The sequence below is a fragment of the Mycobacterium sp. M23085 genome (assembly GCF_045343915.1).
Taxonomy (GTDB): Bacteria; Actinomycetota; Actinomycetes; order Mycobacteriales; family Mycobacteriaceae; genus Mycobacterium.
This window is the reverse complement of sequence record NZ_CP174280.1, coordinates 1,487,715-1,601,442: the sequence shown is the minus strand read 5'-3', so window position 1 is coordinate 1,601,442 and position 113,728 is coordinate 1,487,715. Positions and strand designations below refer to the sequence as shown.

Annotated in this window: 109 protein-coding genes, 2 tRNA genes and 2 pseudogenes (2 of these 113 only partly in view); 70 read left to right on the top strand and 43 right to left on the bottom strand. The window is 68.3% G+C overall.

Translation table 11 applies throughout. The annotated features are described in order from the left end of the window. A protein-coding gene (locus ACIUM1_RS07085) for a PQQ-binding-like beta-propeller repeat protein (protein WP_406816507.1) crosses the window boundary here: on the bottom strand, positions 1-837 show its 5' portion. The gene continues 441 nt to the left of window position 1, outside the view; only the first 837 of its 1,278 coding nucleotides appear in the window; its start codon is at positions 835-837; the stop codon falls past the left edge of the window. A gap of 181 nt (positions 838-1,018) precedes the next feature. Between ACIUM1_RS07085 and ACIUM1_RS07080 the strand changes: the two genes are divergently transcribed. After that, positions 1,019-1,756: an acetyltransferase gene (locus ACIUM1_RS07080; protein WP_406816506.1), complete on the top strand. Its 738-nt coding sequence runs from the start codon at positions 1,019-1,021 to the stop codon at positions 1,754-1,756. A gap of 31 nt (positions 1,757-1,787) precedes the next feature. Here the strand turns inward: ACIUM1_RS07080 and ACIUM1_RS07075 are convergent, their stop codons facing one another. Next, positions 1,788-3,116, bottom strand: a complete 1,329-nt coding sequence (locus ACIUM1_RS07075; protein ID WP_406816505.1) for a cryptochrome/photolyase family protein — start codon at positions 3,114-3,116, stop codon at positions 1,788-1,790. A 3-nt stretch (positions 3,117-3,119) separates the two neighbouring features. Beyond that, complete coding sequence (locus ACIUM1_RS07070) at positions 3,120-3,599, bottom strand: TspO/MBR family protein (protein ID WP_406816504.1); 480 nt, start codon at positions 3,597-3,599, stop codon at positions 3,120-3,122. 188 nt (positions 3,600-3,787) lie between these two features. Between ACIUM1_RS07070 and fni the strand changes: the two genes are divergently transcribed. Both fni and ACIUM1_RS07060 read left to right on the top strand, forming a co-directional pair. Further along, complete coding sequence (gene fni, locus ACIUM1_RS07065; protein ID WP_406816503.1) at positions 3,788-4,834, top strand: type 2 isopentenyl-diphosphate Delta-isomerase; 1,047 nt, start codon at positions 3,788-3,790, stop codon at positions 4,832-4,834. A 10-nt stretch (positions 4,835-4,844) separates the two neighbouring features. Next, a complete protein-coding gene (locus ACIUM1_RS07060; RefSeq protein WP_406816502.1) occupies positions 4,845-6,095 on the top strand; it encodes a glycosyltransferase in 1,251 nt (416 codons plus the stop codon). On the opposite strand, the gene ACIUM1_RS07055 is transcribed toward ACIUM1_RS07060, so the two are convergent. The 4 genes from ACIUM1_RS07055 to ACIUM1_RS07040 all read right to left on the bottom strand — a co-directional run bounded on the left by ACIUM1_RS07055 (position 6,092) and on the right by ACIUM1_RS07040 (position 7,722). Continuing rightward, positions 6,092-6,664 (bottom strand): MarR family winged helix-turn-helix transcriptional regulator, encoded by a 573-nt coding sequence (locus ACIUM1_RS07055; RefSeq protein WP_406816501.1) that lies wholly within the window; start codon positions 6,662-6,664, stop codon positions 6,092-6,094. The genes ACIUM1_RS07060 and ACIUM1_RS07055 overlap by 4 nt on opposite strands. A gap of 149 nt (positions 6,665-6,813) precedes the next feature. Then, positions 6,814-6,933 (bottom strand): DUF3140 domain-containing protein, encoded by a 120-nt coding sequence (locus ACIUM1_RS07050; protein ID WP_406816500.1) that lies wholly within the window; start codon positions 6,931-6,933, stop codon positions 6,814-6,816. 145 nt (positions 6,934-7,078) lie between these two features. Beyond that, positions 7,079-7,294, bottom strand: a complete 216-nt coding sequence (locus ACIUM1_RS07045) for a DUF2945 domain-containing protein (protein WP_406816499.1) — start codon at positions 7,292-7,294, stop codon at positions 7,079-7,081. Continuing rightward, complete coding sequence (locus tag ACIUM1_RS07040; protein ID WP_406817573.1) at positions 7,291-7,722, bottom strand: hypothetical protein; 432 nt, start codon at positions 7,720-7,722, stop codon at positions 7,291-7,293. Before ACIUM1_RS07040 ends, ACIUM1_RS07045 begins: the two co-directional genes overlap by 4 nt. Before the next feature lie 125 nt (positions 7,723-7,847). On the opposite strand from ACIUM1_RS07040, the gene ACIUM1_RS07035 reads away from it, so the two are divergent. After that, a complete protein-coding gene (locus tag ACIUM1_RS07035) occupies positions 7,848-8,084 on the top strand; it encodes a hypothetical protein (RefSeq protein ID WP_406816498.1) in 237 nt (78 codons plus the stop codon). A 20-nt stretch (positions 8,085-8,104) separates the two neighbouring features. On the opposite strand, the gene ACIUM1_RS07030 is transcribed toward ACIUM1_RS07035, so the two are convergent. The 8 genes from ACIUM1_RS07030 to ACIUM1_RS06995 are packed head-to-tail and all read right to left on the bottom strand — an operon-like array spanning position 8,105 to position 15,592. After that, the gene (locus ACIUM1_RS07030) at positions 8,105-9,115 is read right to left on the bottom strand and encodes a DUF5914 domain-containing protein (RefSeq protein ID WP_406816497.1); all 1,011 of its coding nucleotides are present in this window, start codon (positions 9,113-9,115) and stop codon (positions 8,105-8,107) included. Then, positions 9,112-10,638, bottom strand: a complete 1,527-nt coding sequence (locus ACIUM1_RS07025; protein ID WP_406816496.1) for an FAD-dependent oxidoreductase — start codon at positions 10,636-10,638, stop codon at positions 9,112-9,114. Before ACIUM1_RS07025 ends, ACIUM1_RS07030 begins: the two co-directional genes overlap by 4 nt. Beyond that, on the bottom strand, positions 10,635-11,354 hold the full coding sequence (locus ACIUM1_RS07020; RefSeq protein WP_406816495.1) for a class I SAM-dependent methyltransferase: 720 nt from the start codon (positions 11,352-11,354) through the stop codon (positions 10,635-10,637). Before ACIUM1_RS07020 ends, ACIUM1_RS07025 begins: the two co-directional genes overlap by 4 nt. Further along, entirely contained in the window at positions 11,341-11,652 is a 312-nt protein-coding gene (locus ACIUM1_RS07015) for a lycopene cyclase domain-containing protein (protein ID WP_406816494.1), read from the bottom strand. The genes ACIUM1_RS07020 and ACIUM1_RS07015 overlap by 14 nt, the downstream gene beginning before the upstream one ends. Beyond that, positions 11,649-11,972 carry a lycopene cyclase domain-containing protein gene (locus tag ACIUM1_RS07010; RefSeq protein ID WP_406816493.1) on the bottom strand — a complete coding sequence of 108 codons (324 nt, stop codon included), beginning with the start codon at positions 11,970-11,972 and terminating at the stop codon, positions 11,649-11,651. The genes ACIUM1_RS07015 and ACIUM1_RS07010 overlap by 4 nt, the downstream gene beginning before the upstream one ends. After that, positions 11,969-12,922 carry a phytoene/squalene synthase family protein gene (locus ACIUM1_RS07005; protein WP_406816492.1) on the bottom strand — a complete coding sequence of 318 codons (954 nt, stop codon included), beginning with the start codon at positions 12,920-12,922 and terminating at the stop codon, positions 11,969-11,971. Before ACIUM1_RS07005 ends, ACIUM1_RS07010 begins: the two co-directional genes overlap by 4 nt. After that, positions 12,919-14,439 (bottom strand): phytoene desaturase family protein, encoded by a 1,521-nt coding sequence (gene crtI / locus ACIUM1_RS07000; protein ID WP_406816491.1) that lies wholly within the window; start codon positions 14,437-14,439, stop codon positions 12,919-12,921. Before crtI ends, ACIUM1_RS07005 begins: the two co-directional genes overlap by 4 nt. Before the next feature lie 28 nt (positions 14,440-14,467). Further along, entirely contained in the window at positions 14,468-15,592 is a 1,125-nt protein-coding gene (locus tag ACIUM1_RS06995) for a polyprenyl synthetase family protein (protein WP_406816490.1), read from the bottom strand. Positions 15,593-15,901: 309 nt separating this feature from the next. On the opposite strand from ACIUM1_RS06995, the gene ACIUM1_RS06990 reads away from it, so the two are divergent. Continuing rightward, the gene (locus ACIUM1_RS06990) at positions 15,902-16,390 is read left to right on the top strand and encodes a MarR family winged helix-turn-helix transcriptional regulator (protein ID WP_406816489.1); all 489 of its coding nucleotides are present in this window, start codon (positions 15,902-15,904) and stop codon (positions 16,388-16,390) included. A gap of 32 nt (positions 16,391-16,422) precedes the next feature. Here the strand turns inward: ACIUM1_RS06990 and ACIUM1_RS06985 are convergent, their stop codons facing one another. After that, positions 16,423-16,854: an STAS domain-containing protein gene (locus ACIUM1_RS06985; protein WP_406817572.1), complete on the bottom strand. Its 432-nt coding sequence runs from the start codon at positions 16,852-16,854 to the stop codon at positions 16,423-16,425. A 423-nt stretch (positions 16,855-17,277) separates the two neighbouring features. On the opposite strand from ACIUM1_RS06985, the gene ACIUM1_RS06980 reads away from it, so the two are divergent. Then, entirely contained in the window at positions 17,278-18,015 is a 738-nt protein-coding gene (locus tag ACIUM1_RS06980) for a hypothetical protein (protein ID WP_406816488.1), read from the top strand. Between the two features lie 36 nt (positions 18,016-18,051). Then, the gene (locus ACIUM1_RS06975) at positions 18,052-18,735 is read left to right on the top strand and encodes a phosphodiesterase (protein ID WP_406816487.1); all 684 of its coding nucleotides are present in this window, start codon (positions 18,052-18,054) and stop codon (positions 18,733-18,735) included. Between the two features lie 106 nt (positions 18,736-18,841). Here the strand turns inward: ACIUM1_RS06975 and ACIUM1_RS06970 are convergent, their stop codons facing one another. Genes ACIUM1_RS06970 through ACIUM1_RS06955 form a run of 4 tightly spaced genes read right to left on the bottom strand, consistent with a single transcriptional unit; the run spans position 18,842 to position 23,888 of the window. Beyond that, positions 18,842-20,197 (bottom strand): TIGR01777 family oxidoreductase, encoded by a 1,356-nt coding sequence (locus ACIUM1_RS06970; protein ID WP_406816486.1) that lies wholly within the window; start codon positions 20,195-20,197, stop codon positions 18,842-18,844. Positions 20,198-20,219: 22 nt separating this feature from the next. Beyond that, positions 20,220-21,464, bottom strand: coding sequence for a glycosyltransferase family 4 protein (locus tag ACIUM1_RS06965; protein ID WP_406817571.1), 1,245 nt, complete (start codon positions 21,462-21,464; stop codon positions 20,220-20,222). 13 nt (positions 21,465-21,477) lie between these two features. Beyond that, positions 21,478-23,058: a 1,4-alpha-glucan branching protein domain-containing protein gene (locus ACIUM1_RS06960; protein WP_406816485.1), complete on the bottom strand. Its 1,581-nt coding sequence runs from the start codon at positions 23,056-23,058 to the stop codon at positions 21,478-21,480. Beyond that, the gene (locus tag ACIUM1_RS06955; RefSeq protein WP_406816484.1) at positions 23,055-23,888 is read right to left on the bottom strand and encodes a class I SAM-dependent methyltransferase; all 834 of its coding nucleotides are present in this window, start codon (positions 23,886-23,888) and stop codon (positions 23,055-23,057) included. The genes ACIUM1_RS06960 and ACIUM1_RS06955 overlap by 4 nt, the downstream gene beginning before the upstream one ends. Positions 23,889-24,172: 284 nt before the next feature. Between ACIUM1_RS06955 and ACIUM1_RS06950 the strand changes: the two genes are divergently transcribed. Continuing rightward, positions 24,173-24,964, top strand: a complete 792-nt coding sequence (locus ACIUM1_RS06950) for an electron transfer flavoprotein subunit beta/FixA family protein (protein WP_406816483.1) — start codon at positions 24,173-24,175, stop codon at positions 24,962-24,964. Positions 24,965-25,000: 36 nt separating this feature from the next. Then, complete coding sequence (locus tag ACIUM1_RS06945) at positions 25,001-25,957, top strand: electron transfer flavoprotein subunit alpha/FixB family protein (RefSeq protein ID WP_406816482.1); 957 nt, start codon at positions 25,001-25,003, stop codon at positions 25,955-25,957. A gap of 52 nt (positions 25,958-26,009) precedes the next feature. Here ACIUM1_RS06945 and ACIUM1_RS06940 read toward each other — a convergent pair whose 3' ends face one another. Continuing rightward, positions 26,010-26,387 carry an SRPBCC family protein gene (locus ACIUM1_RS06940; RefSeq protein ID WP_406816481.1) on the bottom strand — a complete coding sequence of 126 codons (378 nt, stop codon included), beginning with the start codon at positions 26,385-26,387 and terminating at the stop codon, positions 26,010-26,012. A gap of 77 nt (positions 26,388-26,464) precedes the next feature. On the opposite strand from ACIUM1_RS06940, the gene ACIUM1_RS06935 reads away from it, so the two are divergent. Genes ACIUM1_RS06935 through mnmA form a run of 4 tightly spaced genes read left to right on the top strand, consistent with a single transcriptional unit; the run spans position 26,465 to position 30,531 of the window. Next, complete coding sequence (locus ACIUM1_RS06935) at positions 26,465-27,310, top strand: GNAT family N-acetyltransferase (protein ID WP_406816480.1); 846 nt, start codon at positions 26,465-26,467, stop codon at positions 27,308-27,310. After that, the gene (locus ACIUM1_RS06930) at positions 27,307-28,209 is read left to right on the top strand and encodes a lysophospholipid acyltransferase family protein (RefSeq protein WP_406816479.1); all 903 of its coding nucleotides are present in this window, start codon (positions 27,307-27,309) and stop codon (positions 28,207-28,209) included. Before ACIUM1_RS06935 ends, ACIUM1_RS06930 begins: the two co-directional genes overlap by 4 nt. 33 nt (positions 28,210-28,242) lie before the next feature. Then, on the top strand, positions 28,243-29,454 hold the full coding sequence (locus ACIUM1_RS06925; protein ID WP_406816478.1) for a cysteine desulfurase family protein: 1,212 nt from the start codon (positions 28,243-28,245) through the stop codon (positions 29,452-29,454). Then, positions 29,455-30,531: a tRNA 2-thiouridine(34) synthase MnmA gene (gene mnmA, locus ACIUM1_RS06920; protein ID WP_406816477.1), complete on the top strand. Its 1,077-nt coding sequence runs from the start codon at positions 29,455-29,457 to the stop codon at positions 30,529-30,531. It abuts the gene before it with no gap. Positions 30,532-30,538: 7 nt separating this feature from the next. On the opposite strand, the gene ACIUM1_RS06915 is transcribed toward mnmA, so the two are convergent. Continuing rightward, the gene (locus ACIUM1_RS06915) at positions 30,539-31,183 is read right to left on the bottom strand and encodes a sensor domain-containing protein (RefSeq protein ID WP_406816476.1); all 645 of its coding nucleotides are present in this window, start codon (positions 31,181-31,183) and stop codon (positions 30,539-30,541) included. Between the two features lie 147 nt (positions 31,184-31,330). Here ACIUM1_RS06915 and ACIUM1_RS06910 point away from each other — a divergent pair, with 147 nt between their 5' ends. From ACIUM1_RS06910 to ACIUM1_RS06870, 9 genes are all read left to right on the top strand, one after another. Next, positions 31,331-32,311, top strand: a complete 981-nt coding sequence (locus tag ACIUM1_RS06910) for a methionine synthase (protein ID WP_406817570.1) — start codon at positions 31,331-31,333, stop codon at positions 32,309-32,311. Between the two features lie 29 nt (positions 32,312-32,340). Then, positions 32,341-32,571 carry a hypothetical protein gene (locus ACIUM1_RS06905; RefSeq protein WP_406817906.1) on the top strand — a complete coding sequence of 77 codons (231 nt, stop codon included), beginning with the start codon at positions 32,341-32,343 and terminating at the stop codon, positions 32,569-32,571. 9 nt (positions 32,572-32,580) lie between these two features. Next, positions 32,581-34,662, top strand: a complete 2,082-nt coding sequence (gene ligA / locus ACIUM1_RS06900; protein ID WP_406816475.1) for an NAD-dependent DNA ligase LigA — start codon at positions 32,581-32,583, stop codon at positions 34,660-34,662. Positions 34,663-34,666: 4 nt separating this feature from the next. Then, positions 34,667-35,779, top strand: coding sequence for a cystathionine gamma-lyase (locus ACIUM1_RS06895; protein ID WP_406816474.1), 1,113 nt, complete (start codon positions 34,667-34,669; stop codon positions 35,777-35,779). 57 nt (positions 35,780-35,836) lie between these two features. Then, positions 35,837-36,445: a TetR/AcrR family transcriptional regulator gene (locus tag ACIUM1_RS06890; RefSeq protein WP_406817569.1), complete on the top strand. Its 609-nt coding sequence runs from the start codon at positions 35,837-35,839 to the stop codon at positions 36,443-36,445. A gap of 169 nt (positions 36,446-36,614) precedes the next feature. Then, the gene (locus ACIUM1_RS06885) at positions 36,615-37,061 is read left to right on the top strand and encodes an MmpS family transport accessory protein (RefSeq protein ID WP_406816473.1); all 447 of its coding nucleotides are present in this window, start codon (positions 36,615-36,617) and stop codon (positions 37,059-37,061) included. Beyond that, positions 37,058-39,973, top strand: coding sequence for an RND family transporter (locus ACIUM1_RS06880; RefSeq protein WP_406816472.1), 2,916 nt, complete (start codon positions 37,058-37,060; stop codon positions 39,971-39,973). The genes ACIUM1_RS06885 and ACIUM1_RS06880 overlap by 4 nt, the downstream gene beginning before the upstream one ends. A 111-nt stretch (positions 39,974-40,084) precedes the next feature. Continuing rightward, a complete protein-coding gene (locus ACIUM1_RS06875; RefSeq protein WP_406817568.1) occupies positions 40,085-40,498 on the top strand; it encodes a hypothetical protein in 414 nt (137 codons plus the stop codon). Positions 40,499-40,618: 120 nt separating this feature from the next. Beyond that, positions 40,619-41,068 carry an FHA domain-containing protein gene (locus ACIUM1_RS06870; RefSeq protein ID WP_406817567.1) on the top strand — a complete coding sequence of 150 codons (450 nt, stop codon included), beginning with the start codon at positions 40,619-40,621 and terminating at the stop codon, positions 41,066-41,068. Between the two features lie 61 nt (positions 41,069-41,129). Here the strand turns inward: ACIUM1_RS06870 and ACIUM1_RS06865 are convergent, their stop codons facing one another. Next, positions 41,130-41,786 carry an amino acid-binding protein gene (locus ACIUM1_RS06865; protein ID WP_406817566.1) on the bottom strand — a complete coding sequence of 219 codons (657 nt, stop codon included), beginning with the start codon at positions 41,784-41,786 and terminating at the stop codon, positions 41,130-41,132. 99 nt (positions 41,787-41,885) lie between these two features. On the opposite strand from ACIUM1_RS06865, the gene gatC reads away from it, so the two are divergent. The 5 genes from gatC to gatB all read left to right on the top strand — a co-directional run bounded on the left by gatC (position 41,886) and on the right by gatB (position 47,746). Beyond that, entirely contained in the window at positions 41,886-42,185 is a 300-nt protein-coding gene (gene gatC / locus ACIUM1_RS06860) for an Asp-tRNA(Asn)/Glu-tRNA(Gln) amidotransferase subunit GatC (protein ID WP_406816471.1), read from the top strand. Continuing rightward, entirely contained in the window at positions 42,182-43,672 is a 1,491-nt protein-coding gene (gene gatA / locus ACIUM1_RS06855; RefSeq protein ID WP_406816470.1) for an Asp-tRNA(Asn)/Glu-tRNA(Gln) amidotransferase subunit GatA, read from the top strand. Before gatC ends, gatA begins: the two co-directional genes overlap by 4 nt. A 104-nt stretch (positions 43,673-43,776) precedes the next feature. Then, entirely contained in the window at positions 43,777-44,808 is a 1,032-nt protein-coding gene (locus tag ACIUM1_RS06850; protein WP_406816469.1) for an ATP-dependent 6-phosphofructokinase, read from the top strand. 134 nt (positions 44,809-44,942) lie between these two features. After that, entirely contained in the window at positions 44,943-46,118 is a 1,176-nt protein-coding gene (locus ACIUM1_RS06845; protein ID WP_406816468.1) for a MinD/ParA family protein, read from the top strand. A 113-nt stretch (positions 46,119-46,231) separates the two neighbouring features. Beyond that, positions 46,232-47,746: an Asp-tRNA(Asn)/Glu-tRNA(Gln) amidotransferase subunit GatB gene (gatB, locus tag ACIUM1_RS06840; RefSeq protein ID WP_406816467.1), complete on the top strand. Its 1,515-nt coding sequence runs from the start codon at positions 46,232-46,234 to the stop codon at positions 47,744-47,746. Between the two features lie 37 nt (positions 47,747-47,783). Here gatB and ACIUM1_RS06835 read toward each other — a convergent pair whose 3' ends face one another. After that, complete coding sequence (locus ACIUM1_RS06835; RefSeq protein WP_406816466.1) at positions 47,784-48,914, bottom strand: PQQ-dependent sugar dehydrogenase; 1,131 nt, start codon at positions 48,912-48,914, stop codon at positions 47,784-47,786. A 265-nt stretch (positions 48,915-49,179) separates the two neighbouring features. Between ACIUM1_RS06835 and ACIUM1_RS06830 the strand changes: the two genes are divergently transcribed. After that, on the top strand, positions 49,180-50,040 hold the full coding sequence (locus tag ACIUM1_RS06830; RefSeq protein ID WP_406816465.1) for a DoxX family protein: 861 nt from the start codon (positions 49,180-49,182) through the stop codon (positions 50,038-50,040). 9 nt (positions 50,041-50,049) lie between these two features. On the opposite strand, the gene ACIUM1_RS06825 is transcribed toward ACIUM1_RS06830, so the two are convergent. Beyond that, entirely contained in the window at positions 50,050-50,388 is a 339-nt protein-coding gene (locus ACIUM1_RS06825) for a PH domain-containing protein (RefSeq protein WP_406817565.1), read from the bottom strand. A 381-nt stretch (positions 50,389-50,769) separates the two neighbouring features. Here ACIUM1_RS06825 and ACIUM1_RS06820 point away from each other — a divergent pair, with 381 nt between their 5' ends. From ACIUM1_RS06820 to ilvC, 3 genes are all read left to right on the top strand, one after another. Continuing rightward, positions 50,770-52,638 (top strand): acetolactate synthase large subunit, encoded by a 1,869-nt coding sequence (locus tag ACIUM1_RS06820; RefSeq protein ID WP_406816464.1) that lies wholly within the window; start codon positions 50,770-50,772, stop codon positions 52,636-52,638. Further along, positions 52,638-53,138: an acetolactate synthase small subunit gene (gene ilvN, locus ACIUM1_RS06815; protein ID WP_406816463.1), complete on the top strand. Its 501-nt coding sequence runs from the start codon at positions 52,638-52,640 to the stop codon at positions 53,136-53,138. The genes ACIUM1_RS06820 and ilvN overlap by 1 nt, the downstream gene beginning before the upstream one ends. A 62-nt stretch (positions 53,139-53,200) precedes the next feature. Beyond that, positions 53,201-54,202, top strand: a complete 1,002-nt coding sequence (gene ilvC, locus ACIUM1_RS06810) for a ketol-acid reductoisomerase (protein ID WP_406817564.1) — start codon at positions 53,201-53,203, stop codon at positions 54,200-54,202. 69 nt (positions 54,203-54,271) lie between these two features. Here the strand turns inward: ilvC and wrbA are convergent, their stop codons facing one another. Both wrbA and ACIUM1_RS06800 read right to left on the bottom strand, forming a co-directional pair. Continuing rightward, positions 54,272-54,883: an NAD(P)H:quinone oxidoreductase gene (wrbA, locus tag ACIUM1_RS06805; RefSeq protein WP_406816462.1), complete on the bottom strand. Its 612-nt coding sequence runs from the start codon at positions 54,881-54,883 to the stop codon at positions 54,272-54,274. Continuing rightward, complete coding sequence (locus ACIUM1_RS06800) at positions 54,880-56,322, bottom strand: phytoene desaturase family protein (RefSeq protein ID WP_406816461.1); 1,443 nt, start codon at positions 56,320-56,322, stop codon at positions 54,880-54,882. The genes wrbA and ACIUM1_RS06800 overlap by 4 nt, the downstream gene beginning before the upstream one ends. A 29-nt stretch (positions 56,323-56,351) precedes the next feature. Here ACIUM1_RS06800 and serA point away from each other — a divergent pair, with 29 nt between their 5' ends. The 3 genes and pseudogenes from serA to ACIUM1_RS06785 all read left to right on the top strand — a co-directional run bounded on the left by serA (position 56,352) and on the right by ACIUM1_RS06785 (position 59,022). After that, entirely contained in the window at positions 56,352-57,938 is a 1,587-nt protein-coding gene (gene serA / locus ACIUM1_RS06795; RefSeq protein WP_406816460.1) for a phosphoglycerate dehydrogenase, read from the top strand. 2 nt (positions 57,939-57,940) lie between these two features. Then, positions 57,941-58,015 (top strand): annotated as a pseudogene (locus ACIUM1_RS06790) (16S rRNA (guanine(966)-N(2))-methyltransferase RsmD); the annotation flags it as partial. Continuing rightward, complete coding sequence (locus ACIUM1_RS06785; protein WP_406816459.1) at positions 58,012-59,022, top strand: 3-isopropylmalate dehydrogenase; 1,011 nt, start codon at positions 58,012-58,014, stop codon at positions 59,020-59,022. The pseudogene ACIUM1_RS06790 and the gene ACIUM1_RS06785, both read left to right, overlap by 4 nt. Positions 59,023-59,203: 181 nt before the next feature. On the opposite strand, the pseudogene ACIUM1_RS06780 reads toward ACIUM1_RS06785, so the two are convergent. Next, positions 59,204-60,169 (bottom strand): annotated as a pseudogene (locus tag ACIUM1_RS06780) (MFS transporter); the annotation flags it as partial. Positions 60,170-60,595: 426 nt separating this feature from the next. Here ACIUM1_RS06780 and ACIUM1_RS06775 point away from each other — a divergent pair. From ACIUM1_RS06775 to ACIUM1_RS06760, 4 genes are all read left to right on the top strand, one after another. Further along, on the top strand, positions 60,596-61,402 hold the full coding sequence (locus ACIUM1_RS06775; RefSeq protein ID WP_406816458.1) for a fumarylacetoacetate hydrolase family protein: 807 nt from the start codon (positions 60,596-60,598) through the stop codon (positions 61,400-61,402). Next, on the top strand, positions 61,399-62,877 hold the full coding sequence (gltX, locus tag ACIUM1_RS06770; protein ID WP_406816457.1) for a glutamate--tRNA ligase: 1,479 nt from the start codon (positions 61,399-61,401) through the stop codon (positions 62,875-62,877). Before ACIUM1_RS06775 ends, gltX begins: the two co-directional genes overlap by 4 nt. 174 nt (positions 62,878-63,051) lie before the next feature. Then, positions 63,052-63,123 (top strand) — tRNA-Gln (locus tag ACIUM1_RS06765). A gap of 84 nt (positions 63,124-63,207) precedes the next feature. Beyond that, positions 63,208-63,280: transfer RNA gene (locus ACIUM1_RS06760), tRNA-Glu, on the top strand. Between the two features lie 12 nt (positions 63,281-63,292). On the opposite strand, the gene ACIUM1_RS06755 is transcribed toward ACIUM1_RS06760, so the two are convergent. Together ACIUM1_RS06755 and ACIUM1_RS06750 are read right to left on the bottom strand one after the other, a co-directional pair. After that, on the bottom strand, positions 63,293-63,805 hold the full coding sequence (locus ACIUM1_RS06755) for a pyridoxamine 5'-phosphate oxidase family protein (RefSeq protein WP_406816456.1): 513 nt from the start codon (positions 63,803-63,805) through the stop codon (positions 63,293-63,295). A 116-nt stretch (positions 63,806-63,921) separates the two neighbouring features. Then, positions 63,922-64,623 carry an IclR family transcriptional regulator gene (locus ACIUM1_RS06750; RefSeq protein WP_406816455.1) on the bottom strand — a complete coding sequence of 234 codons (702 nt, stop codon included), beginning with the start codon at positions 64,621-64,623 and terminating at the stop codon, positions 63,922-63,924. Positions 64,624-64,708: 85 nt separating this feature from the next. Between ACIUM1_RS06750 and leuC the strand changes: the two genes are divergently transcribed. The 3 genes from leuC to ACIUM1_RS06735 all read left to right on the top strand — a co-directional run bounded on the left by leuC (position 64,709) and on the right by ACIUM1_RS06735 (position 67,632). Beyond that, a complete protein-coding gene (leuC, locus tag ACIUM1_RS06745) occupies positions 64,709-66,148 on the top strand; it encodes a 3-isopropylmalate dehydratase large subunit (RefSeq protein ID WP_406816454.1) in 1,440 nt (479 codons plus the stop codon). Positions 66,149-66,174: 26 nt separating this feature from the next. Next, on the top strand, positions 66,175-66,771 hold the full coding sequence (gene leuD, locus ACIUM1_RS06740) for a 3-isopropylmalate dehydratase small subunit (protein ID WP_406816453.1): 597 nt from the start codon (positions 66,175-66,177) through the stop codon (positions 66,769-66,771). Positions 66,772-66,981: 210 nt separating this feature from the next. Beyond that, entirely contained in the window at positions 66,982-67,632 is a 651-nt protein-coding gene (locus ACIUM1_RS06735) for an HU family DNA-binding protein (protein ID WP_406816452.1), read from the top strand. 287 nt (positions 67,633-67,919) lie between these two features. On the opposite strand, the gene ACIUM1_RS06730 is transcribed toward ACIUM1_RS06735, so the two are convergent. From ACIUM1_RS06730 to cofC, 3 genes are all read right to left on the bottom strand, one after another. Beyond that, positions 67,920-68,867, bottom strand: a complete 948-nt coding sequence (locus ACIUM1_RS06730; RefSeq protein ID WP_406816451.1) for an NUDIX domain-containing protein — start codon at positions 68,865-68,867, stop codon at positions 67,920-67,922. 89 nt (positions 68,868-68,956) lie between these two features. Beyond that, the gene (locus ACIUM1_RS06725) at positions 68,957-71,146 is read right to left on the bottom strand and encodes an RNA degradosome polyphosphate kinase (RefSeq protein WP_406816450.1); all 2,190 of its coding nucleotides are present in this window, start codon (positions 71,144-71,146) and stop codon (positions 68,957-68,959) included. Positions 71,147-71,234: 88 nt separating this feature from the next. Then, a complete protein-coding gene (gene cofC / locus ACIUM1_RS06720; RefSeq protein WP_406816449.1) occupies positions 71,235-71,897 on the bottom strand; it encodes a 2-phospho-L-lactate guanylyltransferase in 663 nt (220 codons plus the stop codon). 118 nt (positions 71,898-72,015) lie between these two features. On the opposite strand from cofC, the gene ACIUM1_RS06715 reads away from it, so the two are divergent. Both ACIUM1_RS06715 and ACIUM1_RS06710 read left to right on the top strand, forming a co-directional pair. Next, positions 72,016-73,059 carry an NAD(P)H-dependent glycerol-3-phosphate dehydrogenase gene (locus tag ACIUM1_RS06715; protein ID WP_406816448.1) on the top strand — a complete coding sequence of 348 codons (1,044 nt, stop codon included), beginning with the start codon at positions 72,016-72,018 and terminating at the stop codon, positions 73,057-73,059. An 80-nt stretch (positions 73,060-73,139) separates the two neighbouring features. After that, a complete protein-coding gene (locus tag ACIUM1_RS06710) occupies positions 73,140-74,285 on the top strand; it encodes a D-alanine--D-alanine ligase family protein (RefSeq protein WP_406816447.1) in 1,146 nt (381 codons plus the stop codon). 77 nt (positions 74,286-74,362) lie between these two features. On the opposite strand, the gene ACIUM1_RS06705 is transcribed toward ACIUM1_RS06710, so the two are convergent. Continuing rightward, the gene (locus tag ACIUM1_RS06705) at positions 74,363-74,923 is read right to left on the bottom strand and encodes a DUF3515 domain-containing protein (protein ID WP_406816446.1); all 561 of its coding nucleotides are present in this window, start codon (positions 74,921-74,923) and stop codon (positions 74,363-74,365) included. A gap of 134 nt (positions 74,924-75,057) precedes the next feature. Here ACIUM1_RS06705 and ACIUM1_RS06700 point away from each other — a divergent pair, with 134 nt between their 5' ends. Genes ACIUM1_RS06700 through ACIUM1_RS06690 form a run of 3 tightly spaced genes read left to right on the top strand, consistent with a single transcriptional unit; the run spans position 75,058 to position 77,686 of the window. After that, positions 75,058-76,026, top strand: a complete 969-nt coding sequence (locus ACIUM1_RS06700; RefSeq protein WP_406816445.1) for a thiamine-phosphate kinase — start codon at positions 75,058-75,060, stop codon at positions 76,024-76,026. Positions 76,027-76,067: 41 nt separating this feature from the next. After that, on the top strand, positions 76,068-76,751 hold the full coding sequence (locus ACIUM1_RS06695; protein ID WP_406816444.1) for a uracil-DNA glycosylase: 684 nt from the start codon (positions 76,068-76,070) through the stop codon (positions 76,749-76,751). Between the two features lie 5 nt (positions 76,752-76,756). Further along, the gene (locus tag ACIUM1_RS06690; protein ID WP_406817563.1) at positions 76,757-77,686 is read left to right on the top strand and encodes an NADP-dependent oxidoreductase; all 930 of its coding nucleotides are present in this window, start codon (positions 76,757-76,759) and stop codon (positions 77,684-77,686) included. A gap of 42 nt (positions 77,687-77,728) precedes the next feature. Here ACIUM1_RS06690 and ACIUM1_RS06685 read toward each other — a convergent pair whose 3' ends face one another. The 3 genes from ACIUM1_RS06685 to ACIUM1_RS06675 all read right to left on the bottom strand — a co-directional run bounded on the left by ACIUM1_RS06685 (position 77,729) and on the right by ACIUM1_RS06675 (position 80,363). Beyond that, entirely contained in the window at positions 77,729-78,556 is an 828-nt protein-coding gene (locus ACIUM1_RS06685; protein ID WP_406816443.1) for an oxidoreductase, read from the bottom strand. A 2-nt stretch (positions 78,557-78,558) separates the two neighbouring features. Beyond that, a complete protein-coding gene (locus tag ACIUM1_RS06680) occupies positions 78,559-79,803 on the bottom strand; it encodes a hypothetical protein (RefSeq protein WP_406816442.1) in 1,245 nt (414 codons plus the stop codon). Positions 79,804-79,919: 116 nt separating this feature from the next. Then, positions 79,920-80,363, bottom strand: a complete 444-nt coding sequence (locus ACIUM1_RS06675; RefSeq protein WP_406816441.1) for a nuclear transport factor 2 family protein — start codon at positions 80,361-80,363, stop codon at positions 79,920-79,922. A 95-nt stretch (positions 80,364-80,458) separates the two neighbouring features. Here ACIUM1_RS06675 and ACIUM1_RS06670 point away from each other — a divergent pair, with 95 nt between their 5' ends. Beyond that, complete coding sequence (locus ACIUM1_RS06670; RefSeq protein WP_406816440.1) at positions 80,459-81,361, top strand: SDR family NAD(P)-dependent oxidoreductase; 903 nt, start codon at positions 80,459-80,461, stop codon at positions 81,359-81,361. A gap of 2 nt (positions 81,362-81,363) precedes the next feature. Continuing rightward, positions 81,364-82,185: a mycofactocin-coupled SDR family oxidoreductase gene (locus tag ACIUM1_RS06665; protein ID WP_406816439.1), complete on the top strand. Its 822-nt coding sequence runs from the start codon at positions 81,364-81,366 to the stop codon at positions 82,183-82,185. A 63-nt stretch (positions 82,186-82,248) separates the two neighbouring features. On the opposite strand, the gene rpmB is transcribed toward ACIUM1_RS06665, so the two are convergent. Then, positions 82,249-82,443 (bottom strand): 50S ribosomal protein L28, encoded by a 195-nt coding sequence (gene rpmB, locus ACIUM1_RS06660; protein WP_406816438.1) that lies wholly within the window; start codon positions 82,441-82,443, stop codon positions 82,249-82,251. Between the two features lie 373 nt (positions 82,444-82,816). Here rpmB and ACIUM1_RS06655 point away from each other — a divergent pair, with 373 nt between their 5' ends. The 4 genes from ACIUM1_RS06655 to ACIUM1_RS06640 all read left to right on the top strand — a co-directional run bounded on the left by ACIUM1_RS06655 (position 82,817) and on the right by ACIUM1_RS06640 (position 88,402). Continuing rightward, complete coding sequence (locus tag ACIUM1_RS06655) at positions 82,817-83,548, top strand: transglycosylase (RefSeq protein ID WP_406817562.1); 732 nt, start codon at positions 82,817-82,819, stop codon at positions 83,546-83,548. 177 nt (positions 83,549-83,725) lie between these two features. Next, the gene (locus ACIUM1_RS06650; RefSeq protein ID WP_406817561.1) at positions 83,726-85,420 is read left to right on the top strand and encodes a DAK2 domain-containing protein; all 1,695 of its coding nucleotides are present in this window, start codon (positions 83,726-83,728) and stop codon (positions 85,418-85,420) included. Positions 85,421-85,422: 2 nt separating this feature from the next. Continuing rightward, complete coding sequence (recG, locus tag ACIUM1_RS06645) at positions 85,423-87,642, top strand: ATP-dependent DNA helicase RecG (protein WP_406816437.1); 2,220 nt, start codon at positions 85,423-85,425, stop codon at positions 87,640-87,642. A 46-nt stretch (positions 87,643-87,688) separates the two neighbouring features. Further along, positions 87,689-88,402: an HNH endonuclease family protein gene (locus tag ACIUM1_RS06640; protein ID WP_406816436.1), complete on the top strand. Its 714-nt coding sequence runs from the start codon at positions 87,689-87,691 to the stop codon at positions 88,400-88,402. 17 nt (positions 88,403-88,419) lie between these two features. Here the strand turns inward: ACIUM1_RS06640 and ACIUM1_RS06635 are convergent, their stop codons facing one another. After that, the gene (locus ACIUM1_RS06635) at positions 88,420-89,265 is read right to left on the bottom strand and encodes an aldo/keto reductase (protein ID WP_406816435.1); all 846 of its coding nucleotides are present in this window, start codon (positions 89,263-89,265) and stop codon (positions 88,420-88,422) included. 390 nt (positions 89,266-89,655) lie between these two features. Between ACIUM1_RS06635 and ACIUM1_RS06630 the strand changes: the two genes are divergently transcribed. The 7 genes from ACIUM1_RS06630 (at position 89,656) to ACIUM1_RS06600 (ending at position 96,267) form a co-directional block, all read left to right on the top strand. Further along, complete coding sequence (locus ACIUM1_RS06630; protein WP_406816434.1) at positions 89,656-90,768, top strand: alpha/beta hydrolase; 1,113 nt, start codon at positions 89,656-89,658, stop codon at positions 90,766-90,768. Positions 90,769-90,869: 101 nt separating this feature from the next. Further along, positions 90,870-91,637, top strand: a complete 768-nt coding sequence (locus tag ACIUM1_RS06625) for a DsbA family protein (RefSeq protein ID WP_406816433.1) — start codon at positions 90,870-90,872, stop codon at positions 91,635-91,637. Further along, entirely contained in the window at positions 91,634-92,281 is a 648-nt protein-coding gene (locus ACIUM1_RS06620; protein WP_406816432.1) for a vitamin K epoxide reductase family protein, read from the top strand. Before ACIUM1_RS06625 ends, ACIUM1_RS06620 begins: the two co-directional genes overlap by 4 nt. Positions 92,282-92,291: 10 nt before the next feature. Then, complete coding sequence (rsmD, locus tag ACIUM1_RS06615) at positions 92,292-92,846, top strand: 16S rRNA (guanine(966)-N(2))-methyltransferase RsmD (protein WP_406816431.1); 555 nt, start codon at positions 92,292-92,294, stop codon at positions 92,844-92,846. A gap of 122 nt (positions 92,847-92,968) precedes the next feature. Continuing rightward, positions 92,969-93,451, top strand: coding sequence for a pantetheine-phosphate adenylyltransferase (coaD, locus tag ACIUM1_RS06610; protein WP_406816430.1), 483 nt, complete (start codon positions 92,969-92,971; stop codon positions 93,449-93,451). Positions 93,452-93,544: 93 nt separating this feature from the next. Continuing rightward, positions 93,545-94,498, top strand: coding sequence for an amidohydrolase family protein (locus ACIUM1_RS06605; RefSeq protein WP_406816429.1), 954 nt, complete (start codon positions 93,545-93,547; stop codon positions 94,496-94,498). Between the two features lie 56 nt (positions 94,499-94,554). Continuing rightward, entirely contained in the window at positions 94,555-96,267 is a 1,713-nt protein-coding gene (locus ACIUM1_RS06600; protein ID WP_406816428.1) for a thiamine pyrophosphate-requiring protein, read from the top strand. Positions 96,268-96,273: 6 nt separating this feature from the next. On the opposite strand, the gene ACIUM1_RS06595 is transcribed toward ACIUM1_RS06600, so the two are convergent. Beyond that, the gene (locus ACIUM1_RS06595) at positions 96,274-97,473 is read right to left on the bottom strand and encodes a permease (protein WP_406816427.1); all 1,200 of its coding nucleotides are present in this window, start codon (positions 97,471-97,473) and stop codon (positions 96,274-96,276) included. Between the two features lie 413 nt (positions 97,474-97,886). On the opposite strand from ACIUM1_RS06595, the gene sepIVA reads away from it, so the two are divergent. From sepIVA to mutM, 4 genes are all read left to right on the top strand, one after another. Next, positions 97,887-98,624 (top strand): cell division protein SepIVA, encoded by a 738-nt coding sequence (gene sepIVA / locus ACIUM1_RS06590; RefSeq protein ID WP_406816426.1) that lies wholly within the window; start codon positions 97,887-97,889, stop codon positions 98,622-98,624. Positions 98,625-98,696: 72 nt separating this feature from the next. Beyond that, positions 98,697-99,287, top strand: coding sequence for a YceD family protein (locus ACIUM1_RS06585; RefSeq protein WP_406816425.1), 591 nt, complete (start codon positions 98,697-98,699; stop codon positions 99,285-99,287). Continuing rightward, complete coding sequence (rnc, locus tag ACIUM1_RS06580) at positions 99,284-99,997, top strand: ribonuclease III (protein ID WP_406816424.1); 714 nt, start codon at positions 99,284-99,286, stop codon at positions 99,995-99,997. Before ACIUM1_RS06585 ends, rnc begins: the two co-directional genes overlap by 4 nt. Before the next feature lie 15 nt (positions 99,998-100,012). Then, positions 100,013-100,882 (top strand): DNA-formamidopyrimidine glycosylase, encoded by an 870-nt coding sequence (gene mutM, locus ACIUM1_RS06575; RefSeq protein ID WP_406816423.1) that lies wholly within the window; start codon positions 100,013-100,015, stop codon positions 100,880-100,882. A gap of 55 nt (positions 100,883-100,937) precedes the next feature. On the opposite strand, the gene ACIUM1_RS06570 is transcribed toward mutM, so the two are convergent. Continuing rightward, positions 100,938-102,272, bottom strand: a complete 1,335-nt coding sequence (locus tag ACIUM1_RS06570; RefSeq protein ID WP_406816422.1) for an IS30 family transposase — start codon at positions 102,270-102,272, stop codon at positions 100,938-100,940. Positions 102,273-102,299: 27 nt separating this feature from the next. Continuing rightward, complete coding sequence (locus ACIUM1_RS06565) at positions 102,300-103,076, bottom strand: PIG-L deacetylase family protein (RefSeq protein ID WP_406817560.1); 777 nt, start codon at positions 103,074-103,076, stop codon at positions 102,300-102,302. A 52-nt stretch (positions 103,077-103,128) separates the two neighbouring features. Here ACIUM1_RS06565 and ACIUM1_RS06560 point away from each other — a divergent pair, with 52 nt between their 5' ends. The 7 genes from ACIUM1_RS06560 to ACIUM1_RS06530 all read left to right on the top strand — a co-directional run bounded on the left by ACIUM1_RS06560 (position 103,129) and on the right by ACIUM1_RS06530 (position 113,606). Beyond that, on the top strand, positions 103,129-103,554 hold the full coding sequence (locus tag ACIUM1_RS06560) for an OsmC family protein (RefSeq protein WP_406816421.1): 426 nt from the start codon (positions 103,129-103,131) through the stop codon (positions 103,552-103,554). After that, complete coding sequence (locus ACIUM1_RS06555; RefSeq protein WP_406816420.1) at positions 103,541-103,834, top strand: acylphosphatase; 294 nt, start codon at positions 103,541-103,543, stop codon at positions 103,832-103,834. Before ACIUM1_RS06560 ends, ACIUM1_RS06555 begins: the two co-directional genes overlap by 14 nt. 176 nt (positions 103,835-104,010) lie before the next feature. After that, positions 104,011-107,661, top strand: a complete 3,651-nt coding sequence (gene smc, locus ACIUM1_RS06550; protein WP_406816419.1) for a chromosome segregation protein SMC — start codon at positions 104,011-104,013, stop codon at positions 107,659-107,661. Between the two features lie 123 nt (positions 107,662-107,784). After that, positions 107,785-109,149, top strand: coding sequence for a signal recognition particle-docking protein FtsY (ftsY, locus tag ACIUM1_RS06545; RefSeq protein WP_406816418.1), 1,365 nt, complete (start codon positions 107,785-107,787; stop codon positions 109,147-109,149). Between the two features lie 159 nt (positions 109,150-109,308). Beyond that, on the top strand, positions 109,309-110,730 hold the full coding sequence (locus ACIUM1_RS06540) for an ammonium transporter (RefSeq protein WP_406817559.1): 1,422 nt from the start codon (positions 109,309-109,311) through the stop codon (positions 110,728-110,730). Beyond that, positions 110,727-111,065, top strand: coding sequence for a nitrogen regulatory protein P-II (gene glnB / locus ACIUM1_RS06535; RefSeq protein WP_003878721.1), 339 nt, complete (start codon positions 110,727-110,729; stop codon positions 111,063-111,065). Before ACIUM1_RS06540 ends, glnB begins: the two co-directional genes overlap by 4 nt. A gap of 45 nt (positions 111,066-111,110) precedes the next feature. Beyond that, complete coding sequence (locus ACIUM1_RS06530; protein ID WP_406816417.1) at positions 111,111-113,606, top strand: [protein-PII] uridylyltransferase; 2,496 nt, start codon at positions 111,111-111,113, stop codon at positions 113,604-113,606. 75 nt (positions 113,607-113,681) lie between these two features. On the opposite strand, the gene ACIUM1_RS06525 is transcribed toward ACIUM1_RS06530, so the two are convergent. Then, positions 113,682-113,728 carry the end of a DEAD/DEAH box helicase gene (locus ACIUM1_RS06525; protein WP_406816416.1) on the bottom strand. It continues 1,723 nt past the right edge of the window, so only the last 47 of its 1,770 coding nucleotides appear in the window; its start codon lies off the right edge, out of view; it ends in the stop codon at positions 113,682-113,684.

The following is a 113,728-nucleotide window of genomic DNA, read 5'->3' as shown; positions in this document are numbered from 1 at the left end:
GCCGTTGACGTAGACGGTCGACCCGTCGGCCGACAGCACCGGGCTGGCGATGACACCGGCGCCCACCGCGTCGCTGGTCCATTCCCGGGTCAGCAGCGGCGTCTGCCCGGGGTGGTACTTCAGCCCCACCAGACCCGCGGCGGGGGCGCCGGGCTGCCAAACCCCGAGCACCACCACCCCGTTGGTCGCCGAGAAGGCGGGTGCGGCAGCGACGGGACACCCTTGACGGGCCGGCGCGCAGTCGGCCAACCCGCGGGCGGCGTCGGTGGGGTCGACGCTGTCGACCAGATCGAGTGGGCTGCCCGCCACCTGGCCGCGATGCGAGTCGAAGACCAGCACCTGCCCCAGGTGGGTGGCCACCAGCAGCGCGCCGTGCCCGACGAAGCGCGGCGTGGTAGGCATCCCGATCACCGGTTGGCGCCACCGCGTCCACTGGGTGACCGGGAACGACAGCAGCGCTCCGGGCTGGCCGACGTAGAGGTTGTCGAAGCCGTCGAGCAGCGGGCCGCCGAAGCCGCCGCCCTGCACCAGGCGCACACACCAGCGCTGTCGCCCGTTGTCGTTGTTCTCCCATTCCATCAGCGAGCATCCCGCCGAGGTCTGGGCGTTGAGGGCCAGATAGCCGCGCGGGCTCAGCGCCGGGCCGGCGGCCAGGCTTCCCTTCACCGACCGGGTCCACTGCAGCGAGAGCCTGGTGGCCCCGTCGGTGGCGGTGTAGCTGCTGTTGGCGGCGTCGGCGTACGGCGCGGGCCAGCCCTGCGCGGCCGAGGCGTCGACCCATGAGTCGGTGTTGCCGCAGGCGCCGAGCAGGACCGCGACCACAGCCGCCAGCACCACGGATGACCAACGCTTGAGCCCACTGACGAGTTGTCGGGCAAGCACCTTCGCTTTTCCAAATCCTTCTGGGGAGGCGGGCCGCGCGCAGGCAGACCCGGCCGCTCGGCGGCAATCGAGTACAGGTGAGGGTAACCCGTGGCGGTTCGCGGGCTCGCGATTGACCGAGTTAGGCTGTCCGGCCATGACGAGCATGTGGGGTGCACCGGTCCATCGCCGCTGGCGTGGATCGAAATTGCGGGACCCGCGCCAGGCCAAATTCCTCACCCTGGCCTCGCTGAAATGGGTGCTGCGCAACCGTGCGTACACCCCGTGGTACCTGGTGCGGTATTGGCGGCTGCTGAAGTTCAAGCTGGCCAATCCGCACATCATCACCCGCGGCATGGTTTTCCTCGGCAAGGGCGTCGAGATCCACGCGACGCCGGAGCTGGCGCAGCTCGAGATCGGCCGGTGGGTGCACATCGGCGACAAGAACACCATCCGCGCGCATGAGGGCTCGCTGCGGTTCGGCGACAAGGTGGTGCTGGGCCGCGACAACGTGATCAACGCCTACCTGGACATCGAGCTCGGCGATTCGGTGCTGATGGCCGACTGGTGCTACGTCTGCGATTTCGACCACCGGATGGACAACATCAACATGCCGATCAAGGACCAGGGCATCGTCAAGTCCCCGGTCCGGATCGGCCCGGACACCTGGGTGGGCGTGAAGGTGTCGGTGCTGCGCGGCACGTCCGTCGGGCGGGGTTGCGTGCTCGGGTCGCACGCGGTGGTCCGCGGGGTGATTCCGGACTACTCGATCGCGGTGGGCGCCCCGGCCAAGGTGGTCAAGAACCGCCAGCTCGCCTGGGAGAGCTCGGCCGCGCAGCGCGCCGAACTGGCGGCCGCCCTGGCCGACATCGAGCGCAAGAAGGCCGCCCACTAGCCTGCGGCTGCTCGTCGATCGGCTTTCGCGGTCACATGTGCTGATAGCGGCGCAGCGCCTCGGCGCGCTCGGTGGCGTGATCGACGATCGGCGCGGGATAGCCGTCCGGCCGCCCGCCCTTGCGCAGGTGCACGTCGTCGGCCGAGCGCAGTTCGGGTACCCAGCGCCGGATGTAATCGCCCGAGGGGTCGAACTTCTCGCCCTGCGTGGTCGGGTTGAACACCCGGAAGTAGGGGGCGGCATCGGTGCCGCAGCCCGCGCACCACTGCCAGCCGTGCTGGTTGTTGGCCATGTCGGCGTCCACCAGCTGGTCGAGGAACCATCCGGCGCCCCATTGCCACGGCAGATGAAGGTCCTTGACCAGAAACGAGGCCACGATCATCCGCACCCGGTTGTGCATGAAACCGGTGTCGCGCAGCTGACGCATCCCGGCGTCGACGAAGGGAAAACCGGTCTCGCCGGCTTTCCACGCCTCGAAGCGGCGGTTGGCCTGGGCGCCGGTGTCGGTCGGAATGCCGTCGAAGTCGCTGTTCCAGTTGCGCCAGGCGCTGGCCGGCCAGTGGTGCAGCACGTCGGCATAGAAGTCGCGAAAAGCCAACTCCCGCAGGAACGTTTGCGCCCCACCGCTGCGCAGATCCAGGTCGGCGACCAGGGTGCGCGGATGAATGGCGCCGAACTTCAGGTGCGCTGACATGCGGCTGGTCCCGGTCAGGTCCGGCCGGTTGCGGTCCTCGGCGTAACTCTGTAATCCGTTGTCGACGAACGACTTCCATTGCTTACGTGCCGCCGCCTCACCTGCGGCCACCTCCAGCGCAACCCCGGGATCGGGAATCGCGCACTGCTTGATCGGCAGCTGCGCCGGATCCAGCCAGCGTGCGGAGCTCGCGGTCGACTTCGCCGGTTCGCGCCAGCCGGACTTCTGCCACTGGCGCAGAAAGGGGGTGAACACTTTGTAGGGTGAGCCGTCCGGCTTGGTGACGCGGCCGGGAGAGACCAGATACGGCGAACCGGTCGCCACCAGCGACACCGAACCCAGTGCCGCGCGGACCCGCTCGTCGCGGCGCTTCCCGAACGGTGCGAAGTCTTCGGACACGTGCACCGACGACGCACCGATCTCCTTGGCGATGCGCGGAATCTGCGTGTGGGGCTGCCCGCGGGTGACGAGCAGCCGGCCGTCCAGATCGTCGCGCAGCCGCCGCAGCGAGTCCCCCAGGTGCTGCAGCCGGCGTTGTCCCGACGACTTCTCCAGGCGCGGATCGAGCACGAAGCACGCGAGCACCTCATCGTTCTCGGCCGCGGCGACCAGGGCCGGATGGTCACGCAACCGCAGATCGCGGCGAAACCACAACAGTGCCGGCATGAGCTAGCGGTTGAGTCGCCAGATGTGGGTGGACAGCACGGTGGCGAAGCCACACCACAGCGGATAGGGCAGCAACGCCAGCCCGCCGCGCGGCGTGGCCTGGGCGGTGCGTCTGACCAGGTCGGCGCTGCTGGCGGTCAGCGCCGCGGCGCCGACCGCGGAGGCGCCCAGTTTGTGATAGCCAAAGAACAGCCAACTCCACCCGGCGTTGAGGAGCAGGTTCGTTGCCAGCGCCACGGTGTAGTTGCGCGCCTGGTCGTGCTGGCCGGCGGCGCGGAACCGGTCGAGGGTTACCGCCGACGTGACCGCGATGTCACCGTAGAGCGTGGTCCACGCCGCGGGGAAGGCGGCGCGGGGTGGCTGGTAGGAGGGCTTGCGAAGCCGCGAGTACCACCGGGGGATGGCGTGGCCGCTGGCGATGCTTCCGGTGCCGGCGGCCGCGGCGACGGCCAGGCTGGTCGCCGCCAGTGTCGAGGAGTTCACGCTGTGCTCCGTTCTGATGGTTTCGGGTCCGAGCCCTACACTACGAACACAACCCTTTCAGTTTGTTAAACATTAATCAACTGAAATGACGTATCGTCGCGTGCGGGCGCGGCACTACGCAGGAGGGGGCACTATGGACAGTATGGGCGCGGGGCCGGGGCAGTGTCGGACGCGAGGGGGTTTCGGCGATGACCGCTGACCGGGGCGAGATGAAGACCCGCAAGCGGCGGCACATCGACGTGTGCCTGACCGAACCGGTCGGCTACGACGGCGTCACCACGGGGTTGGACCGCTACGAGTTGCCCTACAACGCGCTTACCCAGACCAATCTGGACGACATCGATTTGTCCACCACCTTTTTCGGCGCCACCCTGCTGTCTCCGATCCTCATCGGTGCGATGACCGGCGGTGCCGAGCTGTCCAGGACGATCAACCGCAATCTGGCGGCCGCCGCCCAACAGCTGGGCCTGGGCATGATGCTGGGTTCGCAGCGGATCATGCTCGACAGTGCACTGGGTGAACGCGCCGCGGCCAGCTTCACGGTGCGCGATGTCGCCCCGGATGTCCTGCTGTTCGGCAACATCGGCCTGGCTCAACTGACGAAGACCGCGGTGCCGGATCTGGCGAAGGCCCTCGACCGGGTTGGCGCCGATGCTCTTGCCGTGCATACCAATCCGCTCCAGGAAGCGATGCAGCACAACGGCGACACGGACTTCTCCGGATCGCTGAGCCGGTTGCGCGAGGCCGCCGACAGCATCGACTGCCCGGTGCTACTCAAGGAGGTCGGGCACGGGATCGGTGGTGCCGCGGCCGCGGAACTTGCGGGAGGAGAAGGCGGATTGCCCGTCGCCGGGATCGACGTCGCGGGTGCCGGCGGCACATCGTGGTCGCGGGTCGAGCAGTTCGTGCGGTACGGCGAACTGCGCTATCCGCACCTGGCCGATTGGGGTATCCCCACCGCCCGCGCCATCGTGGAGGTGCGTCAGGTACTGCCGGCGATTCCGTTGGTGGCATCCGGTGGCATCCGTACCGGCATGGACGCGGCCAAGGCGATCGCGCTGGGTGCCGATGTGGTAGCGGTGGCGCGGCCGCTGCTGCCCGCCGCGATCGAATCGTCTGCCGCGGTGGTCGATTGGCTTCAGCCGTTCATCGACGAGCTGCGGATCTGCCTGCACGGTTGTGGTGCCGCACGCTTGGCGGACCTGCGCGATGTCGACTTGCTCTGCGTGACCTAGGTCCGCGCACGTGGCTGTCATCTTGGCGTACGGCTCGCCGGCCCTGGGGCATCTGCTGCCGACCGGGGCGCTGCTGGCCGAGCTGGCCCAGCGCGGCCACGACGTTCACCTGCGCACCATGTCGGCCGGCGTCTCGGCGATGCGATCGGTCGGCGTGCACGCCGAGCCGGTCGACCCGGACATCGAGGCCGTTGCCGGAAACGACTGGCAGGCGCGAAACGCGTTGGGAGTGCTGAAGTTTTCGATAGATGTGCTGTGCCGGCGGGCCGTGCTGGAAGTCGGCGACTTCCGGCGCGCCGTGGACGCGATCCGACCGGATGCGGTAATCGTGGACGCGAACTGCTGGGGCGCCCTGACGGCCGCGGACGCCGGCGATATCCCATGGCTGCTCTTCTCACCGTTTACGCCGTATCTGCGCTCCCGCGGAGTGCCGCCCTTCGGCCCCGGAATGCGTCCGCTGCCCGGCATCGCCGGCGACCTCCGTGACGCCGCGGTGCGGCCGATCGTCAGGCACGTGTTCGACCGGCCGATGTTGCCCCGCATCAACGCCATTCGCGCTGAGTTGGGTCTCGATCCGGTCGCGTCGGTGGACGGCTTCATGCGGCGTGCGCCCCTGGTGCTGGCCGTCGGTGGCGAGCCGTTCGAGTATCCGCATCCCGGCTGGGCCGGTGTGGTGCATCACATCGGGGCCTGCGTATTCGAGCCCACGCCGGCGGCGGTGCCGGAGTGGATCGACGCCATCGACCGTCCGATGGTATTGGTGAACACCTCCTCGCTGCGCCAGGGTGACGAGGCCCTGGGACGAATTGCCCTGCGCGCGCTGGCAGACGAAGACGTTCACGTTGTGGCGACTTTTCCGGCCGGCGTACCCGCCGATCTGCCGCGGCCGGCCAACGCGACCGTATGCCGGTTTGCGCCGCACGCGGCGATACTCGACAGGGCCAGCTGTGCCATTACGCATGGCGGGATGGGGACGACGCTCAAGGCCCTCGATCGCGGTGTGCCCGTCTGCGTGGTGCCGTTCGCGCGTGACCAGGCCGAGGTCGCGCGGCGGGTGGAGGTGGCCCGTTGCGGTACCCGGCTGGCCGCGAGCAAGCTCACGCCGTCGCGGTTGCGGGCCAAGGTGGGCCGGGCGATGACGATGGCCGCCGGCGCGCACCGAGTGGCGGCCGGGTTGGCCGCGACGGGAGGGGTGGCGTACGGCGCCGACCTGATAGAGCAGCGGCTAATGGGCTGTGCGGCCGAGTGGCCGGTTTACTAGACGCTACGTTTCACCGTGCTGCGGCGGCCTTTGCCCGTCGCGCGCTTGGGTTCGGCCGCGGGCGCTTGGGGACTCGGCGCGGACAGGCGCGATTCGAAGCTGGCCATCGCCTCGATCATCGACGTGAACACCCGATGCGCCGCCACCAGGTCGCGGTCGGGAAGGTCGGCAAGCGCGGTATGTAGTTCGGCGCCAAGGGGAGTGAAGAACGACCGGGCCAGGGCCATCGCCGGCTTCTCGTAGCGCAGCAGGGTCTTGCGCCGGTCCTGAGGGTCGGGTTCGCGCCGGACGTGGCCGGCGTCGATCATGCGGTCGACGAGGTAGGTGATGGCGGCCGGTGAAACATCCATCCGCCGTCGCAGCTGCGCCGCGGTCAGCGGTTCTCCCGCGGTTTCGGCGACCATGATGTGCAGCAAGGCGTGGAAGTCGGTGCCGCTGACGTCGTTTTGGCGAGCGAAGTGCCGGCCGATGCGGTCGGACTGCGCAGTGATCGCGCGCATGTCGGCCGACATCAGTTTCTCGAGTTCGGCTCGGCTTAATCGCCGGTCAGTGGCGGCGCGCTTGGTCACTTACCCGCATCCTTCTTGCAAGACACGCCGGCCAGCGTATCGGCGGCCGCTGATCGTGGCCGGCGAGGCGCACGGGCGTGGCTATCAGCGTACGGCACCCACCTCGGCCCGCCTCGCGCGGCGGCTCACCCGCACCCGGCGGGCACTCTTCAGGACTTCGCCGGGTCGTGGCCCCAGTTCATCAACGAGTATCGCCACGCGCTGTCGTCGATATTGCCCTGCGGCCGTTGCGCCAGGTGACGTTTGGCGTAGCCGACTACCTTTCGCATGTGCGCATAATCGGTGGACTCGTCACCGTCCCGCTTTGGCCGACACCAGCTCCCGTGCAGTCATGTTGACGGTGTCCCGGAAGTGGGCCCAGGTGGTTTGTCGATCATCGGTCATGGCATTGCTCGTGGATTCCGTTGACGCGCATCACTTTACGCGACGCAGCGCGGTTGGCTTGTGCACCGCGTCCGCACCCGTCTTGTCGCTGCGCACCCGGTACTGCGGTTCGTCTTCGGATGCCCGCACCGTGCGGCCGGCGGCTTCGGTGTCGGAGGTGATCTTCCCTTGCACCGTACCCCGGACCGTGGTGCCGTGGCTTTGCCACTCCACCTTGTCGCCGTTGTAGAATTCGCTGTCGCTCATAATGATTCATCTTCCGCGGAATCGTCATCGGGGGACGCGGTGTGGGCCGGATGACCGGCGGTGCGGCGGCGATCCTTCAGTGCCATCTCGTGGAGGTGGCGCTGACCGTCGGTGAGTCGGGTTCGCACCAGTTGTTCGGTCTCTTTGAAACAGCGGTAGTAGCCGTCGTCGTACTCCTCGACGATCTGGAAGCTCCACCGGCCGGCTAGGACGTTGCGCCCGATCAGCTCGCGGCTGATGTGCCGGGCCAGGTCGGCCTCGCCGATTTGCTGCAGCCGCGCTACCGCCTCGTCGAGCTGTAGGTCGGCCCGACCGGTGAGTTGATGAAAGGAATACAGGTGGCCGCGAGCACGCTCGCTGGTTTCCAGCGCCTCGGTCACGCGCCCGACCGCCTGCGCAACGCCGTCAATGTCCGTCCGGTCGCTCATCGCATTCCTTCCCCGCGCTGGCGTATGCATTCCCCCCACGAGGGGGCCCGAACCGTCGACACCGGCATCCATCGATCCACCGCCCGGCGGTTTGAACGAGTGCGCCTCGGGTATCTGACCTGACGATGACTGTGATCGATACTTCCCGGCGGCTGGGGCGCGCGGAGCGCAAAATGTTGCGCCTGCAACGACGTTTGTGGCTCGCGCAGCTGGCCATGTGGCCCACCGTGATCGTGCTGGCGGTGTTGCTCGTGGGCGGTGGGCTGTGGATGGTGCGGCGGCGGTCAACCGGCGGTCGGCATGCCGCAGCGCCGGCGACCAACGGCCAGGCGGCTGCGCACACCCCAGCCAACGGCGGCTAACCCGCGGCGCCGGGGCCCGGTTATCCGAGTCCGGCACGGACCTGGTAGCGGCGTTCGGCATAGGCGAGGTCGTCGCGCCAGAGCCTGGTGGCCGCATAGCGCATAAGGGGTGTGATCAGCGGCGCCGCTCGGGCGGCACGGGTGAAACCGGGCCGATCCGAATGCGCGATGGTGGCTTCCAGGACGGCGGTGCGGGGCCGGCCGTCGGGGCCCGAACCCATTGGCGTGGCGTGGGTTTCGACGACGCTGCCGGTGCCTTCGCCGTCCACGATGCGCATGACGATGGTACGGGCCTGCGGGCAGCTGAATTCCGCGACCACGGGCACCCCCAGGCGTCCCATCCGGAACGTCACCGCCACCAGGAATCGGTCGGCTTGTTCGGTCGGCGTCGTGAGCACGTCGAGCCGGGTGAACGAGTAGGGGTGAAACCACGCGCCGTGCCACGGATCGAGGCGGTTGGCGACGATGTCGCTCGGTTCACAGACACCCACCGCGCGGGCGACCGCGCTCAGGGTGCCCCCGGTCGGCCGCTGCGCAATCACCGGGCGGTCCAGCGGCTCCTCCTTGCCCACCGCGTCGAGCCGCACCCATGCCAGGACGCCGTCGTCGTGACTGGGCAGTGGGCTCCAGCCGAATTCGCGAGCGTGTCCGTCCAGCGTCAGCCCGTGCCAGCGGCAAATCAGCGTGCCCCGGTGCACGGTGCCGGTGGCGAGGTCGGCGCCCAGGTGGGGACAACTGCGCGGCCCCACACACAGCCGGCCCCGCTCGTCGCGCCAGGCGACGACCTCGACACCGGCGACGCGCGTGCCGAACGGCCGCCCGCCGGGCACCTGCTCGCTGGCGGCGAATGCATACCAGTTCCCGGTGGGTCTGCGCTGGGAGCGCTGCAGGGCTGCCTCGATGATGGCGGGCTGCGCGTCACGATATGTCGGGCGCTGCTCCGCCCATGACATGCGCGGAATCACTTGCAGCGGCCATCCTTTGGCCCGGGTGGCAGACAGGCGCTGTTGGAGCTGTTCGCGGATGTTCATGCTCGGTTGGCTCTTTCGCGGGCGGCCAGCCAGCGCAGCAGTGGTGACCGGCCCTGGGTGGGTACCGTGGCCAACGGATGTCCGGCTAATCCCCATCGTTGCAGGAGTTGGTTTGCGGCGCACCAGCCGGTGGTGGCCGCGCGCTCCATGAGTGCCACCGGCAAGTCGATGCGGATGGCGTCGCCGGCCAGCAACAAGCCCGGCGTGGGCGTGATGACCGGGGGCCGGCAGGGGTAGGAGCCGGGCGAAAACAGCGGGCAGTCGCTGCGATGCAGCAGCTTCTCGTGGACGATCCGTGCGGCCGCGGTTTCCGGATATATCCGGTGCAGTTGCCGTAACGCCTTGTCCCGGGGCGGTGCGGAATCCAGTGCATACGAGTGCAGTTCGACGACCGAGCCGTGATGTGCGGCGGCCCAGTTGCGCGCCTCGCGTTCGTAGCGATCCAGCACGCTGATGTTGTCGAGTGGTTCGTGGCCGGCCGTGCCCAGGAAGGCGGGCCGGTGCGCCGCGACGGGGCGGTCGAGCCACAGCCGATGCACGGCGAACGGCGGGGCGGTGCGAAGCCGCGCTATCTTGGTGCGCCAGTCCTCGGTCCCCAGGTCGCTCGACGCCGCGACGATCCGCTGTAAGCCCGCGATGTCGGCGGCCAATACGACGGCGTCGACGTCGGCGGGGGCATCGGAATCGGTATGCACCCGGAAGGGCCGCGCCGGCTCCGTCTCGATGCTCAGGACTTTGGTGGCGAGCCGGAACCGAACGCCGCGCCCCTCGAGGTAGCCGCGCAGGGGCTGCCACAGGGCGCTGTCGTAATTCGCGTTCGGCACATCGAAGATCAGGCCTTCGGAAGACCCCAGGAAGTAGATGTGGAACATGGTCGCCAACTCGGCCGCGGAGAGCTTGGCGGGGTCGGCGAAGAAGCTGCGGGAGAACACCTCGAACGCCAGATGCCGTGCGGCCTCGGGGAATCGGATGTCCTCGAGGAAGGTCGCGGCGTCGGTGTGGTCCAGGCGCTGATAGGTGCCCGGCACCGACACGGCGGCCAGTGGTGCGGCCGCGCGGGCGTCGATGCGGGTGAAGTCCCGAAGCCGGAACGTCGGGCTGCGCGCGGCGAACATCACCGCGTTCCACGGTGGGGTACGCGGCAGGCCGCGGAAGCTGTCGCGCCGCCCCGCTCCGTCGATCAGCGGGTAATCCTCGACGGGAGTGAGCATCCGCAGTTGCGGGTCGATGCGGCTCAGCAGGGCGCGCAGGTTGTAGTACTGCCGGAAGAACGCGTGAAAGCCGCGGTTCATCGCGAGCTCGGCGCCGTCGTCCCGCTCGGTCCAGCCGCCGACCCGGCCGCCGAGGTAGGGCTCGCTTTCGATGACCTCGACGGCGACACCGCGCTCGGCCAGCCCGGTGGCGGCGGTCAGCCCGGCGATCCCGCCGCCGACGACGGCCACCCGCGGGCGCGACGGCAACGCATCGGCATCCGGCAATCCCGTTGGCGCGGCGAAGGTTCGGCGGCGGCGGTCGGCGGTCATAGCGGCGCATCTGCCAGGAAGGTGTGCACGATGTTGGCTTCCCAGCCGGGCATCGTCTCGCTGTGCACCGCGGTGAAGCCGGCGTCGGCGAGGCGCGCCCGGAATCGCGCGGCGCCGTCGAACGCCAGCACGCTGCGCCACAGGTAGCGATACAGCCCGGTGTCCCTGGTGCGCCACCACCCGGCGGGGATGATGATGCCCCAACACACGAGGTGCCAGACGCGGGTGGCCGCGCGGGAGTCGCGAACCGAATATTCGTGCACCGCCAGCGTGCCGCCCGGACGCAACAAATCGCGAAACCTGCGCAGCTGGGCGTCTCGGTCGGCGACGTTGCGGATCAGGTACGCGGCCAGGATGCCGTCGAATGGTCCGGTGATCCCGTGATCGGCCAGCCGTTCGACGGGGGTGTGCACGAAGCGCACCGATGCGGGCCAGTCCTTGGCACGCGCCGCGTCGAGCATTCCCCGCGACGCGTCGACGGCGACGATGTCGGCCTCCGGCGCGACGGCGAGCAGCGCGGCCGTCGAGGCGCCGGTGCCGCACCCGGCATCGAGCAACCGTAATCCCTTGCCGCGCGCCGGAATCCGCATCCGGCGGGCGGATAAGGACAGCTGCTGGTGATAGCCGGGGCTGGAGCCGACCAGCCGGTCGTAGGCCGGCGCGCCCGCGTCGAACGCGGCCGCCAGCTCGGCGGGGCCCGCATCACCGACGCGCACGTTGCCGCTCCCACAGCAGCAGCACCGCGGTGACCAACGCGAAGCCGAACAGAAAATCTTCGATCGGGATGTCGAACGGGAAACGCACGCCGCTCAGCTGCCGATCGTCGTAGCTGACGATGGGCGAGCTGAGCTTGGTCAGCCAGCCGTCCACCGGGATCTGGAACCCCAACACGATCAGCATCGACAGCCAGTACGCCGGCCGCCGGAAGAGCCCGGTCCGCAGTACCGCCAATTCCAGTGCGCAGACCAGCAATACCGCAAGCGCGGCCGGCAGGGTGTAGCCGAGCCCGGTCATCGGCGGTGCGCCTTGCCCAGGATGGTGCTCACCGCGTTGTAGGTCAGTAACCCGCACACCGGAATGACGAGGAAAAACAGCACCTCTTCGATCGGCACCCGGAATGGGATGGTCACGCCGCACAGGTAGGCGCGGTCGTAGGTCCACACGTGCGCGGCGACCGCGATCTCATCCCAGATCAGAAACACCGCGGCCACCGGCACGACGGCCTTGACGGCCCGTCGCCACTGCCGGTAAACGCCGGGACCGAAGATTTCCAGCGGCGCGGTGATCACCAGGCATGCGGCGAGCACCGCCAGGTATTGCCACCGATCGCTCATTCGGCCCCCGATAGACGAACGCCCCGCGCGCTGTTCCGCGCCCGCCACGACCGTATCAGTCCCGCGCCGGCGACTCGAAGCCGTCGCACCTGGCCGACGGTGGCGCGGTGGTCGAACACCGCGAAGTCGCTTCGTTCGATGCAGTCCAAGATCTCTGAATACAATGCGGCCGCGGTCGCCACGCACGGTCGCGAGCGGTGAGCAAGCGTGGCGATTCCCTGCACTGCGAACCGGTAAGTCTGCCGGGTGATTTCGTGCTGGCCGACCAAGGCCCGCCGTACCCGCGGATCGGTGCGGCGGTGCGCGTGGCACCACATCAACAGCTCTCGGTCTACGCCGTCGGCGGCCAGTTCGTCGGCCGGCAGATACACCCGGCCACGCTGCAGGTCCTCGTCGATGTCACGCAGGAAATTGGTGAGCTGGAACGCCCGGCCCAGCGCGGCGGCGTACGGCTCGGCCTCCCGCACCGGCGTCACGGTTCCCAATATCGGAAGCACTTGCAGCCCAATGGCTTCCGCCGAGCCCCGCATGTAGTGATTGAGGGCCTTGCGGTCGGGATAGTCGGTGACCGTGAGGTCCATCCGCATCGAAGCCAAAAAGTCCTCGAACAGCCCGGCGCTGATCTGATAGCGCCGCACGGTGTCGGCTACCGCGGCGACCAGCGGGTCATCCAGGTGAGCGCCGTCGGAGAAGAACCGCTCCGCCAGCCGCTGCAGTCGCCGGCCCCGGACGTCGGCGCCGACGCCCGGGTCGAGATCGTCGAGGATGTCGTCTGCGTACCGGGCGAAGCCGTACAGCGCGTGCACCGGCGGCCGCTGGTCGGGCGCGAGCAGCCGGGTGGCCAGAAAGAAGGTGCGGCCATGCGCGGCATTGAGTTCGCGGCATCGGCGGTACCCGTCGCGTAGCAGCGGATCGTCGATTCCGGCCGCGGCCAGCTCGCCGCGCATCATGGCAAGCCGGCTCTCAGGTCGAAGTGCGCGGTCGATCGCTTGGGGATGCCGGTGATGCGGTCGGCGGCGAGCCGCCCGGAGATCAGCGTGGTCGGAACGCCGACACCGGGCACCGTTGAGGACCCGGCGAGCACCGCGTTATCGATGCCGCGCACCATGTTGCCCGGCCGGAACGGTCCGGTCTGACCGAAGGTATGGGCGAGCGCGAACGGGCTGCCCGCCGCCATGCCCCGGCGCGCCCAGTCGGCCGGCGTGACGACGTCCAAAACCGTTGCGCCGTAAGGTAAACCGGGCAGCAGTCGATCGGCGACATGCGCGATTATGTCTTCGACATAGGCGTCGCGGGTACCGGCCCAATCGATGGTGCCCCGATCCAGGTTCGGCGCGGGGGCGAGCACGTAGAGCAGGTCGCGCCCCTCGGGAGCCAGGGTCGGGTCGCTGGCCGTCGGCCGGGTGACCAGTAACGACGGGTCCCGCATGAGTTGTCCGTCGCGGACGATGTCGGTGAACGTCTGATCCCATGCCGCACCGAACAGGATGGTGTGGTGGGCCGTATCGGAGGCCACGGCGGGACAACCCAAGTGCGCCACGACGGCCGAGGGGGAGGGCCGCAGCCGCAACGCACGCCGCGGTGTGCGGCCCAGCAGTGCGTAGGTCTGCGGCAGCTCGGTGGTCAGCACCACCGCGTCGCAGGCGATGCGTCCGGATTGCTCGGTCAGCACGGCGGTGACCCGCCCGCCGGTGCGTTCGAGCGCGGTAACGGTTGCGCCGTAACAGAACCGGACGCCGGCGTCGGCGGCGGCCGCGGCCAGTGCGTCGGGCAGCGCGCGCACGCCCCCGCGGGGGAATACCACACCCGAGATGGTGTCCATGTACGCGATCACCGCGTACACCGCCAGGGCGTCGCGCGGCGCCACGCCGGCGTATAGCGACTGGAAGGTGAAGATCCGCTGCAACCGCGCATCACTGATGTAGCGCTTGACCATCCGGTCCCACTTGCGGAAACCGCCGAGTGCGGTCAGCCGCGCCAACTGCGGGGTGAGCAGCGACAGCGGCGAATCGAAGTTCGCGGCGATGAAGCCGTCGAATTCGGTGCGGTACAACCGCGTCAGCCACTCCCGCAGTCGCCGGTAGCCCGCTGCCTGCCCGGAGCCGGCGAACTCTGCGACGGCGTCGGCCATCCGATCGGCGTCACTGTGCACGTCGAGCGCACTGCCGTCGGCGAACACGGCGCGGTACGCCGGATCGACCGTCAACAACTCCATCCGGTCGGCGATCCGCTCGCCCACAGCCGCGAACGTCTCGTCGATGATGTCCGGCATGGTCAGCACCGTCGGCCCGGTGTCGATCCGGTAGCCGTCGATGTCGAGGCGACCGGCCCGCCCGCCCGGCCACGGCTCGCGTTCCAGCACCGTGACCGCGCGTCCGCGGCCGGCCAGGTGCAGCGCCGCCGAAAGGCCGGCCAGCCCGGCGCCGACCACCACCACGTGATCGGTGCGCCCGTCGATGCTCCGCATGATCAGCATGCTCCCTGGTCGGTACTACTCATTCGGCGCGATCCGTGCAGACGGCCGCCATTTCGGCCAGCGCGGTGCGAACGGGCTCGTCGATCGGCAAGTCGCCGAGATGGTCGCACGCGGAAGCGACGCGGTCACCGATCATCCGCTCGATCAGCTGCACCGCTCCCGTCTCGACGATCAGCGCCTTCCACCGGTCGATCGCCTTGTCGTCGAGGGTCTCACGATTCGCCAACTCGACGAGCTCGCGCCGGGTGGGCGCATCGGCCAGTTGGTGGGCGGCCACCACGACGCTGGTCGCTTTGCGCTCGAGCAGATCGCCGGCACCGGGCTTGCCGGTTACGGCAGGCGAGCCGAAAACACCGAGCACGTCGTCGCGAAGCTGGAATGCCTCGCCGACGGCGGCGCCGTAGCGGCCCAGTTGGGACAGCGTTCGATCGTCGCATTCGCCCATGGCGGCGCCGATTTCCAGCGGCCGGCGCACCGTGTAGTTGCCCGATTTACGCCGTGCCACGTCGAGCACGACGTCCAGGCCCGGCGCTTGTCGCGCGTCGTTGGTCAGGTCGGCGAATTGCCCGACGGCGAGCTCGGTGCGCATCGCGTCGTAGCGCGGCCACGCGCGGTGCAGGCGTCGGGGCTCGACGCCGCTGTCCCGCAGCATCTGTTCGGCCCAGATGAGGCAGAGGTCGCCCAGCAGAATGGCGGCCGATTCACCGAATCGCCGCGACGAGCCGGACAACCCGCGCTCCCGATGCCACTGGCCGAATTGCCGATGCGCCGACGGCCGGCCGCGCCGTTCGTCGGAACCGTCCATGACGTCGTCATGCAGCAACGCAAAGGCGTGCAGCAACTCGAAACTGGCCGCGGCCCGCCGTGCTGCGTCGTCGGGCGGTGCGCCGCACAGCCAGCCCAGGTACACGAAAGTCGACCGCAGGCATTTACCGCCAGAGACGAACTGAACCAGAATGTCGCCGGCGGCGTCGATGCGCGCGTCGTCCAGTTCGCCGACACGTCGGGCGACGACGAAATCGGCGACGTCGCCCAACACCATCCGCCGCAGGTTCGATCGCCATGCTTCGAAGTCGTCAGCGCTCAGCCAGCCGATCGCCACGGGCGGTGACGCCGTGGCGGGTGAAAACGACAAAGTTCTCATAGTTCCCAACCGCTCCCTCCACGGACGGCCTGGTGTGACCAGGCCTGCGCGGTCTAAACACCGGCGTCATACCCGCTGATGAGGCGGGCAAAACCACGGCGCCGACCGTCAGACGAGACCCTCGCGTCGCCCGCTACGACATACCCATCTTGTTCAAAAACTTAAACATTAATTTAATGAACTTCACCGGCGTGCGCCAGTCGAGGCGACGGACGGGGCGCGGTCGCGGTCCCGGTGCGGCCGTCCACGGCTCGGCTAGAACATTAAGTAACTGAAATACCTCTCCGATGAGCGATATGCTCGCAGCGTATGGACGATCATGCGCGGCGCTGCGGTCGTGACGAGCTGGAGTCACTGATCTCGGCCGATCTGCGGGAACTCTCAACCGAGTCCGATCAGATCGGCCGATTGTTCGCGCTGCTACATAGTCTGCACCCCAATGATTTTCGTGCGTTGCTCTACATCATGGTGGCCGAGGTCGACGGGCGGCCGATGACCTCGAGTGACCTCCGCCAATTGATGGGGCTGTCGGGTTCGGCGATCACCTATCTGGTTGACCGGCTGATCGATGCCGGCCACATCCGTCGCGACGGCCACCCCGTCGACCGGCGAAAGGTGGTGCTGCGCAACGATGAATCCGGTTTAACCACCGCTCGGTCGTTCTTCGGTCCGCTGAACGCCCACGCGCGAGTCGCGCTGGCCGACCTACCGGATGCGGACCTGACGGCCGCGCACCGAGTTTTCGCCGCGCTGATCCACGCGCTGCGGCGTTTTCGGGAGGAGTTGGGTGGTGAGTGAAACCCTCACCAGCGCAACGGGTTAGCCCAGTATCACGACGCGGCACTGTGTGTGGGCTGAGCCTGAGCGGGTCGTGGCCGGGCCAAATCCGACAGCAACTGTCGTCTCGCCCGCAGGATGTCGTCGACGTTCTGAAAAGCCTCGGGCACCGAGTCGGCCATCGACAGACCATTGTGATGCACGATCCTCAGCAGCCGACCAAACGCCGCGCCGCCGACCACGCTGCAGTACACGCGCGCCTTGCGCAGTTCGTCGTTGAGCTGCAGCAACGCCCGAAAACCCTCCACGCTGACAAAGCGCAGATGGCTCAGGTCAAGCACCAGGGGAGTCTTGAGCCGGGCGAATTTTTGGATCGCCTCGGTGAGGGCCTTCGCGTTCGAGGCGTCGATTTCGCCGTCGACGCGCAGCACGGTGCCCAGGCTGCGGGCATAGACATAGAGGTGCGCCCGGTCGTAGTGGGCCAGGTGCCGGCACCGAGCGGGGTCTTGTTGGTCCGCTGAATTTGCGGAGCGAATAGCAGCCATGAAAGCGCCTATCTGATGTGGGGCGAGTCGGGAGTGAACGGTGTTCTGCACACCGCTCCCGTTAGAGACGCAGCTGTGAACTCAACCTGTCGGCAGCCTACCGCCCCAGGTGAGGGCCCAGATATCGAAATGCTGCAACAACCCGGTCGGCCCCGCGCCCGCGGCGCGAGCCCGACCAGCGCTTTCCAGCACGGACCGACGGCCGCGCACCGGCGAAGTCTTCGTTTCCCGGCCCTTTGGCAACCAAAACCCGTTCGCTTGACGGCCGCACCGACCGGTTTGGCCGGACCGACGGCGGGTATGCGCGTGTCGAGCAGCAATCGCGATGGACCCCCTGATGGACGTGAGGGGTGGTGCGCCCCAATGGAACAGCTGGGCCGCCGGTGGTACCGGCTAGCGATCTCATCCGCATTCACCACGGCGCTCGTTGCCGCCCCCGCTCAGGCAGCCGCCGACCCCGCCCGCACGGTGTTTCCCGGCATGGAGATCCGCCAAGGCAGCGCGGTTTGCATGGTGGGCGTGGTCGAGCCGCGGTTACGGGTCGCCCTGACCAGCGGCCAATGCGACGGCGGGCAGTCCTTGGTGACCGACCGTGACCGCAAGCCGGTCGGCAGCGTGGTCCTGGGCCGCCGCCAGGTCGACCCCGACTCCACCGCCGACACCTCGATGCTGCCCGTGGAATACGAAGTCATTGCGATCGCACCGGACGTGACCGCCACCGATGTGCTACCGACCGGACGGCATCTGGGATCCGCCCCCGGCATGCGGGCGCAACCCGGAATGCCCGTGTGCCAGCTGCGCAGGGCGACGGGCCAACGCTGTGGCTCGGTGAGCTCGGTGAGCAACGGCCGCTTCGCCATCACCGACATGGCCTCCGACAGCAGGGACTTCGGTGGTCCGGTCTACACGCTGACCGCCGACAACAATGCCGTGATCGTGGGGTTGGTGGAGGGCACCTGGAAGTCCTCGCCCCAGATCGAGTCGTGGCAGGCGGTCATGGCGCAGGTCTACATCGACAGCCACACCTACAGCCCACAAAAACAACAACCGCCGCCGCTGCGAATGATCAGCCGGCACACAAGCGCTGGCGAGGCGCGGTAATTGTTTCCTCCGCCCCGGAGTGGGAATCCGCTGCCGGTGAACGTTCTCGATCTTGTGGCGTTGCCATTTCAGTGGGGCTCCGCACTCCGGGGCAAGCGGTTCTTCCATCCGACCGGGGTGCTCGCGGAGGGCTTCATCGAGCGCGTTGCGCCTGCGGCCCAGGGTTTGCCGATCGCGTCGTCGGAAATTGTTGCGCGCGTGTCGAAGGCCACCGGCACGCCCGGGGCGCTGCCCGACTTCATCGGGTTGGCCTTCCGGCTGCCCGCATCGCAGCCCGGCGATAAGCCGTGGGACATCCTGCTCGTCTCGTCCGGCTCGGGCTGGCTGGCCCGCGCCGTGGCGCTCCGGCCGGCCACGTCCTGGAACGGTCAAACCCTGACGACGCTGATGCCGTTGCACTACCGGAACGACAATTGGTGGCTTCGGGCCCGAACGTCGAGCGAAATCGGCGGCACGGGGTTGTCTTTGGACAGCGTCCGGGCCACGCTCGAGCGCGGCAACATCGAGCTGACAGTCGACCAGGCCTGCGGCAGGGGCGATTTCACACCGCTGGCCCGAATGACGCTGACCACCGCCATCGATCCCGAGCACGCACAAGACGTGTCGTTCGATCCCGTCCTCAACACGGCGCCCGGCTTGAGCCTGCACCCGCGGTGGCTGGCCGATCTGCGCGCCCGCGCCTATCAGCACAGCCGCGACGGCAGAGATGCCGAAGAGTAGCCGCTCGTGCTGAGGGGTGGGAATCGGTGGCGGCCCTGACCGACCTCATCGATGGGTTTCTTCATGACTCGGGCACGGCGGGTGCCGTGAACTGTCCAAGGACTCGTCAGCCGGTGCGCCCCAACAGGTGACGCAGCGCCCCGTCCAGGTCCGGTTGGCGGAACCGATGCCCGGCGGCGGCGAGCTTGGCGGGCGCCACGCGCTGGCTCGCGCACGCCAGTTCGCGGGCACCCTGCACGCCCAGCAGGAGCCGAGGCCCCAGCGACGGCACCGGCAACACCGCCGGCCGGTGTAACACCCGCGCCAGGGTGGCGGTGTACTCGCCGTTTCGAACAGGTTGCGGCGCAACGGCATTCACCGGACCTGACAGCGTCTCGTCCCACAGCGCGCGGTGGTAAACGTCCAGCAGGTCGTCGAGCCCGATCCAGGACAGCCATTGCCGACCGTCACCGAGCCGGCCACCCAGTCCGGCGCTGAACAGCGGACGCATCAGCTTCAGCGTGCCGCCGGCGGGCGATTGCACGATGCCGGTGCGCACCTGCACCACCCGCAGCCCCGCCTGCTGCGCGGGCTCGGTCGCGTCCTCCCAGTCGGCCACCACATCAGCCAGGAATCCGTCCCCGCGATCGCTGTCCTCGGTGAGGGTGTCGTCACCGCGGTCGTAGCCGTAGTAGCCGATCGCCGACGCCGAGATCAGCACCGCGGGCCGGGGCTCGCCGCCGCCCAGCAATTCGGCCAGCCGGGCGGTGGGCCCAATCCTGCTGTCCCGGACCATCTGCCGGTGTTCATCGGTGAACCGGCCGGCGATCGATGCGCCCGCCAGATGGATCACCGCGTCGATCCCGTCGAAGAGCCGAGGGTTGGGATGCTCTGGGTTCCACTGTCGTTGATCGGCGCCGCGCGCGGCGTGCCGGACCAGCTGGATCACCCGGTGCCCACCGGTGCGCAGGAAGGCGGTCAGTGCCGAACCCACCAGCCCCGACGATCCGGTGACGGCGATCGTGAGAGGCCGCAGGCCGTTCTCGGCGGCCAGCCGGTGAGCGGCCAGGTCGTCGGCCAGCTGCCGGTGCCGGTATTCGAACATGGGCCGCAGCAGCGATCCGGGCACCGGGGTGTCGACGCGGTCGATCACCCGCGTGCGGTCGCCGCCGAGGTCTTCGAATTCGTGGATGTGATTCCAGCGCATGGCCATTCGGGCCGGAAGGGTCGCCAGCCCGTCACCGCCGATGGTGTCGGCGAAACGCTGTGGCGGGTCATAGCAGTCAGGCCGATGGACGGCGACCCAACGCAGCCCCCCGGGCAGGGCCAGCGTGGCCCGCCCGTCCTTGAGTGAGTCGGCCTCGGTGACCAGCCGCATCGGCTGCCAGGGCGGCGAGAGCCGGCCGAACGCCCCGGGCCTGGCATACCAATCGAAAACGTCGGTGATCGCAGCGTCCACGACGCTCGAATAGTCCAGCCCCATCCCTGAAACGTTAGGGAGGGTACTAGCGATTCGGCAAGGCGTGTTCGACGATAGGCAGCCGGGCCTGCGGCTGCCGCACGCCGCGCTTGGCCGACAGGTACACCTGGGCGGTCTTGTCGGCCACCGTGTGCCAATCGAAGTCCGACGTGAGTCGTTCGCGTGCGGCGTAGGCACGCCGCTGCGCGGCCTGCGGGTCGTCGAGCACGGTCCGCACCGCCGCGGCCAGCCGGGCCACATCGCGGGGCGGGCACGACACCCCGGTCTGGCCGTTGATCACCGCCTCGCCCAAGCCGCCGATGTCCGACGTCACCAGGGGAGTGCCGGCCGCGGCCGCCTCCAGCGCCACGATGCCGAACGGCTCATAGTGACTGGGCAGCACCGCGGCGTCGGCGCGATGCAAGACGGTCAACAGCTCGGCGTGCTCGAGGTGCCCGACGAACCGGATTGCCCTGAGCACCCGGTGTTTACGGGCCTGCTCGATAAGCCAGCCCTGCTGGGTACCCTCACCGGCGATGGTCAGTGTGGTGCCGGGATGGCTGCGCCTGATCCGCGGCAACGCGGCGATGACGTCGTGCACCCCCTTCTCGTACTCCAGCCGGCCTAGGTAGAGCAGCTCGGCCGGCCCGGTGCGTGGCCGCCGCGGCGCGAAGGGCCAGCGGGCCGTCTCGATACCGTTGCAGATCACCGTGATCTCGGCCAGGCCGGGCCCGAACAGTTCGGTGATCTCGTCGGCCATCGACGCCGAACATGTGATCAGCGAGTCGGATTCACGCACCAGCCACGATTCGACCGCGTGCACCTGGCGGCTGATCGCGCCGCTGACCCAGCCGGAATGCCGACCGGCTTCGGTGGCATGAATGGTGGAAACCATTGGCGCATCATAGAATTGGGCGAGCGCGATCGCCGGGTGGGCCACCAGCCAATCGTGGGCGTGCACGACGTCGGGCCGCCAGGCGCGGTTGGTGCCCGGCTCGGTCAGCGGTAGACCGGCGCGGATCATGGAGTGGCCCATCGCGAGCGTCCAGGCCATCATGTCGGTGCCGAAGTTGAATTCGTGCGGATCCTGGGCGGCCGCGATCACCCGGACGCCCTCGCTGATGTGGTCGGACGACGGATGGCTGCGCGGATCGGTGCCGGTCGGACGTCGGGACAGCACGACGACGTCGTGACCGGCGGCGGCCAGCGCGGTCGACAGGTGATGCACGTGCCGGCCGAGCCCGCCGATCACCACCGGTGGGTATTCCCACGACACCATCAGGATTTTCACGCCGCCGCCCGCCTCATCGGGGGAGCCTGCGGGCATCGAGGGCGCCGAAAAGCCCGTCGGCGCGGTTCCATCCCTCCGCCAGCCGCTGTGCGGTGTCGCGGCGGCCCGAGGCGAGCGCGTCGGCGATCTCGCGGGTGGCGTGCGCGTGCAAGTGGGCGCGGTAGCGGGCGTAGTCGGCGGCCGAATCCTTGCTCACCATGAACGGCCAGTCGCTGGAGACGGTGAGCAGCGTTTCGCGCAGGATCTGATCCGCGACATGGTCGCGGGGAATGGGGCCGTCCAGCGACGCCGTCTGGGACAGCGCCTTGTCGACGGTGCTCAGTGCCATGTCGACCACTTCGCTGTTCAGCGCGACCAGATCGGCGACCTGGTCGCCGGCCCACACCTGCCAGTCCTTCCCCGAGCCCCACGAGCTGGGCGGCAGGGCCACCGGCTTCCCGACGAAGCCGTCGGCGATCGCGTCGGTCAGGGTGCCGACCCGAATACCGGCTTCGGGCAAGGCCCGCAGCACCCGCTCCAGCCACATCGGGCCCTCGTACCACCAGTGACCGAACAGCTCGGTGTCGAAGGCGGCGACGACATGCGCGGGTCGTCCGATGCGTTCGGACTCCGAGAGCAGGCGGTTGCGGACCACGTCGACGAAGTCGGCGACGTGCGCGTCGACCGCGTGGTCGGCGCGCTCGGGATCGTAGGGCGCCTTGTCCTCGGAAGGCACGTTGCGGCCCGTCACCCTGGCCGGCTTGAGGCCGGTGAGGTGGTCGTAGGTGTGGAAGTCGCGGTACGCCGCGTGCCCGGGGTAGCCGGATTTCGGTGACCACACCCGGTAGCTGACCTGCAGATCGCGCCCGAAGGCGACCACGTCGGTGTCGCCGACCGGCCGGCCCAGCGCGGTGTCGCCGTGCAGCGACGGGCCGTCAACCATGAAATGGGTGACACCCGCATCCGAATAGTCGTGCTCCATGCCGGGCGCGTAGGCGCACTCGGGCGCCCAGATCCCGCGCGGGAGGTGCGCCAGCCGCGCTTGCGCGTCGGCCAGACCCTCGTGCAGCGCGAACTCGCGCAGCCGCGGCGCCAGCAGCGGTTGGAACGGATGGGCCAGCGGGCCGCCCAGCAGCTCCACCGTGCCGGCGTCCAGCAGGCTGCGCAGCAGCGGGCTGCCGCCGTGCCGCCACAGGGTAGCGAAGTCATCCAGCGCCCGCTGCGCCTCGGCGGACTCACGAATACCCAAGGCGCGCAAGGCTTCCGGTGTGCAGGACGAGTAGCCGGCCGACTTGGAGCGGGGAGCGGACCGCACGCTGGTGGCCTCCAGCGCGCGCAGCCGCCAGTTGGCCAGCCAGTGATACATGCCGTCCAGGCAGTACGGGTCGTCGAGCTGGGCGTTCACCACCGGCGTGACGCCCAGGGTGAGCACGCCCCGGCGATCTTCGCCGGCCAACGTGTTCAGCACGCGCATCAGCGGCAGGTACGCCGCCGCCCAGGATTGATACAGCCATTCCTCGCCGACCGGCCAGCGGCCGTGGTGGGCCAGCCAGGGCAGGTGGGTGTGCAAAACCAGGGTGAACAGGCCGGGGACCCGGTGCTGCGGTGCGGTCACGGCGCTACCGCGATCGCGATCAGGTCGAGGCTGTCGTCGATGTGGTGACCGGTGCCCGCACCCGCGCCGGCTTCCACCAAGTCGAAGTCCTCGGTGGTGACGGCGGCGACGTCGGCCACCAGCTGGGGCGGCCACGGAGCCCCTTGGTCAGCGGCCATTGCCCGCTGGATCTGCGCGTCGATGATCGACCCGCCGTGCCGGGCATCCATCTCGCGCAGCCGCGGGCCGTGGAACAGGCCGCTGACCGCAACGTCGGCGAAGCCGCCGTCGAGGAGCAGCTGGGTCAGCTCGGCGGCGTTGAGCTCCCGGGTGTGGAAGGGGTTGATCGGGGTGTCGCGGCCCGGGGAGAAGGTGATCCGGTTGGGCGTCGACATCAGCAGCAGTCCCGACGGCCGCAGCACCCGGGCGCACTCGGTGACGAACTGTGTTTGGTCCCACAGGTGTTCGATCACCTGGAAGTTGACCACAACATCCACCGACGCATCGGGCAGCGGTAGCCGCGCGAGGTTCGCCTGCATGACGTCCACCCGGGGATAGCGGCGGCGGACATGGGCCACCGCGGCCTCGTCGTAGTCCACCGCGATGACGCGGCGGGCGACACCCGCGATCAGATCCGCCCCGTAGCCCTCGCCGCAGCCGGCCTCCAGGACGTCGGCGTCCACGCAGCGCTCGGCAAGCCGCTGGTAGACGACCTCATGGCGGCGGAACCAGTAATTCTCGATGTCCAAACCCGGGATGGTGCGCTCACCCGTCAGCATCATCACGGCGTCGCCCGCCGAGCCGGTGTCGGCGGGGACGTGTTGCGGGGCGTCGGGGACCAGTGCGCTCATTGCATAGGCAGGCTAACGCGAAGTGTCGGATTCGCGAACCGGGAAAGTGAGCCCCCGCTTCTCCAGCGGCGGACGGGCCGCGAGAACGTGCCGCCCGGCGACGACCCCGACCGCGGCAGCGGACGGGGGAGGAGCGGGCAATATGGCCTGAGCGACCAGCTATGGTGTGAAGGCATACCGCACAAAGTTACCGGGTAGTAACACGGCTGTGCGTTGCGAAACACGCGTACCGAGGTCCCGCAGCCGATCGCTGCGGACCCCTTCGAGGAGGACGAACCACACTCATGACGAACATCGTGGTCCTGATAAAGCAGGTCCCAGACACCTGGTCGGAGCGCAAGCTGTCTGAAGGCGACTGGACGCTCGACCGCGAGGCCGCCGACGCGGTGCTGGACGAGATCAACGAGCGCGCCGTCGAGGAGGCCTTGCAGATCCGCGAGCGCGAGGGCGGCGAAGGATCGGTCACGGTGCTGACCGCCGGCCCCGAGCGCGCCACCGAGGCGATCCGCAAGGCGCTGTCGATGGGCGCCGACAAGGCCGTCCACCTCAAGGACGACGGCATGCACGGTTCGGACGTGGTCCAGACCGGGTGGGCTCTGGCGCGCGCGCTGGGCACCATCGAGGGCACCGAGCTGGTGATCGCCGGCAACGAGGCCACCGACGGTACCGGCGGCGCGGTGCCGGCCATCATCGCCGAGTACCTAGGCCTGCCGCAGCTCACCCACGTCCGCAAGCTCTCCATCGAGGGCGGCAAGGTCACCGGCGAGCGTGAGACCGACGACGGTGTCTTCAACCTCGAGGCGAATCTGCCCGCCGTGGTCAGCGTGACCGAGAAGATCAACGAACCGCGCTTCCCGTCCTTCAAGGGCATCATGGCCGCCAAGAAGAAAGAGGTCACGGTGCTGACCCTGGCGGAGATCGGGGTCGAAAGCGACGAAGTCGGCCTGGCCAACGCCGGGTCCTCCGTGCTCTCGTCGACGCCGAAGCCGCCCAAGACCGCGGGTGAGAAGGTCACCGACGAGGGCGAGGGCGGTAACGACATCGCCAAGTACCTGGTTGCCCAGAAGATCATCTGACCCGAGTCCCCTAAGACGAGAAGAGCGAGATAACCCATGGCTGAAGTACTGGTGCTCGTCGAGCACGCCGAAGGAGCGGTGAAGAAGGTCACCGCCGAACTGATCACCGCCGCCCGGGCTCTGGGCGAGCCGTCCGCCGTCGTCGTCGGCGCCCCGGGCACGGCCGCCCCCCTGGCCGACGCGCTGAAGGAAGCCGGCGCCGCCAAGATCTACGTCGCCGAGTCCGACGACGTGGACAAGTACCTGATCACGCCGGTGGTCGACGTGCTGGCCTCGCTGGCCGAGTCGAACGCCCCGGCGGCGGTGCTGCTGGCCGCCAACGCCGACGGCAAGGAAATCGCCGGCCGGCTCGCGGCCCGGATCGGATCCGGACTGCTGGTGGACGTCGTCGAGGTCAAGGAAGGCTCTAAGGCCATCCACTCCATCTTCGGTGGCGCGTTCACCGTCGAGGCGCAGGCCAACGGCGACACCCCGGTGATCACGCTGCGCGCCGGAGCCGTCGACGCGGAGCCGTCCGCCGGCGCCGGCGAAGAGGTCAAGGTCGAGGTCCCGGCCCCGGCCGAGAACGCCACCAAGATCACCGCCCGCGAGCCCGCGGTCGCCGGTGACCGTCCGGAACTGACCGAGGCCACCATCGTCGTCTCCGGTGGCCGGGGTGTCGGCAGCGCGGAGAACTTCAGCGTCGTCGAGGAGCTGGCCGACTCGCTGGGTGCGGCCGTAGGTGCGTCACGCGCCGCCGTCGACTCCGGCTATTACCCGGGCCAGTTCCAGGTGGGCCAGACCGGCAAGACGGTTTCGCCGCAGCTCTACATCGCGCTGGGCATCTCCGGTGCCATCCAGCACCGCGCGGGCATGCAGACGTCCAAGACGATCATCGCGGTCAACAAGGACGAAGAGGCGCCCATCTTCGAGATCGCCGACTACGGCGTGGTGGGTGACCTGTTCAAGGTCGCTCCGCAGCTGACCGAGGCGATCAAGGCACGCAAGGGCTGAGTCACGGCCTTCCAGCCCCCGGCACCGCGGTGCCGGGGGCTTTTGCGTTGCGTCAGCCCCCAACCAGCATTGCGTCGATGCGGCGCAGCGCGATCGCACAGACGGCGGCGTACGGCGCCGCCCACCAGGGCACGTCGATCGACGCCCGCGCCCCGTCGCCCATCGGGTCCACCCGGTGCCGGGTGGCGGGCACGCCGGCCACCCGCCACGCCCAGGACCGGCCGGGCTCGAACTCGGTGACGACGAACGGTACCGAGACCAGCAGCGACGTCTGCACCGTCCCGGTCACGTGCAGGCCCAACTCGGTGTACGGCTCGTCGAGTCGCGCGCCGCTGATCGTCGGGCCCCACTTCGGCCAGGCGTCCACATCGACCAGCAGCCGCCACACCGCGGCCGGGGCGGCCGCGATGTCCTTGTCGACGGTCAGCATAGTTTGTCACCTCACGTGCACCGACACGTCACAGCATCGATGCCGACTAGCTCATCGACTACGCCACGTTGGGGTCCATGAGCATTGCTTCAGTCCTCATACCCAGCGACAACTCGACCGGCACGGCGACCAGCGCGTCGGCCACACCCCGCTATTCGCTGTTGCTGTCCACCGACCCCAGCATGATCGAGGCGGCGCAGCGCCTCCGCTATGACGTGTTCACCAGTACGCCGGGGTTCGCACTCCCGGCGGCCGACCAGGAACGACGGGATGTCGACAGGTTCGACGAGTTCTGCGACCACCTGCTGGTGCGCGACGACGACACCGGCGAGCTGGTCGGTTGTTACCGCATGTTGGCGCCGGCGGGCGCCGTCGCGGCCGGTGGGCTCTACACCGCCACCGAATTCGACATCCGCGCCCTGGACCCGCTGCGGCCGTCACTGGTGGAGATGGGCCGGGCCGTGGTGCGCGACGGGCATCGCAACGGCGGCGTCGTGCTGTTGATGTGGGCGGGCATCCTGGCCTACCTGGACCGCTACGGCTACGACTACGTGACCGGGTGCGTGTCGGTGCCCATCGGCGGCGCCGGCGAGCCCCCGGGCACGCAGCTGCGCGGCGTGCGTGACTTCATCCTGAGCCGGCACGCGGCGCCGCCGGAATACCGGGTGTTCCCGCATCGGCCGGTGGTCGTCGACGGGACGGGCATCGACGACATCGCGCCGCCCGCGCGCCCCTCGGTTCCGGCGCTGCTGCGCGGCTACCTGCGGCTGGGCGCCCGGGTATGCGGGGAACCCGCGCACGACCCGGACTTCGGCGTCGGCGATTTCTGCGTCCTACTGGGCAAGGAGCACGCCGACACCCGATATCTGAAGCGACTCCGGTCGGTGTCCGCGGCGTCGGAAATGGCGGGCGGCGAGCGATGAACGTCCCCGCGGGCACCGGGCACTCCTGGCTACCGCGCGCATCGTGCGATGCCGGCTGTGTGGGCGCGGGTGACGTGGTGCCGTCGCGGCCGCTGGCCAGGGCGGTGCGGGTGACGCTTCGCCTCATGCTGGCCGCGCTGTTGGCGCCGGGGCTGCCGCTGCTGGCGGTGCCGCTGCCCGGCCGCACCCGCGTGCAGCGCCTCTACTGCCGCCTGGTGCTGCGCTGCCTTGGCGTTCGAATCACCGTGACGGGCAACCCGATTCGCAACCTGAGCGGAGTGTTGGTGGTCAGCCCGCACATGTCCTGGCTTGACGTGTTCGCCATCGGTTCGGTGCTGCCCGGATCGTTCGTCGCGCGGGCCGACATGTTCACCGGGCCGGCGACCGGGATCGTGGCCCGCATCCTGAAGATCATCCCGATCGAGCGGTCCAGTCTGCGCCGGCTGCCCGGTGTGGTGGACGCCGTCGCCCGCCGATTGCGCGCCGGACAAACCGTCGTCGCCTTTCCGGAGGGCACCACCTGGTGCGGTCACCCCGGCGACGATGCCGGCCGGGCACCGGACGGAGGAGGAGCCGGGCAATCGCACCAAGGCCGCGGCGCCTTCTACCCGGCGATGTTCCAGGCCGCCATCGACGCCGGCCGTCCGGTGCAGCCGCTGCGGCTGACCTATCACCACGTGGACGGCAGCCCCTCGACGGTGCCGGCGTTCGTCGGCGACGAGACCCTGCTGAGCTCGATCCACCGACTGCTGGTCGTGCCGCGCACGCTGGCGCGGGTGCATATCGAGTCTCTGCAGCTCCCGGGAACCGACCGGCGCGCCCTGGCCGGCCGGTGCCAGTCCGCGGTGGGTGCGGGAACCGCCCGGCGCGCTGGTCACGTCCACATGCTGGTGGCCTGAGCAAACCGGCGGGCCGGTATCGTGGGTCGCGTCATGGTCTACCTGGATCACGCCGCCACCACCCCGATGCACCCCGCCGCCGTCGAGGCGATGACGGCTGTGCTCGGCACGGTCGGTAACGCGTCCTCGCTGCACACCAGCGGCCGCGCGGCGCGCCGCCGCATCGAGGAGTCCCGTGAGCTCATTGCCGACCGGCTGGGGGCGCGCCCCTCGGAGGTCATCTTCACCGCCGGCGGCACCGAGAGCGACAATCTGGCGGTCAAGGGCATCTACTGGGCCCGCCGCGACGCCGAGCCGCGGCACCGGCGCATCGTCACCAGCGAGGTGGAACACCACGCGGTACTGGACTCGGTGAACTGGCTCGTCGAGCACGAGGGCGCCGAGGTCAGCTGGCTGCCTACCGCCGCCGACGGGTCGGTGTCGGCGGCGGCGCTGCGCGAGGTGCTCACCCGCCACCGCGACGCCGATGACGTCGCGCTGGTCTCGGTGATGTGGGCCAACAACGAGGTCGGCACCGTGCAGCCGACCGCCGAACTCGCCGCCGTCGCAGCCGAATTCGGAGTCCCCATGCACAGCGACGCCGTTCAGGCGGTGGGGCAGCTGCCGGTCGACTTCGCCGCCAGCGGCTTGTCGGCGATGAGCGTGACCGCTCACAAGTTCGGCGGCCCGCCGGCCGTGGGTGCGCTGCTGCTGCGCCGCGACGTCGCGTGCGTGCCGCTGGCGCACGGAGGCGGGCAGGAACGCGACATCCGTTCGGGCACCGCCGATGTCGCCGGTGCCGTAGGCATGGCGACGGCGGCCCGGATCTCGGTCGACGGGCTCGAGGTCAACAGCGCCCGGCTGCGGGCATTGCGCGACCGGCTGGTCGACGGGGTGCTGGGCGGCATCGAGGACGTCACGCTCAACGGCGCCCGCGATCCGTCCCCCGCAAGCGGGAGGTACCCCCAACGCCTACCCGGTAACGCGCACTTCACCTTCCGCGGCTGCGAGGGTGACGCGCTGCTGATGCTGTTGGACGCCAACGGGATCGAGTGCTCGACCGGATCGGCGTGCACCGCCGGTGTCGCCCAGCCCTCGCACGTGCTGATCGCGATGGGCGCCGACGCGACCAGTGCTCGCGGGTCCTTGCGGCTCTCGTTGGGGCACACCAGTGTCGACGCCGACGTCGACGAGGTGCTGCGGGTACTGCCCGGGGCGGTGGACCGCGCCCGTCGCGCCGCACTGGCCGCCGCGGGGGCGTCCTAAGTGAAAGTGCTTGCCGCCATGAGCGGTGGCGTCGACTCGTCGGTCGCCGCCGCCCGGATGGTCGACGCCGGACACGACGTGGTCGGCGTGCACCTGGCGCTGTCCAGCGCTCCCGGCACGCTGCGCACCGGCTCACGCGGGTGCTGCTCGAAGGAAGACGCCTCCGACGCGCGCCGCGTCGCTGATGTGCTTGGAATTCCGTTCTACGTATGGGATTTCGCGGAGCGGTTCAAGTCGGACGTCATCGACGAATTCGTGTCGTCGTACGCACGCGGCGAAACACCCAACCCATGCGTGGTGTGCAATCAGAAGATCAAGTTCTCGGCGCTGTCGGCGAAAGCCGTTGCGCTCGGGTTCGACACGGTGGCCACCGGCCACTACGCCCGGCTCTCGGACGGCCGGCTGCGTCGCGCCGTCGATCACGACAAGGACCAGTCCTACGTGCTGGCCGTGCTGAGCGCCGAGCAGTTGCGCCACGCGGCGTTCCCGATCGGCGACACCCCTAAGCCGCAGATCCGGGCCGAGGCCGCGCGGCGCGGTCTGACCGTCGCCGAGAAGCCGGACAGTCACGACATCTGTTTCATCCCGTCGGGCAACACCCGCGCCTTCCTCGGCGAGCGCATCGGGGTGCGCCGCGGTGCCGTGGTCAATGCGGACGGCACGGTGCTCGCCGAGCATGACGGCGTGCACGGTTTCACCGTCGGCCAGCGCAAGGGGCTCGGCATCGCCGGGCCGGGACCCGATGGTCGCCCGCGTTACGTGACCGCGATCGACGCGGAGACTGCGACCGTGCGGGTGGGCGACGCGGCCGACCTCGAGATACGTGAAATGGTAGGGCGCGCACCAATTTTCACCTCGGGCATCAGGCCGGCCGGCCCGCTGGAGTGCGCGGTTCAGGTACGCGCGCACGGGGAAGCGGTCGACGCGGTAGCCGAACTGGTCGACGACGAGCTCGTGGTGCGGCTGCGCGCGCCGATGCGCGGGGTGGCCCGCGGCCAGACGCTGGTGCTGTATCGTCCCGATCCCGACGGCGACGAGGTGCTCGGCAGCGCCACCATCGCCGCCACCACCCGCTGAACCGGCGCTAGCGCGGCATGTTCGCGGAGATATTCCTCATCACGATGTCGGACACCGATTGCGCGAAGCCGCAGAAGGTGACCTCCAGCATGGCCACCGACAGGATCCGGTAGTCGCGTCCGCACCCGCCCGGCCGCAGATGCAGCGAGGTCGCATCGGCGTTCCAGTCGCCGACGTAGAGCTGCCCGCTCGAGCCGTTCGCGCAGTCGCCCACGGTGCTCACCAGGGCGCCGAAGGCACGCCGGGCGGTGTCGGCGTCGCGGTAGGCCGCGGCGCCTTCGGAGATCAGCGCGCCGTCGGGTGGGTCCTGAAACGTTGTCTTGTGGAACGCCTCGAGATCGTTCCCGAAGGTTGCGGTCTCGGCGTAGATGAACCGGCACTCGCGCGGTGCGGTATCGGCCAGCGCGTCGATGTCCACCGGGGTGGTGCCGTCCATCGAGGGGATGATGGTCAGATGTTCACCGGCGCCGGTGATCGCGCGCATCCGCGACTGGTCCAGCAGGATCGCGTCGACGTCGACGCCCTGCACCACCCGGCGGTCGGCGCCGGACCCCGCCACGGCCGCGCCGTCCACCACCCGGGTGCACGCCGCCACCAGCGCCACCACCGCGCACAACAGCGGCAGCCACGCTGATTTCGCCTTCTGCGCCACGTTTTGACACCCCTTTGGCGTTGAACCTACCCGCGCCGGCCCGTGCCACACAGACCCCTGCCGACCGACGGGTGGTGCGACGTCGAATACGGTTGTCTGGTGAGCGTTTTCACCCATCCCTTTGCCAACGCCAGCGGCGTCGGATCGATGCCCGGCGTCGCCGCGCGTCAAGCCGCCGAAGTCGTGGTGGGTGAACTCGCGGATGCGCTGGCGCACATCGTCGAGCTGCCGGCGCGGGGAGTGGGTGCCGACATGCTGGGACGGGCCGGCGCGCTGCTGGTCGACGTGGCCATCGACACGGTGCCGCGCGGTTACCGGCTGGCCGCCCGGCCGGGGGCGGTCACCCGCCGCGCCATAAGCCTGCTCGACGAGGACATGGACGCGCTCGAAGAGGCCTGGGAGGCCGCCGGCCTGCGCAACGACGGCCGGGTGGTGAAGGTGCAGGCGCCGGGTCCGATCACGTTGGCCGCCGAGATCGAGCTGTCCAACGGACACCGGGCGATCACCGACCCCGGGGCGCTGCGTGATCTGACGGCCTCGCTGGCCGAGGGGGTGGCCGCGCACCGCGCGGGCCTGGCGCGCCGGCTCGAGGCGGAGGTGGTGGTGCAGTTCGATGAGCCGTCGCTGCCCAAGGCCCTGGCCGGCGGACTCAGTGGGGTGACCGCGCTCAGCCCGGTGGCCCCGGTCGACGAGGAGGTGGCCGCCGGCCTGCTCGACACCTGTGCCCGCACGGTGGGAGGTGAGGTGCTGCTGCACTGCAGTGCTCCCGATATCCCGTGGGAACTGTTGCAGCGCAGCGTCATTGGCGCTGTCTTGGTGGACGCGGGCGCGTTGGACGTGGCGGATCTGGACGGTGTCGCCGAGTTCGTGGAGTCCGGCCGCACCGTCGTGCTGGGGGTGGTGGCCCCCCAAGCCCCGGCACGCCGGATTTCGGCGGAGGAGGTGGCCGCCGCGGTGGTCGCGGTGACCGATCGCCTCGGCTTCGCCCGTTCGGCGCTACGCGACCGCGTCGGCGTCACCCCCGCCCGCGGTCTGGCCGGCGCCACGCCGGAGTGGGCCCGGACCGCGATCGAGCTTGCCCGCAAGGCGGCCGAGATGTTCGCCGAGGATCCCGACGCCATCGAATAGGCAACCTCCCGGTTGCGCTTGAAGAGCGGGTGTGGCGGGCCATCCGCGACGCCGAGGAGTTCGGCCGCTGGTTCGGGGTGCGCTTCGACGGGCCGTTCGTCGCCGTCGAACCCCACCGCCGGTTCGCCTACCAGTTCCGCATCGCAGGTCAGCAGCGCCATACCGGTCACCCGGCACGCGGTGGACCGGTTGCGGGCCTTCGTGGAGGACTGAAGCGCAGGACCGAGCGCCCCCGGTTTCGCGTCGGTGTCCTCGGATAGCCTGCCAAGGTGAGCGCAACAGAAGCCGATTCGGTGTCGCCCGAGGTGCGCCGGCAATGGCAGGACCTGGCCGAAGAGGTCCGTGAACACCAGTTCCGCTACTACATCAAGGACGCTCCGATCATCTCGGACGCGGACTTCGATGCGATGTTCAACGAGCTTCTCGCGCTCGAGGAGCGCCATCCCGAGCTGCGGGTGGCCGATTCTCCGACGCAGCTGGTCGGCGGGGCCGGGTTTGCCACGGAGTTCGCCGAGGCGCAGCACCTGGAACGGATGCTGAGCCTCGACGATGTCTTCGATCGCGACGAGCTGGTCGCCTGGAGTAACCGCGTACAAAACGAGGTCGGCACGGAGCCGTACTACCTGTGCGAACTCAAAATCGACGGGGTCGCCCTGGCGTTGGTGTACCGCGATGGGCGGCTGGAACGCGCGGCGACCCGGGGCGACGGCCGGGTCGGCGAGGACGTGACGCTCAACGCTCGCACCATCGACGACGTCCCCGAGCGGCTGTCGGCCAGCAAGGAATTTCCGGTTCCCGCATTGCTCGAGGTGCGCGGCGAGGCGTTCTTCCTGCTCTCCGATTTCGAGGCGCTCAACGCCAGCCTGGTCGAAGACGGCAAGGCGCCGTTCGCCAATCCGCGCAACAGCGCCGCCGGCTCGCTGCGCCAGAAGAACCCGGCCGTGACCGCCCGGCGCAAGCTGCGGATGATCTGCCACGGCATCGGCCGCACCGAGGGGTTCGCGCCGAAGAGCCAGCACGAGGCCTACACCGCGCTGAGCGCCTGGGGGTTGCCGGTGGCCGAACAGACCGCGCGGGTGCGCGGCCTTGCCGCGGTGGAGGAGCGGATCGGCTACTGGGGTGAGCACCGCTACGAGCTCGAGCACGAAATCGACGGCGTGGTGGTCAAAGTCGACGACGTCGCGCTGCAGCGCCGGCTCGGGAGCACCTCCCGCGCGCCGCGCTGGGCCGTCGCCTACAAGTACCCGCCGCAGGAGGCGCAGACCAAGTTGCTCGACATCCGGGTCAATGTCGGGCGCACCGGACGCGTCACCCCGTTCGCGTTCATGACGCCGGTGAAGGTGGCCGGGTCGACGGTCGGGCTGGCCACCCTGCACAACGCCGCCGAGGTGAAACGCAAGGGCGTGCTGATCGGTGACACCGTGATGATCCGCAAGGCCGGCGATGTGATCCCGGAGGTGCTCGGCCCCGTCGTCGACCTGCGCGACGGCTCCGAGCGCGAATTCGTCATGCCGACCACGTGTCCCGAATGCGGCACCACGCTGGCGCCGGCCAAGGAGGGCGACGCCGACATCCGCTGCCCCAATGCGCGGTCCTGCCCGGCGCAGCTGCGAGAGCGGGTGTTTCACGTCGCCGGCCGCGGTGCGTTCGACATCGAGGGGCTCGGCTACGAGGCGGCCACCGCGCTGCTCAAAGCCGAGGTGATCGCCGACGAGGGCGACCTGTTCACGCTCACCGAAGACGACTTGCTGCGCACCGAGCTGTTCAGGACGAAGGCCGGTGCGTTGTCCGCCAACGGCAAGCGGCTGCTCGACAACCTGGACAAGGCCAAGACGGTGGCGCTGTGGCGCGTCCTGGTGGCGCTGTCGATCCGGCATGTCGGGCCGACGGCCGCGCGCGCCCTGGCGACCGAGTTCGGCGACCTGGATTCGATCATGTCGGCGTCGACCGAGCGGCTGGCCGCGGTGGAAGGCGTCGGGCCGACGATCGCGGCGGCGCTCACCGAATGGTTCACCGTGGACTGGCACCGCGCGATCGTCGACAAATGGCGGGCCGCCGGCGTGCGGATGGCCGACGAGCGCGACACCAGCGTGCAGCGCACGCTGGAGGGGCTGACGGTGGTGGTCACCGGGTCGCTCGCGGGCTTTTCCCGCGACGACGCCAAGGAGGCGATCCTGACGCGCGGGGGAAAGGCCGCCGGCTCGGTGTCGAAGAAGACCGACTACGTGGTGGCCGGCGATTCGCCGGGTTCCAAGTACGACAAGGCGATCGAGCTCGGGGTACCCGTTCTCGACGAGGACGGCTTCAGGAAACTGCTGGCCGAGGGTCCACCCGAGACGCCGGCGGACTGAACCGATGAGCAGCCGGTACGGTGATTCCACCCGCAGCCTCAAAGCCATTGACACTCAGGCTATTTCGGGACAGCCGGTGGCACCTCAGGCGGTGCTCGCGGCCACCTATCATCTGTCCGGCGACGAGAGCGATGCGCCGGACAGCTACGGCCGCAGCTCCAATCCGACCTGGCGGCAACTGGAGTCCGCACTCGCAGCGCTGGAAGGAGCCGCCGGCGCGCGGGTGTTCGGCTCGGGCATGGCGGCCATCAGCGCGGTGCTGCACGCACTGGTGACACCCGGAGCTACGGTGCTGGTGCCGGCCGACGGCTACTACCAGGTGCGCCGCTACGCCCGCGAAGACCTGGCGCGCGGGGGTGTCACCGTCATCGAGGCGTCGAGTGCGCAGATCTATGACGCCGCCGCGCACGCCGATGTGGTGCTGGCCGAAACGCCCACCAACCCGGCGCTGGACGTGATCGATCTACACAAGCTGGCCACCATCTGCCGGGGCCACCACGCGCGCCTGATCGTCGACAACACCGCCGCGACGCCCCTGGGCCAGCAGCCGTTGTCGTTGGGCGCCGATGCGGTGGTGGCCAGTGCGACCAAAGTCCTGTCGGGTCACGGCGACCTGCTGGCCGGCTACGTCGCCGGTAACCAGCCCGAGTTGCTCGCCGCGGTGGAGCGACACCGGCTGCTCGCGGGTGCGATCCTGGGCGGGTTCGAGGCGTGGCTTCTGTTGCGCAGCATGGCAACTGCGGGGTTGCGCTTCGAACGGCAATGCCAGAATGCCCGGGCGGTGGCGAGCATGCTGGCCCGCCACCCGGCGGTGCGGTCGGTGCGCTATCCCGGATTGGCCGACGACCCGGCGCACCCGGTGGCCATGGCGCAGATGCGCCGATTCGGCGCGCTCGTTTCGCTCGAATTGGCCGACGCGGCCGCGGTGCACGCGCTGGTGGAGCGCAGTGAACTGCTGATCGCCTCCACCAGTTTCGGGGGCCTGCACACCTCGGTGGACCGTCGGGCGCGCTGGGGAGATCCGGTCGCCGACGGATTCGCGCGCCTCTCACTGGGTATCGAGGACACCGACGACCTGCTCGCCGACATCGAACGCGCGCTGATGCGCGCCCGCTGACGCGACATTCGTCGGCTCGACAACACCGAAATTGGTCCGCGCCGCCCGAGCGGCTCTATCGTTGGCCTTATGACCCAGACGGCCGACCGGTGCGAGCACGCATCGCCGTGGTCGCCGCGCGAGGCCGAAATCTTGGCCGTGACCCTGGGGCTGCTGCAGGAACACGGCTACGACCAGCTGACGGTGGACGCGGTGGCCAACGCCGCCCGCGCCAGCAAGGCCACGGTGTACCGGCGCTGGCCGTCCAAAGCCGAACTGGTGCTGGCCGCCTTCATCGAAGGCGTCCGCCACGTGGCCGTCCCGCCGAACACCGGCACCTTGCGCGGCGACCTGCTGAGCCTGGGGGAGACGATCTGCCAGCAGGGCGGACGGCACGCCAGCACCATCCGCGCGGTGATGGTCGAGGTGTCTCGCCACCCCGCACTGAACGAGGCCATGCAGCATCAGTTCCTGAACCAGCGCAAGGCCACGATCCAACATGTGCTGCGTCAGGCCGTCGAGCGGGGCGAGATCAGCGAAGGTGCCATCCCCGACGAGCTCTGGGATCTGTTGCCGGGCTACCTCATCTTCCGGTGCATTGTCCCCGACCGGCCGCCCACCCGTCGCACCGTGCAAGCGCTTGTCGATGGGTTCATCATCCCCGGCCTGACCAAGAACACCGGATAACGGTGCAGCCCGTCCGGGCGAGGCCTCGAAGGCAATACCCGGGTACCGCGCCCCTGGTGCAGTACGGTCCCGTACCGTACTGTAATGGCTGTCGATCATGCTTATGATGTTTGGCGGTCGCGCTCACCCCGAACGTGACGCTGTCGCCTGATCTTCGAAAGGCTAACGGGTGAAAGGCTTTTCGATAATCTCCCTGATCAGGCGGTGGTGGACGGTGCTGGTGGTCATCGTGGTGGTGGCGGTCGCCGGATTCTGCGTGTATCGACTGCACGGGATTTTCGGCTCCCACAACAACACGTCGGCCGCCGGCGGCATCTCGGAGCAGACCGAACCGTTCAATCCCAAGCGGATCACCCTGGAGGTTTTCGGCGACCCGGGGGCGGTGGCGACCATCAACTATGTGGACATCAATGTGCAGCCGCGGCAAGTGTTGGACGCTTCCCTGCCGTGGTCGCTGACCATGGTGACGACACAGCCCGGGGCGTTCAGCAATCTTGTGGCGCAGGGCAATAGCGATTCCCTTGGCTGTCGCATCACGGTGGACGGTGAGGTCAAGGATGAAAGGATCGTCAACGAAGTGAACGCCTATACCTTCTGCCTGGTGAAGTCCGCATGAGCGACGATCACGCCGCGAGGTCTGCTGTGGCGCACAACATTCGCCGGTTTTCGGTGCCGATCCTGCTGTTGTGGGTAGCTCTGGCCGCCGTCTCGAACATCTTCCTACCGAATTTGGAGGACGTGGCCAAAGCGCACAACGTGTCCCTGAATACCCCCGACGCGCCCTCTTTTCTGGCGATGAAACACATCGGCAAGGTATTTCGCGAATTCGATTCCGACAGTGCGGCCATGATCGTCTTGGAAGGAGATAAGCCGCTGGGCGATGATGCCCACCGGTTCTACGACGCTTTGGTTCGTAAGCTCGAGCGCGACCATAAGCATGTGGAGCATGTCCAGGATTTCTGGGGTGATCCGCTGACCGCGGCGGGATCACAGAGCAAAGATGGCAAGGCCGCCTACGTTCAGGTGTATCTCGCCGGCAATCAGGGCGATGCGCTGGCGAACGAGTCCGTCGACGCAGTCCGCCAGATCGTGGCCCATACGCCCGCACCGCCCGGGGTGAAGGCGTACGTGACCGGCGCGGCGCCGCTGGTCACGGATCAGTTCGAGGTGGGCAGCAAAGGCATCTTCAAGGTCACCGTGATCACGGTGCTGGTGATCTTGGGGATGTTGCTGTGGGTTTACCGTGCCGTCACGGCGGTCTTCGTGCTGGTCACCGTCATCGTTGAAATGGCCGCGGCCAGGGGCGTGGTCGCGTTTCTGGGAAACGCCGGCTTCATCGGGCTGTCGACGTACGCGACGAATCTGCTCACGCTGCTGGTCATCGCCGCCGGCACCGATTACGCGATCTTTTTCGTCGGTCGCTACCACGAGGCGCGGCTCGACGGGCAGGACCGCGAAACCGCCTTCCACACCATGTATCGCAGTACCACCCATGTGGTGTTGGGGTCAGGGTTGACCGTGGCCGGCGCGGTGCTCTGCCTGCGCTTCACCAGGCTGAATTATTTTCAAAGTCTGGGCATTCCCGCCGCAATAGGTATCGGCGTCGCATTACTGGCCGCGCTCACCTTGGCCCCGGCCCTGATTACGCTGGGCAGTCTTTTCGGGCTGTTCGACCCCAAGCGCCAGCTGGCAACACGGGGCTGGCGCCGCATCGGCACCGCGATCGTGCGCTGGCCCGGGCCCGTCCTGGTGGTGGCCACCGGGGTCGCCCTCATCGGCCTGCTCGCGTTGCCCGGATACAAGACGAGTTATGACGCTCGCACGTACATGCCGGCCAGCGCCCCGGCCAACACCGGGTACGCGGCCGCGGAACGGCATTTCTCGCAGGCCCGGCTCAATCCCGAACTGCTGATGATCGAAACCGATCACGATATGCGCAACCCGGCCGACATGATCAACTTGGAGAGGGTGGCAAAAGCTATCGCACACCTGCCCGGCATCGCCCAGGTCCAGTCGATGACCAGGCCGTTGGGAACCCCGATTGAGCACACCTCACTGGCTTTTCAGATCAGCGCGGGCAGCATCGGCAATATCGAGAACCTGCACTACCAGAAGGAGCGGGCGCAGGATTTGCTGAAGCAGGCCGACAATCTGAAAGACACGATCGGCATTCTGAACCAGCAATACGGCCTGCAGAAGCAGCTCGCCGCCTCCACCCACGACGAGACCCAAAGCTTCCACGACACGATCGCCATCATCAACGATCTGCGGGATAAGATCGCCAATTTCGACGATTTCTTCAGGCCCGTTCGCAGCTACTTCTATTGGGAGAAGCACTGTTTCGACATTCCGGCCTGCTTTGCGTTCCGATCCGTCTTCGACGCGCTCGACGGCATCGACCAACTCAGCGCGCAGTTTGAGAAGCTCACCGCGAGCTTGGACAAGTTGGATGCCGGCCAGCAGAAGCTGGTGACCCTGCTGCCACCTCAGATCGCCGACCAGGAGAAAAATCTGGGCCTCACGCTGTCCAACTACGCCACGAACTTCGGGATCAACGCTCAGACGCAGGCCAATACCGACACCGCGACGGCCCTCGGGCAGGCCTACGACGCCGCCAAGAATGACGATTCCTTTTACCTGCCGCCCGAGGCTTTCAACAACCCCGAATTCAAAAGGGGATTGAAGTTGTTCCTCTCGCCGGACGGTAAGGCGGCACGGATGATCATCTCCCATGAGGGTGATCCCGCCACCCCCGAAGGTATCGCGCACATCGAGCCGATCAGAGAAGCGGCCAAACAGGCCGTGAAGAACACCCCCCTGGGGGATTCCAACATTTATCTCGCCGGCACTGCCGCCACCTATAAGGACATAGCAGACGGCGCCAAATACGACCTCATGATCGCCGGAATTGCCGCGCTGAGCCTGATTCTGCTCATCATGGTGATCATCACCCGAAGCCTGGTCGCCGCGATCGTCATCGTGGGCACCGTCGCGCTTTCGCTGGGCGCCTCTTTCGGCATTTCCGTGCTGGTCTGGCAATACATCCTGGGCATCAAGCTGTATTGGATCTGCTTGGCGCTGTCCGTCATCATCCTTTTGGCGGTGGGAAGCGACTACAACTTGTTGCTGATCTCCCGGTTCAAGGAGGAGATTCACGCCGGGTTGAACACGGGCATCATTCGCGCCATGGCCGGCAGCGGGGCGGTGGTGACCTCCGCCGGCCTGGTGTTCGCCTTCACCATGGCGTCCTTCGGGTTCGCCTCCTTGCTGGTGCTGGGTCAAATCGGGACCACGATCGCCCTGGGGCTGCTGTTCGACACGCTGATCGTGCGTTCCTTCATGACGCCGTCCGTCGCCGCGCTACTGGGGCGGTGGTTCTGGTGGCCACAACGCGTGCGTCCCCGCCCGGCCAGCACCATGCTTCGCCCGTACGGGCCGCGTCCCGCGGTTCGCCAACTGCTGCTCTGGGAAGACGGCGATCCGGCGGTAATGTCGCAATCACCGTCCCGCAACCGCACCCGTGCGTAACGGGAAGCCGGACAGGCGACGTTTGCCGGACGAACGTCGCCGTCGCCACGTGCCGCTCACCTGCGGTTCTCCGGCGCCACATGGTCGTGTCCCACAAAGGGGTGAATGAAGTTGGGGCTGTTTGGTTATCTGGCGATGCTCGCCGGGGTCGCTGAATTGGTGTTCGCCACCTTCGTTTTCATTTATGTGACACGGCTACTGAAGCGACCCCGCACCCCGGTAAGCGAAGAAGTCGGGAGTGCGAAGAAGGTCTTGGATAAAGTGCGCAAAGGCGAGCCCATGTCGAAGGAAGAACTGGATTACGCCGCGCAGATCATCGCCGATCGTAGATCCCCGATGGCTTACTCGATCCCGGCCGCCGTTTTCACCATCGGATGCTTCTATTTCTTCAGCATTCTTGAACTGCATGGGACCACTTCCCTTCGAATGTATATCGGGCTGGGCCCTATGTTGGGATCCATAAACCTCACCCTTCAGCTGCTCAGAATTGCTGCCTTGAAAAGGCGTCTGCCAAGCACCGCATGACACGGTTGGCGCGGCCGCGGCGCGCGGGTGGCCTACTGCGAGCGCTGCATCCGTTGGATGGTTGTGGTCGACTCAGGCAAGCTGGAAGGTGATACCCCGACACTGGCAACGAGGCAGCGCATGGCCCCTGAAGAAGACGGCGACAACTCGGGCGAAACCAGTGCCGAAGTCACGGCAGCGTTGTCGGACGACGCCGTTGACGAGCTGGACGAGCTGACTCGGACCAACGCACCAGCCGTGGAATTGGGAATCGAAGGAGCGCCACCCGGCTCGGCCCTGTTGATCGTCAAGCGCGGCCCCAGCGCTGGGGCTCGGTTCCTGCTGGATCGCGACCTCACCTCTGCCGGCCGCCATCCCGACAGCGACATCTTCCTCGACGACATCACGGTCAGCCGACGCCACGCCGAGTTTCGGCGTGAACACGGCGAATTCCGCGTTGACGATGCCGGCAGTCTCAATGGCACCTACGTCAACCGGCAAGTCGTGGATTCGGCCGTGCTGGCTAACCATGACGAGATCCAGATCGGCAGGTTTCGTCTGGTGTTCTTAACCCCGCCCATAACGGACTGACGGCGCCGACGGCATCGAAAGCTATTGCAGCCGAATATGTCTCGAGGGAGTCGCCGCTAGGTCAGCGCAGCATGGTGGCGACGATCCCGGCGAGGTACCCCAGCCGGGCGACCTCCGAGGGCCGGAATTCGGGGCCGGGACGGCCGAGCACCACCGCGGTATGCGGGTCGCCCAACGGCGCCGCGACCATCGTCACGTCCATATCGCGCCACGCCTTGGGCACCCACTCGGCGCTGCTGTCCAGCGTCGCCGCCTGCTCGATCGGCAGCCAGGGAGCCGAGTCGGCCTTGGTCTCCGGCGCGCCCGGACTGCCGGCCAGGCGCTGGAGCTCGCCGTCGGCACTGCGCAGCACCGTGCACCAGCTGACGCGTAGCACCTTGGGCGCCTCGTTGGCCAGCACCTGAAGGCGAGCCGCCTTGCCGTTGGCCGCGGCGACGTGGTCGAGCAACTCCAGCTCGCGATGCGCCTCCAGCAGACCGGTGTGCGGGCGCACGCTGTCCACCCGGACGCCGGACAGGGACTCGGCGGCGGTGATCAGCGTGTCCGGCATCGCCCCCGGCGGCAATTCGATCACCAGGTCGTCGGTCGCGTAACCCGCGCTGCGGTCCACGACGTCGAGCGACAAAATGTCGGCTCCCACCGAACCGAGCGCCACCGCCAGCGAACCCAGGCTGCCTGGCCGGTCGACCAGCTCGATGCGCAACAGATAGGACGGCACGGCCAACACTGTCGCATAAGGATGCGTCCACGGCATTTCGGCTCCAGCCGGTCCGGGCCACGTCTGCCGATCGCACGCTCGCGGCTAGGCTTTGCAGTCGTGTCCCAGATCTCCCGCGACGAGGTAGCGCACCTGGCCCGGCTGTCCCGGCTGGCGTTGACCGACAGCGAGCTCGACAGCTTCGCCGGCCAGCTCGACGCCATCCTGACCCACGTCAGCCAGGTGCAGGCGGTCGACGTCACCGGCGTCGAAGCGACCGGCAATCCCCTGAAGGCCGTCAACGTCACCCGGCCGGACGAGCCGACACCGTGCCTGACCCAGGCCGAGGCGCTGGCCGAGGCGCCCGCGGCCGTCGATGGCCGCTTCGCGGTCCCGCAGATTTTGGGGGACAGCGAGTGAACGAGATCATCCGGTCCGACGCCGCCACGCTGGCCGCCCGGATCGCCGCCAAAGAGGTGTCCTCGGTCGAGGTCACCCGGGCGTGCCTGGACCAGATCGAGGCGACCGACCGCCGCTACCACGCCTTCCTGCACGTGGCCGCCGACGAGGCGCTGGCGGCAGCGGCGGTCGTTGACGAGGCGGTGGCCGCCGGCGAACGGTTGCCGTCGCCGCTGGCCGGGGTCCCGCTGGCGCTCAAGGACGTCTTCACCACCGTCGACATGCCCACCACCTGCGGATCCAAGATCCTCGAGGGCTGGCGTTCGCCGTACGACGCCACCGTCACCTCGCGGTTGCGCGCCGCGGGGATCCCGATCCTGGGCAAGACCAATATGGACGAGTTCGCGATGGGCAGCTCGACCGAGAACTCCGCCTACGGCCCCACCCGTAACCCGTGGGACCTCGACCGGGTGCCCGGCGGCTCCGGGGGCGGCAGCGCGGCCGCACTGGCCGCGTTCCAGGCGCCCCTGGCGATCGGGTCCGACACCGGCGGCTCGATCCGGCAGCCCGCCGCGCTGACCGCGACGGTCGGCGTCAAGCCCACCTACGGCACGGTGTCGCGCTACGGCCTGGTGGCGTGCGCGTCCTCGCTGGATCAGGGCGGCCCGTGCGCGCGCACGGTGCTGGACACCGCGCTGCTGCACCAGGTGATCGCCGGCCACGACCACCGCGACTCCACCTCCGTGGACGCCGAGGTGCCCGACGTCGTCGCCGCGGCCAAGGCCGGTGCGGCCGGTGACCTCAAGGGCGTGCGCGTCGGAGTCGTCAAGCAGCTGCGCGGCGAGGGCTACCAGCCCGGCGTGCTGAGCGCTTTCGAGGCCGCCGTCGGGCAGCTGACCGCGCTGGGCGCCGAGGTGAGCGAGGTCGACTGCCCACACTTCGAGTACGCGCTGGCCGCCTACTACCTGATCCTGCCGTCGGAGGTGTCGAGCAACCTCGCCCGCTTCGACGCGATGCGCTATGGGCTGCGGGTCGGCGACGACGGCAGCCACAGCGCCGAGGAAGTGATGGCGATGACCCGGGCCGCCGGCTTCGGGCCGGAGGTCAAGCGACGCATCATGATCGGCACCTACGCGCTGTCGGCCGGTTACTACGACGCGTATTACAACCAGGCCCAGAAGGTACGCACCTTGATCGCCCGCGACCTGGACGAGGCCTATCGCACGGTGGACGTGGTGGTGTCTCCCGCGACCCCCACCACGGCATTCCGGCTGGGCGAGAAGGTCGACGACCCACTGGCGATGTATCTGTTCGACCTGTGCACGCTGCCGCTGAATCTGGCCGGCCACTGCGGCATGTCGGTGCCCGCCGGTCTGTCGCCCGACGACGACCTGCCGGTCGGGCTGCAGATCATGGCGCCGGCACTGGCCGACGACCGGCTCTACCGGGTCGGCGCCGCATACGAGGCGGCGCGCGGCCCGCTACCGTCGGCGCCCACCGTAGGGTAGTGGCGATCGCGAGCGCGGCGCGGCCGGGCGACGCGGGTCGCCACCGTACAGACTGTCGCCGGCTAATCGCGCCATAACGCCGCCACCCCAGGCAAGATGAAGGGATGCGGATCGGTGTGCTCACCGGAGGCGGCGACTGCCCCGGGCTCAACGCGGTCATTCGGGCAGTGGTGCGAACATGCGACTCCCGATACGGCTCGTCGGTCGTTGGATTCCAGGACGGCTGGCGCGGACTGCTCGAGAACCGGCGCATCCAGCTGCACAACGACGACCGCAACGACCGCCTGCTGGCCAAGGGTGGCACCATGCTGGGCACCGCCCGCGTGCACCCCGACAAACTGCGGGCCGGGCTGAGCCAGATCAAGCAGACCCTCGACGACAACGGGATCGACGTCTTGATCCCCATCGGTGGGGAAGGCACCCTGACGGCCGCGCATTGGCTCTCGGAGGAGAATGTGCCCGTGGTTGGCGTGCCGAAGACCATCGACAACGACATCGACTGCACTGACGTGACTTTCGGCCACGACACCGCGCTGACCGTCGCCACCGACGCCATCGACCGGCTGCACAGCACCGCCGAATCGCACCAGCGGGTGATGCTGGTAGAGGTGATGGGTCGGCACGCCGGCTGGATCGCGCTGAACGCGGGCCTGGCTTCGGGCGCGCACATGACGCTGATCCCCGAGCAGCCCTTCGATGTGGAAGAGGTCTGCCGGCTGGTCAAAAGGCGTTTCCAGCGCGGAGATTCGCACTTCATCTGTGTAGTAGCCGAGGGCGCCAAGCCCATCCCAGGATCGATTGCGTTGCGGGAAGGCGGGATTGACGAATTCGGCCACGAGAAGTTCACCGGGGTGGCCGCCCAGCTCGGCGCCGAAGTGGAAAAGCGGATCAACAAAGACGTCCGGGTGACCGTGCTGGGACACGTCCAGCGGGGCGGCACCCCGACGGCTTACGACCGGGTGCTGGCCACCCGGTTCGGTGTGAACGCGGCCGACGCCGCACACGCGGGGGAATACGGCCAGATGGTGTCGCTGCGCGGGCAGGACATCGGCCGGGTGCCGCTGGCCGATGCAGTGCGCCAGCTCAAGCTGGTGCCGGAAAGCCGCTACGACGACGCCGCCGCGTTCTTCGGCTAGCCGTTCTGGGCGGGCAAACAACCGGTGGATCTGAGTTAACCGCGGCTTGAATTTGCCGGTGAATGATCCAGCTGGTTCGCTATTGCCCCGGTTTGATGGTTTCCGGACCGGCGCCTAAGGGTTATACCGGGAGTATGAGCAACCGCGGTGCGATTCGCGGAGTCGTTCAACAATCCGCTGTCGCGGCGGGATCCCCGGGCCCGCCACACCAGAAACCGGGTCCGCAGCAGTGGACCGCCGAGGGCGACCCCACAGCGGCCACCGTGCCGCAGTCCAACGGTCCGAGTCGGCACCTGGGCGCGCGGCCGCAACCTCGTCCGCCCGCGCCACCGCCGCCGCGGGTTCCACCACCGCCTCGTCCGGAGCCGATGCTGGGCGGGACCGCGCTGGACCGCTTCGACACGCCCGATACGGACGCCGCGGGGTTTAACTGGCGACAGCTGCTTCATCGCGTGACCGGTATCGAGCTCGGCCCTGGCAAAGACACGGCCTACGAAAACGAGTTGCGGCAACGCATCCGCGCGAGCGTCGGTGGCGCCTTTCCCATCGCCGTGCTCAACCTCAAGGGCGGGGTCGGCAAGACCGCCGTGGTGGAGGCGCTGGGATCGACATTCGCCGCCGTACGCGACGACCGGGTGCTTGCCCTCGATATCGACGCCGGCGACCTGGCGGAGCGCCACGGCCAGCGAAACTCGCACAGCATCGCCGACCTGGTGCACGGTAAACCTGCGCCACAGTACGAGGACATCCGCGGGCTCACCTATATGAACGGCTCCGGGCTGGAAGTGCTCGGGTTGCCGGACTCTGACTGGCGCCTGGAGCGCCACGACATGCTGCGCGCCTTTTCGATGCTGCGAAATCAGTATTCGGTGGTCTTGGTCGACTGCGTCAAAACGCTCAATTCCGCTGTGATGGACGCTGTGCTACCGGAATCACGGGCCCTGGTGGTGGTCACCAGCCCCGCCATCGACGCGGTGCGCAAGACGCGGACGACGCTGGAGTGGTTGTGCCACAACGGGTATCAATCACTGATGCAGTGGACCGTGCTGGCCGTAAACCACGTCGAGCCGGCCAAGGTGGACGGCGTGGCCGCCACGGAGCTCGACCGACTGTCCGCCCGCGTCGGCGCCACGGTGGTGCTGCCGTTCGATCGGCACGTGCACGATGGACGAAAGATCGCGCTGGACCGGTTGAGCAAGGAAAGCCGCCGGCGATACCTGGAGATGGCCGCGGTGCTCGCCGGTATGTTTCCGGGCCGGGGAGGACAGCACGACCCATTCCCGGTGGCGCGATCACCGCGCACCGGCTGATACAGACCCGCTTCGCCCGGCTCCGCCGCGCTCGCGATCACCACGGGGTTGACCGGTGGTGACCCGCTTCGCCCGGCTCCGCCGCGCTCGCGATCACCACTAGGATCGAGCGCATGAGTGTTGCCGCCAGCGCCGATCTGATGGACTACGACGACGTCATCGCGCGTTTCGATCCGGTTCTCGGCCTCGAGGTGCACGTGGAATTGTCCACCGTCACCAAGATGTTCTGCGGCTGCACCACCGCATTCGGCGCCGAACCCAACACCCAGGTGTGCCCGGTGTGCCTGGGCCTACCCGGCTCGCTGCCCGTGCTCAACCAGACCGCGGTCGAGTCGGCCATTCGCATCGGGCTGGCGCTGAACTGCGAGATCGTGCCCTGGTGCCGCTTCGCCCGGAAGAACTACTTCTACCCGGACCAGCCGAAGAACTACCAGATTTCGCAGTACGACGAGCCCATCGCCATCAACGGCTACCTGGAGGCGCCGCTGGATGACGGCACCACCTGGCGGGTCGAGATCGAGCGCGCGCACATGGAGGAAGACACCGGCAAGCTCACCCACATCGGCAGTGAAACGGGCCGCATCCACGGCGCCACGACATCGTTGATCGACTACAACCGCGCCGGCGTGCCGTTGATCGAAATCGTCACCAAGCCCATCGAGGGCGCCGGAGCCCGGGCGCCGCAGATCGCCCGCGCCTACGTGACGGCATTACGAGACTTGTTGCGCGCCTTGGGAGTATCCGACGTCCGGATGGACCAGGGCTCGATGCGTTGTGACGCCAACGTGTCGCTCAAGCCCATCGGTGCGACCGAGTTCGGTACCCGGACCGAGACCAAGAACGTCAACTCGCTGAAAAGCGTAGAGGTCGCGGTGCGCTACGAAATGCAGCGCCAAGCCGCCGTTCTGGCCTCCGGTGGCCGAATCATTCAGGAGACCCGGCACTTTCACGAGACCGGCGGTTACACGAGCCCGGGCCGCACCAAAGAAACGGCCGAGGACTACCGGTATTTCCCCGAGCCGGACCTCGAACCCGTCGCGCCCAGCCGCGAACTGGTCGAGCAGCTGCGCCAGAGCATTCCCGAGCTGCCGTGGTTGAGCCGCAAGCGCATTCAGGACGAGTGGGGGATCTCCGACGAGGTGATGCGTGACCTGGTGAACGCCGGGGCGATCGAACTGGTCACCGCGACCGTCGCGCACGGCGCGTCCAGCGAACAGGCCCGCGCCTGGTGGGGCAACTTCCTGATGCAGAAAGCCAACGAGGCCAACGTGGCCCTGGACGAGCTGGCCATCACACCCGCCCAGGTCGCCGCGGTGGTGGCGTTGATCGACGAGGGCAAGCTGTCCACCAAGCTGGCGCGTCAGGTCGTCGAGGGTGTGCTGGCCGGGGAAGGCGAGCCCGAAGAGGTGATGACCGCCCGCGGGCTGGCGCTGGTGCGCGACGACTCGGTGACCCAGGCCGCCGTCGACGAGGCGCTGGCGGCCAACCCGGATGTGGCGGAGAAGATTCGCGGGGGCAAGGTGGCCGCTGCCGGCGCGATCGTCGGCGCGGTGATGAAAGCAACCCGTGGCCAGGCCGACGCCGCCCGGGTGCGCGAACTGGTCCTGGCCGCCTGCGGTCAGGGCTAGCCACGCCCCACCGTCCGCCGCCGGGACGCGAGGGCCGTCAGCTCTTGTCGTCGCTGTTGCGCGGGAACCCGCCGCCCTGCGGGAAGAGCGGGAACACCACGTCGTCCAGCTTCTCGGCATCCCCGGCCGTCTTGTTAACGGTTGCGCCCCAGACGTTTCCATCCGGCGACATGCGGAGCGCCCAGGCATGCGCGTGGGTGTCCTTGCGGACGACGTCGGGTTCACCGGTGACGGCGCCGGTGGCCGGCGCCAGCCGGACCGCGACGGTCAGCTTGGTGTTGATCAGGTTGACCAGCACGGTGCCGTCCATCGCCGCGCATCCGGCCACGCCGGGCTTGTCCGGCCAGGTCCACACCGTGGACACGTCCGACGTTTTGGTGATGCGCTGCAACCGATCCGCCGTCGGAGTGCGGTCGGCGACATACAGCGAGCCGTCGACCGGATCGGTGCACAGGCCGCCGCCGGAACCCACCCCGGTCAGCGCCGTCGTCGGCGGCGCCTGACCCACCGTGGTTGGTTGCTCGATCCGCAGCACCTTGCCGGCCAGCGATTTGGGATCGGCGGCCAGCGCCGGGTTGCCCGCGTCGCCGGTCATCACGACCAGCGTGGTGGGGCTGGTGAAGATCAACGCTCCGGTGTTTCCGGTGGCGCCCTTGGGGATCCCGGTCAGGATGTCTTTGGGGATGTCGCCGTCGGCCACGCGGATCACCCGGTTATCGGTCGGCGTGCTGATGTAGGCGTACATCAGGCGGTCCTGCGTGTAGGTGGGGGACATGACGATGTCCATCAAGCCGCCGTCCCCGGACGGGTCCACCGGGATCACCGTCTTCACCTTCGGTTCGGCGCTGACGGAGATCTCTTTGACCGCGCCGGTGGTGCGCTCGGCGACGAGGGCGGTTTTGCTGTCCGGGCCCATGATCAGGCCGCTGGTGCTCTCCAGACAGCCCTGCATCACCCCAGGGGCGGGACACACCTTGGGAAACGGCGTGGGCGGCAGCGGCGGCGGTGGGGGAGGCGTCGAGCTGGGCTGCGGCTTCAGCTCGGGGGCGGTGGTAAACGGTTGCGATTGGGCGTCGTTGAAGCGTGCGCAGCCGCTCGTCACCAGCACGAGGACGCACAGCGCGGCGAACCCCCGCCGAACCACCCGCCCCGATCGCCCTAGTCGCATGACCGTCAGGCTACGGACATTGCCAGCGCCGCCGCCACACCCGTCCCCGTTATCCGACGCCGAAAACCCGATCACGGCCGCTTCGCACCGGGACGCGGCGCCGCTTCCGCCGGACCGGCGAATCTCTCGTCGCGGGGCCCCGGCACGGGCTCGCAGGCCGATTTGGAGCCGATCCGGGCGGGTTTGGCGGGCAAACCGCCGATTGCCAGGCGAAAGCGCCGCTCAAATCCCCAATTCAGGGCCGAATGCCCTTACCCTGACACCCGTGACCAGTCAACCGAATGACGCACATTGGCAACGGCCCGGCGAAGCTCCGGAGCCGACCCCGGGACGCCCCGCCACGGCGCGGCTGGTCGATCCCGAAGATGATCTGACGCCAGTCGGCTACCCCGGCGATTTCAACCCGTCGACCGGGACCACCACCGTCATTCCCTACGGCGCCGCGGTCGCCGGTTCCGGAGCCGGCGGCTACAACCTGCTGGAACAGCAGGAGCCGCTGCCGTACGTCCAGCCGCATTCTGCGGCCCGGCACGTGGCCGCCGAGTCCGCCGACATCGATGACGACGACGATGACCACCGCGGCCGGTTGCACGACGTCGGCCGGCGCGGCACCCAGCATCTGGGTTTGCTGCTGCTGCGGGTGGGGCTGGGTGTGGTGCTCGGCGCCCACGGGTTGCAGAAGTTGTTCGGCTGGTGGGGTGGCTCGGGCGTGACCGGGTTCAAGAACTCACTGTCCGACGTCGGCTACCAGCACGCGGACATCCTGGCCTACGTGAGCGCGGGCGGGGAGGCCGTCGCCGGAGTGCTGCTGATACTGGGGCTGTTCACCCCGCTGGCCGCGGCCGGTGCGCTGGCCTTCCTGATCAACGGCCTGCTGGCCAACGTCTCGGCACGCCCGCACACCCGCACCTTCTCGTTCTTCTTGCCCGAGGGGCACGAATACCAGATAACCCTGATCGTCATGGCCGTCGCGGTCGTGCTGTGCGGACCCGGCCGCTACGGCCTGGACGCGCGCCGCGGTTGGGCGCACCGGCCCTTCATCGGGTCGTTCGTCGCTCTGCTGGCCGGCATCGCGGCCGGTGTCGGGGTGTGGGTGGCCCTCAACGGCGTGAACCCGATCGGCTGACCGGCCGCTTCACTGATAAGGGTTGGGCACCCGCCCCGCGCTGGCCTCGGTCAGCTCCGGCAGCGTAGAGAACGTGACCGCCGGTAACCGCAGATCGGCGCCGCTCTTGAGGTGTGCGCGTCCCCATGAGCCGCGGTGAAAACGCAGCCCGTCGATCTCGTCCCAGCGCACCCGGCGGCTGCCCAGCAGCGTCCGAACGGTCACACCCTGCTCGTCGGCGACGGTGCGTAGCCGGCCGATCATCGCCGACAGCAGCACCGGCAGGATCAGCAGCACAAGCGCCGGCGGCCACAGCATCACCGGTATCAGCAATCCCAACGTCAAGAACCCGACGGCCAGATGCGCCATCGGCGACACCTTGATCACGACGGGCGCTGTGGAGGGTGTTTGCGGAGACGAACCGGTGGCCACCCCACCATCATTTCACCCCGCAGCCGGAAGGATGCCGCGAGCGCTCGCCCGCCGCCGCGCCCAGCCGACCGGCGACCGGGGCGTCGACGGTCACGGATTTGACTGCTGAGCTGTGCGAAGGCTACCGTCGGACGCTATGGATACCGCCGGAAAGCCCGGGATGCTCGTAGTACTTAGTCGGCGCGTTGGTGTCTGACTTGCCTTTGAGCATTTGAAGCAATCCAGCACCAGCGCGCAACCCTCGTGCAGCAGATGAGCTGTCGGGGGTTTTTTGTTGCCCCCAGCGAGATTCCCGAAAAGAATAAGGACCGAACGACAGTGAGCGCTCCCATCAGGCAGCACCCCTCCGCGACACCGGACGCTGCCGACATCGCCACAGACGCTGCCAAGCCCGCCGCCAAGTCTGCGGCCGGCAAGCCGAAACGTATTGGGCCCGAGCAACTTACCGGCGCACAGTCGGTGATCCGCTCGCTGGAAGAACTTGGCGTAGAGGTGATCTTCGGGATCCCGGGTGGCGCGGTGCTGCCGGTCTATGACCCGCTGTTCGACTCGAAGAAGCTGCGCCACGTGCTGGTGCGCCACGAGCAGGGCGCCGGCCACGCCGCCAGCGGTTACGCGCACGCCACCGGCAAGGTCGGCGTCTGCATGGCGACGTCGGGCCCCGGCGCCACCAACCTGGTGACCCCGCTGGCCGACGCCCAGATGGATTCGATACCCGTCGTCGCCATCACTGGCCAGGTCGGACGCTCGCTGATCGGCACCGATGCCTTCCAGGAAGCCGACATCTCGGGCATCACGATGCCGATCACCAAGCACAACTTTCTGGTCCGCTCGGGTAACGAGATCCCGCAGGTGCTCGCCGAGGCGTTCCACATCGCCGCCTCGGGCCGCCCCGGCGCGGTGCTCGTCGACATCCCCAAAGACGTGTTGCAGGGCCAGTGCACATTCAGCTGGCCCCCGCGGATGGATCTGCCCGGATACAAGCCGACCACCAAGCCGCACAGTCGGCAGATCCGGGAGGCCGCCAAGCTGATCGCGGCCGCCCGCAAGCCGGTGCTCTACGTGGGCGGCGGTGTCATCCGCGGTGATGCGACCGAGCAGCTGTACGAGCTGGCCGAGCTGACCGGCATCCCGGTGGTCACCACGCTGATGGCGCGCGGCGCGTTCCCGGACAGCCACCCGCAGCACATGGGCATGCCCGGCATGCACGGCACCGTCGCCGCCGTGGCGGCGCTGCAACGCAGCGACCTGCTGATCGCCCTGGGAACCCGCTTCGATGACCGGGTGACCGGGAAGCTGGACACCTTCGCCCCCGAAGCCAAGGTCATTCACGCCGACATCGACCCGGCCGAGATCGGCAAGAACCGCCACGCGGACGTGCCGATCGTCGGCGACGTCAAGGCCGTCATCATCGAGCTGCTCGAGTTGCTACGCGACGACGAGATCCCCGGCAAGCTGGACATGACCGAGTGGTGGGGCTACCTGAACGAAGTCAACTCCACCTACCCGCTCAGCTACGACCCGCAAAGCGATGGCAGCCTCGGCCCGGAATACGTCATCGAGAAGCTGGGTCAGATCGCCGGTCCGGACGCCCTGTACGTCGCCGGCGTCGGCCAGCACCAGATGTGGGCGGCCCAATTCATCTCGTATGAGAAGCCGCGCACCTGGCTGAACTCCGGCGGGCTGGGCACCATGGGGTTCGCCATCCCGGCGGCCATGGGCGCCAAGATGGCTCGTCCGGACGCCGAGGTGTGGGCGATCGACGGCGATGGCTGCTTCCAGATGACCAACCAGGAGCTGGCGACCTGCGCGATCGAAGGCGTGCCGATCAAGGTGGCGCTGATCAACAACGGCAACTTGGGCATGGTGCGCCAGTGGCAGACCTTGTTCTACCAAGAGCGCTACTCGCAGACCGATCTGGCCACGCACTCGCACCGCATCCCCGACTTCGTGAAGCTCGCGGAAGCGTTGGGCTGCGTCGGATTGCGTTGCGAGCGTGAAGAAGACGTCGAAGACGTGATCAATGCGGCGCGTGCGATCAACGACCGACCGGTGGTGATCGACTTCATCGTCGGCGCCGACGCGCAGGTGTGGCCGATGGTGGCCGCCGGCACCAGCAATGACGAGATTCAGGCGGCGCGCGGAATCCGCCCGCTGTTCGATGACGAGAGCGAAGGGCACGCCTGATGCACACGCACACCCTGTCGGTGTTGGTCGAGGACAAACCGGGCGTGCTCGCCCGGGTGGCGGCGCTGTTCTCGCGGCGCGGGTTCAACATCGAATCGCTGGCCGTCGGTGCCACCGAGCAGAAGGACATGTCGCGGATGACCATCGTGGTCTCCGCTGAGGAGACGCCGCTCGAGCAGATCACCAAGCAGCTCAACAAACTGATCAATGTCATCAAGATCGTCGAGCTCGACGAGGACAGCTCGGTGTCGCGGGAATTGGCGTTGATCAAGGTGCGCGCCGACGCGGGTATCCGCAGTCAGGTGATCGAGGCGGTGAACCTGTTCCGCGCCAAGGTGATTGACGTGTCGCCGGAGGCGTTGACGATCGAGGCGACCGGCGACCGCGGCAAGATCGAGGCGCTGCTGAGGGTTCTGGAACCCTTCGGTATCCGCGAAATCGTCCAATCCGGCGTGGTGTCGTTGGCTCGGGGTTCGCGCGGAATCGCCACGGCCAAGTAAGTTTTCAGCGCAAACAAGAAGGAGATAGTGAAGTGGCTAACCCGTCTGGGGAGACATTGCCGATGTTCTATGACGACGATGCGGACCTGACGATCATCCAGGGTCGCAAGGTCGGGGTCATCGGATACGGCAGCCAGGGGCACGCGCATTCGCTGAGTCTGCGCGACTCCGGCGTGCAGGTGAAGGTGGGCCTCAAGGAGGGCTCGAAGTCGCGGGCCAAGGTCGAAGAGCAGGGCCTCGAGGTCGACACCCCGGCCGAGGTCGCCAAGTGGGCCGACGTCATCATGCTGCTGGCACCCGACACCGCGCAGGCCGACATCTTCAAGAACGACATCGAGCCCAACCTCAAGGATGGCGACGCGTTGTTCTTCGGACACGGGCTCAACATTCACTTCGACCTGATCAAGCCGCCGGCCAACGTCACCGTCGCCATGGTGGCACCGAAGGGCCCGGGGCACTTGGTGCGTCGCCAGTTCGTCGACGGCAAGGGCGTGCCCGCCCTGATCGCCGTCGATCAGGACCCGACCGGTGACGGCGAGGCGCTGGCCCTGTCCTACGCCAAGGCGATCGGCGGCACCCGCGCCGGCGTCATCAAGACCACCTTCAAGGACGAGACCGAGACCGACCTGTTCGGTGAGCAGGCCGTGTTGTGCGGTGGCACAGAGGAATTGGTGAAGACCGGTTTCGATGTGATGGTCGAGGCGGGCTACCCGCCCGAGATGGCCTACTTCGAGGTGCTGCACGAGCTCAAGCTGATCGTCGACCTGATGTACGAGGGCGGCATCGCGCGGATGAACTACTCGGTCTCCGACACCGCGGAATTCGGCGGCTACCTTTCGGGTCCGCGCGTCATCGACGCCGGCACCAAGGAGCGGATGCGAGAGATCCTGCGCGACATCCAGAACGGCGACTTCACCAAGAAGCTGGTCGCCAACGTCGAGGGCGGCAACAAGCAACTCGAGCAGTTGCGCAAGGAGAACGCCGAGCACCCCATCGAGGTCACCGGCAAGAAGCTGCGCGACCTGATGAGCTGGGTGGACCGGCCGATCACCGAGACCGCCTAGGGTTTTCGCGCCGAGTTTCGTCGACACTGAAACTACGCACCCCCGTTGCGGCGTGTCGGGTGCGTGGTTTCAGTGTCGCGGCGCAGAACCCAGCCCGTCGGCGACGGCCACCACCCGGCGGGCCAGATGTTCTAGGGCCTTGCCGGTCGGCTCGTCGAATTCGTGAATGTTGTCGTGGGTGGTGACCAGGCTCGCCCCATAGGGGTTGCCGTCGACGAACTTGCACGGGTCGGTGTATCCCGGGGGCACGATGATGCCGCCGAAATGCATCAGCGTGATGTACAGCGAAAGCAGGGTGGTTTCCTGACCGCCGTGCACGGTGTTGGACGACGTGAAACCCGCGTACACCTTGTCCGCGAGCTTGCCCTGGGCCCACAACCCGCCCAGCGAATCGAGGAACGCGCGCAATTGCGCTGCCGGAGAGCCGAACCGGGTCGGCGAACCGAAGATCACCGCATCGGCCCAGACGATGTCGTCGCCGCTGGCTGCCGGAAGGTCTTTGGTGGCCTCATAGTTCGCCGTCCACGCCGGGTTGTGGGCGAACGCTGCCGGATCCTGTGTTTCGGCGACGTGCCTCAGGCGCACTTCGGCCCCCGCCGCCTCGGCCGCGGCGGCAACGCGCTGCGCCATCGTGGTGCCATGGCCGGTGGAGGAGTAGTAGATGATCGCGAGTTTCGTCACGGCGTCATCGTAGGCCGCAAATCCGGCATCGCGTCGATTCCGAATTCCCGGCGCAACAAGGTGCGCGCCGCGTAGTAGCCTGCCATGCCGTGCACACCGCCGCCGGGCGGTGTGGCCGCAGAACACAGATACACCTTGGGAATAGGTGTGCGCCAAGGGTTCAACCGCGGTGTCGGGCCCGTGATCGCCCGCCAGGCCGAGTTGCCGCCGATGCCGATGTCGCCGCCGACATAGTTGGCGTTGTGGTCGCACAGCCGGGCGGCCGGCACCGCGCGCGCCGCCACCACGACGTCGCGGAAACCCGGGGCGAACCGCTGGACCACCGCGGTGACCGCTTCGGTTGCGTCGACGGTGGACCCCGCCGGCACGTGGGCATAGGTCCAGAACGGCCGGCGACCGGCGGCGTCGATGCGGCCGGGGTCGGCGACATGCGGCGACGCGGCCAGCACCATGGGCCACTGCGCGTGACGGCCCGCGGCGATGTCGGCCTCGGCGCGAGCCATCTGCGCCCGGGTGCCGCCGAGATGCAGGGTGGGAGCCTGCCGCAGCCGGGAATCCGACCACGGGATCTCGTCGTTGAGCACGAAGTCGACCTTGGCCACCCCGGGGCCAAACGTGTAGCGCCGCAATGCTTTAGCGTAGCGAGCGGGCAGGGCTTCACCGTAGATCCGCAGCAGCGCGGTCGGGGCGGTGTCGAAGGCGACGACCCCGCCCGGGGGTTCGGTGACCTCCGTGGCCGCCGTCAGCTCGCCACCGTGGGCGCGTAGATCGGCGATCAGTGCGTCGGTGATCGCCTGGCTGCCGCCCACCGGGATCGGCCAGCCAACCGAGTGCGCGAGGGTGGCCAGCATCATCCCGGCGCCGGCCGCGGTCAGCGACGGCATCCGCGAAATGATATGCGCGGCAACGCCGGTGAACAGCGCGCGGGCATCCTCGCCGGCCAGCGTCCCCCACGCCGGGGTGCCTTGGGCCAGCATCCCCAGCCCCAGCCGCAGCGCTGAGGTCAGCGAGTTCGGCACCGACCGCTTGTCACCCAGCAGCAGGTCCACCACGTCGTCGGAACGCTCGACCAACGGACCGAGCAGCCGTCTGAAGGACGCGCCGCGTTCGAGTTCGGCGCAGGTCCGGTCCAGGTCGCGGTAGGCGATGGCGGCCGGGCGACCGGGCAGCGGGTTGGCATAGGAAATCTCCGGCACCGCCAGTTGCACGCCGCGCGCGGGCAGGTCGAATTCTTTGAAGAACGGGGATGCCAGCGCCAACGGGTGCACGGCGGAGCAGATGTCGTGCAAGACTCCGGCAGAATCTGGGTCGGGTGCGGTGCGCGCACCCCCGCCAAACGTCGGCTGAGCTTCCACGACCTGCACTTTCAGGCCGGCCCGAGCGCAGATCACGGCGGCCGTCAGCCCATTGGGTCCGCTGCCGACGATGGTGACGTCCACGCGTCAATTACAGCCGATAGGCTGGCCGGGTGAATCTGCCTGTTGTACTCATTGCCGACAAGCTCGCCCAATCCACTGTCGCCGCCCTCGGCGACCAGGTCGAGGTGCGCTGGGTAGACGGTCCCGATCGGGAGAAGCTGCTGGCGGCCGTGCCGGAGGCCGATGCGCTGCTGGTGCGTTCGGCCACCACCGTCGACGCCGAGGTGCTCGCAGCGGCGCCCAAGCTGAAGATCGTCGCCCGCGCCGGGGTAGGCCTGGACAACGTCGACGTCGACGCCGCCACCGAGCGCGGTGTGCTGGTGGTAAACGCGCCGACGTCGAACATCCACAGCGCCGCCGAGCACGCGCTGGCGCTGCTGTTGTCCGCGGCCCGGCAGATTCCGGCCGCCGACGCCTCGCTGCGCGAGCACACCTGGAAGCGGTCGTCCTTCTCCGGCACCGAGATCTTCGGCAAGACGGTCGGCGTTGTGGGCCTCGGCCGGATCGGGCAACTGGTCGCCCAGCGGCTCAGCGCCTTCGGCACCCACCTGATCGCCTACGACCCCTACGTGTCGCCGGCCCGGGCCGCGCAGCTGGGCATCGAACTGCTGAGCCTGGACGAACTGCTGAGCCGCGCCGACTTCATCTCGGTGCACCTGCCGAAGACGCCCGAAACCGCGGGCCTGATCGACAAGGACGCACTGGCGAAGACGAAGCCGGGCGTCATCATCGTCAACGCGGCCCGCGGCGGTCTGGTGGACGAGGCCGCGCTGGCCGACGCCGTGCGCAGTGGTCACGTGCGCGCGGCCGGGTTGGACGTCTTTTCCAAAGAGCCGTGCACCGACAGCCCACTGTTCGAGCTGCCGCAGGTGGTGGTCACGCCGCACCTGGGTGCATCGACCGAAGAGGCACAGGACCGGGCCGGCACCGACGTCGCCGCTAGCGTGAAACTCGCTCTGGCCGGGGAATTCGTTCCCGACGCGGTCAACGTCGGCGGCGGGGTGGTCAACGAGGAGGTGGCGCCCTGGCTGGACCTGGTGCGCAAGCTCGGGGTGCTGGCCGCCACGCTGTCCGACGCCCCGCCGGTGTCGTTGTCGGTGCAGGTGCGGGGTGAGCTTGCCTCCGAAGACATTGAGGTGCTTAAGCTTTCGGCGTTGCGTGGCTTGTTCTCAGCCGTCGTCGAGGGACCGGTAACCTTCGTCAACGCCCCCGCGCTGGCCGAAGAACGCGGCATCACCGCCGAGATCAGCACCGCAACCGAAAGCCCGAACCACCGCAGCGTGGTCGACGTCCGCGCGGTTGCGCACGACGGCACCGCCGTCAACGTCGCCGGCACCCTGTCCGGTCCGCAGCTGGTGGAGAAGATCGTGCAAATCAACGGCCGCAACTTCGATCTGCGCGCCCGCGGCACCAACTTGGTGATCAACTATGCCGACCAACCCGGCGCGCTCGGCAAGATCGGCACGCTGCTGGGATCGGCCGGGGTGAACATCCAGGCCGCGCAGCTGTCCGAGGATGCCGAGGGGCCGGGTGCGACCATCCTGCTGCGGCTGGACCGCGACGTGCCCGGCGACGTACGAGCCGAGATCGGCGCGGCCGTCGGCGCCAACAAGCTTGAGGTGGTTGATCTGTCGTGACCCGCGCCGGCGACGATGCAGTGGGGGTACCGCCCGCTTGCGGGGGACGAAGCGATGAGGAGGAGCGGCGCGGATGAAGCTGGCGGTGATCGAGGGCGACGGTATCGGGCCCGAAGTCGTTTCCGAGGCCATCAAAGTCCTGGACACGGTGCTGCCCGGGGTGGACAAGACCAGCTACGACCTGGGCGCGCGGCGCTACCACGCCACCGGTGAGCTACTGCCGGACTCGGTGGTCGATGAGCTGCGCGCGCACGACGCCATCCTGCTCGGCGCCATCGGTGATCCGTCGGTGCCCAGTGGCGTGCTGGAGCGAGGCCTGTTGCTGCGTCTGCGTTTCGAGCTGGACCACCACATCAACCTGCGGCCCGGGCGGCTGTATCCCGGAGTGAACAGTCCGCTGGCCGGTAACCCCGAGATCGACTTCGTGGTGGTGCGCGAGGGAACCGAGGGTCCCTACACCGGCACCGGCGGCGCCATCCGGGTGGGCACGCCGAACGAGGTCGCCACCGAGGTAAGCCAGAACACGGCTTTCGGGATACGCCGCGTGGTGGTCGACGCGTTCGAGCGGGCCCAGCGACGCCGAAAGCACTTGACACTGGTGCACAAAACCAACGTGCTGACGTTCGCGGGCAGGCTGTGGTCGCGCATCGTGGCCGAGGTCGGCCGAGACTATCCCGATGTCGAGGTGGCATATCAACACGTCGACGCCGCGACCATCTTCATGGTCACCGACCCCGGCCGCTTCGACGTCATCGTCACCGACAATTTGTTCGGTGACATCATCACCGACCTGTCAGCGGCGGTGTGCGGCGGAATTGGCTTGGCGGCCAGTGGAAATATCGACGGCACCCGGACCAATCCCTCGATGTTCGAGCCCGTCCACGGCAGCGCTCCCGACATCGCCGGTCAGGGCATCGCCGATCCGACCGCCGCCATCATGTCGGTGGCGCTGCTGCTCGCCCACGTCGGCGAAGACGCTGCCGCCGCGCGAGTGGACCGGGCCGTGGCGTCCCATCTGGCCAGTCGCCCGACCGGAAGGATATCCACCGCCGAAGTCGGCGAAAGGATCGCGTCCGGGCTCTAGTTTCCAGGCCGGGCGGTAGCAATCGCGTCGGCACCAGTGGCACCGCCGCCAGCGGGAACAATGCACATAACAGCCACGCCGGTGGATACTTCGCGGCCGAAATTAGCGCACCGAATAGGGGAGGACCGGCGGCCGCCATCATTCGTTGGGTGGTGTTCTGAATGCCCAGAGCGCGTCCACTCCAGTACGGTCCCGCGAATTCGGTGATGGCAGTGGCCTCGAGCCCGTTGTCGAGTACAGCGATCACGGCGATGGTGACCATGAGTGGCGCCTGCAACCAGGTATTCATGTAGTCGGCCCAGGCCAGCATCAGCAGGATGAGTGCGGCCGCGGCCGCGATGTAGCGCACGGGCCGCATGCGCGACCCGAGTCGATCCGACCAGCGGCCCACGGCTACCCGTCCGAGCGCGCCGAGCAGCTGCGAAAGAGTGACCAACCCACCGGCGGCCGCTACCGACCAGTGCAAGTTCCTGATCAGCCACACCAGCATGAACGTCACCGTCACCGTCTGCGGCATCATCATCAGACCCGCCACCGCGTGAATTCGCCATAGTGTCAACGACCCTCGGTACGGACTGGCGAGTTCCTGCTCACTTGCACTCTCACGCGGTTTCCGCGGCGGGTCGATGATTCCGATCACGCTCGCTATCGCGCCGAGCGCGCACGCCAGCGCCGTGAACCTGAGCCCGGCCTGCGGCCCGTGTTCGGCAAGCTCGGGAATTACCATCGCGCCCAACGCGATTCCCAGCGGCTGCGCGGTTTGGCGGATGCCCATGGCCAGCCCGCGCTGGTGTGGCGGAAACCACGCGGACACCAGCCGCCCGCCGGCCGTATTGCAACTGGCGGCGGCCATGCCGCCGAGAAACAGATAGACGGCGATCAGCACCAGCGAATGCGCCGACGCGGCGGCGTAGGCCGCTATCGCGGTGAGCGCCGAGCCCGTGGTCATCACCACCCGCTCGCCGACCCGATCGAGCAGGTATCCCCAGAGCACCAGCGTGACGACCATGCCCCAGCTGGGCATGGAGGCCAGCAGACCGGCTTCGTCGAGCTGGATCCCGCGCCGGGCTTGCAGCGACGGGATGAGAAACGCGACGCCGTTGATGAAGAGGAACGAACTTGCCGTTGTCAGCAGCGAAACGATCATGATCGACCAGCGCGTGCCGGCTCCGATTTCGGGCATTGCGGCCGGCTCGGACTGCATTCCCCATGCTTGCATACCGGCACGAAATTTAGGGGTAGGACTTGTGTGGTCGCCCCTGCTCATTGCGCGGCGATGTCTGGCCGAATCGTGACGGCCCGCCACGCCCGGCTACGCCGCGCTGGCGACCGTCACGGGCTCGGATGGTGACGGCCCGCCACGCCCGGCTACGCCGCGCTGGCGACCGTCACGGGCTCGGATGGTGACGGCCCGCCACGCCCGGCTACGCCGCGCTGGCGACCGTCACGGGCTCGGATGGTGACGGCCCGCCACGCCCGGCTACGCCGCGCTGGCGACCGTCACGGGCTCGGATGGTGACGGCCCGCCACGCCCGGCTACGCCGCGCTGGCGACCGTCACTAGGCTCAACCAAATGCGCCTTGGTCGAATCGCCAGCCCGGACGGTGTCGCCTTCGTCAGTATCGAGGGTGAACTCGACAATCCAGCCGAGATGATCGCGCGCGAGATCGCCGAACACCCGTTCGGCACGCCGAACTTCACCGGCCGATCATGGCCGCTGGCCGACGTCCGGCTGCTCGCCCCGATCCTGGCCAGCAAGGTGGTGTGTGTCGGGAAGAACTACGCCGACCACATCGCCGAGATGAAGGATATGACCGGGCCCGCCCCGGTGGATCCGGTGATCTTCCTCAAGCCCAACACCGCGATCATCGGGCCGAACGTGCCGATTCGGTTGCCGGCCAACGCATCACCGGTGCACTTTGAGGGCGAGCTGGCGGTGGTCATCGGCCGACCCTGCAAGGACGTCTCGGCCGCACAGGCCGCGGAGAACATCCTGGGCTACACCATCGGCAACGACGTGTCGGCCCGCGATCAACAAAAAGCCGATGGCCAGTGGACCAGGGCCAAGGGGCATGACACTTTCTGCCCCGTCGGGCCGTGGATCGTCACCGACCTCAAACCGCTGGACCCGGGTGACCTGGAATTGCGCACCGAGGTCAACGGCGACGTCAAGCAGCACAGCCGTACCTCGCTGCTGATCCACGACATCGGGTCGATCGTCGAGTGGATTTCGGCCGTGATGACCTTGTTGCCCGGTGACATCATCCTTACCGGAACGCCGGCGGGCGTCGGCCCGATCGAGGACGGCGACACCGTCTCCATCACCATCGAGGGCATCGGCACCCTCACGAATCCGGTAGTCCGTAAAGGAAAATCGTGACCGCACCAGCACACGTCCGGGTCCGATTCTGTCCCTCGCCCACCGGCATCCCGCATGTCGGAATGGTCCGCACGGCGCTGTTCAACTGGGCCTACGCTCGACACACCGGCGGCACCTTCGTGTTTCGCATCGAGGACACCGACGCGCAGCGCGACAGTGAGGAAAGTTATCTGGCGCTGTTGGACGCGCTGCGCTGGCTCGGGCTGGATTGGGACGAGGGGCCGGAGGTGGGCGGACCCTATGGCCCCTACCGGCAATCACAGCGGAGTGAGATTTATCACGACGTTGTGGCAAGGCTGCTCGAAGCGGGCGAGGCCTATTACGCCTTCTCGACACCGGAGGAGGTCGAGGCGCGCCATGTTGCCGCGGGCCGTAATCCCAAGCTCGGTTACGACAATTTCGACCGGCAGCTGACCGATTCCCAGCGCGCCGCATTCCTGGCCGAGGGCCGCAAACCGGTGGTGCGGCTGCGGATGCCCGACGAAGATCTCGTGTGGGACGACCTGGTTCGTGGCACCACCAGCTTCGCGGCCGGATCCGTGCCCGATTTCGCGTTGACCCGCGCCAACGGAGATCCGTTGTACACCTTGGTCAACCCGTGTGACGACGCGCTGATGAAGATCACCCATGTGCTGCGCGGTGAGGACCTGCTGCCGTCAACCCCGCGCCAGCTTGCGCTGTATCAGTCGCTGATCCGGATCGGCGTCGCCGAGCGCACTCCGGAATTCGCGCACCTTCCAACGGTATTGGGGGAGGGCACCAAGAAACTGTCCAAGCGCGACCCGCAATCCAACCTGTTCGTGCACCGCGACCGCGGCTTCATCCCCGAGGGGCTGCTCAACTATCTTGCGCTGCTGGGCTGGGCCATCGCCGATGACCACGACGTCTTCACCCTCGACGAGATGGTGGCCGCGTTCGATGTGGTCAACGTCAACTCCAATCCCGCCCGCTTCGACCAGAAGAAGGCCGATGCGCTCAACGCCGAGCACATCCGGATGCTGGCGGTCGACGACTTCACCGCCAGGCTGCGCGATTATCTCAACGCCCACGGTCACCGCCTCGAACTGGACGACGCCGGTTTCGCCACCGCCGCCGAATTGGTGCAGACCCGGATCGTGGTGCTCGGTGACGCGTGGGCGCTGCTGAAGTTTCTCAACGACGACGAGTACGCGATCGACCCCAAGGCCGCCGCCAAAGAGCTGGGACCGGACGGCGCCGCGGTTCTGGACGCGGCGCTGCCCGCGCTGGAAGCCGTGTCTGAGTGGACGGCACCGCAGCTTGAAGCCGCGCTCAAAACCGCGCTCATCGACACCCTCGGCCTCAAACCGCGCAAGGCGTTTGGTCCGATCAGGGTGGGGGCCACCGGGACGACGATCAGCCCGCCGTTGTTCGAGTCCCTCGAGCTGCTGGGTCGCGACCGCAGCATGCAGCGGCTGCGTGCGGCGCGCGAGATGGCGGGGCGGGATCCTGCCTGAGAGGGACCGCGACCACGCGTGCGGAGTCTGCGCCGAGACTTTGGTAGTCTGCACTGCGGTTTAGGAAAGGCCGACAACGGCTGGCGACGGCGGACTCCAAAGAGCTTCCAAAGAGCTTCCAAAGAGCTGAGGAAAGCCCGCAATCGACGCTGACCAGCGGTTTTAGGCAGCCAATGGGGTATGGTGTAATTGGCAACACAGCTGATTCTGGTTCAGCCATTCTAGGTTCGAGTCCTGGTACCCCAGCAAAAACTCTCGCCAACTTTCCCAGTCTCAAGCGATTAGGCGGGCCTAGCGGGGTGAGCTATGCTGACTGCTCGGATCGTTTCTGGCCCCGTCGTCTAGCGGCCTAGGACGCCGCCCTCTCACGGCGGTAGCGTGGGTTCGAATCCCATCGGGGCTACAAATCTCGCAGCTACTGGTCGGTCCCCAGGACCGCCGGTGCTGTCGATCCACCCACCGGCATGGCCGGCAGGCCGAGTTTGCGGTGATCCCACGAACGGGCCCGACGGGCCACGATGCGAACGCAGACCCGCTTGTTCATCATCTGCTCGACGAACGGCTTCATGTCGTCGGTGTAGGGGCCGGTGTAGCGCTCCCAGACGCTGACGCCGACGCGGTGAGAAACGTCGGGATCGTCGACGAGCTCGGCGACGCCCTCGATCGACACCCCGCGCAGTGTGTCGTAGGTGTGGCCGTCCTCGATCAGAAAGCTCACCCGCGGATCGCGCTTGAGGTTGACGGCCTTCTGCGACTTGGCCTTGGTCTCCAGCCAGATCTCGCCGTCGACGACGGCGTACCACATGGCGGTCAAGTGAGGCTGGCCGTCGGCGCCGATGGTGGCCAGCGTGCCGGTGCGGCTTTTCACGACGAAATCGGCGATCTCGTCTTCGGACATGACGATGCTCGCGCGCTGATTGGTTCCCATGCCGGTCAGTCTGTCAGGCGCCCTCCGGTGACTGCGCGCTGGTGGCGTTGCGCGTGCACCGGCGGCGACACATCCCGATTACGCCACACCGGCTGCACATTCGCCGCCGGAACGGCTCAGAGGCGGCGGGTGAGTGCTTCGGCGGCCGACAGGAGGTCGGCGGCCCATCGGGCACCCGGTCGCCGGCCGATCCGGTCGATGGGCCCCGACACCGAAATGGCCGCGATGACAGCGCCGCGGCCATCGCGCACCGGCGCCGACACACTCGCCACGCCCGGCTCCCGTTCGGCGACGCTTTGGGCCCAGCCCCGCCGCCGCACTTCGGCGAGTGTTCGTTCGGTGAATTTCGCCGTCGCAAGCACCGCTTTCTGGGTGGCCGCGTCGCTATGGGCCAGTAGCACTTTGGCACCCGACCCGGCCGTCATCGGCAATCGCGCTCCGATCGGAACCGTATCGCGAAGCCCCGCAGCGGGTTCCAGAGCGGCCACACAGACCCGATCGGTGCCCTCGCGGCGGTACAGCTGCACGCTTTCGCCCGTGGTTTCGCGCAACAGCGGAAGCACCGCGCTGCTCGCGGCCAGCAGCGGATCGTTGACATGGGCAGCGAGTTCGGCGACGGCAGGGCCGAGCAGCCAGCGTCCTTCATCGTCGCGTGCCAGCAGGCGATGAACTTCCAGGGCGGCGGCCAGCCGGTACGCGGTGGCGCGGGGTAATGAAGTTCGCTCACACAGTTCGGCTAACCCACAGGGTGATTGGGAGATCGTGTGGAGGATACCCACGGCTTTGTCCAGGACGCCGATACCGCTATGCTGTCTCACAAGGAGATACTAGCGTCTCGCATTATGAGATTACAGCCCGAATGACCGGCGAGCCGCTGACGAGGCGAATTGAGGCGAGTTCGAGATGGGAATCGACCAAGGGGCGGCGGTAGCCGCCCCCAAACCGCGCACTCTGGCCGAAAAAGTTTGGGACGACCACGTTGTGGCATCCGGTGGTGCCAGCGAGCCCGACCTGATCTACATCGACTTGCACCTGGTGCATGAGGTCACCAGCCCGCAGGCTTTCGACGGTCTGCGCCTGGCCGGCCGGCCGGTGCGCCGCCCGGATCTGACGCTGGCCACTGAGGATCACAACGTCCCGACCACCGACATCGACAAGCCGATTGCCGACCCGGTGTCGCGGACCCAGGTCGAGACACTGCGGCGCAATTGCGCCGAATTCGGTGTGCGGCTATATCCGATGGGCAACGTCGAGCAGGGCATCGTGCATGTGGTCGGGCCGCAGTTGGGTCTCACTCAGCCCGGGATGACGGTGGTCTGTGGGGACAGTCACACCTCGACGCACGGCGCATTCGGCGCGCTGGCCATGGGAATTGGCACCTCGGAGGTCGAACACGTGCTGGCCACTCAGACGTTGCCGCTGCGGCCGTTCAAGACGATGGCGGTCAACGTCGATGGGCAACTGCCCGCCGGCGTGACGGCCAAGGACATCATTTTGGCGCTGATCGCCAAGATCGGTACCGGGGGTGGACAGGGGCACGTCATCGAATATCGCGGCAGCGCCATCGAATCGCTGTCGATGGAAGGCCGGATGACGGTCTGCAACATGAGCATCGAAGCCGGCGCCCGGGCGGGAATGGTGGCTCCGGATGAAAAGACGTTCGAGTTCCTGCGTGACCGCCCGCACGCCCCGCAGGGGGCGCAATGGGATGCGGCGATGAGTTACTGGCAGCAGCTGCACACCGACCCCGGCGCCGAATTCGACACCGAGGTCTACCTCGACGCCGCGTCGCTGAGCCCGTTCGTGACATGGGGCACCAACCCCGGCCAGGGAGTGCCGCTGGCCGACGCGGTGCCGGACCCCGAGCTGATGACCGACGACGCGCAGCGCCAGGCGGCTGAGAAAGCGTTGGCGTATATGGACCTTCAACCCGGCACGCCGATGCGTGACGTCGCCGTGGACACGGTGTTCGTGGGCTCTTGTACCAACGGTCGTATCGAAGATCTGCGAGTCGTCGCCGACGTGTTGCGCGGCCGCAAGGTCGCGCCCGGGGTTCGGATGCTTGTGGTGCCGGGCTCGATGCGGGTGCGCGCGCAGGCCGAAGCTGAAGGGCTGGGCGAGATTTTCACCGCCGCGGGCGCCGAATGGCGCCAAGCTGGCTGCTCAATGTGCCTGGGGATGAATCCCGACCAGCTCGCGCCGGGGGAGCGGTGCGCCGCGACGTCCAACCGCAACTTCGAAGGGCGCCAGGGCAAAGGCGGCCGCACACATTTGGTGTCGCCGGCCGTAGCCGCCGCGACAGCAGTGCGCGGCACATTGTCTGCTCCGGCCGATTTGAGCTGACGTATTCGCCTGCGAAGGAGATGAGCATGGAAGCATTTCACACCCACACCGGTATCGGTGTGCCGCTGCGGCGCTCCAATGTCGACACCGATCAGATCATTCCTGCGGTGTATTTGAAGCGTGTCACCCGAACCGGTTTCGAGGACGGCTTGTTCGCCAGCTGGCGGTCGGATCCGTCATTCGTGCTTAACCTCAGCCCCTTTGACCGGGGGTCAGTGCTAGTCGCGGGGCCCGATTTCGGAACGGGCTCCTCCCGTGAGCATGCGGTGTGGGCACTGATGGACTACGGGTTCCGAGTCGTCATCTCGTCTCGATTCGGTGACATCTTCCGGGGCAACGCCGGCAAGGCGGGACTGCTGGCGGCCGAAGTTTCCCAAGACGGTGTGGAGCTGCTCTGGAAGCTCATCGAGCAGAGCCCGGGTTTGGAAATCACTGTCAATCTTCAAGATCGAAATATCACCGCGGGAACGACGGTGCTGCCGTTCAAGATTGACGACCACACCGCGTGGCGACTACTCGAAGGACTTGACGACATAGCCCTTACGCTGCGGAAACTCGACAAGATCGAGTCATTCGAGATCGAGTATCCGGAGTGGAAACCGCGGACTCTGCCCGCCTCTTGAGTGGTCGGCGACGCCGATTTTCTACTTGATCGGCTAACTAAACCGAGCCGGTTTTTAAGTCCCTCCACCGGTCAAGGGCGGCAACCAGATTGCGAAATCGGCGGACGCCTTGCCCTGAAATTGCGCGTGGCTCTTGGAAATTTGCTGGGTGAGGGTTTACCGTGTCCACTAGTCGGTTCAAATCGAGGACCACTAGTGTCGGAGGGATTGATGAACAAGGCAGAGCTCATTGATGTGCTCACAACTAAATTGAACACGGACCGTCGACAGGCGACCGCTGCGGTCGAGAATGTTGTCGACACCATTGTGCGTGCGGTACACAAGGGCGACAGCGTCACTATCACCGGGTTCGGTGTGTTCGAACAGCGCCGCCGCGCAGCGCGGGTTGCCCGCAACCCGCGGACCGGTGAGACGGTGAAGGTCAAGCCGACGTCCGTTCCGGCGTTCCGCCCCGGTGCTCAGTTCAAAGCGGTTGTGTCTGGCGCACAGCGCCTCCCGTCGGAAGGCCCCGCCGTCAAACGCGGTGTGGTCGCGGGTAGTGGTGGTGCGGCCAAGAAGACCGCCGCCAAGAAGGCGCCGGCCAAGAAGGCTACCGCGGCCAAGAAGGCGGCTCCCGCCAAGAAGACTGCGGCCAAGAAGGCTCCGGCCCGCACGGCCGCGACCAAGGCTCCCGCCAAGAAGACTGCGGCCAAGAAGGCTCCGGTGCGCAAGGCGGCGAGCAAGGCTCCGGCCAAGAAGGCTGTGACCAAGGCCCCGGCCAAGAAGGCCGCGACCAAGGCTCCGGCCAAGAAGGCGGCGAGCAAGGCTCCGGCCAAGAAGGCGGCCGCCAAGAAGACGACCGCGCGTCGCGGTCGCAAGTAAGCGCAGTCACGTTCTAGACGCGAATACCCTTCGGGCGGCAGCGGTGCCCCCGAAGGGTATTCGTGCGTTAGCGGTGGTCGCAAGCGCGGCGCAGCCGGGCGCAGCGGGCCGCCGCCATCGTGCTAGCGGTGGTCGCAAGCGCGGCGCAGCCGGGCGCGGCGGGCCGCCGCCATCGTGCTAGCGGTGGTCGCAAGCGCGGCGCAGCCGGGCGCGGCGGGCCGCCGCCATTTCGCTAGCGGTGGTCGCAAGCGCGGCGCGGCCGGGCGCGGCGGGCCGCCGCCATTTCGCTAGGCCCGGACGTTGGCGGCCAGTGCGCCACCGATGTGGTCGGCGGCCACCAATCGACCGTCGAACAGAGACAGCACCCAGGTGCTGCCCTTGTGGTTGCGCGCCTTGTCGGGCCGCACGCCATCGCGCTCACACCACCACGCGATCAAGTCCGGAATCACCTTGCCCTGGGTGCAGACAACCGGCGTGCCTTGTTGCTCGGCGATTTCAAGCATTCGGTGGCGACCGCGTTTCGCATTCTTCTCGTAGGCCTCTTCGGTGAGGGCGGGCTCGTTGTGTATGGGAACGCCCAATTCGGCGGCAAGTGGTTCCACGGTCTGGTGACAGCGGACGCGGTCGGCCGCGTACACCTGTGACGCACCGAAGGCGAGGAGCTGCGGCACCAGCGCCTCCGCCTGTGCGCGGCCGCGCTTGTCCAGCGGCCGCATGGCGTCATCGCCGGAGAAACGCGATTTGCGTCCGGCCGTGCCGTGCCGGACGACTAACAAGGTTCGCGTGTCGGCGGGTTTTTTATTGAACTGGCGCAACACTTTTCGGTCTTGCGAGTAATCGAGCCTCTGCATTGCCTCGGCGATCGGGAGCCAGAGCAACCGGTCCACCTCGTGGTTCGGTACGAATTCGCCGCCGGTGGCGCGCGCCGCCCAGTAGTAAACCTTTTTGACGCCCTGGTCGATCGGATAGCTCACCAGGTTGAGCCGCCTGCCCAGGACGGCGCGCTGCCCCGTCTCCTCGTGCACTTCGCGCACGGCGGCCACCGGGGCCGTTTCGCCGGGGTCGACCTTGCCTTTGGGCAGTGACCAGTCGTCATAGCGGGGACGGTGAATGACGGCGATCTCGACGTCGTGGTCGTCGGCGTCACCGTTGCCGGGTCGCCACAGCACCGCGCCCGCGGCATAAACGACTCGGCTTCCGGAGCGTCGAGCGGTGGACGAATTCTGGTTCGGCAACCTCAACTCCTGCAGATCAATTCACATCAGGGCCGCACGCTTGATCAGGATGCGGCCCGGAGAAACAACCGGAAGTTCACCGCATGGAGCTAGGGACTGCGATGGCGCTCCATCAACGATACTTGGTGGTCGCGCACGGTATGGCCTGCTTTTGGCGACGGGGTCCACTGCCCGTCGGGCCCCAACTCCCAACACCGGGTGGACGGATCCAGTGCGGATTCGAATAACTCGTCCAGCTGCGCGGTGAGCTTGGGCTCCTTGACCTGAGCCAGCACCTCCACGCGCCGATCCAGGTTGCGGTGCATCATATCCGCGCTGCCGATCCAGAACTCGTTGATGTTGCGGAAATGGATGATCCGCGAGTGCTCCAGGAAGCGGCCCAGAATCGAGCGGACGAAGATGTTTTCGGAGTAGCCCTCGACGCCCGGGCGCAGCGCGCAGATGCCGCGCACCACCACCTCGACCCGCACCCCCGCCTGCGACGCGCGGTACAGGGAATCGATCACCTGCTCGTCCACGAGCGCATTCATCTTCAGGCGAATGCGGCCGTTGCCGCGTTCGCGGTGCGCTTCGATTTCGCGCTCGACCCGTTCAATGATGCCGGTGCGAATTCCGTGCGGTGCCACCAGCAGATTGCGGTACGAGACCTTTCGCGAATAGCCAGTAAGCGAATTGAACAAGTCGGTGAGGTCGGCGCCGATATCGGGGCTCGCCGTCAGCAGGCCGACATCCTCATACAGGCGGGCGGTCTTGCTGTTGTAGTTGCCGGTACCGATGTGGCAGTACCGCCGGATCGCCGAACCCTCGCGGCGCACCACCAAGCAGGTCTTGCAGTGCGTCTTGAGTCCGACGAGCCCGTAAACCACGTGCACGCCCGCCTGCTCGAGTGCACGCGCCCAACGGATGTTGGCCTGTTCGTCGAAGCGCGCCTTGATCTCGACGAGCGCCACCGCCTGCTTTCCGGCCTCGGCCGCTTCGATCAGCGCCCGCACGATCGGCGAGTCACCGGAGGTGCGGTACAGCGTCTGTTTGATCGCCAGCACGTTGGGGTCCGCGGCGGCCTGCTGGATGAAGCGCTGCACGCTGGTGGAGAAGGAGTCGTACGGGTGGTGCACCAGGACGTCGCCTTCGCGCAGCGTCGCGAAGATGCTCTTGGACGATTCGCGGTCGGCGAAAGCGGGATGGGTATCCGGGACGAACGCCGGGTCCTTGAGTGCCGGCCGATCGAGGTCGTAGATCTGCCACAACGACGAAAGGTCCAGCAGGCCCGGGACTTCGATGACATCACCGGGATCCACATCGAGTTCGCGAAGCAGCAATTCCAGCATGCCCTCGGTCATGTCGTCGGCGATTTCGAGTCGCACCGGCGGGCCGAACCGGCGGCGCGCCAACTCCCGTTCCAGGGCCTGCAACAGATCCTCGTCGCGGTCTTCTTCGACCTCCATGTCGGCGTTGCGGGTGATGCGGAAAGCGTGATGTTCCACGATTTCCATGCCGGGGAAAAGAAGAGGAAGGAAAGCGGCGATCAGTTCTTCCATCGGCAGGTAGCGGACGATGGTCCGCCCCGAGCCGTCGGTGCTGTCGATCACGCGCAGTTCGACGAAGCGGTCGACGTTGTTGGGCACCTTGACTCGGGCGAAGTGCTGGCCGCCGTCCTCGGGCTGACGCACCATGACCGCCAGGTTCAGGCTCAGCCCGCTGACGAACGGGAATGGGTGCGCGGGGTCGACGGCCAGTGGGGTCAGGACGGGGAAGACCTGTTCGGTGAAATAGGTGGACAATTCGTCGCGCTCGGCCTGGTCGAGATCGGCCCACGTGACGATGTGGATGCCTTCCTCGGCGAGCGCCGGCCGGACCGAATCGAGGAACACCCGCGCATGCCGGGTTGCGATGCGCTGTGTCTGTTCGCCGATCAGGGCGAGCTGCTTGCGCGGCGTCAAACCGTCGGCGGAGCGGACCGAAAGCCCCATCTCGTCGCGGCGCTTGAGCCCGGCGACGCGCACCATATAAAACTCGTCGAGGTTTGAGGCGAAGATTGCCAGGAACTTGGCACGCTCCAGCAGAGGCAACGAGTTGTCGTCGGCCAGCGCCAGCACGCGGGCGTTGAAGTCGAGCCAGCTCAGTTCCCGGTTGAGGTACCGGTCGTCCGGCAAATCGGTCAGCGCGGCCTGGGTCGCAGCCGGTGGTGCCGCCACGGCCGAGTCGCCTGCATGCCACAAATTCTCGTCGGGTCGCGCCTCAGCTTCGATTTCAGTCACCCTGCGATCATTGCTCATCACGCGCGGGTGCTGCTAGCGCTCCGGGGACATCCATTCGCCGTTGGGACGACGTTCACCCATCGGACAGATTTACCCGCGGTGAGCGAAATCAGTGCGTCGCGAGGGCCCGGGCGGTCGCCGCGCCCACTCCGAGGCGACGGGCGGCGGCGAGGTCGGTGGGGGTGTCGACGTCACACCGCAGGCCGGGCCAGGCGCCGGTCAGCTCGATCGCGCCCGAACTGCGGTGCCGCGCCGAGGAATCGGACCCGAAGCGCGGGTCGAGCGGGCTGCCGAACGCAAACAGCGCCGCGGTGCCCGTCGCCAGCCGATCGGCGACGAAGCTGCGCCGGTGCTGGCGGGCGGCGGCGATCGCCTCGTCCAGCTCCTGCGTCTGCAGTGCGGGCAAATCCCCTTGCAGCACAACGACATTGGCGTAGGAACTGCTCACTGCGCGCTCCGCGGTGGCGATGGCGTTGTTCAGCGGATCGGGGTGCCCCTCCGGTGTCGGGTCGGCCAGCACGTCGGCACCCAACTCGGTGGCAGCGGCGGCCGCGGCATCGTCGGGCGTGATCACGGTGATCGAGCCCAGCGATCGGACCCGTCCGGCGGCGGTCAGGGTGTCCATCAGCATGGCGAGCACCACGCTCTCCCGGGTGCGCGCCGAGAACACCGGGGCCAGCCTGGTCTTGGCCGCCGCCAACCTCTTGACGGCGATGATCACGGCCACATCGCCTGCGCCGTTGGTCGCGCCGTCGCCGCGTATGCCGCTCATGCGAAGTCATCCTGCCAGCGACGCGCTGCGGCTCGCGTGACGCCCGCTCAGTCGCTGATCTAGGGTGTAGCGGCTGCACGTGCCGCGTGCGCAAGACCGACCGCAGAAGGGGTGGTACATGGCCAGCGCTATCGCCGGATCGAAGGGCGCCGTCGCGGTCATGGGCGCCGGGGCCTGGGGTACGGCGCTGGCCAAGGTGCTGGCCGATGCCGGCGGGCCGGAGGCGGGAGTCACGCTGTGGGCCCGCAGGCCCGAACTGGCCGACCAGATCAACTCGACCCGGTACAACCCCGACTACTTACCCGGCACGTTGCTGCCGCCGGGGATCCGTGCCACCGCCGATGCCGCCGAAGCCCTGCGCGATGCGTCAACGGTGCTGCTGGGCGTGCCGGCGCAGACGATGCGCGGCAACCTCGAGCGCTGGGCGCCGCTGCTTCGCGAGGGCTCGACCCTGGTCAGCCTGGCCAAAGGCATCGAGCTGGGCACCCTGATGCGGATGAGCCAGGTCATCGTCTCGGTCACGGGCGTCGACCCGTCTCAGGTCGCGGTGATCTCTGGACCGAACCTGGCCAGCGAGATCGCGGCGTCTCAGCCCGCCGCCACCGTCATCGCCTGCAGTGACTCCGGCCGTGCGGTCGCCCTGCAGCGCATGCTGAACAGCGGATACTTCCGCCCGTACACCAACAGCGACGTGGTCGGCACCGAGGTCGGCGGGGCCTGCAAGAACGTCATCGCCCTCGCGTGCGGGATGGCCGCGGGAGTCGGGCTCGGCGAAAACACCGCCGCGGCGATCATCACCCGCGGTCTGGCCGAAATCATGCGGCTGGGGATTGCCCTGGGCGCCAAGGGTGCGACGCTGGCCGGGCTGGCGGGAGTGGGCGACCTGGTGGCCACCTGCAGCTCGCCGCGGTCGCGCAACCGTTCCCTGGGGGAACGGCTCGGCCGGGGCGCGACCATCCAGTCGCTGCTGGCCGGCACGCCCGACGGCGGGGACGGGCACGTCGTCGAGGGCGTGACATCCTGCGAGGCGGTGCTCGCTCTGGCCGCCAGCTACGACGTCGAAATGCCCCTCACCGACGCCGTGCACCGGGTGTGCCACAAAGGGCTCTCGGTCGACGAGGCAATGGCCCTGCTTCTCGGCCGCAGCACCAAGCCCGAATGATGGGCAGCGAACATATGAAAGGCCAGGCAAACGCCCGCCACCCGACCGGGCCGGGTGTCACCGGGTAGCCTCTTGAGATTGTGAATGCCAGCGAGCGGCCGACGCGGCACCCCAGCTCACGGAGCGGTGACCGGGTACGCGTCGCCGTCGTTTTCGGCGGGCGCAGCAACGAGCACGCCATCTCGTGCGTCTCGGCCGGCAGCATTTTGCGCAACCTGGACCCGGAGCGGTTCGACGTGGTCGCGATCGGCATCACACCGGACGGCTCCTGGGTGCTCACCGACGGAGACCCGGCCGCGCTGGCGATCACCAACCGGCAACTGCCCGAGGTGACCGCCGAATCGGGAACCGAATTGGCGCTGCCGGCCGATCCTCGGCGCGGCGGGCAGCTGGTGTCCCTTGGGCCCGGTGCCAGTGAGGTGTTGGCATCGGTCGACGTGGTGTTTCCGGTGCTGCACGGTCCTTACGGCGAGGACGGCACCATTCAGGGTCTGCTGGAACTCGCCGGCGTGCCCTACGTGGGGGCCGGCGTGCTGGCCAGCGCGGCCGGCATGGACAAGGAGTTCACCAAGAAGCTGTTCGCCGCCGACGGACTCCCGGTCGGCGACTACGCGGTGCTGCGCCCGGCGCGATCGAGGCTGCGCCCCGAGGAGCGCGAGCGGCTGGGCCTGCCGGTGTTCGTCAAGCCGGCGCGGGGCGGCTCCTCGATCGGTGTGAGCCGGGTGTCGAGCTGGGATCAGCTGGACGCCGCCATCGCCACCGCGCGCCGCCACGACCCCAAGGTCATCGTCGAGGCGGCGATCGTCGGGCGCGAGCTGGAATGCGGCGTGCTCGAAATACCCGATGGCACAGTCGAAGCCAGCACGCTGGGCGAGATCCGCGTGGCCGGCGTTCGCGGACGCGAAGATTCGTTCTACGACTTCTCCACCAAATACCTTGACGACGCCGCCGAATTGGACGTGCCTGCCAAGGTGGACGACGAAACCGCCGGTGTGATGCGGCAATTGGCGGTTCGGGCGTTCAAAGCGATCGACTGCCAGGGGCTGGCCCGGGTGGACTTCTTCCTCACTGAAGACGGGCCGGTGCTCAACGAGATCAACACCATGCCGGGATTCACCACGATCTCGATGTACCCGAGGATGTGGGCGGCCAGCGGCGTGGATTACGCGACCTTGCTGGCGACGATGGTCGAGACCGCGCTGGCCCGCGGCGTGGGCTTGCGCTAGCGGCGATCGCGAGCGCGGCGTAGCCGGGCGAAGCGGGTCGCCGCCATCGGGACCAGCGGGTCGCCGCCATTGGACCGCTAGCGGGGCTGGCCGGGGTCGATGGGCGCCGCCGGGATGCTGCGGTCGATGACCTCGGACAGCCGCTGGATCGGCGTCGGGCCCGATCCGGTCGGCAGCGTCAGCGCCACATAGACGCCGCGGTCCACCGCATACCAGGTGGATCTGCCCGCGTCGCCGGCGGATTGCTGTTCGGAACGCACCTGGAACCACTGCACCCGATCGACGACCTGGAGCGGGGACCCGAGGACGAACTCGGCCGGGCGGTCCAGCCCGCAGCGCAGCACCACCGGGTCGCTGTCCGGCCCGCTCCGCCAGGCGGCGGCGCCCTGCGGGGCGGGCTGCTCGAGGGGCGCGCGCTGGTAGTCCCCGAGCCGCTGCGGCAGCGCGCCCATCAGCGCCCGGCATGCGGCGCCGTCGGCCTGCGGCGCGGGGACCGCGGGCAGCGCAACCGAACGCGGGGGCGCCTCGCGGCTTGCGGCGATGGCCAGGATCACGCCGATCGTCGCGACGGCCAGCGCGATCGCGACGATGATCAGCGCACGCGACGGGCCGCCGTCGGCGTCCGATTCGGTTGCCACCGCCCGCGCACCTCCTGTTCTGCTAACCACTATCGCCCGCGGCTACCCGGGTGCCAATCTATTCCGGGCCGAAACGGGCCCGGGTGGACCAGGTTCGGTCCGGCGGCGGTCCGAGCTGTGGTAGGAGCCCTATCGTGGGTGGCGTGCAAGACCAATCGGGCGAGTCCGCGTCGCTGCAGCAACTCGGTGAGTTCGCCGTGATCGATCGCCTGGTGCGGGATCGCACGCAGCCGGCCGCGGTCCTGCTCGGGCCCGGTGACGATGCGGCGCTGGTGGCGTCCACCAACGGACGCACCCTGGTGTCGACCGACATGCTCGTGCAGGATCGGCACTTCCGGCTGGACTGGTCGACGCCGTACGACATCGGTCGCAAAGCGATCGCCCAGAACGCCGCGGACATCGAGGCGATGGGCGGGCGGCCGACGGCCTTCGTGGTCGCCTTCGGCGCGCCCGGGGACACGCCGGCGGCGAAGGTGGACGCGCTGGTCGACGGGATGTGGGACGAGGCGCAGCGGGTCGAGGCCGGTATCGCCGGCGGTGACCTGGTGCACTGCCCGCAGTGGGTCATCTCGGTGACCGTGCTGGGCGATCCGGACGGGCGCGCACCGGTGCGGCGGTCGGGCGCCAAGCCTGGTGCGCTGATCGCCGTCGCCGGGGAGCTGGGTCGCTCCGCGGCAGGCTTTGCCTTGTGGCACAACAAGATTGATGGTTTCGATGAGCTGCGGCGCCGGCATCTGGTGCCGCGTCCACCCTACGGCCAGGGAGCCGTGGCGGCGGCCGGGGGTGCGCAGGCGATGATCGACGTTTCCGACGGCCTGATCGCAGACCTGCGTCATGTTGCCGAGGCGTCCGGGGTGGGCATGGATTTGTCCACGGCGGCGCTGGCCGCGGAACGCGATGCGCTCGCCGCCGCCGCCGCCGCGGTGGGTGCCGATCCCTGGCACTGGGTGCTGGGTGGCGGCGAGGATCATGCCCTGGTGGCGTGTTTCGCCGGTCCAGCGCCGGCCGGATGGCGCATCATCGGGCGGGTTCTCGACGGTCCGGCCCGGGTGCTCGTCGACGATCAGGAGTGGAAAGGCTACGCCGGCTGGCAGTCGTATTAGGGTGACGCGGTGACCGTTTACGCGATCGCCACGAGCCGATGATGACCGCGCGTCCGCTGGGTGAACTGGTCGAGGCGGGCTGGGCCACCGCGCTGAAGCCGGTGGCCGACCGGGTGGCCGAGATGGGGCAATTCCTTCGGGCCGAGATCGCCGCCGGACGCCAGTATTTGCCGGCCGGACCGAATGTATTGCGCGCCTTCACCTATCCCTTCGACGACGTCAGGGTGCTGATCGTCGGGCAGGACCCTTACCCGACGCCCGGCCACGCTGTGGGCCTGAGCTTCTCGGTGGCGCCCGAGGTGCGGCCAGTGCCGCGCAGTCTGGCCAACATCTTTCAGGAGTACACCGCGGACCTGGGCCATCCACAGCCCTCGTGCGGCGACCTGACCCCGTGGGCGCAGCGCGGCGTGCTGCTGCTGAACAGGGTGCTCACGGTGCGCCCCAGTAACCCCGCTTCGCACCGCGGCAAGGGGTGGGAGGCGGTGACCGAATGCGCTATCCGCGCGCTGACGGAGCGGTCGCGTCCCCTGGTGGCGATTCTGTGGGGTCGTGATGCATCGACACTCAAACCGATTCTCGCCCAAGGTAATTGCGTCGCTATCGAGTCGCCGCATCCGTCGCCGCTGTCGGCCTCGCGCGGGTTCTTCGGTTCGCGCCCGTTCAGCCGCGCCAACGAACTGCTGACCGGGATGGGCGCCGAGGCGATCGATTGGCGGCTGCCGTGACCGAGATGACCGCGCTGCGGGCGCACCGGCGGGGCGGCCCCGAGCAGCTGGTGCTCGAACGCGCCCCGGTGCCGGTGCCGGCCGCCGGTGAAGTCTTGGTGGCCGTCCACGCGGCCGGGATCACCTTCGACGAGCTGACCTGGGAGGAGACCTGGACCCGAGATGGGGCCAGCCGCCTCCCGGTGATCCCCTCACACGAGGTGTCGGGCGTAGTTCAAGAGGTTGCCGCCGACGTCACGGATTTCGCGCCCGGCGCCGAGGTGTATGGGTTGATCGGGTTCGACCGCGACGGTGCGGCGGCCGATTTCGTCGCCGTACCCGCGGCCGACCTGGCCACCAAGCCGGCGACCGTTTCGCACGCCGTCGCCGCCGCGCTGCCGCTGGCCGGCCTGACCGCCCTGCAGGCTCTGGTCGATCATGCCGCCGTGCAACCGGGCGAGACCGTGCTGGTGCATGGAGGTGCCGGGGGAGTGGGCCTGTTGACGGTGCAGTTGGCCGCGCTGCTGGGTGCGCGGGTGACCGCAACGGTGCGCAGTGACACCGCCAATCTGCTGCGTGGGTGCGGCGCGCAGCGGGTGATCGACGTGCGCAGCGAGGCATTCGACGAAACCGGTGCCGGCTACGACGTCGTCATCGACACGGTCGGCGGTCAGACGCTGCAGCGCTCGTTCGGCGTGCTGCACGCGGGAGGCCGCCTGGTTACTTTGTCGGCACCGCCGCCGGACGGCAGGGCCGACGAGTTCGACGTCACCGCAACGTTTTTCATCGTCACGCCGAATCGCGAACAGCTCGACGAACTCGCCGCGCTGGTCGACAGCGACCGGTTGCACGTCGCGATCGCCCAGACGTTCGGCCTCGAGGACGGCCGGGAAGCGTATGAAAGCCGCGACAGCGGCAGGCGCGCAGGCAAGACGGTCCTCATCGTGCGGGACTGACCGTTCTTCTGCCTAAGCCCCACAGTCGGCCGGCAAGACCCACTAGTCCGCGAAATTGACGTCCTTCGTGACGGCCTTCCACTCTTCGATCGACGCCGACATCGCAGTGATCTTGTCGCGCATCGCCTTCAGCACATCACGGCCCAGTAGCAGCCGCAGTGGCGGTTCGTCGAGCGTGGTCACCATCAGCACCGCCTCAGCGACCTTCTTCGGATCGCCGGGCAGTTGGTCGGCGAACTGCTTGATCAGGTCCTTGCGCGCCGCCACGTCGGCGTAGTCGGAGATCGGGCTGCCCGACTCCTTCATCGACCGCGTCGCCCAGTCGGTGCGGAACGCGCCCGGCTCGATGGCGGTCACCTTGATGCCCAGCGGGCGTACCTCGGCGGCGAGGGCCTCGGTCACCGCCTCCAGCGCGAATTTGGTCGACGAGTAGTAGGCGTTCGGGGGGTTCGCCACCAGGCCGGTCATCGAGGAGATGTTGATGATGTGCCCCGACCGGCGGGCGCGCATGGCCGGCAGCACCGCCTTGATCATGTCGACGGCACCGAAGTAGTTCACGTCGAACAGCTTTCTCACCTCAGCGTCCTCGCCCTCTTCCACCGAGGACAGGTAACCGTGACCGGCGTTGTTGACCAGGACGTCGATTCCGCCGAACGCCGTGTCGGCCACCGACACCGCCGCCGCGATCTGGCCGGCGTCGGTCACGTCGAGTGCCGTTGCCACGGCCCGGTCCCCGAAGTCGTCGACGATGTCGGCCACCGCCTCGGCCCGCCGCGCGGTCACCACCACGCTGTGGCCGGCTTGTAGTGCGACGCGAGCGATTTCGCGACCAAAGCCGGTGGAGCAGCCCGTGATCAGCCAGCGTGACATCGTCAGATCGTCCCTTCCGGCAGACGGCGCAGATAGGCCTTGCGTCGCTCGGCCAACTCGGTGGCGCGCCGCTGCTCGCTCACCCGCGGCAGGTGCGGCACCTCGGCGTCGAGCCGGTCCAGCTTGACCACCCGGCCGCGCGCGCCCAGGTTTTCCCGCGGGCCGCCCGCACCGAACTCCGCCATCCGCAGGGTCAGGATGGCCTCCCGCAGGCCGTCGGAGTCGATCCAGTTCGCCACGCCGGGGTCGACGGGCGAGATCACATAGGTGTATGAGCCGTCCTCGTTGGCCACCGATTGTGCCTTGTTGAGGCTGCCGGTGCGGTCGACGAGATCGAGCGTGGTGCCCCAGATGTTGCTCAGCGGCACCGTGAAGTATTCGGCGCCGCCGTCATTCAGGTCGACGACGAACGCCTCGTCAGGGGCGAGGTCGAACCGGCCCATCACGTAGACCTGGTTGCGCATCGCCCCGACCTTGTCGGCCGACCAGGCCAGGTTGAAGTGGTTGGCCGGCATCTTGTAGACGCCGTGGCTGAGCTTGCCGGTGAAGTTGGCGAAATAATCCATCATCGCCGCCGTGGCCGCCGCCTGCTCGTCGAGTGTGCGCGCCGGGGTGGCCGGCGGGCCGCCGAGTCGTTGCACCTCAATGTGATTGGGGTCGTCACGGCTCCAGTCCAGTAGCACGTCACGGATGTAGAACTCGTGGGCTTCCGGCGAGGTCTGCACGTGGTTCGGCCGGCCGTTGGCGGGTTCGGGGTCGACGGTGATCGTGTAGCTGCCGTCGGAGTCGACCTGCATGGTGCGGCCGTTGAGCACGGCGACGGTGCCCATGTGGGCGTCCCACAGCGTGAAGTAGTTCTCGGTCATCCGGTGCTCGCCGACCCGGCCGCGGATCTCGTAGCGCTGGTCGCCCGAGATCGGGATCACCCGGTACACGCTGTCGGGATTGTCGATGCCCCACCGCGATCCGGGAACGTTGCGGCCGTCCACCGGGTGTGCGAGCCGGGTGATGCAGCTGACCTTCGGCCTCAACTTGTCCTGATTCGACGACCAGATCGCCGCCGAGAACATCACCTCGGCGAACGCGTCGTCGAACCGTTCGCGCATCGCGTCCGACGCCTTGGCGCGACCGAGCCAGGTCTCGGCGACCGCGCGGTAGGCGGCCTTGACGTCCGCGTGCTCGATCAGGTCGAGGGCGGCCAGCTCCTGTTCGTGTTGGGACGCCGTCGCGACCGGATGATCGGCCATGTGCTGTTCCTCCGACGTGTTGTCTAAAACGCTTGTTGCACAACGTGATCGGTCGTCTACCCACTCGGGACGCGGGCCGTCGGCGGACCCTCGGACGCGCACGCCGATGCCACGGCTCAGAACTTCAGATGCTGGCTGACGTCGCCGACCTGGTCGACGAACATGGTCCGGCTGTCGAAGCACCAGGCCCCGTCCACCCGGTGAAAGGTGTCCTTGTAGTGCCCGGTCACGATGACCTGCAGCGGCAGTTCGGCGGTGGCTTGCGTGACGCAATAGTAGGACGTGCTGTGCGCGGTCCCGGCCGCCTCGTCGATGTAGAGCTGCACGTTGGTCGTGTTGTGTTTGGTCTTGGGGGTGCCGTCCTCGTAAATCCGGGTGGCCATGTCATACATCTCGCGCACCCGGGCCGAACCGGCGAACACCGTCTCCGGTGGGCCATCCTCGACCCCGCAAATGCGGCCGTGCTCAAACAGCCCGGCCACCCCGTCCAGGTCGCCGCCGTCCAGAAGCTGCGCATAGGTGTAGATGAGGTTGGTGATCTCAGTGGCGCTGTCAGTCATCGTCGAACCGCCTCGGGGGTCTTCCGCTGTGTTCCGCACCAATGTTGGCAGAACCGGTCCAACTTACATAGAACCGACCATTACTCTTAGTCGCCGTGACCCCACCCTGGACGCCGAGCCGGCTCGGCAACCTCACCGGCAAACGCGTGATCGTGACCGGAGCGACCAACGGCGTCGGGCTCGGCACCGCGCGGGCGCTCGCCAAAGCCGGTGCGCACGTGATCCTGGCCGTGCGCAACACCGAGCTCGGCGAGCAACGCGCCGCCGAGATTGCAGCAATGGGCGGCCGCCGGACATCTGTGATCAAGCTCGACCTGGCCGACCTGTCCTCGGTGCGGACCTTTGCGGGCCTGATCGACGAGCCGGTGGACATTTTGGTCAACAACGCCGGGGCCCTGACCGACCGGCGCACCGAGACCGTCGACGGCTTCGAGATGACGCTCGGCACCAACCTGCTCGGACCGTTCGCCCTGACCAACTTGTTGCTGGGAAAGGTCCGTTCGCAGATCATCAACGTCGGCTCCGACGCGCACCGGTCGGCGACGCTGCGTCTCGACGACCTCCACCTGCGCCGGCATAAGTGGACGAGGTTGGGCGCCTACGCGCAGTCGAAGCTCGCGGTCATGCTCTGGGGGCTGGAGCTGGACCGCCGGCTGCGGGCGGCCGGATCGCCGATCGTCACGCAGCTCACCCACCCGGGCTGGGTGGCCTCGAACCTGTCGAACCTGGGCGACTCGCCGCTGATGTCGCTGGCCCACAAGGGGGTCAAGGTAGTGGCCGACCGGCTGGCCAACGACATCGACGAGGGTGCGGCGCCGACCCTGTACTGCATCAGCGAGCCGATTCCGCCGGGCAGCTACGTCGGGGTCAGCGGCAGGTTCGGGCTGCGCGGCGGCCCGGTGCTGATCGGCCGCACGCCGCTGGCGTGCGATTACGACACGGCCGCGCGGCTGGTGGCCTTCGCCGAACACGAGACCGGCACGACACTGGAGGTCTAGCCATGGGTGAATTGGACAACACGGTTGCCGTCATCACCGGCGCCGCGCGCGGACAGGGCCGCAGCCACGCCGTCGCGCTGGCCGAGCAGGGCGCCGACATCATCGCCGTCGACATCTGCGCCGATCTGGAGGCGATCCCCTACGCGCTGGGCACCGAATCCGAGCTCGCCGAGACCGTGCAGCTGGTCCGGGCTGCCGGCCGCAAAGCGGTGCCGGTGGCCGCGGATGTCCGCGACCTCAAGGCGCTGCAGGCCGGGGTGACGGCCGGCGTCGACGAACTCGGCGATGTCGACGTCGTCGTCGCCAATGCCGGGGTGGTGGCGATCGGGGTCACCGAACCCGAGTCCGAACCGGTGTTCAACACAATCGTCGACACCAACCTCAAGGGCGTATGGCACACGCTGCTGGCGACGGTCCCCTCGATCGTGCGCAAGGGCCGGGGCGGCTCGGTGGTGCTGGTCAGCTCGTCGCAGGGCCTGACCGGTCGCGGCGGCGACGGCAGCGCGGCGATGTTCGCCTACGCCGCGTCCAAACACGGGGTGGTGGGACTGATGCGCTCGGCGGCGAATGCCTATGCGCCGCACAAGATTCGGGTCAATTCGATCCACCCGAGCGGTGTCGCGACGCCGATGATCCTGAACGATTTCGTGGTGAACCGGATGCTGGAGAATCCCAACCCGGCCCTGTCGCAGACGCTGCTACCCGATGTGCCGCTGGTCGAGGCGCAAGACGTCACCGAAGCGGTGCTCTGGCTTGCCGGTCCGCGGTCGCGCTACATCACCGGGGCGGCGATACCGGTGGACGCCGGCCACGTCGTGATGTGAACGATGGCTAGTCCCGATGGCGGCGAGCCGCTTCGCCCGGCTACGCCGCGCTCGCGATCGCCGCTAGCCGCGGACGACCTTGCCCGCCTTGATGCAGGACGTGCACACGTTCAGCCGCTGCTTGTTGGCGCCCGGACGGGCGACGACGTGCACGGTCTGGACGTTGGGGTTCCACCGGCGGCTGGTGCGGCGGTGGGAGTGCGACACCGACTTGCCGAAGCCGGGGCCTTTCCCGCAGATGTCGCACACAGCGGCCATTGTTCAAGCTCCTCAAATCTCGGGGGTCCGGCGATACGGCCGGGACAGCCCGGGTTCGCCCGGGCCCAATCAGGATACCGACTGCCGTGGCAACCACCAAAACGGTCACCGGCTGACCGTCGGCGTACATCCAAGCCGCGCCGCGGTCGACTGTGCGCCAGTACCTTCGCAACTCTAAACATGCAGTCGATCACAGTTCGGCCTGCTCGGGCGCATCGTCGGTAGGCTGGCGGCGCCGCCGATGGTCGGTGTGGTCCCGTGTCAGGCGTGGACGGCGCGCCGGCCGTGGCTGAAGTTCTTCTTCCCGGTGGTGCCGGCCCCCGCGGAGCTGCGGATGAGGCTGGGAAGCATTATCGGCAGGCTTTTGAGGGGAGTGCGCGGGTTGGTTGCGCGCGCCGAAAACCCCGCTGGTTCCGCCTGCGTCGAAAACCGACGCGGCTGGCCGGCGGGCGTACGACGGTTGGCATCGCGGTTGCGCCGCGTCGCGGCGGCATATCTGGTGGTGACGGCGCTCGGCACCTCGGGTAACAGCACCGCCAGCGCCTTCGGGCCGGGCCCGAAAGCGTCGTGGACCGGCCGAGCCGGTGCCGCAGCGTCTTGGTGGCAGCCCGATGGTCGTCGTGCGGTGGTGCACGAGGTTGCCGCCGCCCCACGTGGGATAGGCCTGCAGCAGGTGGCATTCGACGGTCGGGGCGCGTGGCCGGACGGACCGGAGGCTGTCCGCGGCTACCTGGAAGAGGCGCTGACGCGGATAGGCATAACCGAGGCGCCGGCCCGCGACCACTGGATCGAGGGAATGATGACCATCGCCGATCACGAGGCTCAGTTCCACTCGAATGCCATCAACCTGTCGGACAGCAACGCCTACGGGCCGACCCAGCCCGACGGTGGCCCGCTGCACGCGACCCGCGGCCCGTGGCAGATGATGCCGGATACCTTCGCGGCTTTTCACCAGCCCGGAACGTCGAACTCGGCATGGGATCCGGTGGCTGCCGCGTGTGCGTCGATCAACTATCAGATGAGCCGCTACGGGGTGAACCGGGACGGCAGCAATCAGCGCATGCTGGTGGGACAGGCCAATCCCGGTATCCGGCAGGGCTATTAAGCGCTCCCGCGGTTTATCCTTGCGACGGTGAATGGCGTCGAGGACCACCTCGATCAGATGGATCTGATGCTCGCCGCTCAGGCTTTCGCAACGGCGCCGAGCAACTGAACGCGGCGACTCCATCGCACGGCTACGCTGGCGCCCACCCCGGAATTGGTGCGGAGGAGGTGGGTCACCCTGGGCACTGCTGATACGTCGCAGGATCGTCTCTTGGACGCGATCACCCTGCGCGACTGGGCGCACACCGCCGTCAGCGACCTGATCACGCACATCGACGAGATCAACCGGCTCAACGTCTTCCCCGTCGCCGACTCCGACACCGGTGCGAACATGCTGTTCACCATGCGGTCCGCCCTGGCCGAGGCGAAGGTGGGCGCCGGCGCCGAGCGTGGCTCAACCTGCGCCGCCCGGACCGCGGCGGCGCTGTCCGCCGGCGCCCTGAACGGCGCCCGCGGCAACTCCGGGGTGATTCTGTCGCAGATCCTGCGGGGCGTCGCCGACGTCACCGCGGCCGCAGCGGCCGACGCCGGTGGCGAGCTGCTTCACATCGATGTCGCCGTCCTCGGTGCCGCGCTGCAGCGCGGCGTGGAGCTGGTGATCAGCTCGATGGGCGGTGAAGAGATCCCCGGGACCATCGTCTCGGTCCTGCGTGCGGCGGCGAACGCGGTGGCGCAGTGCGCCGAGGCCGGGGACGGGCTGGTGCCGGCAGTCATCGCCGCCGGTGACGCGGCGGTGGTCGCGCTGGAGAAGACGCCCGAACAACTCGACGTGCTCGCCGACGCCGGTGCCGTGGACGCCGGCGGCCGCGGTCTGCTGGTCCTGCTGGACGCGTTGCGGTCCACCATCACCGGGCAGGCGCCGGCCCGCACGGTATACGAGCTGTCGCCGCGAGCGCTGCAGGGCGAGGCGTCCGCGCCGCGCCCGGCACCCCAATTCGAGGTGATGTACCGGCTGGACGACTGCGAGTCCGCGGCGGCGGACACGCTGCGTGACCGCCTGGCCGAGCTGGGTGACTCGGTGGGCATCGCGTCGGCGCCGTCGTCGGAGCAGCGCACCTATTCCGTTCACGTGCACACCGATGACGCCGGCGCGGCGGTGGAGGCGGGGCTGGCGGCCGGGCGGCTCAGCCGGATCGTCATCTCGGTGTTGAGCTCCGGCACCCCCGGGCTGCCCGCCGGGGGCTGGACGCGGGAACGCGCGGTACTGGCGGTGGTCGACGGCGACGGCGCGGCCGACCTGTTCGCCGGCGAGGGTGCCTGCGTGCTGCAGCGCGACCCGGATCCCGCCACCAACATCAGCGCGCACCAGCTGATGCGGGCCGTCGTCGACACCGGCGCCGCCCAGGTGATGGTGCTGCCCAACGGCTATGTCGCGGCCGAGGAGCTGGTGGCCGGATGCACCGCGGCCATCGGCTGGGGGATCGACGTGGTGCCGATCCCGACCGGGTCGATGGTGCAGGGGCTGGCCGCGCTGGCCGTGCACGAAACCGACCGGCAGGCGGTGGACGACGGCTACACGATGGCCCGCGCCGCCGGCGCGGCGCGGCACGGCTCGGTGCGCATCGCCACCGAAAGCGCGTTGACCTGGGCGGGTCGCTGCCGCCCGGGCGACGGTTTGGGCATCGCGGGCGACGAGGTGCTGATCGTGGCCGCCGACGCCGTCGGGGCGGCGATCGGTCTGCTCGATCTGCTGCTGGCGTCCGGCGGCGACCTGGTGACGGTGCTGATCGGCGCGGCCATCGACACCGACGGCGACGCGGGCGCCGTCGTCGACATCCTGGAAGAGCACATGCACGATCACCACCCCGGGACCGAACTGGTCACTTACCGCACCGGCCACCACGGCGACGCGCTGCTGATCGGGGTCGAGTAGCAATGGTGTCGCTGAGCGACCGGCTGGACTTCGTCGTGGGCGCCAAGGCCGCCGACCCGCTCGACGAGGTGTTCGGCATCCGGACCGTCGACGACCTGCTCCGCCACTATCCGCGCAGCTACACCGAGGGCGCGACGCGGTGGGAAGCCGACGGCAGGCGACCCGAAACCGGCGAGCACATCACCATCATCGACACCATCGCCGAAACCAAGACCTTCCCGATGAAGAAGACCCCGAAGAAGTTGTGCCACCGCATCACCCTCGGCGCCGGGCGGAGCAAGGTGACTGCGACGTTCTTCAACGCGAATTACCTGAAGAAGGACCTGACCACGGGCACCAAGGTGATGCTTTCGGGCGAGGTCGGATTTTTCAACAACGTGATGCAGCTGACGCATCCGGCATTCCTCATCCTCGACTCCCCGGATGGACGCAACCGCGGCACCCGATCTCTGAAGAACATCGCCAACGCCTCGGGCGCCACCAGCGGCGAAGAAGTGCTGGACGCCTACGAACGCCATTTCTTCCCGATCTATCCGGCCAGCACGAAAATACAGAGCTGGGACATCTTTTCGTGTGTGCGCCAGGTGCTCGACGTGCTCGACCCGGTGCCGGATCCCCTGCCCGAGGAGCTGCGCGACAGACTCGGCCTGGTCGCCGAGGACGCGGCGTTGCGCGACATCCATCTCGCCGAAAGCGAGCCGCGACGGCAGCGCGCCCGGGAGCGGCTGACCTTCGACGAGGCCGTCGGCCTGCAGTGGGCGCTGGTGGCCCGCCGCCACGGTGAACTGTCCGAGTCGGGGCCGCCCGCGCCGCCCCGTGCCGACGGTCTGGCCGCAGAACTGTTGGGGCGCTTGCCCTTCGAGTTGACCGCCGGGCAGCGGGAAGTGCTCGGGGTGCTGTCCGACGGGCTCGCGGCGACCCGCCCGCTGAATCGCCTGCTGCAGGGCGAGGTCGGCTCGGGTAAGACGATCGTCTCGGTGCTGGCGATGCTGCAGATGGTCGACGCCGGATATCAGTGCGCGCTGTTGGCTCCGACGGAAGTGCTTGCGGCGCAACACCTCCGATCGATTCGCGACGTGCTCGGCCCCCTGGCGATGGCGGGCCAGCTCGGTGGTGCCGACAACGGCACCCGGCTGGCGCTGCTGACCGGTTCGATGACCGCCGCGCAGAAGAAACAGGTCCGCGCGGAGATCGCCGGCGGCGAGGTCGGCATCGTCGTCGGCACGCACGCCCTGCTACAGGACGCGGTGGAATTCGACAACCTGGGCATGGTGGTGGTCGACGAACAGCACCGCTTCGGTGTCGAGCAGCGAGATCAGTTGCGGGCCAAGGCCCGTCCCGGGGTGACACCGCATCTGCTGGTGATGACGGCGACGCCGATACCGCGCACCGTCGCGCTCACCGTGTACGGGGACCTGGAAACCTCGACGCTGCGCGAACTTCCGCGCGGCCGCCAACCGATCACCAGCAACGTCATCTTCGTCAAGGACAAGCCCGCATGGCTGGGCCGGGCCTGGCAGCGCATCACCGAAGAGGTCGCAGCCGGACGCCAGGCGTACGTGGTGGCGCCGCGCATCGACGAGAACGACGACCCCGGGGATCAGGAGCAGAACGCCAAGGCCCCCGAAACCGCCGAGGGGCTGTACGCCCGGCTGCGCTCCGGCGAGCTGGCGAACCTGCGGCTGGGCCTGATGCACGGGCGATTGTCGGCCGAGGAGAAGGACGCCGCGATGGCGGCCTTTCGGGCCGGCGACATCGATGTGCTGGTGTGCACCACCGTCATCGAGGTGGGCGTCGACGTCCCCAACGCCACCGTCATGCTGGTGATGGACGCCGACCGATTCGGGATCAGTCAGTTGCACCAGCTGCGCGGCCGGATCGGTCGCGGCAAGCATCCGAGCCTGTGCCTGTTCGCGAGCTGGTCCGCGCCGGGATCGCCGGCCGGCCGGCGGCTGAGCGCGGTGGCCGGGACGCTGGACGGCTTCGCCCTGGCCGACCTCGACCTCAAGGAGCGCAAGGAGGGAGATGTGTTGGGCCGCAACCAGTCCGGCAGGGCGATCACGCTGCGGCTGTTGTCCCTGGCGGACCATCAGGAGTTCATCGAGGCGGCCCGGGACTTCTGCGAGCGGGCCTACGCCGACGACCGCTCCAATCCCGGGCTGGCCGTGCTCGCCGCACGATTCACCGACACCGACCGCATCGAATACCTGGACAAGTCATGACCGCCGGCGACGCTGCAGACCTCAGCGACGAGAAGGAGCGGCGCGGGTGAACCGCAAGGTGCTGCTGTGGCTGGCCGCCGCGGCGGCGCTCACCCTGCTGGTGGCCTACCAGACGGTGGGCTCCACGACCGCCAGGCATTCGGCCGAATACGCCGCGCGCGCCGACGTTCCGACGGTGCAGCCCGGCACCGACGTGCTCGCGGGCGTCGCCGTCATACCCCTGCGTCAGCACCGCTACGACTACCTGCGGTCGGCCTTCGGTGACGCCTGGGACGACGACAACGACGCCCCGATGGGGCACAACGGATGTGACACCCGCGATGACATCCTCAACCGCGATCTGGTCGACAAGACCTACGTGTCGATCAAGCGGTGCCCGGACGCCGTGGCCACCGGCACGCTGCACGACCCGTACACCAACAAGACCATCGCCTTCCAGCGCGGCCCCAAGGTCGGCGAATCGGTTCAGATCGATCACATCGTTCCGCTCGCCTACGCCTGGGACATGGGCGCCTACGGCTGGCCCGCCCCCGAACGGCGGCGGTTCGCCAACGATCCGGCCAACCTCCTGGCCGTCGACGGGCAGGCCAATCAGGACAAGGGCGATTCGCCGCCGGCGCAATGGATGCCACCGAACGCGGCGTTCGCCTGCCAGTACGCCATGCAGTTCATCGCGGTGCTGCGCGGTTACTCGCTGCCGGTCGACCAGGCCTCGACCGGCGTGCTGCGTCAGGCCGCGACGACCTGCCCGACTGGGTAGTGGTCGGCAACCCGCGGCTATGAGCCCGTGTAGGTCTCCGGGTCCGGGCGCAGCCGGGTGCCGTCGTTGAGCGCGTTGATCGCATCCATGTGCTCGTCGGCCAGCACAAAGTCGAACACGTCCAAGTCCGACGAGATGTGCTCGGCGTTGGCCGACCGGAAGACGACCGCGTTGCCCAGCTGCAGGTTCCACCGCAGCAACACCTGCGAGGCGGTCTTGCCGTATTCGGCGGCGACCGAATTCACCGTCGGGTTGTCGTTCAGCTTGCCCAGCGCCAGCGGCGTGTAGGACTGGGTGAGCACGTTGTGCTCGGCGTTGGTCTTGCGCAGCGCTTCCTGGTTGAGCAGCGGGTGCAGCTCGATCTGGTTGATCGCCGGGGTGACGAACGTGAGATCGATGACCGTCGTCAGGTGCTCATCGGTGAAGTTGGAAACGCCGATGGAGCGGGCCTGACCCTCCGCGCGGGACTGGATCATGCCGCCGAACGAGTTCACATAGGTCCCCAGGGCCGGGGCCGGCCAGTGGATCAGGTACAGGTCGACGTAATCCAGGCCGAGGCGCTCCAGGCTGGCGTTGCACGCCTCCATCGCCCCCTTGAAACCCTGGTCGGAAGTGGCCAGCTTGGTGGTGACGAACAGCTCGGCGCGGGGAATCCCGGAGGCGGCGATGGCGCGACCGACGGCGGCCTCATTGCCGTAGGCCGCCGCGGTGTCGATCAGCCGGCAGCCGACTTCGAGCGCCGCCGACACCGCGCGCTCGGTCTCCTCATCCGACAGTTCCGCGACGCCCAGGCCGAGGGCCGGGATCGTGTTTTCGTCGTTGAGAGCAATGGAAGGTACGGCGGAGCCCGACTCGCCAGCCAATTCATTCACCTGCCTGTGAAATTGAAGGTTCGAGATTGTGCACCGAGCCGGATCCCGTCATCGAATTCGAGGCGCTGAGTTCGAATCGAACACGTCGAAGTCGCTCGCCACGATGAAGGCTCACCAACCTGGGGACCACGATATTACCGAGCCGGTAAGCGCAACTAAGCGCGCGGGCCTTTGGTTCGCCCGGGTGCGGTCACTCCGACGATCGATATCGCACAGTTTGGATACCACGTGCAGGGCACGCCGGTACGGCTGCAGTAGCGTGGGTCACGCCGCACTGCCAGGTGTTCGGTGGCCGCAGGGGCAGGCAACGCTCCGAGGCGGCGGGGACCGAATCACCGTTTGCCGGCCAGCGTCAGCACGTGTTGTTTAAGGGGGTTGCCCATGACCAGGCCACTGTCAGGCGCACCGGAACTGGAAGCCGACCGCGCCTCGGTGTCGCTGGCCAGTCGCATCCAGGGCGCCGTCACCAGCGCCGGGGCCAAGGTCATCCCGTGGATCCCGACCGCCATCAGACGAGGGCTGGTCCGCGGCCGCTCGGTCATCATCGACGGCAACACGCTGGATCCGACGTTGCAACTGATGCTGTCCGGACTGCGCGCCGTCGGCATCGACGGGCTGGTCGTCGACGACGACCCGCAGGCGTCGCGCGCTCAGATGCGCGAGTCGACCGTCGGGTTCCCCGGTCCGCAGATCCACGTCGACGTGGACGAGCTGTCGCTGCCGGGCCCGGCCGGCGACATCCCGGCCCGGCACTACCGCCCGGCCGGCGGCGAGGCGGCACCGCTGCTGGTCTTCTACCACGGCGGTGGCTGGTCGATCGGAGATCTGGACACCCACGACGCCCTGTGCCGGCTGACCTGCCGTGACGCCGGTATCCACGTGCTGTCGATCGACTACCGGCTGGCCCCCGAGCACCCGGCGCCGGCCGCGATCGAGGATGCCTACGCGGCCTTCACCTGGGCCTACCAGCACGCCGGCGAGCTGGGCGCGGCGCCCGGACGGGTGGCGGTCGGCGGCGACAGTGCCGGCGGCAACCTCGCCGCCGTCGTCAGCCAGATAGCGCGCGACGAGGGCGCCCCGGCGCCGGTGCTGCAATGGCTGATCTATCCGCGCACCGATTTCACCGCGCAGACCCGGTCGCTGACCCTCTTCTCCCGCGGCTTCCTGCTGACCAAGCGGGACATCGACTGGTTCCAATCGCAGTATCTGCGACATTCGGATCTCGACCGCACCGATCCGCGGGTATCGCCAGCGCTGGCCGAATCGCTGACCGGACTGGCGCCCGCGCTGATCGCCGTCGCCGGCTTCGACCCGCTGCGAGACGAGGGCGAGAGCTACGCCGAGGCATTGCGGGCCGCCGGGGTCGCGGTGGATCTGCGGTACCTGGGTTCGTTGACCCATGGTTTCGCCAACCTGTTCCAGCTGGGCGGTGACAGCATGGTGGCGACCAGTGAACTGATTTCCGCCCTGCGCGCACACCTGAGCCGGGTCTGATTCCCTGAGCCGCCGACGCCGGTAATCTAGAGGCGCTTTGTCCGATCGCTTTGTCCGCAACCGGGCAGACCGACAACTCGTACCGAAAGATCAGGGAACCTGTGGCCGACAAACCCAAACGTCCCCCGCGATTCGACATGAAGTCGGCCTCCGGCGGTAAGTCGAGCCGGCTCGTCCAGATCGGCGGCACCGCTTTCGTGGTGATCTTCGCGGTCGCCCTCGTCTTCTACATCGTGACGTCGCACCACAACAAGACCGGTCCCACCGGCGCCGGCGATACCGTACGGGTGACGTCAAGCAAGCTGGTCACCCAGCCGGGCAGCAACAATCCCAAGGCCGTGGTGACGTTCTACGAGGATTTCCTGTGCCCGGCCTGCGGTAACTTCGAGCGCACCTTCGGCCCGACGGTGTCCCGGCTCATCGATCTGGGCGCCATCGCGGCCGACTACTCGATGGTGTCGATCCTGGACAGCTCGCGGAACCAGAACTATTCGTCGCGCGCGGGTGCCGCGGCCTTATGCGTCGCCGACGAGTCCCTGGACGCGTTCCGCCGCTTCCACTCCGCGCTGTTCAGCACCGACATTCAGCCGAGCGAGACCGGCAAGACTTTCCCGGACAACGCCCGGCTGATCGAGCTGGCCCGCGAGGCCGGTGCGGCGGGCAAGGTGCCGGACTGCATCAACAGCGGCAAGTACCTGTCCAAGGTCACCGGCGAAGCGGCGGCCGCGCATATCAACGCCACACCGACCATCAAGATCAACGGTGACGACTACGACCCGTCTACCCCCGACGCGCTGGTCAACAAGATCAAAGGGATCGTGGGCAACATTCCGGGCATCGACGGTGCCGTCGCGCCGGCCGCTATGTGACGGGTGCGGTGTCGACAGAAGCTGCCGATCTCACCGGCGACCTGACACCGGATTCGGCGTCGGCGGCGCCGGTGCCGGCGCTCAGCGCCTGGTGGATATTGATCGCCGGTCTGATCGGCTTGGGTGCGTCGATGACGCTGACGGTGGAAAAGATCGACATCCTGCTCAACCCGGCGTATGTGCCGTCCTGCAACATCAACCCGATCCTGTCCTGCGGTTCGGTGATGGTCACGCCGCAGGCGTCGCTGCTGGGCTTCCCCAACCCGCTGCTGGGGCTGGTGGCCTTCACCGTGGTGGTTGTCACCGGCCTGCTGGCATGTGCGAAAGTGGCTCTGCCCCAATGGTATTGGCTGGGTCTGACGGTCGGGCTGGTCGCCGGTGCGGTGTTCGTGCACTGGCTGATCTTCGAAAGCCTCTATCGCATCGGGGCGTTGTGCCCGTATTGCATGGTGGTGTGGGTGGTCACCATGTCGCTGCTGGTGGTGGTTTCCTCGATCGCTGTTCGCCCGGCGCTGCACGACCGGCACACCGGCCCGGCGTGGGTGCTTTTCCAATGGCGGTGGTCGATCGCCACACTCTGGTTCACCGCGGTGTTCCTGCTGATCATGGCGCGGTTCTGGGACTACTGGTCGACGCTGCTGTAGGTATCTGCAGGTGACCCGGATCATTGGCGGCGCGGCCGGAGGCCGTCGCATCGCGGTCCCGCCGCGAGGCACCCGGCCCACCACCGACCGGGTCCGCGAGTCGCTCTTCAACATCCTGACCGCGCGCCTGGAGTTGACCGGGCTCAGGGTGCTGGATCTCTATGCCGGTTCGGGCGCATTGGGTTTGGAGGCGCTCTCCCGCGGCGCCGTCGCCGCGCTCTTCGTGGAGGCGGACCCGCGCACCGGATCGGTCATCGCGCGCAACATTGAAGCCCTGGGGCTGCCCGGCGCGACGCTGCGCCGCGGAGCGGTGGCGACGGTGCTGGCGGCCGGGACCGCCACCGCGTTCGATCTGGTGCTGGCCGACCCGCCCTACGATGTCGACGCCGCCGAGGTCGAGGCCGTGCTGGCGGCGTTGGCCGCTAACGGCTGGGTGCACCGGGGCAGCGTCGCGGTGGTGGAGCGGGCGACCGGCGGCGCGCCGCTGAATTGGCCGGCCGGTTGGTCCGTGTGGCCGCAACGGGTTTACGGCGACACCCGTCTGGAGCTGGCCGAGCGTCAGTGACGTGGGCGTGTACCGTCGTTCGTCATGGCGCCGCTCCTCCGCATCGCTTCGCTTTGCATCGTCACGGCGCGCGTCATGACCGCCGCGGAATGGAGAGCACCGGTTGGCGTCGGAGCGCCCGCGTGACCGGCGCGGTGTGCCCCGGTTCGTTCGACCCGGTGACGTTGGGCCACATCGACGTCTTCGAGCGGGCGTCGGCTCAGTTCGACGAGGTGGTGGTGGCGATCCTGACCAACCCCGCCAAAAAGGGCATGTTCGATCTCGACGAGCGCATCGCGATGATCAACGAATCGACGACCCACCTGCCGAACCTGCGGGTGGAAGCCGGGCAGGGTCTGGTGGTCGACTTCGTCCGGTCGCGCGGGATGACCGCCATCGTCAAGGGGTTACGCACCGGCACGGATTTCGAATACGAGCTGCAGATGGCGCAGATGAACAAGCACGTCGCCGGCGTGGACACCTTTTTCGTCGCGACCGCCCCGCGCTATTCGTTCGTGTCGTCATCGCTGGCCAAAGAGGTCGCGATGCTCGGCGGTGACGTGTCGGAACTACTGCCCGAGCCGGTCAATCGTCGGCTGCGCGAAAGGCTTTCCGGCCCGTCCTGAGTTCCCCGCTGACGCCGGAGGCTACTCGGAGTACCTGGCCGCACAGTGGGTACCCGATGACTCCGTCGTGTATCGGTGGAAGGGAGACGGCCGGTGAAATACATTGCCCTCGAGGAAGCCTTCTCCCTCCCCGGTATTGCCGATCCGATGCCCCAATTGTCTTCGCGAGCAACGCCTTACGCTGAGGACTGGTTGCGCAAGCTTCCCGACTTCACCCAATATCGGCTGCCGGAGATGGACGCGGCCGGCATCGACATTCAGGTGTTGTCCCTGACCGTTCCGGGTCTGCAAACCGACATCGACGCCGACACCGCCAAGCAGAATGCCCGACGCGCCAACGACTACCTGGCGCAGGTGGTGGCCGATCACCCGAGCCGGTTCCGCGGTTTCGCCGCGCTGCCGCTGCAGGATCCCGGGGCGGCGGTCGCCGAACTGGAGCGCTGCGTGCGCGAGCTGGGGTTCTGCGGTGCGCTGGTCAATGACCACCTCGGCGGCCATTACCTCGACGAGCCGCTCTACGAGCCGGTGTGGGAGGCGCTCGAATCCCTTGGCGTGCCGCTGTATCTGCACCCCGGTGCGCCTCCGGCCGATCACTGGCACGTGCTGAGCGGTCATTCCGAGCTCTACGGCTCAATGTGGAGCTGGGCCGCCGAAGTGTCCGGGCATGCCTTGCGAATCCTGTGCAGCGGCATCTTCGACCGGCATCCCGCGGCGACACTCATCTTGGGGCACATGGGGGAATTTCTGCCCTACCAGCGCAGCCGCCTGGACTCGCGCTACGCCACCGTCAATCCCGACTACCGGCTGCAGCGCCCACCGTCGGCGTACCTGGGCAGCAATATCGTGTTCACCGCCAGCGGGGTCTTCTCTCCTGCGGCCTTGCTCGGCGCCGTCTTGGAAGTGGGTGCCGACGCCATCATGTTCTCCGTCGATTACCCCTATGAGTCCTCGCAGGAGGCAGTAGAGGGATTCGAGCGCGCCACGCTGAGCCCAAGTGATCGAGAAAAGATCGCGCACGGCAATGCAGAACGTATCTTGAAGATCTGATCCGGAGGAAGGGGTAGGTACGCGAGGTCGCCGACGTCGATAGGAGAACGGCAGCCATGACTGTAGAGAATCTGTTCGACGTACCAGAGGCCGCGGCCGATCTGGTCGCGCTGCTCGCCGACGAGGGAGTCGCGCACTTCTTCATCAACCCCGGCACCGATTCCGCGCCGATCCAGGAGGCGCTGGCCGCGGCGCGCGCGGCCGGCACGCCCAGCCCGCGGGCGGTGCTGTGCGTACACGAGAGCATCGCCCTGGCGGCGGCCATCGGCCACCACATGGCCAGCGGCCGCCCGCAGGCGGTCATGGTGCACGTCGACGCCGGAACACTGAACCTGGGCTGTCAGCTGCACAACGCGCAGCGCAACGGAACACCGGTGGTGATGTTCGCCGGGCGCACTCCCTACAGTTCGGCGCCGCAGGTGCGCGGCCATCGGGATACCTACATCCATTGGCAGCAGGAGCAACTCGACCAGCCGGCCGTGGTGCGCAACTACGCCAAGTGGCACATGGAGGTGCCCCGCGGACGCGAGCTGGCCCCGATCGTCCGCCGGGCGTTCCAGGTCGCCCAATCCTGCCCGTCCGGCCCCGCCTACGTCATGCTGCCGCGCGAAGCGCTGATGGAGCCCGGCGTCGGTGCGTTGCCGCGCAGGCTGCCACCGGCCGTCCCACCCGGCCCCGATCCGAGCGCGTTGGGACGCTTGGCGGGAATCCTGGTGGCGGGCAAGCGGGTTGTCATCGTCACGTCCAGGACCACCGCGGCCGACCCGGGAACCGCGACCGTGCTGGCCCGCATCGCCGAGCTGCTCGGCGCGCCGGTGATCGATCAGGGTGACCGCGCCAACATGCCGCTGGGGCATCCGCTGCACGTGGTGGGCGACGCCGCACCGCTGGAAAGCGCCGACACCGTGCTGCTGCTGGACTCCGAGGTGCCCTGGGTTCCCTCTCAGCTGGCCCCGCCCGCGGACGCCCGAGTGGTGCAGATCGACGAGGACCCGGTCAAACCGAGCATGCCGCTGTGGTCCTATCCCGTCGAAATCGCGTTGACCGCCGACACCCGCGTGGCGCTGGTGCTGCTCGAGCAGACCCTGTTGCGGCTGGCCACCGACGAGCTGCGGGCGAAGTGGGCCGCACGACGGCAGGCGGCCGAGGCCGAGACCGCGCAGGGCCACCGGGAAGCGATCCGCCGGGCCACCTCCGACGCACCGGCGGATGCCGCCGATGCGATGCTGGCCGCGCTGGGCCGGGCGCTACCCGACGACGCGGTGGTGGTCCAGGAGGCCGTGACCAACCGGCCCGCCGTGGCGCGGCAGGTGCGGCGAGCGCCCGGGCAGCTGTTCGACACGGGCGCACCGGCTTTGGGCTGGGCGCTGGGCGGCGCCTTCGGGGTTAAACTCGCCCGTCCGGAGGCGCCCGTCGTCGCCATATGCGGTGACGGTTCGTTCAACTTCGGTGTGCCCACCGCGGCGTTGTGGTCCGCACACCGTCATGGTGCGCCCTTCGTGACGGTGGTCTTGAACAACCAGTCGTATCTGGCCTCCAAGCTGCCGGTGATGGGGCTGTACCCGCACGGAGTTTCGGTGCGGGAGAACGACTTCCCCGAAACCCGGCTCACCCCGGACACCGACTACGCCGCGCTCGCCGCGGCCTGCGGCGGTAGCGGACGCAGCGTGCACACGGCGGCGGAGATGAGTGAAGCCGTCAGTTGGGCGCTCGGCGAGGCCGACCAAGGGCGCTGTGTGGTGCTGGACGTCCCGTTGCCGCAACCCTGAGGCCGGTCAGTGATGATGCTCGGATTCGCCGGCGGTAGGGGAGCCGCCCATCATGCGCACCATCGGCAGGCCCCCGGAAATGATGAAGCGGGCGACCAGGATGGCGGCGAGTACCAAGAACGCGATGTTGAGCCAGGTGGTGTAGTTCCAGGAGATCGACGCTTCTGTCACCGTCGCGTTGCGCTGCTCTGGAATGAGATGTGTTGTGCCGAAGATCAATTCGACCAGATATCCGGCGGCGACCATCGCGGCGTAGAAGGTGCCCAGCAGGGTCAGCATCATCCGGATGCCGTAGTACTTGCGGTAGATATTCAGGATCGGAAGGATCAACAGGTCGGCGTAGATGAACGCGATGACGCCGCCGAAGCTGATGCCCCCGTTCCACAACACCGCGGCCAGCGGGACATTGCCGATGGAGCACACGAAGGACACCATCGCCACGATGGGCCCCACGATCGGTCCCCATAGCGCCGAGAGGCCCGGGTGATCGGCCAAAAAGAATGTCTGCCAGAACCTTTCGGGCACCCAGGCCGCGACGGCACCCGCGATCAGCAAGCCCAGGACGAGGTCGCGCAGGATCGCCAGCCACTCCATCACGAACACGTGCGAGACCGAGGTGAAGCCTGCGGGGGAGGTCAGCCGTCGCCAGAACGGGCCGTCGCCCTGGATCGACATGTCCATGGCGGCATGGCCTTCCATCGATCCGGCGATTCCCCGCTCGGCCTGCTCACGGGCGGCGTCGACCAGCCGCGGCCGCACGAACAGCCGGAACAAGACGGCCAGCACCACGATCATGAGTGGGCCGCCGACGAATTCGGCGGCGGTGAATTGCCAGCCCATCAGCAGCGCCAGGATGATGCCCAACTCCACCACCAGGTTGGTGGATCCGATTTCGAACGCCATCGCGGCGGTGAAGTTCGCGCCCTTGCGAAACAGCGATCGTGCCAACGCCACCGCGGCATACGAGCACGACGAGGACGCCGCTCCCAGCCCGGCCGCGACCGCCAGGGTGCGCGGGCGGTCGTCACCCATCAGCGCCACGATCGTCGAACGCCGCACGACGGCCTGCACCACCGCCGAGAGCGCGAAGCCCAGGATCAGCGCCCACAGGATTTCCCACGTCATCGACCCGGCGAGCGTCAAGGCGTGTCCGACCGCTGATAGCACCGGCACCGTGTCCTCCCTGCGGTAAACCAGTCGTTGCAAGCGCGGCGTGCGCCCGCCGGTGAGTATACCCCTCGGGGGTATAGGGGACGGGCGGGCCGCCGGTGCGGATAGTGCCCCGGCCGTCCGCCACCTAGAATCGCTGGCAAATAGCCGGTCCCCGGGACTTCGACGCAAACCCGGGGCGCCTGCGCCCATCCGCTTCGACGGGGCCCCGGCGAAGAATATGGACGAACCACCTCACGCGGCCGTCGCGGCCGCGTCCAACAGCGTGAACGGGCGCTTCCTGATGACACTCACCGCCAACCGCCAGGCCGGCTACGCCGCGCCGGGGCGTTTGAGGCACCCCGGACGGGCAAATACCCGACACACCGGCGTCGCCACCGCAGTCACAGGGACATCACCAGGCACACTAGTAACAACAGGATCTTTGCAGACGCCAGGAGGGTATGGCCGTGTATCGAGTCTTTGAGGCGCTGGACGAACTCAGCGCCATCGTGGAAGAAGCCCGTGGCGTTCCAATGACGGCCGGCTGCGTGGTGCCTCGCGGCGACGTGCTGGAGCTGATCGACGACATCAAGGATGCGATCCCGGGCGAATTGGACGACGCCCAGGACGTCCTGGATGCGCGCGACTCCATGCTGCAGGACGCCAAGACGCACTCCGAGTCGATGGTGTCCTCGGCGACCACCGAGTCGGAGTCGATGCTCAACCACGCACGCGCGGAGGCCGACCGGCTGCTGTCCGACGCCAAGGCGCAGGCCGACCGGATGGTCAGCGAAGCGCGCCAGCACAGCGAGCGGATGGTCGGCGAGGCCCGCGAAGAGTCGATGCGCATCGCCACCGCGGCCAAGCGCGAGTACGAGGCCAGTGTCAGCCGCGCCCAGGCCGAGGCCGACCGGCTGCTGGAGAACGGCAACATCTCCTACGAGAAGGCCGTCCAGGAGGGCATCAAGGAGCAGCAGCGCCTGGTCTCGCAGAACAGCGTGGTGGAGGCGGCAAACGCCGAGGCCACCCGGCTCATCGACTCGGCGCACGCCGAGGCCGACCGGCTGCGCGGCGAGTGCGACATCTACGTCGACAACAAGCTGGCCGAGTTCGAGGAGTTCCTCAACGGCACCCTGCGGTCGGTGGGGCGCGGTCGCCACCAACTGCGGACGGCGGCCGGAACCCACGACTACGCGGTGCGCTAACCAGCCCGTCGCGGCCGTCAGCCGGGCGGGCGCGCCCTGGAATTGTGCGGTCGGCGCCGTAGGATTTCCGATATGACGCGGCAGCACACCACACCATCGACCCGGTCGCGCCTGGCCGCACCGATGGTGTTCGACATCACCCGGCTCGGACGCCGGCCCGGGGCCATGGTGACCCTGCGGAAAACGGTGCCCAGCCCGTCGCGCATCGGGCTGGACATGATCGCGATCGAGGCGGACGCCCCGCTGGAGCTGGACCTACAGATTCAATCGGTGTCCGAGGGCGTCCTGGTGACCGGGACGGTCACCGCGCCCACCGCCGGCGAATGTTCCCGCTGCCTGACCAAGCTCGACGGACAGGTGCAGGTGCACCTCACCGAGCTGTTCGCCTATCCGGACAGCACGACCGAGGCGACCACCGAGGAAGACGAGGTGGGCCACATCGTCGACGACACCATCGACCTCGAGCAGTCCATCGTCGACGCGGTGGGGCTGGAACTTCCGTTCTCGCCGGTCTGCACCCCGGACTGCCCGGGGCTGTGCCCCGAATGCGGTGTTTCGCTGGCCGCCGAGCCCGGCCATCAGCACGATCGCATCGATCCGCGGTGGGCCAAGCTGGCGGGCATGTTCCCCGCCGAGGCGGACGAGTCGCGGGGCGAGCGGTGAGCTCACGGCAGGCGCTGCTCGACGCCCTCGGGGTTGAGCTGCCCGAGGAACTGCTGTCCCTGGCCCTGACGCACCGCAGCTACGCCTACGAACACGGCGGCCTGCCGACCAACGAACGCCTGGAATTTCTGGGCGACGCGGTGCTTGGCCTGACCATCACCGACGAGCTGTACCACCGCCATCCCGACCGCACCGAGGGCGACCTGGCCAAACTGCGGGCCAGCGTGGTCAACACCCAGGCGCTGGCCGACGTCGCGCGCAAGCTGTGCGACGGGGGCCTGGGCGTCCATCTGCTGCTGGGGCGCGGCGAAGCGAACACCGGCGGCGCCGACAAATCGAGCATCCTGGCCGACGGCATGGAATCGCTGCTGGGCGCGATCTACCTCGATCGCGGCATCGACGTTGCGCGTGAGGTGATTCTGCGGTTGTTCGGCCCGCTGCTGGATGCCGCGCCCACGCTGGGGGCCGGGCTGGACTGGAAAACCAGCCTGCAGGAACTGACCGCGGCCCGCGGCATGGGCGCGCCGTCCTACGTCGTCACCTCCACCGGTCCCGACCACGACAAGGAATTCACCGCGGTCGTCGTCGTGGCGGAAACCGAATACGGCACGGGTGTCGGCCGCTCCAAGAAGGAGGCCGAGCAGAAGGCCGCTGCGGCGACGTGGAAGACGCTCGAGGTGCTGGATACCGCGGGGACGACGTCCAACTAGATGGTGTCGGTATAGATGCCCGAACTGCCCGAAGTCGAGGTGGTGCGCCGCGGCCTGCACGCCCACGTTGTCGGCAAGACGATCACGGCCGTCCGGGTGCATCACCCGCGCGCGGTGCGGCGGCACGAAGCGGGACCCGCGGACCTCACCGCCCGGCTGCTGAATGCGCGCATCACCGGCACCGATCGGCGCGGCAAGTACCTGTGGCTGCTGCTCGACACCGAACATGTTGGGCAGCAATCGGATACGGCGCTGGTGGTCCACCTCGGCATGAGCGGGCAGATGCTGCTGGGTGCGGTGCCGCGCGCCGAGCACGTCCGGATCTCCGCGCTGCTCGACGACGGGACGGTGCTGAGCTTCGCCGACCAGCGCACCTTCGGCGGGTGGATGCTCGCCGATCTGGTCGAGGTGGACGGCAGCGTGCTGCCGCAGCCCGTCGCGCATCTGGCGCGAGACCCGCTGGACCCCCGGTTTGATGCGGAGGCGGTGGTAAAAGTCTTGCGTCGCAAGCATTCCGAAATCAAGCGGCAGCTTCTCGACCAGCAGGTGGTGTCCGGCATCGGCAACATCTACGCCGACGAGGCGCTGTGGCGGGCGAAGCTGAACGGCGCCCGGATCGCCGACACGCTGAGCCGCAAACAGTTGACCGCCGTGCTGGACGCGGCCGCCGAGGTGATGCGCGACGCGCTGGCCGAAGGCGGGACCTCGTTCGATTCGCTCTATGTCAATGTCAACGGCGAATCCGGCTACTTCGACCGATCGCTGGACGCCTACGGCCGCGAGGGCAAAGCCTGCCGCCGCTGCGGAGCGGTGATGCGCCGGGAGAAGTTCATGAACCGGTCTTCGTTCTACTGCCCGAAATGTCAACCGCGGCCGCGGGGTTGAGTGTGCATGCACGGCTTTCAGTGTGCGTCCGCGGTGGCGACACGGGCGGGCGACTTCAAGCGGTCGTTGCAACAGGTGGATTTTTTGACAGTAGTTCGTTGAGTGCTTCGGCTGGTGTTTTCCAGTCCAATGTTTGGCGGGGTCGGCCGTTGAGTTCGGCGGCGACGTTGTCGAGGATGCCCGGGCCGTGCAGGGACAGGTCGGTGCCTTTGGGGAAGTACTGGCGCAGCAGGCCGTTAGTGTTTTCGTTGCTGCCGCGTTGCCAGGGAGAGTGCGGGTCGCAGAAGTAGATGTCGATGTCGGTGGCTTTGGCGATGGCGATGTGGTTGGCCATTTCGCTGCCCTGATCCCAGGTCAACGAGCGGCGCAGGTGCTCGGGCAGTTCCGTCATCTTTTCGACTATGGCGTTCTGCACGGCCAGGGCGCCGTGGTTGTCGGGCAGATACAGCAGCATCACAAACCGGGTGGAACGTTCCACGAGAGTGCCGATCGCCGAGCCGGATTCGGTGCTGCCCAGGATCAAGTCGCCTTCCCAGTGCCCGGGCACGGCGCGGTCGGCGACCTCGGGTGGGCGCTGGCTGATGTTGACCATGCCTGGGATGCGGCCACGGCGAGTGCCGGGCTGATGCTGGGGGCGGCGCAGTGCGCGTTTGGTGCGCAGGCACTGGTGTAACTCGCGGCGCAGCGCACCCCGCCCCTGTACGTAGATCGCCTGATAGATCGCCTCGTGTGACACCCACATCTCCGGATCGTCGGGAAAGTCACACCGCAACCGCCGCGCGATCTGCTGCGGGCTGTGGCGCAACCGCAATCGAGTCTGCACCTCCCGGCGCAACCGGACATCTGTACCGAGCTTGCCGGGTTTGGGCCGACGCGCCCGCTGCCCGGCCAACCGCTCAGCGGCCAGCGCGTCGTAGTGCACCGTGGCCGTGGTGCCGCTTTGGCGGGCCCCGAAGCGCTGCTTGCGCCGATACCCCGACTTGCGACCGTCATAGCGGTTGCGCACGGTACGGTCCAGCTCCCGCTTGATCGTCGACGCCGCCCGACCCAACCGCCGGCCGATCGAACGCAACGACTCGTTGCGGCCCACGCCGACCTGGATCTCCACTCGCTCACGCTGGGTTAGCCGTGGCCTGGGCCCCGCAGTGACTCGTTTGCTCAATCGTGGCTTCACACCTCCACGTTGAGCGACCCAACAACACCCGGCGTGCTCCGACACGCCCACGACCGCAGCGGCTTCAGCAACACTGACACCAGCGCGAACCTGATCCCAAAACGCAGAAACCGTCGACGGCGGATACAAACGAGATCCCACAACACTCCTCACACAGACGATGTGTTGCATCGATCCCTGGAAACCGCCGCGGGACGCGCCGCCCAGAATGCACATTCGCGAGTGGCGATGAGCGTCGTCGACTCAATCGAAGATGTCGCGCCGCAGCGTCCCCGTCGGCAGCGCCGGGTCGACGAACCACTCGTGGCTGAACAGCGCACCGAACACCTGGGGCGGCAACCGCAGCAGTACCCCGAACACCCGCGCGGCCAGGCCCGAAACGCCGATCTGCGAGCGGTGCGCGGCGAATGCGTCTCGCTTCTGCCGGGCGAAGCGAAAGACGTTGACCCGATGGGTGATTGTCGCGCGCGGCGCGTACGCGCCGCGGACGATGTCGCGCTCGTACGGTCCCGGCAGCCGCAACAGGTGCGCGACATCGCTGACGCGGAGCAGCATTTCGCGCGGCATCGTCACCTCGAGTACCCGCGGAGTGCCGGCGAGTTCGGCGGCCCGCTTGCCGACGTGGTGCACCTGGACGTGGTCGCGATGGCCGTAGCCGCCGTTGGGCTGGTAGCTGAGCAGCAGGTCGGCGTGTTCGTCGCGCAGGATGCGGGCCAGCCGGCCGGCCGCCTCGTCGAGATCCGCCCGGCCGAATCGGGTGCGGCCCGGCGGATCCGGATAGAACAGCGGACCGTAGCCGCTGTCGGCGTACCCGAGGCACTCCACCCGGTGTGCACCGAGAATCTGCGCACTCGAACGTAATTCGTCGAGTCGGTAGTTGTCGTCCTCGTTGTGGATGCGCCCGTCGGTTGCGGTGACCACGACCACCCGGTGCCCGGCCGCGGCCGCCCGCGCCAGGGTGCCGCCGGTGAGCACGACCTCGTCGTCCGGGTGGGCGTGGAATGCGACCACGGTGGCCATGTAATGCAGTATGCCGTGCGGGAAAAGTTCGGGCGCCCGGTAGAAATAAGCCATGGCCGAACTATGGGTGGAACGCACCGGGACTCGCCGCTACACCGGGCGCAGCTCACGTGGCGCACAGGTGCTGGTCGGTTCCGAGGACGTCGACGGCGTGTTCACGCCCGGTGAGCTGCTCAAGATCGCGCTCGCGGCGTGCAGTGGAATGTCCAGCGACCTGCCGCTGGCCCGTCGGCTGGGCGACGACTACCGGGCGGTCATCAGGGTCTCCGGCGCCGCCGACCGCGAGCAGGAGCGCTATCCGCTGCTCGAGGAGACTCTGGAGCTGGACCTGTCGGGCCTGGCCGACGACGAGAAGGAGCGGCTGCTGGTGGTGGTCAACCGGGCCGTCGACCAGGTCTGCACCGTCGGGCGCACGCTCAAGTCGGGTACCACCGTGAACTTCGCCGTCAGCTCGGAGGCGAACAATGTCGGAGCCTGAGGTCCGGCTCACCGCCTGGGTTTACGGCCAGGTCCAGGGCGTGGGTTTTCGCTGGTGGACGCGGTGCCGGGCGCTGGAGCTGGGCCTCACCGGTTATGCGGCCAACCAGCCCGACGGCCGGGTGCTGGTGGTCGCCCAGGGGCCACGGCCGGCCTGCGAGAAACTGCTGCACCTGTTGGAAGGTGGCACGGCGTGGCCGTCGCGGCCCGGGCACGTCGACAAGGTTGTCGCCGAGTGGTCGGAGCCGCAGGAGCGGTTCGAGGGTTTCGTCGAGCGTTGAGCGGCGCGGGCGCAACGGGCTAGCGCGTTTCCCAGGGCCACATCCATCTTCTCTGCGTGGCTGATGTGGCCATTGTGACCAGTGCGCTTACCGCTTCGAACGCGGTCGGATTTCGGCCGAACCGACACCCCTCGGTGCCGCCGTCCGCGGCGATTTCAGCGGTAGTCTGGCTCGCCGTGTACCTCAAGAGTCTGACGCTGAAGGGCTTCAAGTCCTTCGCCTCGCCGACGACTCTGCGCTTCGAACCTGGCATCACCGCCGTCGTCGGGCCCAACGGCTCGGGCAAATCCAACGTCGTCGACGCGCTGGCGTGGGTGATGGGGGAGCAGGGGGCAAAGACGCTGCGCGGCGGAAAGATGGAAGACGTCATCTTTGCCGGGACCTCGTCGCGGGCCCCGCTGGGCCGTGCCGAAGTCACGGTCACCATCGACAACTCCGACAACGCGCTGCCCATCGAGTACTCCGAGGTGTCCATCACCCGGCGGATGTTCCGCGACGGCGCCAGCGAATACGAAATCAACGGCAGCGGTTGCCGTTTGATGGACGTTCAAGAGCTGCTGAGCGACTCGGGGATCGGCCGGGAGATGCACGTCATCGTCGGGCAGGGCAAGCTCGACGAGATCCTGCAATCGCGGCCCGAGGACCGTCGCGCGTTCATCGAAGAGGCCGCCGGCGTGCTCAAGCACCGCAAGCGCAAGGAGAAGGCCCTCCGCAAACTCGACGCGATGTCGGCGAACCTGGCCCGGCTCACCGACCTGACCACCGAACTGCGCCGCCAGCTCAAACCGCTGGGCCGGCAGGCCGAGGTGGCCCGTCGGGCCCAGACCATCCAGGCCGATCTGCGCGACGCCCGACTGCGGCTGGCCGCCGACGACCTGGTCAACCGCCACGGCGAGCGCGAGGCCATCTTCGAGGCCGAGGCCGCCATGCGCCGCGACCACGAGCAGGCCTCTTCGCGGCTGGCGGTGGCGTCCGAGGAGTTGACCGCCCACGAAACGGCGGTCGCCGAGCTCTCCGGCCGGGCCGAGTCGGTGCAGCACACCTGGTTCGCGCTGTCCGCCCTGGCCGAACGGGTCGCCGCGACCGTGCGCATCGCCAGCGAGCGGGCGCAGCACCTCGATGTGGAGCCGGTTGCCCCCAGCGACACCGACCCCGAAGCGCTGGAAGCCGAGGCCGAGCAGGTCGCGGTCGCCGAGCGGCAGCTGCTCGCCGAACTGGCCGGCGCGCGCACCCGGCTGGATGGCGCCCGGGCCGAATTGGCCGAGCGCGAGCGCGAGGCCGCCGAGGCCGACCGGGCCCACATGGCGGCCGTGCGCGCGGAGGCGGACCGCCGGGAAGGCCTGGCGCGGTTGGCCGGTCAGGTGGAGACGATGCGGGCACGCGTCGAATCGATCGATGACAGCGTGGCGCGCCTGTCCGAACGCATCGAACAGGCCGCCGCTCGCGCGCAGCAGGCCAAGGTGGAATTCGAGACGGTCCAGGGCCGGGTCGGTGAACTCGATCAGGGCGAGGTCGGTCTCGACGAACACCACGAGCGCACCGTCGCCGCGCTCCGGCTGGCCGACGAGCGGGTGGCCGAGCTGCAGTCCGCCGAGCGGGACGCCGAACGCCAGGTGGCCTCGCTGCGGGCCCGCATCGACGCGCTCGCGATCGGGCTGGAGCGCAAGGACGGCGCCGCGTGGCTCTCCCAAAACCATAGTGGCCCAGGGATTTTGGGTCCTATGGCCAAGCTGGTCAAGGTTCGCTCCGGCTACGAGGCGGCGCTGGCCGCGGTGCTCGGTTCGGCGGCTGATGCGCTGGCCGCCGAAAGCTTCGGCGCGGCCCGCGCGGCCGTCGCCGCGCTCAAGGAGGCCGACGGTGGCCGCGCCGCGCTGGTACTGGGCGACTGGCCCGCCGGGCCGCACACTGCGCAGGCCGCCCCGGCGGGCGCGCTGTGGGCGCTCGACCTGATCGAGGCGCCCGCACGGCTGCGCGGTGCGATCACGGCCATGCTCGCCGGCGTCGCGGTGGTCGACGACCTGGACCAGGCGCTCGGCCTGGTGGCGGCGCACCCCCAGCTGCGCGCCGTCACGCTCGACGGTGACCTGGTGGGCGCCGGCTGGGTGAGCGGCGGCTCGGACCGCAAGCTGTCCACGCTCGAGGTGACCTCGGAGATCGACAAGGCCGGCGACGAGCTGACCGCCGCGGAGGAGCGGGTGGCCCAGCTGAGCGCGGCGCTGTCCGGTGCGCTGGCCGAGCAGGCCGCCCGCCAGGACTCGGCCGAGCAGGCGCTGGCCGCGCTCAATGAGTCCGACAGCGAGATCTCGGGGATGTACGAGCAGCTGGGCCGGCTCGGCCAGGAGGCCCGGACGTCCGAAGACGAGTGGACCAGGCTGCTGCGGCAACGCGAGGAGCTGGAAGCGGGACGCACCCAGACCGTCGCCGAAGTCACCGAACTGGAGACCCGGCTGCGCAACGCCCAGGAGACCCAGCAGACGCCGACGGAAGAACCCGTGAACCGTCAGCAGATCGCCGCCGCCACCGAAACCGCCCGCAGCGTGGAGGTGGAGGCCCGGCTGGCGGTGCGGACCGCCGAGGAGCGCGCGAATGCCGTTCGCGGGCGGGCGGATTCGTTGCGCCGGGCGGCCGCGGCTGAACGCGACGCCCGGTTGCGGGCCCAGCAGGCCCGGGAGGCTCGGCTGCGGGCGGCCGCGGTGGCGGCGGCGGTTGCCGACTCCGGGCGGCTGCTGGCACAGCGGCTGAGCGCAGTCGTCGACGCCGCCTCCAGGATCCGCGACGCCCTGGCCGCCGAACGCCAGCAGCGGGCGACCGCGATGGCCGCGGTGCGCGACGAGGTGAACGCGCTGAGCGCCCGGGTGGCCGCCCTGACCGACTCGCTGCACCGCGACGAGGTGGCCAACGCCCAGGCGGCGATGCGGATCGAGCAGCTCGAGCAGATGGTGCTCGAGCAGTTCGGCATGGCTCCGGCCGACCTGATCGCCGAGTACGGCCCGGACAATCAGCTGCCGCCGTCTGACCTGGAGATGGCCGAATACGAGCAGGCCAAGGAGCGCGGCGAACAGGTCTTCGCGCCCGCGCCGATTCCCTATGACCGTCCCACCCAGGAGCGGCGGGCCAAGCGCGCCGAGCGCGAGCTGGCCGAACTGGGCAGGGTTAACCCGCTGGCGCTGGAGGAGTTCGCCGCGCTCGAGGAGCGCTACAACTTTTTGTCCACCCAGCTCGAGGACGTCAAGGCCGCCCGCAAGGACCTGCTCGGGGTGGTCGACGAGGTCGACGCCCGCATCCTGCAGGTGTTCAGCGAGGCCTACACCGACGTCGAACGCGAGTTCACCGAGGTCTTCACGGTGTTGTTCCCCGGCGGTGAGGGCCGGCTGCGGCTGACCAACCCCGACGACATGCTCACCACCGGCATCGAGGTCGAGGCCCGCCCGCCGGGCAAGAAGGTCACCCGCCTGTCGCTGCTGTCCGGCGGCGAGAAGGCGCTGACGGCGGTGGCGATGCTGGTGGCCATCTTCCGGGCCCGGCCGTCGCCGTTCTACATCATGGACGAGGTCGAAGCCGCCCTCGACGACACCAACCTGCGCCGGCTGATCTCGCTGTTCGAGCTGCTGCGGGCGCGCTCGCAGCTGATCATCATCACCCACCAGAAGCCGACGATGGAGGTCGCGGACGCGCTCTACGGCGTGACCATGCAGGGCGACGGCATCACCGCCGTCATCTCCCAGCGGATGCGTGGCCAGCAGGTGGACCAGCTCGTCGCCAGCTCGTCCTTGCGCCGGTCGCGAGCGCGGCGTAGCCGGGCGAGGCGGGCCGGCGCCGTCGACTAGCGCCGGTCGCGAGGGCGGCGTAGCCGGGCGAAGCGGGCCGGCGCCGTGCGACTAGCGCCGGTCGCGAGCGCGGCGTAGCCGGGCGAAGCGGGGCGGCCACGCTGTCCCTGGAACAATGTCAGGGTGTCCCAAGGTGTTTGGATCGCCCTCGCGGTCGTCGCTGCCCTGATCGTCATCATCGCGCTGGTCCTGGGCCTGCTGCGGTACCGGCGGCGCCGGATCAGCTTCTCGACCCGGGCCGAGCCCGGCGCGATCGACCGTTCCGGCGGCTACACCGCCTCCTCGGGCATCACCTTCAGCCAGACCACCACAGCCGACCGGCTCGACACCACCGGGCTGCCCGCGGTAGGCGACGACGCGGCCATTCCGCGCGACGCGCCGCGACGCAGCATTTCCGAGGTCGAACTCCCCGAACCCGCCCCCCAGCCCGAGGCCCCGGCGCCCCCGCCCCCAGTAGATGTTCAGCCCCCGCCCCCAGCAGACGTTCAACCCCCGCCCCCAGTAGACGTTCAGCCCCCGCAAGCCGCGGCCCCCGAGGCCCCGGCGGCCCCCGAGATCGAGGAGATCGCGCCCGCCGAGGGCCGGCTGGAGCGGCTGCGCGGCCGACTGGCCAGGTCGCAGAACGCGCTCGGGCGCAGCGTGCTCGGCCTGATCGGCGGCGGCGACCTGGACGAGGAGGCCTGGCAGGACGTGGAGGACACGTTGCTGATCGCCGACCTGGGCCCGGTGGTCGCCGAATCGGTGATCGCCGAGTTGCGCACCCGACTGGCCAGCAGCGACGTGCGCACCGAGGCCGACGCGAAGGCCGTGCTGCGTGACGTGCTGATCAAGGAGCTGCAGCCCGGCATGGACCGGTCGATCCGGGCGCTGCCGCACGCCGACCATCCCTCGGTCCTGCTGATCGTCGGCGTGAACGGCACCGGCAAGACCACAACTGTCGGCAAGCTGGCCCGAGTCCTGGTCGCCGACGGGCGGCGGGTGGTGCTGGGCGCCGCCGACACGTTCCGCGCCGCGGCGGCCGATCAGCTGCAGACCTGGGCGTCGCGGGTGGGGGCGGAAGTGGTGCGCGGGGCCGAAGGCGCCGACCCGGCCTCGGTGGCGTTCGACGCCGTCGACAAGGGCATCGCCGCGGGCGCGGACGTGGTGCTCATCGACACCGCGGGCCGGCTGCACACCAAAGTCGGGCTGATGGACGAGCTCGACAAAGTTAAACGGGTCGTAACACGGCGGGCCGCGGTCGACGAGGTGTTGCTGGTGCTCGACGCCACCATCGGGCAGAACGGGCTGGCCCAAGCCAGGGTGTTCGCCGAGGTGGTCGAGATCACCGGCGCGGTGCTGACGAAACTGGACGGAACGGCGAAGGGCGGCATCGTCTTTCGGGTCCAGCAGGAGCTAGGCGTGCCGGTCAAGCTCGTCGGGCTGGGGGAGGGCCCCGACGACCTCGCGCCGTTCGAACCGGCCGCTTTCGTCGACGCGCTGCTCGGCTGAAACTCCTTACACGGCGAGCGGGACGTTAATCCCGCCGAAACACGGCGGCACCATCGCCGAAACAACCATCTCGCAATGTTTTCGAACAGGTCATCAGGCGAGTGTCTGGTGGCCAGTTGGTGGGCCGACCGGAGGAGATTGCGAGTGACATACCCGATAATGGGCCAGCCCAATACCGGCGATACCGCCTGGATGTTGGCCAGTTCCGCACTGGTGCTGTTGATGACGCCGGGCCTGGCGTTTTTCTACGGCGGTATGGTGCGCGCCCGAAGCGTGCTGAACATGCTCATGATGAGCATCAGCGCCATGGGCGTGGTCACCGTGCTGTGGGTGCTCTACGGCTATTCGATCGCGTTCGGTGACGACGCCGGCGGCGGCGTCGTCGGCAAGCCGAGCTCGTTTTGGGGCCTGAAGGGCCTCATCGGCGTCAACGCGGTGGCCGCCGATCCAAGCAAAGGCGTTGCGGCAACGGATATCCCGCTGGCGGGCACCCTGCCTGCCACCGTATTCGTGGCGTTCCAGCTGATGTTCGCGATCATCACCGTCGCCCTGATCTCCGGCGCGGTGTCGGATCGGCTGAAGTTCGGCGCCTGGCTGGTGTTCGCCGCTCTGTGGGCCACGTTCGTCTACTTCCCGGTCGCCCACTGGGTTTTCGCGTTCGACGGCTTCGCCTCCGAGAAGGGCGGCTGGATCGCCAACAAGCTGCACGCGATCGACTTCGCCGGCGGGACCGCGGTGCACATCAATTCCGGTGTGGCGGGCCTGATGCTGGCGATCGTGCTGGGCAAGCGCCGCGGCTGGCCGACCACGTTGTTCCGGCCGCACAACCTGCCGTTCGTGATGCTGGGCGCCGGACTGCTGTGGTTCGGTTGGTACGGGTTCAACGCCGGATCGGCCACCAGCTCCAACGGTGTCGCCGGATCGACCTTCATGACCACCACGGTCGCGACGGCCACCGCGATGCTGGGCTGGATGCTCACCGAGCGCATCCGCGACGGTAAGGCGACGACGCTGGGCGCGGCGTCCGGCATCGTCGCGGGCCTGGTCGCCATCACGCCGTCGTGCTCGTCCGTCAACGTGCTGGGCGCGCTGGTGGTGGGCCTGGTGGCCGGCGTGGTGTGCGCGCTGGCGGTCGGCCTGAAATTCAGGTTGGGCTTCGACGACTCACTCGACGTGGTCGGGGTGCACCTGGTCGGCGGTCTGGCCGGCACCCTGCTGGTGGGCCTGCTTGCCGCGCCGGAGAGCCCGGCCATCAACGGCGTCACCGGCGTATCCAAGGGATTGTTCTACGGCGGCGGCTGGTCTCAGCTCGAGCGGCAGGCAGTCGGCGCGTTCAGCGTCCTCATCTACTCTGGGGTGGTTACGCTGATCCTGGCGTTGATCCTGAAGTACACCATCGGGCTTCGTCTCAACCCGGAGGCGGAAGCCGCGGGCATCGACGAGGCCGAACACGCCGAGAGTGGTTACGATTTCGCCGTGGCTACCGGTTCGGTCCTGCCGACCCGGGTCGCTGTGGCGGATACCCGCAACGGCCTGGAGGAGGAGCGAGTGGGCGACAAAGTGGAGGCAGAGCAGTCATGAAGCTGATCACCGCGATTGTAAAGCCGTTCACCCTCGATGACGTGAAGACCAGCCTCGAGGACGCCGGCGTCCTGGGAATGACGGTCAGCGAAATCCAGGGCTACGGACGGCAGAAGGGCCACACCGAGGTCTACCGGGGCGCCGAATACTCGGTCGACTTCGTGCCCAAGGTGCGCATCGAGGTCGTCGTCGACGACTCCATCGTCGACAAGGTGGTGGACAGCATCGTCCGGGCGGCGCGCACCGGCAAGATTGGTGACGGCAAGGTGTGGGTGAGTCCCGTGGAGACCATTGTGCGGGTGCGCACCGGCGAGCGCGGAACCGATGCGCTATGACATTCGCTGTCAATTGCTGATTCGACCGGGCGGGCCGGGGAGGGCATGACCCCGAGGGACCCCGACTTGCCCGGCCACCTAGCGGGGACAGAAAGCGCTTGCGGGGCAGTCGATTTGGCTGCCTCGCGGCGCCAACTGTTGTCTGAGGGCAGCAAGCTGCACGCCGCCGAGTTGCGGCACGCCTGGCTGGATCTGCACGAATCATGGTTGATGGCCAAGGCGGCCGAGATCGGGATCGCCGACGACAGCGGCTTCGCGATCGTCGGGATCGGCGGGTTGGGCCGCCACGAGCTGTTGCCATATTCCGATCTTGATCTGATGCTGTTGCACGACAACAAGTCCGACGACGTGCTGGGTAAGGTCGCCGATAGTTTGTGGTATCCGCTGTGGGACGCCAACGTTCGGCTCGACCACAGCGTGCGGACCGTCTCCGGGGCGCTCGGTGTCGCCAACACCGACATGATCGCGGCCCTCGGCATGCTCGACGCCCGCCACATCGCCGGTGATGCGCGACTGTCCGACGAACTGGTGGCCGGCGCACGACGCCAGTGGCGCACTGCAATTCGCTCCCGAATGAACGAGCTCGTCGAAATGACGCAGGCCCGCTGGGAACGATGTGGCCGCATCGCGCAGCGGGCCGAGCCGGACCTGAAATCGGGCCAAGGCGGACTTCGCGATGTGCAACTGCTCGACGCGCTGGGCGTGGCCCAGCTGATCGACCGACGCGGCATGGCCCGTCCGGAATCACCCGGGGGCTCCCTCGACGACGCCCACCTGACGCTGCTCGACGTGCGCACCGAGCTGCACCGGGTGTCGGGACGCGGACGTGACCAGCTGCAGGCCCAATACGCCGACGAGATCAGCGCCGCTCTGCACATCGGAGACCGGTTTGACTTGGCGCGCAAGCTATCCGACGCGGGGCGCACCATCGCCTACCACACCGAGACCGGCATCCGGACCGCCGAGAACGCGCTGCCGCGCCGCGGGGTGACGGCCCTGGTGCGACGGCCCAAGCGCCGTCCGCTGGACGAGGGCGTCGTCGAATATGCCGGAGAAATCGTGCTCGCCCGCGACGCCCGTCCGGACACCGACGCTGGTCTGGTGTTGCGCGTGGCTGCCGCATCGGCCGGTACCGGGCTGCCGATCGGCGCCGCCACGTTGAGCCGGCTGGCCGCCAGTGCACCGGAGATGCCGGTGCCGTGGCCGCGAGAGTCGTTGGACGACTTGCTCGTTGTGCTGTCCGCGGGACCGACTACGGTGGCGACGATCGAAGCGCTCGACCGCACCGGGCTGTGGGGCCGGCTGCTGCCGGAATGGGACGCCATCCGCGACCTGCCGCCGCGCGACGTCGCGCACAAATGGACAGTGGACCGGCACGTCATCGAGACGGCCGTCAACGCCGCGCCACTGGCCACCCGGGTGGCGCGACCCGACCTGCTGGCGCTCGGTGCGTTGCTGCACGACATCGGCAAAGGCCGCGGCGTCGACCACAGCGTGCTCGGCGCGGGTCTGGCACTGGAGATCGGCCCGAGGCTGGGCCTCCCGGTGGTCGAGGTCGAGCTGCTCGCTCAGTTGGTCCGCCACCACCTGCTGCTGCCGATGGTGGCCACCCGCAGCGACCTCAACGACCCCAAAACCATTGAGCGCGTGGTAAAGGCGCTGAGCGGCGACGCGCTGTTACTCGAAGTCCTGCACGCGCTGACCGAGGCGGATTCCAAATCGACCGGTCCCGGAGTGTGGAGCGAATGGAAGGCGTCCCTAATCGAGGACCTGGTCCGGCGCTGCCGGCTGGTGATGGCAGGGGAACCGCTACCCAAGGCCGAAATCGCTGCGCCGCAATACCTTTCGCTGGCCGACGATCGCAGCGTATATGTCGACATCAAGCCCAGCGGCGGTGAGCGCCTGAACGTGGTGATGGCCGCACCCGATCAGCGCGGTCTCGTGTCGAAGGCCGGGGCGGTGCTGGCGCTGAACTCGCTGCGCATCCACTCGGCGTCGGCCAGCACCCACGACAACTACGCGATCGTCGAGTTCGCGGTGTCGCCGCTGTTCGGTTCACCACCGGAAGCGGGCCTGTTGCGCCAGCAGTTCACCGGAGCGCTGGGCGGCGACGTCGACGTGCTGGCCACGCTGGAAAAGCGTGACAGCGACGCCGTCAGCGCGGCGACCAGCCGGGCCGGCGAAGTTCAGGTCGGGGTGCCCGTCACGCGGTCGACCGCCCCGCCCCGCATCCTGTGGGTGGATTCGGGTTCACCCGATCAGTTGATCGTCGAAGTCCGCGCCATGGATCGCCTCGGGCTGCTCGCGCTGCTCACCCGCGCGCTGGAACGGGCGGGCACCGACATCGTCTGGGCGAAGGTCAACACCTTCGGGTCGACGGCGGCCGATGTCTTCTGTGTGACGGTGTCGGCCGAAGCGGCCGAAGCGGCCGAGGCGGCCGGCGACGCCGAGCACGGCGCACGGGACGCGGTCGAGCAGAGTCTGCTTGCCGTATTGGGCGGCCCCGCGGTCGAGGTGCTCGAGGAGCCCATCGCCGACTAGGTCCGATGGCGGCGATCTGCTTCGCCCGGCTACGCCGCGCTCGCGATCGCCGCTAGGCCCGATGGCGCACAGCGGTCACGAATGCTCCGCGTTGAGCTGCCGCACCGCATCGATGCGCGCCC

What these genes read in the sequence shown, in the direction of transcription:
- ACIUM1_RS06570 (WP_406816422.1), bottom strand. Translation starts at nt 102,272, where the DNA reads ATGTGCATTCTGGGCGGCGCGTCCCGCGGCGGTTTCCAGGGATCGATG.
- ACIUM1_RS07040 (WP_406817573.1), bottom strand. Translation starts at nt 7,722, where the DNA reads ATGAGCGACCGGACGGACATTGACGGCGTTGCGCAGGCGGTCGGGCGC.
- ACIUM1_RS06695 (WP_406816444.1), top strand. Translation starts at nt 76,068, where the DNA reads ATGACCGCGCGTCCGCTGGGTGAACTGGTCGAGGCGGGCTGGGCCACC.
- ACIUM1_RS06735 (WP_406816452.1), top strand. Translation starts at nt 66,982, where the DNA reads ATGAACAAGGCAGAGCTCATTGATGTGCTCACAACTAAATTGAACACG.
- ACIUM1_RS06675 (WP_406816441.1), bottom strand. Translation starts at nt 80,363, where the DNA reads ATGACTGACAGCGCCACTGAGATCACCAACCTCATCTACACCTATGCG.
- ACIUM1_RS06585 (WP_406816425.1), top strand. Translation starts at nt 98,697, where the DNA reads ATGACGCGGCAGCACACCACACCATCGACCCGGTCGCGCCTGGCCGCA.
- ilvN (WP_406816463.1), top strand. Translation starts at nt 52,638, where the DNA reads ATGCACACGCACACCCTGTCGGTGTTGGTCGAGGACAAACCGGGCGTG.
- ACIUM1_RS06825 (WP_406817565.1), bottom strand. Translation starts at nt 50,388, where the DNA reads ATGGCGCATCTGGCCGTCGGGTTCTTGACGTTGGGATTGCTGATACCG.
- ACIUM1_RS06715 (WP_406816448.1), top strand. Translation starts at nt 72,016, where the DNA reads ATGGCCAGCGCTATCGCCGGATCGAAGGGCGCCGTCGCGGTCATGGGC.
- ACIUM1_RS07030 (WP_406816497.1), bottom strand. Translation starts at nt 9,115, where the DNA reads ATGAACATCCGCGAACAGCTCCAACAGCGCCTGTCTGCCACCCGGGCC.
- ACIUM1_RS06910 (WP_406817570.1), top strand. Translation starts at nt 31,331, where the DNA reads ATGCCCGGCGTCGCCGCGCGTCAAGCCGCCGAAGTCGTGGTGGGTGAA.
- recG (WP_406816437.1), top strand. Translation starts at nt 85,423, where the DNA reads ATGGTGTCGCTGAGCGACCGGCTGGACTTCGTCGTGGGCGCCAAGGCC.
- ACIUM1_RS06560 (WP_406816421.1), top strand. Translation starts at nt 103,129, where the DNA reads ATGGCCGAACTATGGGTGGAACGCACCGGGACTCGCCGCTACACCGGG.
- ACIUM1_RS07010 (WP_406816493.1), bottom strand. Translation starts at nt 11,972, where the DNA reads ATGAGCGATCGGTGGCAATACCTGGCGGTGCTCGCCGCATGCCTGGTG.
- rpmB (WP_406816438.1), bottom strand. Translation starts at nt 82,443, where the DNA reads ATGGCCGCTGTGTGCGACATCTGCGGGAAAGGCCCCGGCTTCGGCAAG.
- leuD (WP_406816453.1), top strand. Translation starts at nt 66,175, where the DNA reads ATGGAAGCATTTCACACCCACACCGGTATCGGTGTGCCGCTGCGGCGC.
- ACIUM1_RS06955 (WP_406816484.1), bottom strand. Translation starts at nt 23,888, where the DNA reads ATGAGCGCACTGGTCCCCGACGCCCCGCAACACGTCCCCGCCGACACC.
- ACIUM1_RS06555 (WP_406816420.1), top strand. Translation starts at nt 103,541, where the DNA reads ATGTCGGAGCCTGAGGTCCGGCTCACCGCCTGGGTTTACGGCCAGGTC.
- ACIUM1_RS07080 (WP_406816506.1), top strand. Translation starts at nt 1,019, where the DNA reads ATGACGAGCATGTGGGGTGCACCGGTCCATCGCCGCTGGCGTGGATCG.
- ACIUM1_RS06785 (WP_406816459.1), top strand. Translation starts at nt 58,012, where the DNA reads ATGAAGCTGGCGGTGATCGAGGGCGACGGTATCGGGCCCGAAGTCGTT.
- ACIUM1_RS06565 (WP_406817560.1), bottom strand. Translation starts at nt 103,076, where the DNA reads ATGGCCACCGTGGTCGCATTCCACGCCCACCCGGACGACGAGGTCGTG.
- ACIUM1_RS06680 (WP_406816442.1), bottom strand. Translation starts at nt 79,803, where the DNA reads ATGGCCGATCATCCGGTCGCGACGGCGTCCCAACACGAACAGGAGCTG.
- ACIUM1_RS06690 (WP_406817563.1), top strand. Translation starts at nt 76,757, where the DNA reads ATGACCGCGCTGCGGGCGCACCGGCGGGGCGGCCCCGAGCAGCTGGTG.
- glnB (WP_003878721.1), top strand. Translation starts at nt 110,727, where the DNA reads ATGAAGCTGATCACCGCGATTGTAAAGCCGTTCACCCTCGATGACGTG.
- ilvC (WP_406817564.1), top strand. Translation starts at nt 53,201, where the DNA reads ATGTTCTATGACGACGATGCGGACCTGACGATCATCCAGGGTCGCAAG.
- ACIUM1_RS06530 (WP_406816417.1), top strand. Translation starts at nt 111,111, where the DNA reads ATGACCCCGAGGGACCCCGACTTGCCCGGCCACCTAGCGGGGACAGAA.
- ACIUM1_RS06970 (WP_406816486.1), bottom strand. Translation starts at nt 20,197, where the DNA reads ATGGGGCTGGACTATTCGAGCGTCGTGGACGCTGCGATCACCGACGTT.
- ACIUM1_RS06845 (WP_406816468.1), top strand. Translation starts at nt 44,943, where the DNA reads ATGAGCAACCGCGGTGCGATTCGCGGAGTCGTTCAACAATCCGCTGTC.
- ACIUM1_RS06990 (WP_406816489.1), top strand. Translation starts at nt 15,902, where the DNA reads ATGGACGATCATGCGCGGCGCTGCGGTCGTGACGAGCTGGAGTCACTG.
- ACIUM1_RS06995 (WP_406816490.1), bottom strand. Translation starts at nt 15,592, where the DNA reads ATGAGAACTTTGTCGTTTTCACCCGCCACGGCGTCACCGCCCGTGGCG.
- ACIUM1_RS07015 (WP_406816494.1), bottom strand. Translation starts at nt 11,652, where the DNA reads ATGACCGGGCTCGGCTACACCCTGCCGGCCGCGCTTGCGGTATTGCTG.
- ACIUM1_RS07075 (WP_406816505.1), bottom strand. Translation starts at nt 3,116, where the DNA reads ATGCCGGCACTGTTGTGGTTTCGCCGCGATCTGCGGTTGCGTGACCAT.
- ACIUM1_RS06835 (WP_406816466.1), bottom strand. Translation starts at nt 48,914, where the DNA reads ATGCGACTAGGGCGATCGGGGCGGGTGGTTCGGCGGGGGTTCGCCGCG.
- ACIUM1_RS06775 (WP_406816458.1), top strand. Translation starts at nt 60,596, where the DNA reads ATGCGCCTTGGTCGAATCGCCAGCCCGGACGGTGTCGCCTTCGTCAGT.
- ACIUM1_RS07005 (WP_406816492.1), bottom strand. Translation starts at nt 12,922, where the DNA reads ATGATGCGCGGCGAGCTGGCCGCGGCCGGAATCGACGATCCGCTGCTA.
- ACIUM1_RS07035 (WP_406816498.1), top strand. Translation starts at nt 7,848, where the DNA reads ATGACTGTGATCGATACTTCCCGGCGGCTGGGGCGCGCGGAGCGCAAA.
- ACIUM1_RS06630 (WP_406816434.1), top strand. Translation starts at nt 89,656, where the DNA reads ATGACCAGGCCACTGTCAGGCGCACCGGAACTGGAAGCCGACCGCGCC.
- ACIUM1_RS07045 (WP_406816499.1), bottom strand. Translation starts at nt 7,294, where the DNA reads ATGAGCGACAGCGAATTCTACAACGGCGACAAGGTGGAGTGGCAAAGC.
- ACIUM1_RS06980 (WP_406816488.1), top strand. Translation starts at nt 17,278, where the DNA reads ATGGAACAGCTGGGCCGCCGGTGGTACCGGCTAGCGATCTCATCCGCA.
- ACIUM1_RS06600 (WP_406816428.1), top strand. Translation starts at nt 94,555, where the DNA reads ATGACTGTAGAGAATCTGTTCGACGTACCAGAGGCCGCGGCCGATCTG.
- ACIUM1_RS06870 (WP_406817567.1), top strand. Translation starts at nt 40,619, where the DNA reads ATGGCCCCTGAAGAAGACGGCGACAACTCGGGCGAAACCAGTGCCGAA.
- gatB (WP_406816467.1), top strand. Translation starts at nt 46,232, where the DNA reads ATGAGTGTTGCCGCCAGCGCCGATCTGATGGACTACGACGACGTCATC.
- ACIUM1_RS06665 (WP_406816439.1), top strand. Translation starts at nt 81,364, where the DNA reads ATGGGTGAATTGGACAACACGGTTGCCGTCATCACCGGCGCCGCGCGC.
- ACIUM1_RS06540 (WP_406817559.1), top strand. Translation starts at nt 109,309, where the DNA reads ATGGGCCAGCCCAATACCGGCGATACCGCCTGGATGTTGGCCAGTTCC.
- cofC (WP_406816449.1), bottom strand. Translation starts at nt 71,897, where the DNA reads ATGAGCGGCATACGCGGCGACGGCGCGACCAACGGCGCAGGCGATGTG.
- mutM (WP_406816423.1), top strand. Translation starts at nt 100,013, where the DNA reads ATGCCCGAACTGCCCGAAGTCGAGGTGGTGCGCCGCGGCCTGCACGCC.
- ACIUM1_RS07025 (WP_406816496.1), bottom strand. Translation starts at nt 10,638, where the DNA reads ATGACCGCCGACCGCCGCCGCCGAACCTTCGCCGCGCCAACGGGATTG.
- ACIUM1_RS06880 (WP_406816472.1), top strand. Translation starts at nt 37,058, where the DNA reads ATGAGCGACGATCACGCCGCGAGGTCTGCTGTGGCGCACAACATTCGC.
- ACIUM1_RS06925 (WP_406816478.1), top strand. Translation starts at nt 28,243, where the DNA reads ATGGTCTACCTGGATCACGCCGCCACCACCCCGATGCACCCCGCCGCC.
- crtI (WP_406816491.1), bottom strand. Translation starts at nt 14,439, where the DNA reads ATGCGGAGCATCGACGGGCGCACCGATCACGTGGTGGTGGTCGGCGCC.
- ACIUM1_RS06935 (WP_406816480.1), top strand. Translation starts at nt 26,465, where the DNA reads ATGAGCATTGCTTCAGTCCTCATACCCAGCGACAACTCGACCGGCACG.
- ACIUM1_RS06685 (WP_406816443.1), bottom strand. Translation starts at nt 78,556, where the DNA reads ATGTCACGCTGGCTGATCACGGGCTGCTCCACCGGCTTTGGTCGCGAA.
- leuC (WP_406816454.1), top strand. Translation starts at nt 64,709, where the DNA reads ATGGGAATCGACCAAGGGGCGGCGGTAGCCGCCCCCAAACCGCGCACT.
- fni (WP_406816503.1), top strand. Translation starts at nt 3,788, where the DNA reads ATGACCGCTGACCGGGGCGAGATGAAGACCCGCAAGCGGCGGCACATC.
- ACIUM1_RS06895 (WP_406816474.1), top strand. Translation starts at nt 34,667, where the DNA reads ATGAGCAGCCGGTACGGTGATTCCACCCGCAGCCTCAAAGCCATTGAC.
- ACIUM1_RS06950 (WP_406816483.1), top strand. Translation starts at nt 24,173, where the DNA reads ATGACGAACATCGTGGTCCTGATAAAGCAGGTCCCAGACACCTGGTCG.
- ACIUM1_RS06930 (WP_406816479.1), top strand. Translation starts at nt 27,307, where the DNA reads ATGAACGTCCCCGCGGGCACCGGGCACTCCTGGCTACCGCGCGCATCG.
- ACIUM1_RS06755 (WP_406816456.1), bottom strand. Translation starts at nt 63,805, where the DNA reads ATGGGAACCAATCAGCGCGCGAGCATCGTCATGTCCGAAGACGAGATC.
- ACIUM1_RS07050 (WP_406816500.1), bottom strand. Translation starts at nt 6,933, where the DNA reads ATGCGAAAGGTAGTCGGCTACGCCAAACGTCACCTGGCGCAACGGCCG.
- ACIUM1_RS06945 (WP_406816482.1), top strand. Translation starts at nt 25,001, where the DNA reads ATGGCTGAAGTACTGGTGCTCGTCGAGCACGCCGAAGGAGCGGTGAAG.
- ACIUM1_RS06850 (WP_406816469.1), top strand. Translation starts at nt 43,777, where the DNA reads ATGCGGATCGGTGTGCTCACCGGAGGCGGCGACTGCCCCGGGCTCAAC.
- ACIUM1_RS06940 (WP_406816481.1), bottom strand. Translation starts at nt 26,387, where the DNA reads ATGCTGACCGTCGACAAGGACATCGCGGCCGCCCCGGCCGCGGTGTGG.